Source organism: Methylobacterium sp. Leaf102 (assembly GCF_001422425.1).
Taxonomy (GTDB): Bacteria; Pseudomonadota; Alphaproteobacteria; order Rhizobiales; family Beijerinckiaceae; genus Methylobacterium.
Genome location: NZ_LMMX01000002.1, coordinates 1 through 115,343 on the forward strand (window position 1 = coordinate 1; position 115,343 = coordinate 115,343).

Annotated in this window: 98 protein-coding genes and 1 tRNA gene (1 of these 99 running past the window's edge); 61 read left to right on the top strand and 38 right to left on the bottom strand. The window is 67.0% G+C overall.

Annotated elements, in window-relative coordinates; translation table 11 throughout:
• Window positions 1-243 precede the first annotated feature (243 nt).
• From ASF27_RS03865 to ASF27_RS03870, 3 genes are all read left to right on the top strand, one after another.
• Complete coding sequence (locus tag ASF27_RS03865) at window positions 244-741, top strand: ferritin-like domain-containing protein (RefSeq protein WP_056174624.1); 498 nt, start codon at window positions 244-246, stop codon at window positions 739-741.
• Between the two features lie 163 nt (window positions 742-904).
• Window positions 905-1,054, top strand: coding sequence for a hypothetical protein (locus tag ASF27_RS22055; RefSeq protein ID WP_156368854.1), 150 nt, complete (start codon window positions 905-907; stop codon window positions 1,052-1,054).
• 31 nt (window positions 1,055-1,085) lie between these two features.
• Entirely contained in the window at window positions 1,086-1,487 is a 402-nt protein-coding gene (locus ASF27_RS03870) for an STAS/SEC14 domain-containing protein (RefSeq protein ID WP_056174626.1), read from the top strand.
• A 54-nt stretch (window positions 1,488-1,541) separates the two neighbouring features.
• On the opposite strand, the gene ASF27_RS03875 is transcribed toward ASF27_RS03870, so the two are convergent.
• Complete coding sequence (locus ASF27_RS03875; RefSeq protein ID WP_056357900.1) at window positions 1,542-1,790, bottom strand: hypothetical protein; 249 nt, start codon at window positions 1,788-1,790, stop codon at window positions 1,542-1,544.
• Between the two features lie 777 nt (window positions 1,791-2,567).
• Here ASF27_RS03875 and ASF27_RS03880 point away from each other — a divergent pair.
• Entirely contained in the window at window positions 2,568-4,619 is a 2,052-nt protein-coding gene (locus ASF27_RS03880) for a nitrate- and nitrite sensing domain-containing protein (RefSeq protein ID WP_056357904.1), read from the top strand.
• Between the two features lie 256 nt (window positions 4,620-4,875).
• Here ASF27_RS03880 and ASF27_RS03885 read toward each other — a convergent pair whose 3' ends face one another.
• From ASF27_RS03885 to ASF27_RS03900, 4 genes are all read right to left on the bottom strand, one after another.
• Entirely contained in the window at window positions 4,876-5,961 is a 1,086-nt protein-coding gene (locus tag ASF27_RS03885; RefSeq protein WP_162238636.1) for a hypothetical protein, read from the bottom strand.
• Between the two features lie 200 nt (window positions 5,962-6,161).
• Window positions 6,162-7,043, bottom strand: a complete 882-nt coding sequence (locus ASF27_RS03890; protein ID WP_056357910.1) for a hypothetical protein — start codon at window positions 7,041-7,043, stop codon at window positions 6,162-6,164.
• Window positions 7,021-7,815, bottom strand: coding sequence for a 2OG-Fe(II) oxygenase (locus tag ASF27_RS03895; RefSeq protein ID WP_056357913.1), 795 nt, complete (start codon window positions 7,813-7,815; stop codon window positions 7,021-7,023). The genes ASF27_RS03890 and ASF27_RS03895 overlap by 23 nt, the downstream gene beginning before the upstream one ends.
• A gap of 65 nt (window positions 7,816-7,880) precedes the next feature.
• A complete protein-coding gene (locus ASF27_RS03900; RefSeq protein WP_082478803.1) occupies window positions 7,881-9,074 on the bottom strand; it encodes a glycosyltransferase in 1,194 nt (397 codons plus the stop codon).
• A 108-nt stretch (window positions 9,075-9,182) separates the two neighbouring features.
• On the opposite strand from ASF27_RS03900, the gene ASF27_RS03905 reads away from it, so the two are divergent.
• The 5 genes from ASF27_RS03905 (at window position 9,183) to ASF27_RS03925 (ending at window position 16,712) form a co-directional block, all read left to right on the top strand.
• Window positions 9,183-10,229 (top strand): radical SAM protein, encoded by a 1,047-nt coding sequence (locus ASF27_RS03905; protein WP_056357916.1) that lies wholly within the window; start codon window positions 9,183-9,185, stop codon window positions 10,227-10,229.
• A 272-nt stretch (window positions 10,230-10,501) separates the two neighbouring features.
• Window positions 10,502-12,109, top strand: a complete 1,608-nt coding sequence (locus tag ASF27_RS03910; RefSeq protein WP_056357919.1) for a hypothetical protein — start codon at window positions 10,502-10,504, stop codon at window positions 12,107-12,109.
• Window positions 12,110-12,306: 197 nt separating this feature from the next.
• Complete coding sequence (locus tag ASF27_RS03915; RefSeq protein WP_277996065.1) at window positions 12,307-14,004, top strand: type I secretion system permease/ATPase; 1,698 nt, start codon at window positions 12,307-12,309, stop codon at window positions 14,002-14,004.
• Between the two features lie 191 nt (window positions 14,005-14,195).
• Window positions 14,196-15,623 carry an HlyD family type I secretion periplasmic adaptor subunit gene (locus ASF27_RS03920; RefSeq protein WP_056357924.1) on the top strand — a complete coding sequence of 476 codons (1,428 nt, stop codon included), beginning with the start codon at window positions 14,196-14,198 and terminating at the stop codon, window positions 15,621-15,623.
• A 138-nt stretch (window positions 15,624-15,761) separates the two neighbouring features.
• Window positions 15,762-16,712 carry an FkbM family methyltransferase gene (locus ASF27_RS03925; RefSeq protein ID WP_162238637.1) on the top strand — a complete coding sequence of 317 codons (951 nt, stop codon included), beginning with the start codon at window positions 15,762-15,764 and terminating at the stop codon, window positions 16,710-16,712.
• A gap of 92 nt (window positions 16,713-16,804) precedes the next feature.
• Here the strand turns inward: ASF27_RS03925 and ASF27_RS21420 are convergent, their stop codons facing one another.
• A complete protein-coding gene (locus ASF27_RS21420; protein ID WP_082478805.1) occupies window positions 16,805-17,818 on the bottom strand; it encodes a glycosyltransferase family 61 protein in 1,014 nt (337 codons plus the stop codon).
• A gap of 6 nt (window positions 17,819-17,824) precedes the next feature.
• Window positions 17,825-18,517 (bottom strand): cephalosporin hydroxylase family protein, encoded by a 693-nt coding sequence (locus ASF27_RS03930; RefSeq protein ID WP_244480916.1) that lies wholly within the window; start codon window positions 18,515-18,517, stop codon window positions 17,825-17,827.
• Window positions 18,518-19,175: 658 nt separating this feature from the next.
• Between ASF27_RS03930 and ASF27_RS03935 the strand changes: the two genes are divergently transcribed.
• Entirely contained in the window at window positions 19,176-23,009 is a 3,834-nt protein-coding gene (locus ASF27_RS03935) for a glycosyltransferase (RefSeq protein WP_082478806.1), read from the top strand.
• Between the two features lie 235 nt (window positions 23,010-23,244).
• Here the strand turns inward: ASF27_RS03935 and ASF27_RS03940 are convergent, their stop codons facing one another.
• Together ASF27_RS03940 and ASF27_RS03945 are read right to left on the bottom strand one after the other, a co-directional pair.
• Entirely contained in the window at window positions 23,245-24,405 is a 1,161-nt protein-coding gene (locus tag ASF27_RS03940; protein WP_056357930.1) for a sulfotransferase, read from the bottom strand.
• Window positions 24,406-24,564: 159 nt separating this feature from the next.
• Window positions 24,565-25,203, bottom strand: coding sequence for an IS3 family transposase (locus ASF27_RS03945; RefSeq protein ID WP_347379630.1), 639 nt, complete (start codon window positions 25,201-25,203; stop codon window positions 24,565-24,567).
• A 241-nt stretch (window positions 25,204-25,444) separates the two neighbouring features.
• Here ASF27_RS03945 and ASF27_RS03950 point away from each other — a divergent pair, with 241 nt between their 5' ends.
• Window positions 25,445-26,488: an IS110 family transposase gene (locus tag ASF27_RS03950; RefSeq protein WP_056357934.1), complete on the top strand. Its 1,044-nt coding sequence runs from the start codon at window positions 25,445-25,447 to the stop codon at window positions 26,486-26,488.
• Between the two features lie 493 nt (window positions 26,489-26,981).
• Here the strand turns inward: ASF27_RS03950 and ASF27_RS03955 are convergent, their stop codons facing one another.
• Together ASF27_RS03955 and ASF27_RS21425 are read right to left on the bottom strand one after the other, a co-directional pair.
• Window positions 26,982-28,124 (bottom strand): GNAT family N-acetyltransferase, encoded by a 1,143-nt coding sequence (locus ASF27_RS03955; protein ID WP_056357937.1) that lies wholly within the window; start codon window positions 28,122-28,124, stop codon window positions 26,982-26,984.
• Window positions 28,125-28,699: 575 nt separating this feature from the next.
• Window positions 28,700-32,656 (bottom strand): glycosyltransferase, encoded by a 3,957-nt coding sequence (locus ASF27_RS21425; RefSeq protein ID WP_210166260.1) that lies wholly within the window; start codon window positions 32,654-32,656, stop codon window positions 28,700-28,702.
• 699 nt (window positions 32,657-33,355) lie between these two features.
• On the opposite strand from ASF27_RS21425, the gene ASF27_RS22820 reads away from it, so the two are divergent.
• Window positions 33,356-33,685, top strand: coding sequence for a hypothetical protein (locus ASF27_RS22820; protein ID WP_210166261.1), 330 nt, complete (start codon window positions 33,356-33,358; stop codon window positions 33,683-33,685).
• A 1,153-nt stretch (window positions 33,686-34,838) separates the two neighbouring features.
• Here ASF27_RS22820 and ASF27_RS03980 read toward each other — a convergent pair.
• Both ASF27_RS03980 and ASF27_RS22060 read right to left on the bottom strand, forming a co-directional pair.
• Entirely contained in the window at window positions 34,839-35,129 is a 291-nt protein-coding gene (locus tag ASF27_RS03980; protein ID WP_056174657.1) for a hypothetical protein, read from the bottom strand.
• A 245-nt stretch (window positions 35,130-35,374) separates the two neighbouring features.
• On the bottom strand, window positions 35,375-35,728 hold the full coding sequence (locus tag ASF27_RS22060) for a hypothetical protein (protein ID WP_156368857.1): 354 nt from the start codon (window positions 35,726-35,728) through the stop codon (window positions 35,375-35,377).
• Window positions 35,729-35,946: 218 nt separating this feature from the next.
• On the opposite strand from ASF27_RS22060, the gene ASF27_RS03985 reads away from it, so the two are divergent.
• The 4 genes from ASF27_RS03985 to ASF27_RS04000 all read left to right on the top strand — a co-directional run bounded on the left by ASF27_RS03985 (window position 35,947) and on the right by ASF27_RS04000 (window position 43,709).
• The gene (locus tag ASF27_RS03985; protein ID WP_056303404.1) at window positions 35,947-37,398 is read left to right on the top strand and encodes a flagellar hook-basal body complex protein; all 1,452 of its coding nucleotides are present in this window, start codon (window positions 35,947-35,949) and stop codon (window positions 37,396-37,398) included.
• A gap of 183 nt (window positions 37,399-37,581) precedes the next feature.
• Window positions 37,582-39,438, top strand: coding sequence for a flagellar hook-associated protein FlgK (flgK, locus tag ASF27_RS03990; protein ID WP_056357952.1), 1,857 nt, complete (start codon window positions 37,582-37,584; stop codon window positions 39,436-39,438).
• Between the two features lie 50 nt (window positions 39,439-39,488).
• Window positions 39,489-41,519 carry a hypothetical protein gene (locus tag ASF27_RS03995; protein ID WP_056357956.1) on the top strand — a complete coding sequence of 677 codons (2,031 nt, stop codon included), beginning with the start codon at window positions 39,489-39,491 and terminating at the stop codon, window positions 41,517-41,519.
• Between the two features lie 573 nt (window positions 41,520-42,092).
• Window positions 42,093-43,709, top strand: a complete 1,617-nt coding sequence (locus ASF27_RS04000; RefSeq protein ID WP_056357959.1) for a cyclic nucleotide-binding domain-containing thioredoxin-disulfide reductase — start codon at window positions 42,093-42,095, stop codon at window positions 43,707-43,709.
• 337 nt (window positions 43,710-44,046) lie between these two features.
• Here ASF27_RS04000 and ASF27_RS04005 read toward each other — a convergent pair whose 3' ends face one another.
• On the bottom strand, window positions 44,047-44,367 hold the full coding sequence (locus ASF27_RS04005; RefSeq protein WP_056174667.1) for a multidrug efflux SMR transporter: 321 nt from the start codon (window positions 44,365-44,367) through the stop codon (window positions 44,047-44,049).
• Between the two features lie 643 nt (window positions 44,368-45,010).
• Between ASF27_RS04005 and ASF27_RS22065 the strand changes: the two genes are divergently transcribed.
• The 3 genes from ASF27_RS22065 to ASF27_RS22075 form a co-directional block, all read left to right on the top strand.
• On the top strand, window positions 45,011-45,562 hold a 552-nt coding region (locus tag ASF27_RS22065; RefSeq protein WP_244480917.1), incomplete at its 3' end, for a Crp/Fnr family transcriptional regulator.
• Between the two features lie 16 nt (window positions 45,563-45,578).
• Window positions 45,579-45,830, top strand: a complete 252-nt coding sequence (locus ASF27_RS22070; protein ID WP_244472898.1) for a helix-turn-helix domain-containing protein — start codon at window positions 45,579-45,581, stop codon at window positions 45,828-45,830.
• Window positions 45,831-46,067: 237 nt separating this feature from the next.
• Window positions 46,068-46,241: a hypothetical protein gene (locus ASF27_RS22075; RefSeq protein ID WP_156467446.1), complete on the top strand. Its 174-nt coding sequence runs from the start codon at window positions 46,068-46,070 to the stop codon at window positions 46,239-46,241.
• A 119-nt stretch (window positions 46,242-46,360) separates the two neighbouring features.
• Here the strand turns inward: ASF27_RS22075 and ASF27_RS04015 are convergent, their stop codons facing one another.
• Window positions 46,361-46,933, bottom strand: a complete 573-nt coding sequence (locus ASF27_RS04015; RefSeq protein ID WP_244480918.1) for a sigma-70 family RNA polymerase sigma factor — start codon at window positions 46,931-46,933, stop codon at window positions 46,361-46,363.
• Window positions 46,934-47,240: 307 nt separating this feature from the next.
• Here ASF27_RS04015 and ASF27_RS04020 point away from each other — a divergent pair, with 307 nt between their 5' ends.
• The 10 genes from ASF27_RS04020 to ASF27_RS04060 all read left to right on the top strand — a co-directional run bounded on the left by ASF27_RS04020 (window position 47,241) and on the right by ASF27_RS04060 (window position 56,071).
• Window positions 47,241-48,701 (top strand): PAS domain S-box protein, encoded by a 1,461-nt coding sequence (locus ASF27_RS04020; RefSeq protein ID WP_056261668.1) that lies wholly within the window; start codon window positions 47,241-47,243, stop codon window positions 48,699-48,701.
• A 315-nt stretch (window positions 48,702-49,016) separates the two neighbouring features.
• Window positions 49,017-49,520 (top strand): CsbD family protein, encoded by a 504-nt coding sequence (locus tag ASF27_RS04025; protein WP_056174677.1) that lies wholly within the window; start codon window positions 49,017-49,019, stop codon window positions 49,518-49,520.
• A gap of 128 nt (window positions 49,521-49,648) precedes the next feature.
• Window positions 49,649-50,569: a hypothetical protein gene (locus tag ASF27_RS04030; protein WP_056357965.1), complete on the top strand. Its 921-nt coding sequence runs from the start codon at window positions 49,649-49,651 to the stop codon at window positions 50,567-50,569.
• 68 nt (window positions 50,570-50,637) lie between these two features.
• The gene (locus ASF27_RS04035) at window positions 50,638-50,841 is read left to right on the top strand and encodes a CsbD family protein (protein WP_056174681.1); all 204 of its coding nucleotides are present in this window, start codon (window positions 50,638-50,640) and stop codon (window positions 50,839-50,841) included.
• A gap of 66 nt (window positions 50,842-50,907) precedes the next feature.
• Complete coding sequence (locus ASF27_RS04040; RefSeq protein ID WP_056261673.1) at window positions 50,908-51,291, top strand: CsbD family protein; 384 nt, start codon at window positions 50,908-50,910, stop codon at window positions 51,289-51,291.
• 194 nt (window positions 51,292-51,485) lie between these two features.
• The gene (locus ASF27_RS04045) at window positions 51,486-51,932 is read left to right on the top strand and encodes a BA14K family protein (RefSeq protein ID WP_056357968.1); all 447 of its coding nucleotides are present in this window, start codon (window positions 51,486-51,488) and stop codon (window positions 51,930-51,932) included.
• Between the two features lie 230 nt (window positions 51,933-52,162).
• Complete coding sequence (locus ASF27_RS04050) at window positions 52,163-52,441, top strand: hypothetical protein (protein WP_082478809.1); 279 nt, start codon at window positions 52,163-52,165, stop codon at window positions 52,439-52,441.
• Between the two features lie 731 nt (window positions 52,442-53,172).
• On the top strand, window positions 53,173-53,418 hold the full coding sequence (locus ASF27_RS22080) for a hypothetical protein (protein ID WP_156467447.1): 246 nt from the start codon (window positions 53,173-53,175) through the stop codon (window positions 53,416-53,418).
• Between the two features lie 1,068 nt (window positions 53,419-54,486).
• Window positions 54,487-54,786: a hypothetical protein gene (locus tag ASF27_RS04055; protein ID WP_056303426.1), complete on the top strand. Its 300-nt coding sequence runs from the start codon at window positions 54,487-54,489 to the stop codon at window positions 54,784-54,786.
• 1 nt (window position 54,787) lies between these two features.
• On the top strand, window positions 54,788-56,071 hold the full coding sequence (locus ASF27_RS04060; protein ID WP_056357971.1) for a phosphatase domain-containing protein: 1,284 nt from the start codon (window positions 54,788-54,790) through the stop codon (window positions 56,069-56,071).
• 256 nt (window positions 56,072-56,327) lie between these two features.
• Here the strand turns inward: ASF27_RS04060 and ASF27_RS04065 are convergent.
• Window positions 56,328-56,402: transfer RNA gene (locus ASF27_RS04065), tRNA-Glu, on the bottom strand.
• A 336-nt stretch (window positions 56,403-56,738) separates the two neighbouring features.
• On the opposite strand from ASF27_RS04065, the gene rlmB reads away from it, so the two are divergent.
• On the top strand, window positions 56,739-57,536 hold the full coding sequence (gene rlmB, locus ASF27_RS04070; RefSeq protein ID WP_056174693.1) for a 23S rRNA (guanosine(2251)-2'-O)-methyltransferase RlmB: 798 nt from the start codon (window positions 56,739-56,741) through the stop codon (window positions 57,534-57,536).
• 10 nt (window positions 57,537-57,546) lie between these two features.
• On the opposite strand, the gene ASF27_RS04075 is transcribed toward rlmB, so the two are convergent.
• Window positions 57,547-59,100, bottom strand: a complete 1,554-nt coding sequence (locus ASF27_RS04075) for a CYTH and CHAD domain-containing protein (RefSeq protein WP_056357974.1) — start codon at window positions 59,098-59,100, stop codon at window positions 57,547-57,549.
• Window positions 59,101-59,344: 244 nt separating this feature from the next.
• Between ASF27_RS04075 and ASF27_RS04080 the strand changes: the two genes are divergently transcribed.
• From ASF27_RS04080 to ASF27_RS04125, 10 genes are all read left to right on the top strand, one after another.
• Complete coding sequence (locus ASF27_RS04080; protein WP_056303433.1) at window positions 59,345-60,091, top strand: TlyA family RNA methyltransferase; 747 nt, start codon at window positions 59,345-59,347, stop codon at window positions 60,089-60,091.
• Window positions 60,088-61,350, top strand: coding sequence for a methyltransferase (locus tag ASF27_RS04085; protein ID WP_056357976.1), 1,263 nt, complete (start codon window positions 60,088-60,090; stop codon window positions 61,348-61,350). Before ASF27_RS04080 ends, ASF27_RS04085 begins: the two co-directional genes overlap by 4 nt.
• 41 nt (window positions 61,351-61,391) lie before the next feature.
• The gene (locus ASF27_RS04090; RefSeq protein WP_056174701.1) at window positions 61,392-61,838 is read left to right on the top strand and encodes a hypothetical protein; all 447 of its coding nucleotides are present in this window, start codon (window positions 61,392-61,394) and stop codon (window positions 61,836-61,838) included.
• Between the two features lie 236 nt (window positions 61,839-62,074).
• Window positions 62,075-62,479 carry a hypothetical protein gene (locus ASF27_RS04095; protein WP_056174703.1) on the top strand — a complete coding sequence of 135 codons (405 nt, stop codon included), beginning with the start codon at window positions 62,075-62,077 and terminating at the stop codon, window positions 62,477-62,479.
• Entirely contained in the window at window positions 62,476-62,880 is a 405-nt protein-coding gene (locus ASF27_RS04100) for a hypothetical protein (protein ID WP_056174705.1), read from the top strand. The genes ASF27_RS04095 and ASF27_RS04100 overlap by 4 nt, the downstream gene beginning before the upstream one ends.
• 47 nt (window positions 62,881-62,927) lie before the next feature.
• The gene (locus ASF27_RS04105; RefSeq protein WP_056357980.1) at window positions 62,928-63,188 is read left to right on the top strand and encodes a hypothetical protein; all 261 of its coding nucleotides are present in this window, start codon (window positions 62,928-62,930) and stop codon (window positions 63,186-63,188) included.
• 73 nt (window positions 63,189-63,261) lie between these two features.
• Window positions 63,262-63,711: a DUF2934 domain-containing protein gene (locus ASF27_RS04110; protein ID WP_056357983.1), complete on the top strand. Its 450-nt coding sequence runs from the start codon at window positions 63,262-63,264 to the stop codon at window positions 63,709-63,711.
• Window positions 63,712-63,908: 197 nt separating this feature from the next.
• A complete protein-coding gene (locus tag ASF27_RS04115; protein WP_056175060.1) occupies window positions 63,909-64,193 on the top strand; it encodes a hypothetical protein in 285 nt (94 codons plus the stop codon).
• 122 nt (window positions 64,194-64,315) lie between these two features.
• Window positions 64,316-64,990, top strand: coding sequence for an HAD family hydrolase (locus tag ASF27_RS04120; protein WP_056357986.1), 675 nt, complete (start codon window positions 64,316-64,318; stop codon window positions 64,988-64,990).
• Between the two features lie 190 nt (window positions 64,991-65,180).
• A complete protein-coding gene (locus ASF27_RS04125; RefSeq protein WP_056174713.1) occupies window positions 65,181-65,390 on the top strand; it encodes a hypothetical protein in 210 nt (69 codons plus the stop codon).
• Window positions 65,391-65,454: 64 nt separating this feature from the next.
• Here the strand turns inward: ASF27_RS04125 and ASF27_RS04130 are convergent, their stop codons facing one another.
• The 4 genes from ASF27_RS04130 to ASF27_RS04145 form a co-directional block, all read right to left on the bottom strand.
• On the bottom strand, window positions 65,455-65,697 hold the full coding sequence (locus ASF27_RS04130) for a hypothetical protein (protein ID WP_056174715.1): 243 nt from the start codon (window positions 65,695-65,697) through the stop codon (window positions 65,455-65,457).
• Between the two features lie 115 nt (window positions 65,698-65,812).
• Entirely contained in the window at window positions 65,813-66,115 is a 303-nt protein-coding gene (locus ASF27_RS04135) for a hypothetical protein (protein ID WP_244480919.1), read from the bottom strand.
• Window positions 66,112-66,573, bottom strand: a complete 462-nt coding sequence (locus ASF27_RS22635) for a hypothetical protein (RefSeq protein ID WP_200918686.1) — start codon at window positions 66,571-66,573, stop codon at window positions 66,112-66,114. Before ASF27_RS22635 ends, ASF27_RS04135 begins: the two co-directional genes overlap by 4 nt.
• Window positions 66,574-66,617: 44 nt before the next feature.
• The gene (locus tag ASF27_RS04145) at window positions 66,618-67,115 is read right to left on the bottom strand and encodes a peptide deformylase (RefSeq protein ID WP_056174719.1); all 498 of its coding nucleotides are present in this window, start codon (window positions 67,113-67,115) and stop codon (window positions 66,618-66,620) included.
• A 149-nt stretch (window positions 67,116-67,264) separates the two neighbouring features.
• On the opposite strand from ASF27_RS04145, the gene ASF27_RS04150 reads away from it, so the two are divergent.
• Window positions 67,265-67,453, top strand: coding sequence for a hypothetical protein (locus tag ASF27_RS04150; protein WP_056303448.1), 189 nt, complete (start codon window positions 67,265-67,267; stop codon window positions 67,451-67,453).
• A gap of 22 nt (window positions 67,454-67,475) precedes the next feature.
• On the opposite strand, the gene ASF27_RS04155 is transcribed toward ASF27_RS04150, so the two are convergent.
• A complete protein-coding gene (locus tag ASF27_RS04155; protein ID WP_056357992.1) occupies window positions 67,476-71,843 on the bottom strand; it encodes a translocation/assembly module TamB domain-containing protein in 4,368 nt (1,455 codons plus the stop codon).
• Entirely contained in the window at window positions 71,843-73,780 is a 1,938-nt protein-coding gene (locus tag ASF27_RS04160) for an autotransporter assembly complex family protein (protein ID WP_244474194.1), read from the bottom strand. Before ASF27_RS04160 ends, ASF27_RS04155 begins: the two co-directional genes overlap by 1 nt.
• 791 nt (window positions 73,781-74,571) lie before the next feature.
• On the opposite strand from ASF27_RS04160, the gene ASF27_RS04165 reads away from it, so the two are divergent.
• A complete protein-coding gene (locus ASF27_RS04165; protein ID WP_056174725.1) occupies window positions 74,572-74,781 on the top strand; it encodes a cold-shock protein in 210 nt (69 codons plus the stop codon).
• Window positions 74,782-74,986: 205 nt separating this feature from the next.
• A complete protein-coding gene (locus tag ASF27_RS04170; RefSeq protein WP_056174727.1) occupies window positions 74,987-75,361 on the top strand; it encodes a DUF6481 family protein in 375 nt (124 codons plus the stop codon).
• Window positions 75,362-75,436: 75 nt separating this feature from the next.
• On the opposite strand, the gene ASF27_RS04175 is transcribed toward ASF27_RS04170, so the two are convergent.
• Window positions 75,437-75,688: a hypothetical protein gene (locus ASF27_RS04175; RefSeq protein WP_056174729.1), complete on the bottom strand. Its 252-nt coding sequence runs from the start codon at window positions 75,686-75,688 to the stop codon at window positions 75,437-75,439.
• A gap of 175 nt (window positions 75,689-75,863) precedes the next feature.
• Between ASF27_RS04175 and ASF27_RS04180 the strand changes: the two genes are divergently transcribed.
• The gene (locus ASF27_RS04180; protein ID WP_056094491.1) at window positions 75,864-76,037 is read left to right on the top strand and encodes a metallothionein; all 174 of its coding nucleotides are present in this window, start codon (window positions 75,864-75,866) and stop codon (window positions 76,035-76,037) included.
• A gap of 31 nt (window positions 76,038-76,068) precedes the next feature.
• Here the strand turns inward: ASF27_RS04180 and ASF27_RS04185 are convergent, their stop codons facing one another.
• Complete coding sequence (locus ASF27_RS04185; protein ID WP_056357995.1) at window positions 76,069-77,946, bottom strand: cation:proton antiporter; 1,878 nt, start codon at window positions 77,944-77,946, stop codon at window positions 76,069-76,071.
• A gap of 247 nt (window positions 77,947-78,193) precedes the next feature.
• On the opposite strand from ASF27_RS04185, the gene ASF27_RS04190 reads away from it, so the two are divergent.
• Both ASF27_RS04190 and ASF27_RS04195 read left to right on the top strand, forming a co-directional pair.
• Window positions 78,194-79,414 (top strand): hypothetical protein, encoded by a 1,221-nt coding sequence (locus ASF27_RS04190; RefSeq protein WP_056357998.1) that lies wholly within the window; start codon window positions 78,194-78,196, stop codon window positions 79,412-79,414.
• On the top strand, window positions 79,411-80,061 hold the full coding sequence (locus ASF27_RS04195) for a hypothetical protein (protein ID WP_056174735.1): 651 nt from the start codon (window positions 79,411-79,413) through the stop codon (window positions 80,059-80,061). The genes ASF27_RS04190 and ASF27_RS04195 overlap by 4 nt, the downstream gene beginning before the upstream one ends.
• Before the next feature lie 6 nt (window positions 80,062-80,067).
• Here ASF27_RS04195 and ASF27_RS04200 read toward each other — a convergent pair whose 3' ends face one another.
• Window positions 80,068-80,514, bottom strand: a complete 447-nt coding sequence (locus ASF27_RS04200) for a PIN domain-containing protein (RefSeq protein WP_056261711.1) — start codon at window positions 80,512-80,514, stop codon at window positions 80,068-80,070.
• Window positions 80,511-80,813, bottom strand: a complete 303-nt coding sequence (locus tag ASF27_RS04205) for a hypothetical protein (RefSeq protein WP_056358001.1) — start codon at window positions 80,811-80,813, stop codon at window positions 80,511-80,513. The genes ASF27_RS04200 and ASF27_RS04205 overlap by 4 nt, the downstream gene beginning before the upstream one ends.
• 115 nt (window positions 80,814-80,928) lie before the next feature.
• On the opposite strand from ASF27_RS04205, the gene ASF27_RS04210 reads away from it, so the two are divergent.
• From ASF27_RS04210 to ASF27_RS04245, 8 genes are all read left to right on the top strand, one after another.
• Window positions 80,929-81,780, top strand: coding sequence for a MoxR family ATPase (locus ASF27_RS04210; protein ID WP_056174741.1), 852 nt, complete (start codon window positions 80,929-80,931; stop codon window positions 81,778-81,780).
• Between the two features lie 171 nt (window positions 81,781-81,951).
• On the top strand, window positions 81,952-82,161 hold the full coding sequence (locus tag ASF27_RS04215; protein ID WP_082478822.1) for a hypothetical protein: 210 nt from the start codon (window positions 81,952-81,954) through the stop codon (window positions 82,159-82,161).
• Window positions 82,151-82,462, top strand: coding sequence for a type II toxin-antitoxin system RelE/ParE family toxin (locus ASF27_RS04220; RefSeq protein ID WP_056358004.1), 312 nt, complete (start codon window positions 82,151-82,153; stop codon window positions 82,460-82,462). Before ASF27_RS04215 ends, ASF27_RS04220 begins: the two co-directional genes overlap by 11 nt.
• A 79-nt stretch (window positions 82,463-82,541) precedes the next feature.
• Window positions 82,542-83,522: an aldo/keto reductase gene (locus ASF27_RS04225; protein ID WP_056174745.1), complete on the top strand. Its 981-nt coding sequence runs from the start codon at window positions 82,542-82,544 to the stop codon at window positions 83,520-83,522.
• Between the two features lie 10 nt (window positions 83,523-83,532).
• The gene (locus tag ASF27_RS04230; protein ID WP_056261717.1) at window positions 83,533-84,057 is read left to right on the top strand and encodes a histidine phosphatase family protein; all 525 of its coding nucleotides are present in this window, start codon (window positions 83,533-83,535) and stop codon (window positions 84,055-84,057) included.
• A 78-nt stretch (window positions 84,058-84,135) separates the two neighbouring features.
• Complete coding sequence (locus ASF27_RS04235; protein ID WP_056358008.1) at window positions 84,136-85,395, top strand: hypothetical protein; 1,260 nt, start codon at window positions 84,136-84,138, stop codon at window positions 85,393-85,395.
• 100 nt (window positions 85,396-85,495) lie between these two features.
• Window positions 85,496-86,935 carry a YcjX family protein gene (locus ASF27_RS04240; protein WP_056358013.1) on the top strand — a complete coding sequence of 480 codons (1,440 nt, stop codon included), beginning with the start codon at window positions 85,496-85,498 and terminating at the stop codon, window positions 86,933-86,935.
• A 7-nt stretch (window positions 86,936-86,942) separates the two neighbouring features.
• Window positions 86,943-88,001, top strand: a complete 1,059-nt coding sequence (locus tag ASF27_RS04245) for a TIGR01620 family protein (protein ID WP_056358015.1) — start codon at window positions 86,943-86,945, stop codon at window positions 87,999-88,001.
• Here ASF27_RS04245 and ASF27_RS04250 read toward each other — a convergent pair.
• The 7 genes from ASF27_RS04250 to ASF27_RS04280 form a co-directional block, all read right to left on the bottom strand.
• A complete protein-coding gene (locus tag ASF27_RS04250) occupies window positions 87,985-88,536 on the bottom strand; it encodes an alpha/beta hydrolase (RefSeq protein WP_056358019.1) in 552 nt (183 codons plus the stop codon). The two genes, ASF27_RS04245 and ASF27_RS04250, sit on opposite strands and share 17 nt — an antisense overlap.
• Before the next feature lie 40 nt (window positions 88,537-88,576).
• Window positions 88,577-89,626: a biotin-dependent carboxyltransferase family protein gene (locus ASF27_RS04255; protein WP_056358021.1), complete on the bottom strand. Its 1,050-nt coding sequence runs from the start codon at window positions 89,624-89,626 to the stop codon at window positions 88,577-88,579.
• Window positions 89,623-90,345, bottom strand: coding sequence for a 5-oxoprolinase subunit PxpB (gene pxpB, locus ASF27_RS04260; RefSeq protein WP_056358023.1), 723 nt, complete (start codon window positions 90,343-90,345; stop codon window positions 89,623-89,625). Before pxpB ends, ASF27_RS04255 begins: the two co-directional genes overlap by 4 nt.
• Before the next feature lie 100 nt (window positions 90,346-90,445).
• A complete protein-coding gene (locus ASF27_RS04265) occupies window positions 90,446-91,144 on the bottom strand; it encodes a hypothetical protein (protein WP_082478810.1) in 699 nt (232 codons plus the stop codon).
• 47 nt (window positions 91,145-91,191) lie between these two features.
• The gene (locus ASF27_RS04270) at window positions 91,192-91,587 is read right to left on the bottom strand and encodes a DUF3618 domain-containing protein (protein WP_056358028.1); all 396 of its coding nucleotides are present in this window, start codon (window positions 91,585-91,587) and stop codon (window positions 91,192-91,194) included.
• On the bottom strand, window positions 91,584-91,979 hold the full coding sequence (locus ASF27_RS04275; RefSeq protein ID WP_056174762.1) for a phage holin family protein: 396 nt from the start codon (window positions 91,977-91,979) through the stop codon (window positions 91,584-91,586). The genes ASF27_RS04270 and ASF27_RS04275 overlap by 4 nt, the downstream gene beginning before the upstream one ends.
• A gap of 10 nt (window positions 91,980-91,989) precedes the next feature.
• Window positions 91,990-92,568: a hypothetical protein gene (locus tag ASF27_RS04280; RefSeq protein WP_244480925.1), complete on the bottom strand. Its 579-nt coding sequence runs from the start codon at window positions 92,566-92,568 to the stop codon at window positions 91,990-91,992.
• Window positions 92,569-92,950: 382 nt separating this feature from the next.
• Here ASF27_RS04280 and ASF27_RS04285 point away from each other — a divergent pair, with 382 nt between their 5' ends.
• From ASF27_RS04285 to glgB, 7 genes are all read left to right on the top strand, one after another.
• Entirely contained in the window at window positions 92,951-94,372 is a 1,422-nt protein-coding gene (locus ASF27_RS04285) for a trehalose-6-phosphate synthase (RefSeq protein ID WP_056174763.1), read from the top strand.
• A gap of 76 nt (window positions 94,373-94,448) precedes the next feature.
• Entirely contained in the window at window positions 94,449-96,545 is a 2,097-nt protein-coding gene (glgX, locus tag ASF27_RS04290; RefSeq protein WP_056358031.1) for a glycogen debranching protein GlgX, read from the top strand.
• 185 nt (window positions 96,546-96,730) lie between these two features.
• Window positions 96,731-98,542: a malto-oligosyltrehalose trehalohydrolase gene (treZ, locus tag ASF27_RS04295; protein ID WP_056358034.1), complete on the top strand. Its 1,812-nt coding sequence runs from the start codon at window positions 96,731-96,733 to the stop codon at window positions 98,540-98,542.
• Complete coding sequence (locus ASF27_RS04300; RefSeq protein ID WP_056358037.1) at window positions 98,542-103,449, top strand: malto-oligosyltrehalose synthase; 4,908 nt, start codon at window positions 98,542-98,544, stop codon at window positions 103,447-103,449. The genes treZ and ASF27_RS04300 overlap by 1 nt, the downstream gene beginning before the upstream one ends.
• 170 nt (window positions 103,450-103,619) lie before the next feature.
• Window positions 103,620-107,003, top strand: a complete 3,384-nt coding sequence (locus ASF27_RS04305; RefSeq protein ID WP_056358040.1) for a maltotransferase domain-containing protein — start codon at window positions 103,620-103,622, stop codon at window positions 107,001-107,003.
• A gap of 169 nt (window positions 107,004-107,172) precedes the next feature.
• Window positions 107,173-110,430 (top strand): maltose alpha-D-glucosyltransferase, encoded by a 3,258-nt coding sequence (gene treS / locus ASF27_RS04310; protein WP_056358043.1) that lies wholly within the window; start codon window positions 107,173-107,175, stop codon window positions 110,428-110,430.
• Window positions 110,431-112,728 (top strand): 1,4-alpha-glucan branching protein GlgB, encoded by a 2,298-nt coding sequence (gene glgB / locus ASF27_RS04315; protein WP_056358046.1) that lies wholly within the window; start codon window positions 110,431-110,433, stop codon window positions 112,726-112,728. It abuts the gene before it with no gap.
• A gap of 75 nt (window positions 112,729-112,803) precedes the next feature.
• On the opposite strand, the gene ASF27_RS22085 is transcribed toward glgB, so the two are convergent.
• The 4 genes from ASF27_RS22085 to ASF27_RS04335 all read right to left on the bottom strand — a co-directional run.
• A complete protein-coding gene (locus ASF27_RS22085; RefSeq protein WP_156467448.1) occupies window positions 112,804-113,496 on the bottom strand; it encodes a hypothetical protein in 693 nt (230 codons plus the stop codon).
• Between the two features lie 64 nt (window positions 113,497-113,560).
• Window positions 113,561-114,307: a hypothetical protein gene (locus ASF27_RS04325; RefSeq protein WP_056358050.1), complete on the bottom strand. Its 747-nt coding sequence runs from the start codon at window positions 114,305-114,307 to the stop codon at window positions 113,561-113,563.
• Window positions 114,308-114,313: 6 nt separating this feature from the next.
• A complete protein-coding gene (locus ASF27_RS22560; RefSeq protein WP_162238639.1) occupies window positions 114,314-114,535 on the bottom strand; it encodes a hypothetical protein in 222 nt (73 codons plus the stop codon).
• A 187-nt stretch (window positions 114,536-114,722) separates the two neighbouring features.
• Window positions 114,723-115,343, bottom strand: partial view of an aspartate-semialdehyde dehydrogenase gene (locus ASF27_RS04335; RefSeq protein ID WP_056174782.1) — the 3' portion only. The gene runs 411 nt beyond the window's last position; only the last 621 of its 1,032 coding nucleotides appear in the window; its start codon lies off the right edge, out of view; its stop codon occupies window positions 114,723-114,725.

Consider the following 115,343-nt stretch of genomic DNA (forward strand, 5'->3'; position numbering starts at 1 on the left):
TCCACATGGCACGTCCAGATGAGGCTTCAGCACCCTTCTGGAATCACCGCCATCCCGGCCACTCAACCCCGGCCGGACATTATCGGACGGGCTCTTAGACATAGGTTAAAGCAGGCAAGCGAGGCTTTATCGATCCGCGGCGTCGAACAACGCAGCAATCAAAACACGTTGGAGAAGGCCGTTTATTGCCCGGAACGTTCGCGGACCGATGCGGTTGATGGAGGAAACCAAGGGAGATTCCTCATGTCGGCACCCAGCAGCTTGAAAGACGTCTATCTCGACGAATTGAAGGACAGCTGGTCGGCGAACGACCAGATGGTCCGCGTCGTCCAGCAGCTCAGCCAGAAGGCCAGCGACGGGACGCTGAAGCAGATGCTGGACGGGTCGGTCGACGGCATCAACAAGCACACGGGCATTCTCAAAGCGCTCATCGAGCAATGCGGCGGAACCGTCGAGCCCGAGCATTGCAAGGGCATGGAGGGTCTGGTCAGCGAGGCGCGTAAGCACGCCGGCGAAGAGGCGCCCCAGGACGGCAAGCTGCGCGATATCGTGATCATCGCGCAGTATCAGCGCATGGCCCATTACGGCCTCGCGGGTTTCGGGTCCGCCGCCGCCTACGCCAAGGCGCTGGGCAAGTCCGACGACGAGGCCAAGCTCAAGCAGGCCGTTTCGGAGATCTACAAGGGCGACGCCTTCGCGAGCCACCTTGCCGAGAGCTTGCAGGGGGTCGCGACCGCCTGACGATCGCCGTCGCGGTCGCCCGGGGTCATACGTCACGAATGGGGTCGGGCCCGGCGCCCGGCCCTTCCGGCGTTCGGCCCCTGCCGTGTCGGTCACGGGCGAAAGCCGGGAACACACCCGAGCGTCGCGGCTTGGTCTCTGCATTTCAGCGGGAGGGAGCACCATGAGCCCAGGCGAGACCCACGACGCGTCCGAGACGAAGTCGGACCAGACGCAGCCCACCCCCCAGCAGCCCCCCAAGGGCGAGCCGCATCCGGCGATCCCGCAGGAGGACGATCCGGAGATCGAGAAGACCGAAGAACAGCCGAGCTGACGCCCCCCGCCCGAGAGACGAGGCAGAGTTCATGAACAGTGCACCGGACGGTTCGGTGATCCGGCGTGAATCACCGCGCCCGGATCTTCTGGCTTTCGAGATCAAGGACCGGATCACAAAGCCGGATATCGAGTGGATGTCGGCCGTCACCGACGAGGCCATGAAGAGCCTCGACACCATCGACATGCTGATCGTGATGTCGAACTACGAGGGCTCCGACCTCGGCGCGACCTTCGACGGCTACGCGGCGAGCGTGAAGGCGCGCTCGCTGGCGCACATCCGGCGCTACGTCGTCGTGGGTGCGCCGGCCTTCGCAAAGGCGATGATCGACCTGTCGGGCTTCGTCATGCCGGTGGAGACGAAAACCTTCGATCTCGCGGACGAGGGGGCGGCTTGGGCCTGGCTCGCGAACGCGCCGACGACCAAGGCGTAGACGCTGCCCCTCAGACCCGTCCGGTGCGCGTCGGACCGCGCATCGGATGGGATTTTAGCGAGCGGCGGTCGCCTCGGCATCCGCCACGATCTGAATGGTGCGCCCGGCGTTGAGGGGCTTTGCCACGACCACGAGGTTCGGCGTGGTGGTGAGGTCGCTGACACGACGCACCTTCTGGGTGTCGCGGGCCTGCTCGCGGAAGAGCGGCGGGGTCAGGTACGTCGCCTCGCCGGCAACGGCGGCGCCCGACACGAAAGCGGCCGACACGAGGGTGGCGAGGGTGAGGGCGGTCATGGCGCGCATGGGAAAATCTCCGTTTGGGCAGCTCGATGCCGCCCGATGGAGTGATTAAACCACGCTTTTGTGCGGTGCGGCATGCTGTTTTTGCAGCGCACTATAACGCCGAGTTGCGGTCTCCGATCAACTATAACTCCGGTCCTATAAAGCAGGGCACAGGAAAGAATGGATCGAGCCATGCTCCCCACGCATTCGGCAGGTTTTCGTTAATTCCAACTCTCAAAATAACTTGGTCGAGACGAAAGTTTTTCTTCTCACGAACAGTCCAGCCCAACAGCCGGCAACTTGATCGTCATGCTTGAACCATCCGACGTCCGGTGATGGGAAACGAACCGAATTCGGCCACGGCGACGGATCATCCTGCCCCTGACCCGTTCGTCCAGGGTGCCGGCCGGTCGACTGGTCGGATCGACAGCCCACTGATCCGATCGTGCGCGCTCTCCCCCCGTGCCGTCCCGTGGCGGTCCCGAAGTCTTTCCTGATAAAGCTCGCCGTACGTGATCGCGGCATCGCCGTGCGCCGGTTCCAAGACGACGTACGCACCCGACGCTCGCGCCTGCAGTAAAGAAGCCTCAGGACGATCTCGCATCACATTTATGACGGTGCGGGAATGATCCCCGAGCCACAACCCAAATGCCCCATTGGCTTGCGGTATTGTTCGCCTCTACAATCGAGGAAGTTTGCACCATTCGAGATTAAAAAATAGGCATACCATCGTGCACAAACACGATGTTTACATTCATGATGCAGTCAGGGCCGGAGTTCTTCTTCTAGGTTGCTCCGATGCTCGGTACCGTCCTTTCGTCCCTCCGTGGCCGAATTCTCCTCGTCGCCCTGGCGCCGTGCCTCGCCTTCGCCGTGGTGGCGAGCATTGCGCTCTCCGGGCGAATCGAAGAGCGCGGCCGCATGGTCGAGGTCGAGCGACTTCTCGGCCTCGCGGGTCATGCCGGCGGTTTCGTGCACGAGGCCCAGCGCGAACGCGGCGCCTCCAGCCTGTATCTCGGATCGAAGGGTACCCGGTTCCGCGCCGAACTCGACGCCCAGCGCGGCCGAACGGATGCAAGCCGCGAGCGTCTCATGACGAGCTACGCCTTGATGGAGACGGGCGCCGCCGGCGGACTCGCCCCAAGGGGCAGAACCCTCGCCACCGCCCTTGAGGGTCTCGCCGCGCACCGTCAGGCGGTGGACAACCTCGCCCGCACCCCGGCCCAGAACCTCGCGGCCTACACCGATCTCATCGGCAAGGCCCTCGACCTCGTTCGGGACATGTCCCAGGTCGCGGACGACGCCGCCCTGAGCGCCCGGGTCTCGGCCTACTCGTCGTTCCTGTCCCTCAAGGAACTCGCCGGCCAGGAGCGTGCGACCGGGGCCGCCGTCATCGGCAGCGGCCAGCTTGATCTGCCGGGGTTCTCAAGGCTGACGGCCCTCGGCGCCGGGCAGGCGATCCACGAAACCCTGTTCCGCCTCGCCGCCGATCGCGCGCAGGCCGAACTCCTCGACGCCGTCGCCACGAGCCCGGCGGCCCGGGAGGTCGAGCGCCAGCGCGCGATCGTCCTGGCGACGATCCCGGGCCAACCCCTCGGCATCACCGATGCACCGGGCTGGTTCACCGCCGCGACCCAGCGCATCGACGAGCTCAAGCGGATCGAGGATCGACTCGTCGACGATCTCGGGCGCGCCGCGGCAGCGGCACGTTCGGGCGTGGAGCGTAGCGCCGTCCTGTGGTTGAGCGCCAGCGTGGCGACCCTCGCCCTGTCCTGCCTCGTCGCCTTCGGCTTCGGCACCGCCATCGCCCGTCCGCTCACCCGGATCGCCGATGCCCTGTCGGCCATCGGGCGCGGCGCGGATGCCGGCCCGCTTCCCACGAAAGGCCCCCGCGAGGTCATGGCCATCGCTCGCGCGGCCGCCGAGTTCCGCGACAGCCTGAGCGAGGGCCGGCGCATCCGTGCGGAGTCCGAGCAGCTGACGCACGCTTCGGCGGCCGAGCGGCGCCAAGCGATGCTCGCCCTCGCCGACGGGTTCGAGGCGCGGGCCGGCGGCATCGTCGAAGCGGTCTCGGCGGCCTCGGCCCAGCTCGAAGGCGCGGCCTACGCCCTGTCGCAGGCGGCCAACGATACCTCGACCTTGAGCGGCGCCGTCGCCAGCACCTCGCGGAATGCGGCACTCAGCGCCGATACGGTTGCGGCGGCGACGGAGGAACTCAGCGCCTCCGTGCGCGAGATCGGCACTCGCGTCGAGACCTCCGCCACGGTGGCGGCCCAGGCCGAGCGCGACACCGCCCGCATGGGCGAGGACGTGCGCCGCCTCGCGGCGGCGGCCGGCAGCATCGGCGAGATCGTCGGGCTCATCTCCAGCATCGCCGGTCAGACCAATCTGCTCGCCCTCAACGCAACCATCGAGGCCGCGCGGGCCGGCGACGCCGGCCGAGGCTTCGCGGTAGTCGCCGCCGAGGTGAAGGAACTCGCCAACCAGACCACCCGGGCGACCGAGGAGATCGCCGCCAAGGTCCAGGAGATCACCGCCTCCACCTCGGCGTCCGTCGAGACCATCGGGGGCATCGCCACGGTGATTCAACGCCTCAGCACCCTGTCGCAGGACATCGCCGCGGCGGTCCAGCAGCAGGACGCGGCCACCCAGGAGATCGCCCGCACAACAATCCTCACCTCTGACGGCACCCGCCAGGTCTCGACCCACATCGCCGGCGTCAGCGAGGCGGCGGAGTCCGCCCGCTCGGGCTCGGACCAGGTGCTCACCGCCGCCAGCGACCTCGCCCGCCAGGCCACGAGCCTGCGCACCGAGGTCGACGGGTTTCTCGCCACCGTGCGGGCGGCGTGAACCGATCGGGAATGATACGCTTTCCGCTTGATCAGTTCGGCAGGGTGGTGAAACGCGGGTCCCCTCTCCTGGAAGGAGAGGGAGCACCGACGCGACCGTTCGATCCGAGATGATCAACCGGAGGCGGTATGAGACCCCGTGCCGAGAATTGGCTGCTCGGGAGCTCTCGATCGACGTCCCGATCCTTCGATACCCCAGATCGGGGGCCTTCGGCATGTCGAGGGCCGAAGACCCAGGGTCGGGTCTCAGGTCCGCGTCAAGGGGCCTGGAAGACTTCTTCGACCCATCCTGTGCGGAGCCAGGCCGGCATGCGGGCGTGGCAGCGGAACCCACGGTCGCGGGCCAGGTCCGCGACGACATTCTGGCGGTGGTCGCCGTTCTGGACGGCGGATTCCTGATTGATGCTGAGGAACAGGCCGCCGGGGCGGATACGGTCGAGGTAGCGTCCGGCATCCGCCGGCGCCATCTCGGGCATGCTGTCGATGTTGATCACCACATCCCAATCGGCAAACCGGTCTGCGCCTCCCGCGTAGGCGTTCACCAGGGCGATACCGGGCTCGCTTCGGTGGCCGAAGCCGACCACGTCCGCTCCGAACGCGGTGGCGAGCAGGATGTATTGCGGCACGAGGACCGGCGGCAAATCGATGATGGCGAACCGCTCGCAGCCCATCCGCCGGGCGTAATAGGCGAGGTGGCCGGAGCCGCCACCGATCTCGAGGAGTGCGGGAGACCGAATCCCGAAATCGCGGGCGATCCGGTGGGCGCGCAAAGCCCCATAGATCCCGTCGAAGTGCCGATCGGAAAACGTGCCCTTGGCGAGTTGGACGCCGAACAGTTCGCCGGCCTGGCGGGGCGGGGTCAGGTCGCTCCCGATCCGATCCTCGATGGCTGCGAACAGGGCATCGAGTCCGTCGAGGACGAACTGCGTCTGGCCGTGCTCACGGCTCTGGACCCGCCCGGCACCGACGGCCTCCGAGAGGCGTACGAGCCGGTCGAGGATGATCCGTCCGACATGCAGGCGCGCCGCCGGATTGGACGTGAGGGATTCGTGGACCATGTGGCCCTGGAGAAAACCATGGGTCAGGGGCGTCGCGTAGAGCCGTTCCTCCACCCGCGCCGCACGCACCGGGTCGTCGCCGGCGAGGTCGGCGAGACTCTCGCCGTAGAGTTCGGCATAGTCGCTCCAGAGCGAGGCATCGAGTCGTGCGGCCGGTGCCAAGCTCCGAACGTACGCACGAAGTCGCGCCTGCGGACCCGGATCGAGGCCGACACCGGTGCCGAATCCGAAGAGCTCGTCGCACAATCCCGTCCAATCGGGACGCCGGGAAAACGGATGCGACACGCGGGGGCTACTCCTGTTGCCCCGTTCTACAACCCCAGAGCAGAACGGCCAAGCCTTGGCGGTCGAGCCTCGGGGGGGCACGTCGTGATGGCCGCTCCGATCCGCTCGAGGGGACGGGCTGATCCGAGAGAGGCCGAACCACCTCACAGAGGCCAAGTCACCTCACAGAGGACAAGTCACCTCATAGAGGCCAAGTCACCTCATAAAGGCCAAGTCATCCGGTCCTCGGCCGCGTGACCACCGATGCTCAAGGCCGGACGCGTCGCGCCGGGCTGGCGCAGGGGGTGGTCGAGGACGTGGAGGCCGTACATCTGTTCGAGCCAGGGCTCGTCGACGAAGGGCCGCCGGTAGCGCAGGGTGCGCAAGGTATCGATCTTTCGCGATGCCGAGGCGCCCTGGTTGAACTCGTCGATGGCGAGCAATTGCCCACACCAGCGGTTGCGGAACAGGCTGCCGATGCGGGCCGGGCCGCCGATGGTGTCGTCGAAATAGGCCGGCACCACGGGAAGCAGGCAATCGGCCTTCGCCTCCGAGAACAAGGTCAGGCAGTCGACGCTGGAGCGGTAGATGTCGACATCGACGCTGACGAAGCCCACCGGCATCGCAGGCGTCAGCCCCCTGATGAAGCCCGGCAGGGTCTCGGCGATGTCGCCCCACACCATGGTGGCGTGCTCCGACAGCGCCTCGGGGTCGCGGGTCGGGAAGTCGCCCGCCTGCCAGATCTCGGGATGGTCGCGCACATCGACGAGCGGCGGTAGGCCCGCCCCGGTGTCGAAGCCGTATAGGGTGAACCGCACGCCCGTCACCGCCGTCACCTTGGCGGCGAGCTCCGACAGGGCCCGCAGGCCCGCCCCCTCGGCGACGCCGAACTCGAGGACCGCCACGTGGTCGATGCCGGAAAAGCGCGCGACGTCGGCCGCCGTCAGCAGACCGAACAGGTAGAACGGCCGCGCCTCGACGTCGTAGCGCGCCCGCTCGCGCAGGTCCGTGGAGGCGGCGGCGCGGGCGCGCTCGGCAAGGAGGAACTCCGGATAGCGCCCCGTGAGCGGCGGCAGGGCCTCAGACAGGGGTCGACTCCTCAAGCTTCTTCCACTGCACCGTGCGGGGGGTGACGTCGCCTTCTTCGGGGTGGCGGGAATAGTAAAAGAACGCGAGGGACTTTCGCGTCCGCCCCTCGGGGCAGGCCAGCGGCTCGGGGTGACCGTGATGCGAGGTCGACAGGGTGCTGAAGACGGCGAGCCGGTTGAAGTGCGGCATCACCCGCGCTTCACACTTCGTGGCGTCGCGGTTCCAGAGCTGGAGGTCGCCGCCCCAGGACTCGTCCCAGTCCTTGTTGAGATAGAGGATCGCGTTGAGCTTCCGGTAGAGCCCGAACGGCTCGATCATGTTGAAGTCCGCGTGCACCCGGAGTTTCCCGCCCGGCAGGATCTGGTGCATGCCGCCGCCGTTGAGGCACGGGTCGGAGATGAGGTCCTTCAGGCCCGTCAGCGTCTCCAGGAAGTGCAGGAACGTGTACGAATTGAACGCGTAGCACATGTTGTGGATGAGCGGCGGCGCGCCCTCCATCCGCGAAGCGTGGCGCACCCCGAGCTTCTTCGGCTGATTGACCGTATCGCCCGCCTTCCAGTCGAACCACACCGGATCGTCCACCCCCGGATAGGCGGCGTGGATGCGCTCCGCGACGTCGAGGGGCAGGAAGTTGTCGATCACCACGTGCGGGAACGGGTGCGCGCCGTTGTAGCCGGCGGCGTAATGCGCCGCCTTCTCCTGGAGGAACGCGTCCTCGAACTTGAAGAAGGGCTCGCCCACAGGGGGGAGGGGAGCCGGGGCCGCTCGCTTGAAGAGGTTCAGCATCGACGCGATGTCTCGAAAGGGTGGGGCAAGCGATGTCGGTCCGCGCCGTGGCGGAATCGTGACGCTCACAACAGGGAGGCGATGAGCGCCTTCTGGCGCGGCAGGCAATGGCCGTGGAGGTCGTAGCGCTCGAGGATGGTGCGGCGCGCCTCCAGCCGGATGGCGTCGTAGTCGCGCGGGCGCTCCAGCACGGCGCGGACCCGCTCGGCGAGCGCGTGGGCGTCGTGGAAATCGACGAGCAGGCCGTTGTGGCCGTCGACGATCACCTCCTCCACCGGGGGCGTGCGCGAGCCGATCACCAGGCACTCGGCCGCCATGGCCTCCAGCATCGACCAGGACAGGAAGTACGGGTACGTCAGATAGATGTGCGCCGCGCTCACGTAGAGCACGTCGAGGAAGGTGGTGTAGGGCACCCGCCCGAGGAAGTGGACGCGGGTCGCATCGATCTCCAGCTCGGCGAGCAGGCGCTGCCGGTGGGTCTCGCCGTTGGGCAGCGGGTTGCCGTAGGCCGGCTCGTCGGCCCCGATGATCACGAAATGCGCCTTCGGCCGGGTCTTGCACAGTTCGGCGATGGCCCGGATGGCGGTGGGGAAGCCCCGCAGGGGCTCCAACCCGCGCCCCACATAGGTCACCACCTCGTCGGCGCTCGTGAGCACGCGCCCGTCGGGGAGGGTGAGCTTGCCCCGCGCCGGGCGGCGGATCGACACCGTGTCGATCCCGTCGTGGATCACGTTGAGCTTCTTCTGGATCGAGGCCGGATAGCTCGCGTACTGATAGTGCATCGGCGTCAGGCCGGCGTCGCACAGCTCGGCGGACATCACGTTGGCGGTGTTCTTCATCCGGAACACGAACGGCGCGTCGCGGTCCACCGGCTCGGTGGGGGCGAAGTCGGCCAGCGGCTTCGCGCGCAGGTACCACTCGAAATAGCCGAGCACCGGCACCTTCGGGTAGAGGTCCTTGACGTAGAGGAGCTCGCCCCAGCCCACGTGGCCGATGATGAGGTCCGGCACCACCTTGAGCTCGGTCTGGAGGTGGAGGAGCGCCTTCGTCACCTTCTGCGCGTAGGTGAACTGCGCCACCGCCGGCAGCTCGTTCTTCACGTCGATCTGGTACTGGACCCGCTTCGTCCCCGCCGATTCGCCCTGCCCGGCGGTGATGAAGTAGACGTCGTTCCCCGCCGCCGCCATCGCGGGGGCGAGGTTGCGGAACTGCGCCGGAATGTTCTGATGCACGAAGGCGAGTACGGGCTTTTTCGACACGCGCGGAACTTTCAGCGGCTCAACAATCGACGCGCCCTATAGCGCACCGCCACATTCTCGGCCATTGCGCCCTGTAGCGACGGGGACCGAACGAGGGACCGAGGACCGATGCAACACCTGTTTTCGCGTTTCCTCGCGAAACCCGCGGCGAAGTCGGTCCCGGCGGAGGCCCCCGTGGTGGCCCCGCAGGCCGCCACCGCCCTGCCGCCCCTCAACATCCGGTATTACACCGACTACCCCACCTGCAACCTCGCCTGCTCCTATTGCGTGGCCGGCCACGGCACCACGTTCGCGAAGCCGCCGACCTCGAAGTGGGACCCCGCGCGCTACCGCCGCGTCATGCACAACATCGCCCAGCTGCCCTATGCGGTGAACATCCGCATCGGGGTGGGCGGCGAGTTCTTCGTCTCCAAGGATCTGGTGGACGGCGCCCGCACCCTGTCGCAGAGCCCGAACCTCCACGCCCTCAACCTCATCACCAACCTCACCCTGTCGGTGCCGCAGTTCGAGAAGACCTTCCAGGGCTTCGACGAGGCGAAGATCGCCATGGTGGCGAGCTTCCACCCCGAGCAGATCAAGGACCACGAGGCGTGGTTCGACAAGGCGGCCGAGTTCAACCGCCGCTACGATTTCGCCGTCATCATGGTGGCCTTCCCCGAGGCCCTCGACGTGCTGGCCGACTACAAGGCCCGCCTCAACGCCCGCGGCGTCGACGTGTTCATCCAGCCCTTCGTCGGCCCCCACCAGGAGAAGTGGTACCCGCACGCGTATTCGGACGCCGAGCGCGCGCAGATCAAGGCGATGATCTACTCGCGGCACGATTACGAATACCTGCTCAACGCCAAGCGCCCCGGCGCCTGCAACGCCGGCTACCGGGCGATCTTCATCGACCCCATGGGCGTCGTCACCCCCTGCGGCATGGGCAAGTACCACGGGTCCCTCGGCAATCTCGCCGAATCGCCCGAGATCACCCTGCGCGATGGGCCCGCACCCTGCCCCTTCTCGTCGTGCCAGTGCGATACGGAGAACGTGAACACCGTCGAGTTCCACACGCACTACGAGAAGAGCGGCGCCAACCAGCACCGCTACCGCTACCGCTTCGAGGACCTCGCGGCCCTCGACGAGCGCTACGACGAGTGGAAAATTCATTACTGAGAAAAAAGCAAGCCGGCTCATGGGCTTGCTGAACGCTTGAACGTCCCATTCAGGCGGAACTCTGTGATACTTCCACAACACGAATTTGAGGATTTCAGAGGCCTGTGCGGTTAACCCAAAATCCGGTTGCACCGCGCTCGGTTCTCTGAAAAAAGAGCCCAACCTTAAACGGAACACTCCTCTCGAAGGGGTCCCCGCGGTGGGTGTCGAGGCACTGGCAAGAATAGCCGGGCTGCGAAGCGAATTTCTGTAGAAGACCCCAGGAGAGCTTTATGGCTAATTTCTTCTTCGATGGCTCGGCGAGCATCACTGCTGCCAAGGCCGACAACGTTGTGATCAGCGCCAACCCGGCCCTGTTTGTCGGCGAGGCCCAGTCCGGCGCCAACACAGTATTCACCTACATCAACGGTACCACCCTGACCGTCACCGGCACGACGGTTGGCGCGAGCGCCACTGAGTTGCCGAACGTTACGCTTCTCAACGGCAAGTTCGCCACCGGCGTCACGGTCAACTCGACCACCCCGGGCCTGAATAACCTCTTCTTCAACGGCAACACTGCGAATATCGACTCGGCATCGTTCACTGCAAGCAGCGTCAACACTGTCTTTGGTGGCGTCGGCCGTTCTGACCCGAACGATACCGCTGATGCCATCGTCATGGGCGGCAAGGGCAGCTTCCTTGTCTATGGAAATGCAGGCGCTGACACGATCACGCAGACCACCGCTTTCGACTCCACCAGCTTCGTCACGGTGTTCGGTGGCAAGAACGAGATCGGCAACGACTCCATCACGCTTGCCAACGCGGGCAACACCGACGCTAAAATGGCGATCTATGGCGGTGAAGGCACCGACTCGATCAACATCCTCAACGCTGGCTCCAACGCCAACACCACTATCTTTGGTGGCCTTGGTGCAGCGGATTCGACCGACGGCGTTGACTCGATTGCCTTCAATGGCGGCGGTGTCGTAAATATCTTCGCCAATGCCGGCGCCGATATTGTCAACCTCGGCGGTGGTACTACTGCTCTCGCTGCTGGTACGACCGCAACGGTTCATGGTGGTATCGGTGGCGATACGATTGCTGTGAACGTCAACGCCGCCAACGCATCAATCACCGTGTTCGGTGACGAGAACAACGCTGCCCAGGCTGAGTCGATCATCGTTGGCGGTAACACCGGTACGACGACCATCTATGGTGGCACTGCAGCGGCTGACTCTGCTGATGGCGCCGACACGATCAACTTCTCCGGCACCGGTACGACCTTCATCTACGCCGCCGGTGGCAACGATACCGTGGTTGTGAACACCAGCGGCCTCAACGTTCTCGGCACCGATGGCGCCACTGCTGCCGGTACCGGTGCTAGCGCTGGTACCGCCATCTCGGCGAACAACACCGCCAGCGTTACCAACGTCTTTCTTGGCAATGGCAACGACTCGATCAACATCCTGAACGCTGCTACGAATAAGGGCGTGATCACCGTCAATGGCGGCGCTGGTGACGACCTCTTCACGATCGGCGTCGATGCTGCCAATGCAACGACTGGTCTTGCCGGGACCGGTACCTCGACCATCGTGATCGAAGGCTTCGGCGTTGGTCTGGATGCCATCCGCATCAACAACGGCGATGCCGCTGGTGGTACGGTCACCGCAAACCTTAACGGTGGCGTTGCTTTCACTTCGCTTACGCAGGCTTTGAATGCAGCTGCAGCTGGAACTGCTGCTGCTAGCGTCAACGCAACCGTCGTGACCTTCAACAACGACAGCTACATCGTCGTGGATCGCTCTGCTGGTGCCACGTTCGTTGATGGTGCTGATCTCGCGATCAAGCTGACCGGTATCAGCAACGCTTCTGCTGTCGCCGCTGTGACTTCGATCCTCTAAGAACTCTTTCTTCAGAAGAAAGACTTAGGCAACGAGAAGGGGGCGGTTCATACCGCCCCTTTTTTTGACTGAAATTTGCCTCAATATTCCTTATTGATACTCAACTCAGATCACTCGCTTAGTTAAGTTTTTTCGACGACCACACCGAGAGCAAGATGCCGAAAGACGCCCCTAATCTTCTCAATGTGACTCTTCGGATGGCACTGAAGCCGCTGGGCTATGCATTCCTTTTCAGCTTTGTAATTAATATTCTCTACCTTGCACTCCCAATTTATATGGTGCAGCTATCTGGTCGAGTTTTTGCCAGTCAGAGCATTGCTACACTTTTGATAATGTCATTTTCTGTTGCAGCGACGTTCTTAGTCTCTGCAGTACTCGATCATTATCGATCTAGTGTTCTTATCAACTTTGGTGTCTTATTTGATAAAATACTTTCACGTCATGTGTTTGCCGCACTTTTCGCAGCAGAGTTGCGTCAAGGAGGAAATCAGAGTCAATCAGTGAGAGATCTTGATGTATTTCGTCAGACCCTAACTGGGGCGGGAATGGCAGTATTCTTCGATCTACCTTGGGCACCAATTTTTATGGTCGCTCTGTTTGTTATTGATCCTTACGTGGGCATGTTATGTCTCTTTGGCGGCTTTGTGCTGCTAGGTCTTGCCTTCCTTCAAGATCGCGTCTCTCGTAATGCACTTCAGAAAGTCAACGACGCAGCGTTCCGTGGCTATCGTTTCACGGACATGGCTCTACGCAACGCAGAGGTCGTTAGAGCACTCGGTATGCTGCCGGCTTTGACTACTCGCTGGTCTATAGATCGCTCAACATTGATCAACGGGCAGGCTCACGCCAGCGAGGCTTCTGGCGTTATTGGTGAGACTATCAAATATGTTCGCATGCTGATCCAGATCGGCGTGCTCGCGCTCGGAGCGTTTCTTGTCCTTAAACAAGTGATCGGGCCAGGCGTTCTTTTCGCGAACATGATTTTGTCTTCGAAAGCTCTGTCGCCTTTCGAACGCGTTGTTGGTTCTTGGCAGGGCCTTGTGGAGTCGCATCAGGCATACAAGCGCCTGCATATGCTCCTCGAAGGCTACGAGCCAAACCCTGTCGCTACTGCAATGCCGCGCCCCACCGGCTTGATCGAGATTCAGAACCTTGTTTTTACTTTGCCAGATGCGAAGGCGCCTCTGCTAAAAAATATATCGTTCGCGCTCCGGCCCGGCGAAGCCCTTGGCATTATCGGCCCTTCGGGCGCCGGCAAATCGACCTTGACGCGGATGCTCATCGGCATCTGGAAGCCGACGGAGGGGCATGTCCGCCTCGACGGCATGGACGTCCATGCCTGGGACCGCGCCGCCTTCGGGCGCCATGTCGGTTACCTGCCCCAGGACACGGAGCTGTTCACCGGCACCGTGCGCGACAACATCGCCCGGTTCCGCACCGACGTGTCCGACGAGGCCGTGACCCGCGCCGCCCAGGACGCCGGCATCCACGACCTCATCGTCCGCCTGGAGAAGGGCTACGAGAGCGAGCTCGGCGCCTCCGGCACCACGGTGTTCTCGGTGGGCCAGCGCCAGCGCCTCGGCCTCGCCCGGGCGCTCCTCGGCGACCCCAGCCTCGTGGTTCTGGACGAGCCCAACGCAAACCTCGACACCGAGGGCGAGGCCGCGCTCCTCGACGTGCTCGGCGCCCTCAAGGCCCGAGGCGTCACTGTGGTCATCGTCTCCCACCGGGCGAGCGTGTTCCGCCACGTGGACAAGATCCTGTTCGTGCGCGGCGGCGAGGTCCAATCCTTCGGCGACCGCGACGTGATCCTCGGCCAGCTCATGCAGCCCGCCGGCGTCCCCGGCACCGCCGAGACCCGCGCCGCCCCGCCGCCAGCCGTGGCGCAGGGGTAGGGCCACCCGTACCTGCCACACGGCAGGGCACCTCGGAGTTGCGCCGGAACTCCCTCTCCTTTCAGGAGAGGGGACCCGCGCTCGATCCCCGCTTCGTTCGGGATTCCCGCGAGGGAGGGAGAGGCGCCCAACATCGGCCGCAGAGCGGCCCCACCACACGGTTCAGACCGATCGCCCGAAAAGGCACCCCGATGAAACTCCCCGCCAATCTCGGCCAGACCGTGGGCACCGCCATCGGGCGGATCGTGCCCGTGAAGATGCCGGCCTTCGCCCTGGCGCCGGCCGCCCCCATTCCGCATTCCGCCGACGAGGCGGAGATCCTGCGCGAACTCGAAGCCCGGGTGAGGAAGCCCATCGTCGCCGGCATGGCCGTGGTGGTGGTGTTCGTGCTCGGCACCTTCGTCTGGTCGGCTGTGGCGAGCCTCAACGGCGCCATCGTCACCCCCGGCTACCTCCGGGTCGAATCCAGTCGCAAGACCATCAAGCACCGCGACGGCGGCGTGGTCCGGGAGATCCTGGTGAAGGAAGGCGCCGTGGTGAAGCAGGGCGACGTGCTGATCCGCATGGACGACGCCATGCCGCGCGCCCAGGCCGAGGTGCTGGCGTCGGGCCTCGACGGCCTGCTGGTGCAGCGCGCCCGCCTCTACGCCGAGCGCGACGGGGCCGACAGCATCACCCTGCCGAAGGAGATCGTGGCCCGGGCGTCGGACCCCGACATCGCCATGATGATCCGCGACCAGGAGAACCTGTTCAAGACCCGCAAGGCCTCCCTGGAGAGCCAGTTCGACGTGCTGCGCAAGCGCATGGACCAGTCGCAGACGCGGCTCGCCGGCCTCGACGCCACCCTCAAGTCCATCGACAGCCAGACCGCCCTGATCCAGGACGAACTCGTGGGCGTGCAGTCGTTGTACGAGAAAGCCCTGGTGCCGAAGAATCGCGTGCGGTCCCTCGAGCGCACGGCCGCCGAACTCGTCGGCAACCGCGGCGCCCAGCTCGCCGAGGTCGCCCGCACCAAGGAGCTGATGTCCGAATCCGAGTTCCAGATCGCCAGCATGCGCCAGACCCGCTACGCCGAGGTGGCCGAAGCGCTCCGCGACGTCCAGGCCAAGATCAACGACACGCTGCCCCGCCTCCACGCCGCCCGCGAGACCCTCGACATGGTCGAGGTCCGCGCCCCCGACGACGGCTACGTGCTGAACCTGACCCAGTTCACCAAGAACGGCGTCGTCACCCCCGGCGAGCGCCTCATGGACCTCGTGCCCACCGACGCCCCCCTGGTGGTGGAAGCCAAGCTCAAGCCCGACGAGGCCTACGAGGTCACCCAAGGCATGAAGGCGCACATCCAGCTCGCCACCTACGAGGCGCGCCAGCTGCCGCCGATCCCCGCCACCGTCACCAAGGTCTCGGCCGACCGCCAGCAGGACCAGCGCACCGGCGAGCCCTACTTCACCGTGGAACTCTCCATCGAGCCCGAGGCCCTCAAAGACCTCGTCAAGCACATTCGCCTCTACCCCGGCATGTCGGCCACCGCCATGATCGGCACCGGCGAGCGCACGGTCCTCGACTACGTCACCAGCCCTGTCCGCGATTCGCTGAAGGGCGCTCTCAAGGAGCGCTAGGCGAACCGCGCCGGCGCAAGGCACCCTTCCAACTTTCGCGGTTCGTCGAAGGTTTATCGGTGCGAGACCGCCTCGGGTGATTTCCGTCCGCTACAACTTTAGGGGCACCTGATGTCATCGGAAACGCGCGCCGACGCCATGGCGGGACTGAACGCTCGTTCTCTGGCTGCGAGGCCATGGGTCCAGCCGGGCTACCGTTACCGTCCCGCCAGCCAGCATGATCAGGCGGGACACGACTTTCGCGGCACGCATCCCTATTTCGGGTGGACACACGTGCAGGTCGACGAGATCGACCTGACGATGTTTTCGAGCAACGACGACGGCGTTGCCATGGTCTACCACGCGTTCGGACCGGATGCCTATGAAGCGGCCAGCGTCGCTGCGTGGCTGGCCATCGCGAAACATTCGGCAGCCGTGGCCGATGTCGGATCATTCACGGGCTTGTTCGGCATCTCGGCGCAGGTCGCTGCCCCCAATGCATCGGTGATCGCCATCGAACCGAATCCGGCCGTGCGTGCGCGATTGTTCATGAATCTCGTGGCGAATGGTTGCTACCCGAAACTGAAAGTTGCCCCCTACGCCGTCTCGAACGCGCTCGGTACGCTGTCCCTGCATGTCGCCTGGGGGCCAGACATCCTTGATACGGGATCGTCATTGAACGCTCCGCAGAACCGGCCGGACTGGCTCCCCATAAGGACGGAGATCGTGACGGCGGCGCCGCTCGACGTGATCCTGGCGGAACACGGTTTTGCGAAGCTCGATCTGATCAAAATCGACGTCGAAGGCGTTGAGGCTATGGCTTTAGCCGGAGCTCGCAAGACATTGGCAGCTCAGCCCACCCTGTTTCTGGAGGTTCAAGGGCATGAGAACTTCGCCGCCTGCTATGCAATTCTGGCAGCGCACGGCTACCGTGTCTCTGCAATCGATGACGAGAACCTGCGGCTAATCCCGTACCAGGGATCGTCTGCGGCTGAATGGTTCTCGGAGAACGTTGGTGCACGGGTGATGAATTATCTCTGCGTTGCACGTTCGGAGCATGAGGAAATGGCCCGCCATGGTCTCGCTCGTATACAAGCAAAGATCAGATAGTCTGCACAACCGAATATCATTGTAAAGTCAGCAATAATCACAAAAATATCACCAGTCAAACCCGCATATACTAAGCCTGATTACTTTGGGCTCTAGTTTATAAGCTCCAGCATTTCCCGAGCAACATCAGAAGCGTCGGGTAGATATCGCAGGGTGAGGAAATTGGCCTGCTGCTCCAAAACCTGCAGGGCCGGGGGATAATGGTAGGTCGAGGTGTTTCCAGCCAATCCATCAATAAGCAAGTAGTTGGTATTGATCTGCTCCGTAACATTGAGGCATGTGATACGACGGTTGGGGCAGAAGATACTGGCATGCAAGAATGAACCTGCAGACCCCATGATACGCTCGCGTGACGACATCAAGCGAATTTGATCAACGAAACTCAAGGTCTCCGGATAGACGATTTCGACACCTGCCTGATCGAGAACCGTCTCGATTTCGTGCTCATTGGTGATCCGGCCTACCGCTGACATTAGCCTGGTCTTCGAATAGTAAATCGGTGTGGGGTTTTGATTAACAGAACTCGTGGCCCGTATACGGGCACCCATCTTGCGGCACATGTCGCCATAGACCTGATAGCCCGCGGATTGTTCCTCCAAGCTCGTACTTGGAATGACGACAGAGTGGACGCGTGTAGGTTCGTGAAAATTTACGAAGTCCCGCGGCGATAGACCGAGCAGACCGAAGGCGGCGGCAATGAAAGGCACGCCGAACCATTCAGCCGGCGTTCCAGGTCCATGACACAGGATCGGAGTCCGGGGCGAACGAATGCGCGCCATGGCCCAGAACCGCGGGAGGGTGTTGATCAAGAAATGCCCAAAATGCGGGTTGATACGTCCACCGTAGATGTATGCTCCATGGGGGGCCTCACACGCGATGTCTTCCGCGGCGAGGCTGGTCTCCAAACGTTGGTCCGGCGGGATATGCGTCCGTTCACGATAATCCGTCGCCGCGGCGATGGGGGTTCCGTCCTGTGCGAACAACCCCCAAGCCTGACCATGGGTGTACGGTAAGTAGAATCCGTCCTGCACGACGGAGACGTCCGGTTCGAGGCCGATAATTTCCGCGGTACCCCATAAGCTCGTGCAGGATCGGAGGAGGCTCATGGGAACTCAATAGTTGACGCGAAGCGATTCGTTGCCGATCATTTTCATAAATTTATTAATCATTGGCGCGCGCTCGAAAACAAGAATGCTGTCGTAGGCAGTCATTGCGATTGTTTGTCGCGTAAAGGCACTTGGGGCCACGGTGCCGTCCTTGACGTGATCCGCATTGAGATCGTCGATAAGCCCTTTGAAACGTTCGACCATGGACCGTGGATCGTTACGACCGCCGCCGTAATCCGGCCAGTATGCGGTATGCATATCCTCGATCATGTAGATACCATTGGCGGCGATACGCTCGTAGAGAAACTCGAACGTCGCCGTGACATGCGCCATGTGATGGCTGCCATCGTCGAGTACGGCATCGAAAACACCGAACTCATCGATCAACGATTGCAGGAAAGCGGGGTCGGACTGATCACCGATCCTTACGGCGACTTGCTCGTCACCGTACTGTCGGCAAACATCATTGATGTCGATGGTGACGATACGTGCAAGCGGCCCGAGCCAACGTTTCCACATCTGCGACGAGCCGCCATTCCCGGCGCCGATCTCAAGAAATGTTACAGGCTGGCCGACATAGCGACCGAAATGGCGCTCATAGGCGAAGAAGTAGTGCCCCGATTTGTGGATTGGTCGACCGGTATTGGAGAGAAAGATTTCGTACAAGGACATGTGGCGTTCGGGCTCCGGCTGTATCATGGACTCGTACGCTCGTTCGGGCACTGCGCGAGCGGGTCGTCCGTCAGTAGTTTGTTTGTCGTCGGATCCCCGCCTCTTCTGTTGATGGGGAACGCGGTTTATCGAATTTATACCCGTTTGCTCGTGGCAGATCGGAGCAATTTCAGGGCCGGGCCGATTTCGTCCTCGGGCCTGGAACCGCAATGCCCTGCGGCGGGATTGCTCAATCATCCGGAGCTGATGGTACGAAGCGTGCCTTCGACGCCATGCGCTTCCCTTCCCCCTATCGCTTGTGAACCCAATTCCTATGGTCTCGCTCGGTACCCGGTGTTAGGCCAACGTGCTACAGGAATCGACGATAGAGCGAACGAAGCCGATACCCTGATCCATGCGGTATGTGGGTGATTGGTCCGCCGTCACATGATAGGGATGGCAATGTAAGGACAGCAAACCGCCCTCAAGTCAGCTCTTAGACACGCCCGGAAAATATTGCATGTTCGTTAGGCGGCTATTTCGCAAAAGTTCTCGGGTCGGCAAAACCAATTCAAAAATTTTCGATCATAAGTTTTACCGCACATATTATTCGGATCTATCGAATGTTTCGACCCCCCGTGCGTTGCTAAAGCATTACACGGCGCATGGTCGTCGGGAGGGACGTTACCCGCATGCATCCGCTCTCATGGACGCCTTGAGTTCTGAGCTTGGGCAACTACCAACTGATTTCCATGCTGAACGCTATCGTCAGCTCAATGGTGATCTTTCTCATATACGAGAGGACTGGGCGCTCGCGGAACACTACCTGCGTTTTGGTCGCGGGGAGGGTCGGGCGTACGCCCTCCCAGACGACTTCGACGCGGCATTCTATCAGCGCTACTACCACGACCTATCCGAGATTCCGGATGGCGGCCTGATCGAGCATTTCTTACAGTTCGGTCACCTGGAGGGGCGAGCGCCGAACCCGCGCGTGCTCATCGGACGACTCGAAGAAGAATTCGGGCGGCTTCCGGACGATTTCATTCCGAGCCATTACCGCCGGCTCTACGGAGACCTCTTCGATAAGGTCGCACCCTGGGAACTGCAGGAGCATTTTCTGCGCCATGGTCGGTCTGAGGGCCGCCCCTATCGCCGTCGGCGGAACGAGGCCGGCGAGCGGGATCTTGCCAATATCCGCGGGGCCGCCGCCGCCGCCGGTGTTTTGCCCGAGCCCGTTCTTGACCATTTCATGCTCTACGAATTCTCCATCCTGAATGCGAGCTGGCTTCCCCATCGGCCGTCTTCACGCCTGAAGGGGATCCGATTGTTCCTGGAACAGGGGGTCGAACGATTGGCGCCCATGTCCATGAAGGCCAAGTTCGATCCACGATTCTACCGCTCGCAGTTTCCCGACAAGGCGTCCTTGGGTGATGTCGAACTCTATCGCGATTGGCTGAGTTTCGGGATCGTCGATGACGTTCCAGGCAGCGAAGGAAGCGCTCTGGCTCAACTGATCGGTGAGGACACGTTCCCCGACTGCTTCGATGACGTAGCCTATGATGCCAGCCAAGCTTTCAGCGAGAAGCCTTTTCCCGCGGGTCGGTTCGCTGCCCTCGCACATTTCGTCGCCGGCGGCTTTGTCGAGCATCATCGAGTCGTGCGCAGGGCCGGTGCAGCTCGCCTGTTTGGACAGATCGCCAACTATCATCTCATCCGCAACGATCACGATAGGACCCTGACGGCCGCCGGGCACGGACTTGCCGCCGCTCCCTCGGACCCATTGCTCCTACACCAACGCGCCGAAGCGCTGCGAGCACTCGGCCGCGATGGTGAAGCGACAGCCGACTATGCGGCAGCGGCCAATCTCCCTGGGGCGGGCTTGTGGACCCATATTCACGCCGCTTTGGGACTGGCTGCCAAGCCTCATGCATCCGAGGAGGCACTCGACCGGATCGAACGATCGGCCAGAACCTTCCGTGGTGCACCAGAATGGCGGATCGCTGCGCATCAGACCGTCGCGCTTGTCTTCGCCAGCATCAGCCGGGACGCAAAAGCCCTTTATGCGCTCGGCCGGCGACAGGAGGCCGACGATCGCCTTACCGCCTGTCTCGACCGGTTGACGGGGGTCATTGCAACCGTCGACCCCTTACCGGGGCGACTTCCGCCACTTCGCAACGGCCGGATCGTGGTCGTTGCCAATCGCGACCTCCCCCAGTGCGACCACTACCGCGTGGTGCAGAAATGTCGGCAGCTCGAGCATGGCGGATGGACCGTCGAACTTTTCAAGCAGGACGAGGCGGATCGATGCCGATCGAGCCTCGACTCGGCGTCTGCGGTGATCTTCTATCGAGTCGCAGCCTTTCCCGCGGTTTTGCATGCAATTCTTTACGCAAAGGCGCTCGGGCTACCGACGTTTTATGAAATCGACGATCTGCTGTTCGACCCGCGACATTACCCTGATCCGTTCGACAGTTTTGAGGGGCAGATATCCGAACAGGATTACATCGAACTGCAGTATGGCGTACCGCTGTTCCGTTACGCCCTAGGCTTGTGCGACGCCGGATTTGCATCGACACCTGCCCTAGCGGACGCCATGCGGCCGCATCTTCGTCAAGGATCCTGTCACGTTCTGCGCAATGGGCTCGACCAGCGCAACCAACCCTTCCTCGCACAACGGGCGGCCCCCTTCTCCGAGGGCTCCGTGACGCTCTTCTACGGATCGGGGACGAAAGCCCATAACCGGGATTTCACCGTCCTCCTTGCCCCCGCCCTGTTGGAAATTTTAGCCCGCCATCAGCATGTGCGGCTCGTGATCGCCGGCTACCTCCACCTCGACGCACGGTTTGACGCGATTGCGGGCCAAGTTCGACAACTCGGCTTTTGTGGGGACGTGGCGTCCTATTGGGACGTCCTTTCCGCCACCGATATCAATCTTGCGGTGCTCATGCGCAGCCCCATGGCGGACGCCAAGAGCGAGATCAAATGGTTGGAAGCCGCCATGTGCGGGGTTCCGTCGATCGTTTCCGGGACGCGCACCTACCGGGAATTACTCAGCGATGGGGTCGACGCGGTGCTCGCCGATACGCCCGAAGATTGGCTTCAGGCCCTCGACCGGTTGATCATCGATCATACTCTGCGGCGGGCAATCGGGGAGCGGGCTCGTCTGAAAGCGTTGCGCGAGTACGGATTGGATCAGGCCGTCGCGGTTCTTACCCATGCACTGCCGCCGCCGCGGCCTGAGCCCCCCAATCTTATGGGAACCGCTCAGCCTCGCCCGAGAACCTACCGGCCGGTCGCTGGGCGAAAGCCGCGTGTTCTCATTCTGAATGTCTATTTTCCCCCGCAACTCGTGGGTGGGGCGACGCGCGTCGTTCGGGACAACCTGGATCACTTTCTCGATCATGCCGCTGACCGTTTCGAATTCGCGGTCGCGGCGGCTGACGATGGCGCTCACCCGGCCTACAGCACGCGCATCGACCATTACCGTGGCGCACCGGTGTACCGGATCGCGCCACTTCAGAGTGAGCATGGTGGTTGGCAACCGTTCGACACGCGCATGCGCGAGCCCTTCGACGAACTTTTGGATCGCTTCGATCCCGATCTCGTCCACGTTCACTGCGTGCAGCACCTCACCGGTACCGTGGTGGAAGCCGTTCGGGCGCGTGGCATTCCCTATGTTGTCACGCTCCACGACGCGTGGTGGATCTCGGATTTTCAGTTTCTCGTCGATGCGGATGGACGCGTTCATGCGCCATCGGCAGATCCGTTGATGGACGCCACGAACGGCTCCCTCGACCCGATCGCTTCTTTGAGTCGGCGCAGGAAGCTCGGAGACCTGCTCGATGCTGCACACGCTCTCATCGCCGTCTCGGAGAGTTTCGCCGGTCTTTATCGTGCGGCCGGACATCCCCGAACGGTCGCTGTGTCGAACGGGGTCCCGGTGATGGCTTTTGTACCGCGGCGTCCGGGTCCGGCGGGACGCGTGCGCCTCGGACAGATTGGTGGTCGGACAACGCACAAGGGCGCAACCTTGATCGAATCCGTCCTGCGGACCGGAGCCTTTCCAAACCTTGATCTCACGCTTGTCGATCACGCGCGAGCGCCTGGGGAAACGTCCACGGAGATCTGGGGGAGCACACCGGTTCGTCTCATCGGGCGACAGCCGCAGGACTCCATCGCCGAGCTCTACGCCGAGCTCGACGTCTTACTCGCGCCTTCCTTGTGGCCGGAAAGCTATGGCCTTGTGACCCGAGAAGCGCGTGCTGCCGGACTTTGGGTCGTTGCGAGCGATAGGGGTGCCATTGGAGCGGATCTGACCGACAAGGTCGACGGGTTCCGTATCGATGTCGAATCGCCTGACTCCCTGCGTGACGTCCTAGTCTGCATCAACAACGATCCTGTGCGCTTCAGCCAAAGCCCGTCGGCCGTTCGCAGTTCGGAACGGACCACGGCGGATCAAGGAAACGACTTGCTGAAGCTATACGAACGCATCGTCGTTTCGGAGGTAGGCGCTCAAATTAATACAACGCCTAAAAACTAAACATGATTCAAAAATAGGGCACCTAACGATAGAATTAAATGGTATTCAGTACTGTATATGAACTATAGTGATCGATTTTATGGAAGTTAAACGAATTATTCTCCACTGTCCCACATACACAAAACCTCAGGTTTTATATGCTCATCTACATGTGCCTGATAAACTTAGGGCGCTAAACATGGCGCTTGTCCAATCCCCCTCATAGGCAACATTTTGGGCGTGCTAAAAGAACGCATCAGTGGCGTTGCCACCACCGCCGCGGGGGGGCGTCCTTGGATTTGGCTTGCTGAATCGCCGATTCCAATCGACCAATCTGATCGTTTTTGGCCTGTAACGCCGCTCGCAATTCGGCGACCTCAGCGCCCTCAATGAGCAGGGCTGCGATCCGGGCCTCTGCTTCGGCCCACTTCGCGTTTGCGCTGCGAGCCAAGTCTTGTGCCGCATCGCGCTCCGCCTGGAGGCCAGGGATCAACATATTTCGGCCCTGGGCGTCCTCGAACCCTTTATTCGTTGCGTGCAAAGCCGGTACGAACGCGGCGCAGGCTGTTGCAAAGGCTGCATGGGTCTGATCCAGAACCACGGAGACCGGCTGCTGCCCAGCTCGTTCGTGCGCTGGTGTCAGCTCCCGCACGTAGGATGTCACGGCGTCCTGAAGCCATGGGTGGAGATGGTCGATGCTCCCGGACCCGGCCCGGCTCCGCCTGAGATCAGGATCGATGAACCTATCAAGCGCGGCGAGGTCTGCTTCCGACAAACGGGGGAGGGGCAATTGCAGGGTGTCGACCACCCGTCGCATCACCGACCGGCCGTCCGCCAGAAGATCCTCGTAACGGAGGAAAACCCGGCGCATCCCACGGCTCTCACGCTCCGCCTCGAGGACGTAGCGCAGCCATGTCATCAGGGTGTTGGGCAAGGGAAAACCATCCCGGGCGTGCAGCGAACGCGCCACCTCGTCGGGGTGGCGGAACGGTAGGACAGCCACGGCGTCGAGGTCGAGGATCGCCGCAACGCGCCGCCATAGGGGCATCAGCTTGCAGGTGCGCGGATCCTTGACGACGAAAACCGGGGCGTCCCCGAATTCCGCTCGCACAATGTCGACAAGTTCATCGATGAATTCCTGCGCGGCCGGGGAATCGTACCAAGCGTCGGGAAACCTGTCCCAATCCCACCAATGCATGCCAGCCGATGCCAGCACCCGGTCGTGCAGGGCGACGATTTCCTTCGGTTCGAAATGCCCCTTTGGATTGTCGTCTGAGAGACCAAGCCCTTTGGCCGGCATAGTCGCTCCGAGCACGCCGAGCGCTCCCGCCACGGTGGACGTCCCGCTGCGATGCATCCCGATCACGAGGACGAGGGTCCGCCGCGGGCGCTCAGATCCGGATCCCGTCACGCTCATTCCACACTCACCTCACCATCCCGGGTTGGGATCCTGTTCACCGATACCAGTGCTCTTGAACGATCCCAAGCGCCTGCCCGAACTGAGCCAAGGCTCAGACGGTGGCAGGCCAAACGCCACTGCACCGCTCCGGGTTTCCCGGAGGCCATTTGGTTTGGGTCAGGCGGCCAAGGCTTGTGCCTCGGCCTTGGTCAAGTAGCGCGCTTCTGCCTCGGCGGGAGGCACGTTGCCGATCGGTTCGAGCAGCCTGCGGTGATTGAACCAATTCACCCATTCGAGGGTGGCATACTCGACGGCCTCGAATGATCGCCATGGTCCGCGCCGATGGATCACCTCGGCCTTGAACGGGCCGATTACCGTCTCGGCGAGCGCATTATCGTAGGAATCTCCGGCGCTACCGACGGCGGATTCGATGCCGGCCTCGGCAAAGCGCTCTGTGTAGCGGATGCTCACGTATTGCGAGCCGTGATCCGAATGACCGACAAGGCCGCTACCGGTGGAGGGGCGGCGCTCGTGCAGGGCCGGCTCCAAGGCATCGAGCACGAAGTCGGCCCGGGCGGAGCGCGATACACGCCAGCCTACGATTCGGCGCGCGAAGACGTCGATCACGAAGGCAACGTAGACGAAACCGCCCCGGGTTACCAGGTAGGTAAAATCCGCGACCCACGATCTGTTCGGGCACGCGGCCTTGAACTGCCGGTTTGGCCTGCCCCGTGAAAAGTGGTCCTCCCCGAGGTATGATGGTGTGGAACGGCTCTGCTTGCGGCAGCGCTGATCTGGGTTTTGATTCCGGATCAGTTCTCGAACGCAGAGGAACCGAACATGTCTAAGANCAAGCTCTTGAAGCGCGCCATGTACGGTCGCGCCAATCTCGACCTCTTACGACGACGGTTCCTCCTCGCAGCCTGATCCACTAAACTTGGCGAAGAGCCGAAAAGTGGTCCTCCCCGAGGTATGATGGTGTGGAACGGCTCTGCTTGCGGCAGCGCTGATCTGGGTTTTGATTCCGGATCAGTTCTCGAACGCAGAGGAACCGAACATGTCTAAGATCCACGTCGTCGGCCTCGATCTGGCCAAGCAGATCTTTCAAGTGCACGCGATCTCCTTGGAGGGCGCCGGAGTGGTGAGGCGGCAGTTGCGTCGCTCGCAGGTGCTGACGTTCTTTTCCAAGCTGCCATCCAGCCTCGTCGGGATGGAGGCGTGCGGTGGTGCTCACTTCTGGGCGCGTGAGATCGCAAGACTTGGCCATCAGGTGCGCCTCATGCCCCCGAGCTACGTCAAGCCTTACGTGAAGCGCGGCAAGACCGATGCCGGCGATGCCGAAGCCATCTGCGAAGCGGTGAGCCGCCCAACCATGCGCTTCGTGCCGGTCAAGACGGCCGAGCAGCAGGCCGCCGCCATGGCGCTGAAGACACGTGACCTGCTCGTACGCCAGCGGAACCAGGCGGTGAACGCGTTGCGGGCTCACCTGTCGGAGTTGGGTATCGTGAGCGGCACGGGGCTCAGCCGGGTTGCCGGTTTGATGGAGATTGTCAGAGACCCTGACGATGCGCGGCTCCCGGTCATCGCGCGGCAGGCGCTTAGGGATCTGGCCGATCACATCGAAGCGTTGAATGAGTGCCTTCACCGCTTGGACCGCGAGATTGTAGCCCAGTCACGGGAGGATGCGGATCTCCGGAGGCTGACGGCGATCCCTGGTATCGGACCGATCTCGGCAGCGTCGCTGAAGGCCCTCGTCCCTGATCCAAGTGGCTTCGTCTCGGGACGGCACTTCGCAGCTTGGCTTGGCCTGACACCGCGCGCTCATTCCAGCGGAGGCAAGGAGCGTCTGGGCCGGATCTCGAAGATGGGCAATCCGACCTTGCGAACCTTGCTGATTCTGGGCGCGACCACAGTCCTGCGCCACGCGCGCAATGGTGGCAAAGCTTCGCCGTGGTTGCAGGCGCTCCTGTCGCGTCGTCCTCCGAAGGTCGCCGCCGTTGCGCTGGCCAACAAGACGGCGCGCATCGTCTGGGCTCTCCTCACGAAGGGTAGCCATTATCGGAACCCCGGTCTCGCTGCATCGAGCGCAATGGGCGCCTGACGGCAACGACCGGACAGAGCTGACCGGCGGACCGCTGCCGGGCAGGGATAAGGTGTGCAACAGCAGCGATGAGACCCGACGGGACGTTACCTCGAAGTGAGACAGGCCTCCAAAGCCGATGCGCTTCCGAGCGCGCAGGTATGATCTGCCACTCACCTCGCGGACTCCATCGAGGCCAGCGGTCTATGACCGCGCCCAAAGGCCGGACATATGACTGCACCGTTCGCGGTGGGGGATCTGTTGCTGAGCGCTCTTGTCCGCAGGGCCGTTCCACATATGGCTTTGCGCCATGAGGAGGGTGTCATCATGGGACGGAAGAAGCATACGGTTGAAGAGATTGTTGCCAAGCTGCGGCGATGAAATGCTTCAATCGGGGTTCTAGGAAGGGTCGTCGCCCGCCGGGTGTCGGGCCAGATCACCCTCCGGCCCAGGGCGCCACCCCGGGCCAATCACAGGGGCCTACCCTCCGCATCCTGGATCGTATCGAAACCGGTCATGCGAGCGGCCGGCCCGCCAACCGGCGCACGATCCTGCGGAGCCACGCGACCTGCGTGGCGCGGGCTCGCAATCTGTCGCGCGCTGTCATCAGGACCGTTGCGAAGCGACCACGGGCGGTAATGGCCTCGTCGTAGCGGACCAGCGGCATCAGGGCGTTGGCCCAATCGTCCTTGTAGGCCTCTTCGCCGACGGTAAAGTCGAAAACTCGCAGGCCGTCGTCGAAGGCCTGGCGCAGCAGAGTCTCGGTCATGAGGCGTCCGGTACTGAAACGGCGCCAGCCGTCCGCCTCCCATCCGATCAGGAGGAGATAGAAGCGGCTGCGATAGACGAGGCCGAGATGCGCTGCCACGGCCGTGCCCGAGACGTTGAGCGAACTCCCGTGGATTCGCCCCTCCGGAAGGTCGATCCGGGCCATGGCGTCGTAGAAATCGGAGAAGGCCGGGACGGCGAACCAATCCTTGGAGTGGGTCTCACGCCATCGCCGCGACTTCATCCGCTTCAGCGAGACGATAAGCGCCCGCATGCCGGCGTCATCGTCGGCGACGACGAAGGCACTGGGTCCCACTTCGGCGAGTCGGCGGCGACAGCGCTGGGTGTCGGCCCAGAATCTCGGGCGCAGGGTCCCTGTCAGCGCTTCGTATCTGTCCGGGAACGTCACGCTTCGCGCTTGCCCGGCAGCGTTGACGCCCGGCAAAAGGGCGAGGGGATTGGGCACCCGCTCCCCGGCCGCTCCCTCGGGCGGGTCCAGGGTTACGGGCATCCGTGTCAGGCAAACGACGTCGTGGGACGGCAGGGCGGCAGTGATCCGGCGCCACAGAGCTTGCACGGCCGTGGCGTCGAGGCTGCGGGCGAAGTCGGGATCGATAGCGGGCGCGTTGTAGTCGGTGACGATCCCACCGAGAAATTCCAACGTGCGCAGGCCGTTCCGCCGAGTGATGCCGAGGGGCAGGACCATTTGGATGCGCGCATCTGCCATCACGACGATGGCGGGTTCTATGTGAGCCTGTGCGCCGAAGGTATCGGCCCAGGCCTGGAGCCAAGCGTGACGCGCGAAGGCGTAGCCCGCCAGGCCAGGCGTCTCGAGATCCGTGGCAGCGGCGCGCACCGACGGATAGATGCGGAGGGTCAACTCGTCCATCAGCGATGCCCCTTCGGCATTGTCCATCAAAGCAGCTTGCCGGCGACCTGCGCGACCTTGAGCCGGCGCGCGCCCGTATCGGGAGCGTTGCGCAGGCGCGCGACCGCCCAGAGGGCGCCGACCAGCCTGAGTTGCACCAGACCATGCGGCGACCGGGGCGGTCGCGGCGCACGTACAGGTCGTAATCCTCGCCCCCCGAGCGACTGAGGCGCGGATCGAACGGGTCGGCCTTGGGAAGACAGGTATTGCGCCGCAAAAGCGAGTTGCCGGTGCCGATCCAGCGGTCGCTCGCCTGCGCGTCGTAGCCGATACCCAAGGCGGTGCCGCTGGGCTGAGGGGGCCGGCGTTCGTAGGTGCGGCCGCCAGCCGTCAGGCGGCGGACTTTTGCTCCCCCCAATGCCGATATCCATCGACGATCACTGATGCTCCGCCTCGCGAAAAGGCGTCCTGCTGATCGACGGTTTTGCCGTAACAGCAGGTACGCTGGCGGCGATGGATTCATCGGATGGGCCTGACCGACAGACGCCCGACCGCAGACTGATCGCAACGCCGCACGCGATCGTGGGCCCGCATGTTCAGCACCTCCAACGTTCGGGCTCGATCCCATAGGGGCGCTCGGGACTGAGCCGTGAATCGTACCAACGGCTAGCAAGCAGTCGCTCCTCGAGCCCAGCCAACAGGCCTGTCCGGTCGACTGGAAGAATGAGGCCGGGTGCCGGTTTCCACACCGTTCGTAGGTAAGGCGTGACCGCAACGAACCGGGCGTTGTGGACCGCGTCGAGTCCGAGACGAATCATGAGCTCGTCGGAGGTCAGGGCGTCGCCGCTCGTGCGGAGGACCCGTTGCAGGGCCGAGATCCGGATGACGACGTTGGTCGGTGCGGCAACGTCGACACAGCGCTGGGTATGGATCTGCCCGTGATAGGAGCCGTCGAACGTCCGGCCGAGATTTGGGTCGAGCACCGTCCCGTCCGGGCAAAAGAACGCCCCGGACCACGTGATGAGGGTTCCCGTGGCATCGGTGAGCAGACCCGAGGCGACGTCGAGGCGCTCGTCCCACAGGGCGAGGGCCGAGAGCTCCAGCAGATCGGCCTCAACGGGTGACGCCCCGGTATGCAGGTACAGCCATTCGGCGTCCGTGCTCGCAGCGGCCCGCAACACAGCCCCGCCGTCTCGCCAAGCCTCCTCGACACAGAGATTCATGACGCTGTCGAGGGTGCGCCGTGGTCTCAGCGACCACATGCCGGTGTGCTGGCCGCTCTCGTTCGAACGCACGGCGACATCGCCCGACCGCCCGCGTGCCTCGACCAACCGATCGAGGACGAACTTCTGTGAGGCCACCGCTGCAGGCTTGTCCCCGGTCTCCGCCGAGGCCGTCGACCCGGGATTGATCCGCCAGGCGTAGAGCAGTTCCGGCACATGCACGGGCTCATGCCCGACGGCCCAGGCCCGGCCGATGGCATCCCAATCGTGGCACCAGGTCGCGCGATCATCGCTGTACGCGTCGATCTCGACGAGGAAGTCGCGCCGCCAAGCCATGAGATGGGTCTGATAGCAGCAGTTCGCAGACAGAAACGGATCGAAGGCGGGTTTGAAGAACGGGCTCGCCTTGGCGGAGGCGGGATTGGACTTGAACTCGTCCGAGTAGAACACCCGTGCCTCGGGGAAGCGCTCGATCCAGTGCGCCATCACCTGGAGCGCGTCGATGGTGAGGTAGTCGTCGGCGTCGAGGGGTACGAGGATCTCGCCCTCGGCCGCGGCGAGCCAGGTCCGGTTGGCGCCGGCGATGCCGGTGTTCGCCTCGTGCCGGATCACCCGGGCATGGCCCGCGGCCTCGACCTTGGCGAGCCAGATCAAGGTATCCTGCCGGGTCGATCCGTCGTCGACGATGACGATCTCGCGGTTGGTGTAGGTCTGCAATAGGCAGGATTGCAGCATTTCCTCCAGGAAGGCGGCCGGCTGGTCGTAGACTGGCACGCAGAGCGTGAACCGGATCGCGCCGGAGGTTGGGTAATGTCGGATGCGCCAGGCGATATGGCGATCAAGCCAATTCTCGAACGCGGCCGGGTCCGTCTCGACGGGGGCCCGCTCGGGCCGAAGCAGCACACGGTAGGTCGGATCGCGCTGGTCGAAGCCCGGGTTGAAGTACGGGTCGCGCAAGCCCGGCCAGCGGGCGTAGAGCGCTTCCTTCTCGCAGCGATAGGTGCCGGTCTTCGAGGCACTCTCGTAATGATAGACCCGCACGCCCGGATCGACGACGCAGGTGCGGCCGGATTCGCGCAGGCGCAGGCAGAAATCGACGTCGTTGTAATTGAGCGGGAAGCGCTCGTCGAAGCCGCCGAGCGCCTGATAATCGGCGCGGCGCACGATGGCCATGGCCCCGGTGACGCCGAACACCTCGCGCCGACACTGCAGGAGATTGCCCGTGGCGCCGGCATGGCTCGGGGCGACGAACAGCCCCGCGTGTGAGGGCCCCTGTTCGAGGAGGATAACTCCGTTGTGCTGAACGGTGCCGTTCTCGAACAGGCAAAGGGGGCCGATCATGCCGACATCCGGATGCGCGAGCAGGAAAGCGACGAGTTCCTCGCCGCCGCGCGCCGTCACGGCCTCGACGTCGTCGTTCAGCAGGCAAACGAATTCACCCGCGGCGGCGGCGACGCCGATGTTGAGTTTCCGCGCGATGTTGAGGGAGCGGTCCTCGTAATGCACCAGGCGAATACCCGGCGTCTCGGCGAGTTGCGCGTTCTGCTCATCGGAAAGATCGCCGTTGTGGACGATCACGTATTCCCGGTTCGGATAGAACTCCGTGTTCTCGAAGCTCCGGACGCAGTTCAGGATCAGATTGATGCGCCGGTCCCGCACCATCCTGGACCCCGCCCCCGTGGGAATCACGTAGGACAGAAGTGGTGCCGCGGCCGGCAGGGTGTAGTGCGTGCGCCAGAATCCATCGCCGAAGCCGGGCGAGACGGACGCCTCCGGATCGCGCTGCCGGGCGAATTCGAGGAGCGACGCCTCCTGGCGCCCGACGCTGTAGGATTTCGTCGTCATCGACGTCGCCGTCGAGGTCGGCGACGCGCGCCAGACGTAGCCGATCACCGGCACGTGGATCGCCTTCTCGACATGGCGGGAGGCGCGCAGGACGAAGTCGTAATCCTGAGTGCCGTCGAAGTCCGGCCGGAACGCGCCCACGGTCGCGAGAAAGTCCCGGCGATAGACGGAAAGGTGAGAGAGATACATGGTGTTCTCAAGAAGAACCGGCGACCAGCCGGGCTTCAGAACCACGTCGTAGAGTTCGCCCGTGTCCGAGATCTTGCACTCGTCGGTGTAGACGAGGTCCGCTTCGGGCTCGGCCTCGATCGCCTTCCAGATCGCCTCGAACACGGTACGCGGCAGCAGGTCGTCGTGATCGACGAGCGCGACGTGCGTCCCGTCGGCCTCGGCGATGGCGCGATTCGTGCCGCCGGCAATGCCGAGGTTGCGCTCGGCGAACACCACGGTGACGCGGGGATCCGCGGCCGCGATCCGGCGCAGGGTTCGCAGCGTATCGGGCCGCTCGGATCCGTTGTCGACGATGATCCAGCGCCAGCCGATGTAGCTCTGATTCAGCAGGGTCTGAAAGAGTTCCTGGAGATAGGAAGGCTCGGTGTTGAAGGCCGGCGTCACCACGCTGGGGCGAAACGCCGGGTCCGACAGGCCGGCGGTGGCCTCTGAACGGGTGGGCTCGCACAAGTCGCGCAGACTAAGTTGCTGACCGATCCCGCGGGGGTTCAGGGGTGCCTCACGTCCCTCAAGGGTTCCTGTCCGCAACCAATGCACGAGGGGATTGATCGCGCTGGCGCGGACATCGGGGTAGCGCTCCAGGTAGGTTTGGCCGTGGAAGAACAGCGACGGCTCGCGCTCCTGGAGGTGCCCGCTCGTGAGGTAATGGGCAATGGGATCCATGCCGTCGGCGGCGACGTCGGGATAGGTGCGCAGATAATAGCCCACATCGAACAGGCCGCTTCGGGCGACGAGTTCATAGTCGGAGGCGATACCAGCACCGGGCGGTAGGGCGCCGCGCAATGGTGGCCGCCGCCCCTCGACGAGGCCGACGCGTACCCAATGCACCAGGGGCGCGGTATCCACAGCATCGGGATAACGGGCGTGGTAGCCACGTCCATCGAAGAATTCCGACGGCTCGCGTCCCTCACGAAAACCCGAAGTGACGTAATGTGCCACCGGATCGAACCCAGCCGCGGCGACGTCAGGATTTTCGCGTAAGTAGTAGGACCGGTCGAACAATCCGCTGCGCACCGCAACGTCATAGTCCGAGCCGATCCCGGCTCCGACGTCGGTCAGGGCGCGGATCGGTGCGTCGCGACCTTCACCCAACCCGATACGCAACCAGTGAATCAGGGGCGCGATATCGGCGAGGCCTACGTCAGGGTAGCGCGCGCGGTAACCACCTCCGTCGAAGTACCCCGAAGGCTCGCGATTCTCGCGAAAACCCGAAGTTAAGTAATGTGCGACGGGATCGAGGCCAGCCTCCGCCACATCTCGATTCTCCCGCAAGTAGTACGCTCGATCGAACAAACCACTTCGGATCGCGATGTAGTAATCGGAGCCGCCTTCCGGCTCGGCTATCCCGCTGTGGAATGGAGCATCGCGGCCTTCGGCCAAACCGATGCGCAACCAATGAATCAGGGGCGCAGTGTCTGCGAGCCCAACGTCGGGGTAGCGGGCGCTGTAACCACACCCGTCGAAGAACCCAGACGGCTCTCGGTTCTCTCGAAAACCGGAAGCGAGGTAGTGAACCACCGGATCGAGACCGGCTTCGGCAACATCCTTGTTCTGCGAAAGATAGTATGCACGATCGAACAGCCCACTTCCGTTTGCCAGGGCATAATCGGAGTCGTGACCTGGGCTCGGTAGGACGTGGATCGGTGGATGACGCCCCTCCGTACGACCGATACGAAGCCAATGGACGAGCGGGGCCATGGCTCCCGCCGCCACATCGGGGTAGCGTGCACTATAGCCACGTCCGTCGAAGAACGCGGACGGCTCACGATTCTCGCGATAACCTCCCGTCAGGTAGTGCGCCACCGGATCCAAACCGGCCTCGGCAACGTCGGCGTTCTGCGTGAGATAGTATGCCTCATCGAACCAGCCGCTGCGGGCCACAAGATCATAATCGGACCCAGGACCGTGCTGTCCTGACGGGCCAACGGCTACGGGTGCGGAACGGCCTTCGTCGTGACCAACTCGCAACCAATGCACCAGTGGATTCACGCCCGCCGCTGCGATCTCGGGATGCCGGGCGAGATACGCGGCGCCGTCGAAGAATGCCGAGGGCTGAAGCCCATCCGCATGGTCGCTACGCAGGTAGTGAGCGACGGGATCCAACCCGGCTGCGGCCACTTCCGGATAGGTTCTCAAGTAGAACGCGGCATCGAACAGGCCGCTACGGGCGACAAGATCGTAATCGGTCCCGGGGCTGACGCCTTCGCTACTTCGGATCGGTGCAAAACGGCCTTCGTGAAGTCCAACGCGCATCCAATGGACGAGCGGGGCGAGATTGCTTGAGCGGACGTCAGGATAACGTTCAGCGTAGGTCTGGCCGTCAAAAAATTCAGACGGCTCCCGTCCTTCAGAGAAGCCGTTAGTGATGTAATGGAGGATCGGATCCATGCCGCTGTCCGCGACATCGGGATTCGCCCTCCGATAGTAGCCGACGTCGAACATCCCGCTCTGGGCAACGAGCGCGTAATCGGTACCCGGCCGCGCAAGGGTCGGAGCGGTGCGGACGGGCGCTACGCGTCCCTCGGCGCTACCGAGGCGCAACCAATGGACCAGAGGATTGATGCGCGCGTCGCGAACGTCTCTGTTCTGGGTGCGATAGCGGGTTCCATCGAAGAATGCCGATGGTTCGCGTCCGTCGAGATATCCGAATTGGAGATAATGGACGATGGGATCTTCCCCGGAGGCAGCAACGTCCGGATTGGCCGCGAGATAGTAGCCGATATCGAAAAGACCGCTGCGGGCGACCAAGGCGTAATCCGACCGGACTTCACCAGAGATCGGCGACCGACCCATGCGTACGGGGGCCGGCCTCCCTTCAGCTGCACCCGAGCGCAACCAATGGACGAGAGGGTTGATACCCTCGCTCTTGATCGCGGGGTCCGCCTCCCGGTAACCCGTACCATCGAAGAACGCTGAGGGTTCACGCCCCTCGACGAAGCCGATGGTGAGATAATGATGGATCGGATCCGCCCCATTCTCGGCGACATCCGGGTTCTCACGGAGATAGTAGCCCCGATCAAACAACCCGCTGCGTGCAAGAAGATCGTAGTCGGATTGAATCGAGAGGTCGCTGTCGTGCCGCGTGCGGGTGCCGAACAAGGCTTTGATTGATTTCATTACGTCAGAATGTCCAGCAGTCGCACGGTTGAACTTCCAGCCGCCGGGACCCGCCTGCCCCCGAACAACCAGCAATGACGATACCCCTACGGCATCGTGACGATTCCGCGGGATGGGATGGCACCCCCGCGCGGATCGATCACACATCCTACCCCAAGCGGGCGTGGCCGCAGCCTAATGCATAGGCATTTTTCATCGTCCGTTGGTTGTCAAGCAGAACGCAGCGCTCACTTCTCTGGGGGTACAGGGTGGGTCACGCCAGAATCAATGGCCTTATGACCATACAGTCACGTAGCCGACCTCGCATCCGTCACCGCGGTCACCGATTTTCGCCATCGCGCATATCGAGGATACGCGTGCGGCCGTCATCCACAGACGCATCGTGCGATCGCCTGTCCGCGACGGAGACCGTGTCGGCCTTCGGCAGAACGGGCGCAGAGGGCGGTGCGAGATCCAGCCCGAGGAAGTAGCGGGCGAAACCGATCCGAGCGGCTTCCGCGTCGGGAAACGGGCCGAGCGCACCGAGCCCACCAATCTCTTCGATGATCACATAGAGCCCATCGGCACGCTGTTCGTGACGCCAGTTCTCGTGAAACAGATCGCCTGCCATCGCCCCAACCCTTTCTGCCCTCACGCGGCGCAGCCTCCCTGCAGGTTCGAAGCTCCCTGCTCCTCACCTCAAGAGGCAGAGAAAAGGACCGAGGCGGCTGCGCTTCCGCCCCTGCATACAGGGTGGTCATATCGGTATCCGTTCGCTCGGCACGGCGCCGGGCAGGACCATTCGTCCTGAGACCCATGCCGGTCCACCGAGATCGAGGTTGGCAGCGATGACGCCCCACAGCGTCAACGGTAAACTCAGTCCGGCATCGGCGGCGCTTCCGCGGGATCGAACATCGGATCGCGCGGTTCCGGCGCTGCCTGCTCGCGGACACGACGACGCGGAGTCGGACCCGTCGTACAATTGCTGCAGATGGACGAGGTCGCGCGACGAACGCGATCGTCGAAGGCCTTCTCGCGGACCTTGCGCTCCGCCTCGGCGCGATCACGCCGCGCCTGCGCTTCCTCCGATGACGTGGACGGCGCGTCCGGCGTGGCGGTTTCGAGCCGAGGCGCGGACGGCCTCGGCTTATGAGGACTCGGATCGGGTTGCGCCGAAGCACCCAAGGGTAAGCCTGTCAGCAGGCCCGCGACCAGAAGGACAGCACGCATTTCCGTAAACCTCACGCTGCCGGGACCCGTAGCATATCGGACATTCGACGTCGCCGAGGGGCCGGCATAAACCGCCGTCGCATCGGCAAGACTTGCCGGGGCGCAGCGCCGTACGGGACGAACGATACGACCTAAGCCATTGATTTTCCGAGACAACACCGACGGCATACGGATTGCTGACCCAGGTATGACCGATCTCGCGGACCCCAAGGCCGACCATGGACATTTTCAGTGCGCTACAAACCGCGGTGTCGGGCCTCCAGGCCCAGTCGTACTCGCTGAACAACATCTCGGGTAACATCGCCAACTCGCAGACAACCGGGTTCAAGCGGGTCGATACGAACTTCGTCGACATGATCGCCGAGCAGCCGTTGAACAAGCAGGTCTCCGGCTCCGTCGGCGCCTTCTCACGGTTGACCAACACCATTCAGGGCGGCTTGGTTTCCACCGGGATCGACACCAACATGGCCCTGAGCGGGCAGGGGTTCTTCACGGTTCAGACGAAGACCGGCGACGCGGCGGGTCAAGCCAGCTTTTCCGCAGCCCAGTACTTCACCCGCCGGGGCGATTTCAAATCCGACAACCAGGGTTATCTCGTCAACGGGGCCGGCGGTTACCTGACCGGCCAGAGTCTCGACCCCCGGACCGGACAGACCACCGGGACCGGCCCCATCAAGATCTCGACGGCATCGCTTGCCGCCAAACCGACGACGAGCATTGCCTACGGCGCCAATCTGCCGATGACGCCGTCGACCAAGAATGCCGTCGCGGGCAATGCCGACTCGGCACTGCTCAAGACCCTGACATCCGGGGCCTACACCCCCGTTCTCACCGATCCGGCGGCCCCCGCCCTGGGAACGCCGATCAAGGGAAGCGATGCCACGAAATTCCTCAACGACACCCTCTCCGGGGGTTCGCTCACCGCCTATACCGATTCCGGCGCTCCGATGACCGTTCAGATGCGTTGGGCCAAGGTCCAGAACGGAGGCGCGGCCACCGCCGCCGTGACGGCCGATCCGACGGCGACGCCACCCATCGCCGCTGCGCCGGCCAAGCCCGCAACCGATGACGTGTGGAACCTGTTCTACCTCGGCAACTCGAATGCCGGCGCCGCGGACGACGCTTGGCAGAACGTCGGCCAAGCGTTCACCTTCAAGAGCGGCCAGCTCACGTCGCCGACCGCCCCGATCATCCCCGACCTTACCGTCGACGGGGTCAAACTCAGCAATGTCGGCCTCAACATCGCCGCAGGCGCCCTGACCCAGTACGCCACCAGCGAAGGAAGCGTCCGCACCGACACGGTGCAGCAGGACGGCTACGCGTCGGGTACCCTGACCTCGCTCTCGGTCACCAGCGACGGCAAGATCACCGGCACCTATTCCAACGGCAACTCGGCGGCCCTCGCCCAGGTCGGGATCGTGCAGTTCAAGAACGCCGACGCCCTCAAGGGCGACACCAACGGGACCTACACCCAGACCCTCGATTCCGGCGCGCCGATCTCCGGCCTCAACGGATCGTCCGTCGTGGGTGGCGAGATCGAACAGTCGAACACCGACATCGCGGCCGAATTCTCGAAAATGATCGTCACGCAGCAGGCCTACTCAGCCAACACCCGCGTGATGTCGACGGCGCAGACCATGATGAGCGACCTGATCAATATCATTCGCTAACATCGATATTAAGATGAAAACGAAACATCAACCATCCAAGTCATCTTTCTAGGAACGCCGCCCCTGCGAACGTTTTCTGCCTCACTTTCCAGAGCAGATTAGGGACGCAAGGGGCACCCGGCCGCAGGACGAACACCCTGCACGCCCGCTTCAGGACCTCGCGCGAGGGGAAGGCCCGAATCGATGTCGCTGAACGCGATCAACACCGCCACGGCCGGCCTGCAGGCGATGCAGGCCCAGATCGGCGTCGTTTCGCAGAACATCGCCAACGTCAACACGGTCGGCTACGTCAAGCGTGTCCAGTCCTCCGTTGCCCAGAACGACGGAACGGGCATCAACAGCGGCGATGTCTCGCGAATTCTCAACGCCACGTCGCAGAAACAACTGCGTTTGGAGAGCTCCGGCGCGGCCTATACGAGCATTGCCGCCAACGTGGGGACGCAGCTCGATGCGCTCTACGGCGTTCCCGGTTCGAGCACATCCCTCGATGGGGTCCTCAACGGATACACGCAGTCCCTCCAGGCACTCGCCAACGATCCCACGGTGAGCTCCGTACGCGCCACCGTAGCCAGCAACGCTGCGACCCTCGCGAGCCGGATCGGCACCATCGCCAACGGCATCCAGACCCTGCGCACGGGGATGGAATCGCAGATCGCCAGCGACGTGAAGAGTGCCGGTTCCCTGCTCAGGTCCATTGCACAGCTCAACGTGAAGATCGTCGCCGCCAACGGCATCGGTGCCAGTCCCGATCTCCTCGATCAACGCGACCAGGCCATCAACCAGCTCGCCCAGTACATGGACGTTCAGGCGACCCAGGTGGGCGATGGCTCGATCACGGTGATGACCCAGTCGGGCGTCACCCTGGTCGATCACGGCGTTTCCGCATCGCTCGGCTTCGACAGCCGCGCGGTGTTGAGCCCCGAGGCCCTCTATTCCACGGAGGCAGGCAAGAGCGGCGTCGGCACGATCACCGCAACGACACCCGGTGGCGCTCGGATCGATCTCATCGCCACGGGCGCCCTGCGCTCGGGCTCCCTCGCGGCCGCCGTGACCGCCCGCGACGACACCCTGGTCCAGGCACAGCGCCAGATCGACGAATTGGCGGCCGGGCTGGCGCAATCGACCACGGACAGGACCGTTAGCGCCGCTGCGAGCACAGGCATCGACCTAAACGGGTTGAAGGCAGGCAATCGGATCACACTGGGTCTCGCGAACGGTTCTCAGATCGTTCTCGTCGCCTCGGACACCGGGACTGCTACCTTCCGAACTGGCGATATCGATGGTTCCGCGCCTATCGCCTTCCGAATGCCCGGTGCCCAACCCATTGGTACGATCAACGGCGATGCGACACTGGCAGCGAATATCACAGCCGCCCTGCAACCGAATTATGTCGCGTCCGTCACGGCGGGCAAACTCACGATTGCGCTTGGCACAACGCCGGTGGCAGGCACGGCATCCGTGACCACACTTGGCGCGACCCTCACCATCCCGTCCGCCGCGAGCGAAACGAAAGCTCCCAGCAACAATCCCGAGATCGCTCTGTTCGTCGATTCCGGCCGGGCCAACGGCCTCTACACAGGCAGCTTCGACGGCGGCTCCCAGCTGACGGGCTTTGCCCAGCGCATCGCCCTCAACCCGGCGATCAAGGCCGACACCAGCGCCCTGGTGCTGTCCTCGGCGACGACCCAGTCCGGCGACGCAACGCGTCCGCAACGGATTTTGGACGGGCTGATCACCCGCCCCTACACCTTCTCGGCCGCTTCCGGCATCGGCGGCGTGCGGGCGCCCTTCACCACCAACGTGGCCGACTTCGCCTTGCGCATCATCGACGCGCAGGGAGCGAACGCGGCGTCGAGCCAGAGCCTGGACGAAGGGCAGCAGATCGCCCTCGCGACGGCGCAGAGCCGCTTCTCCAGCGAATCCGGGGTCAAGATCGACGAGGAGATGGCCAACTTGATCCAGCTCCAGACCGCCTACGGTGCCAACGCGCGGGTGCTCACGGCCGCCCGCGACATGCTCGACACGCTCCTGCGGATCTGAGCCGTGGTCCCGCCCAACGTCGTCCGTCCTCCGTTCCCGGGATCGCGCCCATGACCATCACGCCCTTCGCGGCCGGCAGCTACACCACCACCTTGAACACGCAGCGCCTGCTCGCGACCAAGGACAAGCTCGACACGCTCACCACCCAGCTGACCACGGGCCGGGTGGCGGAGACCTATGGCGGCTTGGGTGCCTCCCGTACCACGAGCTTGAGCGCACACGCCCAGGTCGCGCGCCTCGATGGTTACGCCGCCAGCATCACCGGCGCCCTCAACCGCATCACGCTCGGTTCGGCCAGCCTGCAGAATCTGTCCAAGGTCACGTCGACAACGGTGAGCGGCATCGCCGAGGGATTGACCAACACGAGTTCGTCCTCGGCCCGCGACACCACCCGCCAGACGGCTGTGGCCAACCTCGACCTGTTCGTCGATACCCTGAACCAGAACTACGCCGGAACCTACCTGTTCGGAGGGCGCGCCACAGATACGCCACCCGTCATCTCAGCCGACGAGATCCTCAACGGCGACGGCACCAAGGCCGGCCTCAACGCCATGATCGCCGAGCGCAAGGCCGCCGACGGGATCACCGGGACGGGAAACCTCAGCATTCCGGCCACCGGGACGGCGGCGGTCACGGTCTCCGAGGGAGCGAGCGCGATCGGACGCGCGAATTTCGGGTTCACCCTGCTGGGCATCGACAGCTCCAATAAGGCCGCGTTCAGCGAAAATCTGGACGCGGCCAGTGCGCCGAGGGTGGCTCTCGGTTTCGGCACGCAGCCGACGGACGGCGATGTCGTGCGGCTCAGCGTCAACCAGCCCGATGGCAGTCAAGCCTTCGTCGATTACACGGCGCGGACAGGCCCCGCCCTCGGAGCCAACGAATTCCTGATCGGCACCGATAGCGGCGCCAAGCTGAAGTTGGCACTCGGGCAGAGCCAGATGGCGGCTCCCGCAAGTCTCGCCGCGCAACCCGTCGACGGCGCGTCGGTCCCGGTGACCATCGTGCAGCCCGATGGTACTCGAACCGTCGCAATCTACACGGCACGCACGGTCGCAACGGGCGCGGCCAACGAGTTCGTGATCGGGCCGGACACGGCCGGAAGCTTCGCCAGCCTGACGATGGCCGTCGGGGAAAGGGGGATCGCCGCCGCCCAGAGCAAATCTCCCCCGGGCGTGACCCTGGCCCTCTCGGGCGGTACCCCTGCCAGCGCCTCCCTGACGGTCAGCGCCGTCACGCCGCCCAAGGACGGCGACACCATCACGCTGACCCTCGGCCTGCGCGACGGCACCCCGACGACGATCACGCTGACGGCCAGAACCGTCGCGGACAGCAAGGATCCTTCGGTTTTCGCCATCGGCGCCAGCCCGGAGGCGACGGCCCTGAATATCCAGAAGGCGCTTTCCGACACGGTGAAGACGAGCGCCGGTACGACGCTCGCGGCCTCGTCCACCGTCCTGGCCTCCAAGGACTTCTTCGCGGGCTCGAAGTCGGACGCGTTCGCCCCACGCCGGGTCGACACCGCCACCGGCGGCTTCTCCACCAATCCAGCCGGCAAGACGGTGATCTGGTACACGGGCGACGAGAGCCTCGCCGATCCACGTGGCACGGCAACCGTCCAGGTCAGCAGCGGCCAATCCATCGGCATCGGCGCGCAGGCCAACGAGGCCGGCATCCGCAACGCGCTGGCGGGCATCGCCGCCCTGGCGAGCGAGAGCTTCGCCAGCACCAAGGAACCGAACGACACCACCCTTTCGGCCGCGGACCGGACCTTGGCGTTGAGCGAACGGAGCCGTTACACCGCCTTGACCGACCGTGTCCGCACCGTTCTCACATCCAAACAGGACGATCAGGGCATCGCCCAGATCGCCACCGAACTCAGCCTCGCCGCGGCCCAGATCACCAACGCCAAGGCACAGAACGGCGCCACCAAGGCGCAACTGCAGAACACCCTCGCGGGCACGGATTCGATCTCCACCGAAGAAGTCGCATCCAAACTTTTGGCCATGCAGAACCAGTTGCAGGCGAGCTATCAGGTGACCTCGATGCTCTCGAAACTGACGCTGGTGAACTACCTGTCGTGAGCGACTGGGTCGGGCCGGCCTTTCTGGCAGGCTTGGTTCGCTTCGGCATTCACGGCTCGGGTCGCAGGACTCGCCCCGCACATCGGGCCCTTGCGGTATCGCGGGCCGCCGGTCCGGTTCGCGCGATCCCGGCGTCGATCGTTCTGGACCCGGGCGGCGTTCACATCGGAGTTCGCAACAGGCCGCACCTTACCGGGGCTTCGGATCCAAGGGTGGAAACGGGCGCGGTCGCGCCGCGTATCGTCGTTGTGGCTGCGTCACTCGCCCCGACAAGACCGGTTTGCGCAAAGCGCGATCCTGCATCCATGCCTCCGGTCGGAAACACGACGCAGTCGTGACCCGTCGCACCCAACGCCGAGATGGGCGCGACAGGCATCCCTCCTGGATGGTCGCGGGGAGGTCGTAGAGCGCCTCGGACTGACGGAGGCTTTCCGGTCGACCGAACGACGCCTGCATCCGTATCGTCGGCGGCGCGGCGCAACATCGGACCTCCTGCAGGAGCCGTCCCTTGCCCGGTGGGCTCGAGTGATCGACTCTGCGCCGCACCTCGATGATGTCCAGGGAGAACGAGAGATGGAATCGATCGGCCGGGATCTCGCCGAAATGCAGCGGGTTCCCCTCGCGGCATCGCATATCGCAGCTCTTCGGGCCGTTGGGGTCGAGCGGCATTACCCGGCCGGGAGGTTCCTGGCACGTGCTGGCGAACCCGCTGATCGATTCGTCTACGTCGAAACGGGCGAAGTCGAAGTGGTGAACCCATTCACGGACGAGCGCCATCTTCCGTCGACACTCGGGCCGACGCAGTTCATGGGCGAGATCGCGTTCCTGAATGGCGGCAACTGGTCGATGCCGATGCGGGCGGTGCGGGATACCAGCGTGATCGAGGTGCCGCGACTGGAGATGCTGCGGCTGATGTCCGAGATCCCCGAAATGTCGGATATCGTCATCACGGTGCTCGCCGCCCGCCGTCGGCGGCAACTCGACACGCGGGACGGCACCTTGGTCCTCCTCGGCGAGGACGACGACCGGGCGGTTCGGCGGATTGCGGAATTCATGAGCCGCAACCGCCTGCCCTACAGATCCTACGCGCTGGCAAGCCCGGAGGCCGATGCCGTGGCGCGAAGCTGTTCGATTGCCGTCGACAGGCCTGCCGTGATCTTCGGACGCGACATCGTCGTGACGGAGCCCACATCCGACAAGGTCGCGCATCTGCTGGGCCTCAACCACGACCTCGTCGACGACGAGGCTTTCGACGTGCTCATCGTCGGCGGTGGCCCCGCCGGCGTTGCAGCCGGCGTCTATGCGGGCGCCGAGGGGCTGCACAGCCTGGTGATCGAGGATGTCGCGATCGGCGGCCAAGCCGGGACATCGAGCCGCATCGAGAACTACATGGGATTTCCGACCGGGATCTCCGGCGCCGATCTGGTCTGGCGCGGCGAGGTCCAGGCGATGAAGTTCGGGACGCGGTTCGCCATGCCGCGCCGGGTCACCAGACTGGATCAGCTCGAAGACGGAGCGTTCTGCGCCACGTTCGAGAACGATCAACGGGTTCGCGGCCGTGCCGTGGTCGTTGCGACCGGTGTACAGTACCGGCGCCTGCCGATCGATCGGCTCGAAGCGTTCGAGGGCGCCGGCGTCTACTACGCGGCAACGGAAATCGAAGCGCGTTACTGCCGGAATGCCGAGGTCATCATCATCGGCGGCGGCAATTCAGCCGGTCAAGCGGCGATGTTTCTCAGTCGGTCGGCCAAGCATGTTCGCCTCCTGGTGCGCGGACCGTCGCTCGCGGCCTCGATGTCGCACTACCTTTCGAGCCGTCTGGAAGCGGACCCGGCGATCACGATCGACTACGGCACCGAAATCAGCGCTCTCCATGGCGAGCACCGTCTCGAAGCGGTCACCACCCGCAGCGTTGTCGATGGAACTCTGCGGACGAGCCCGGTCTGCGCCGTCTTCGTGATGGTGGGGGCCGCACCCAACACCGGATGGCTCTCGGGCCTCATCGAACTGGATGGCCACGGCTTCGTGCTGACCGGAGACGCGATCGGGGCAGGATCACCTTACGCGACGTCACATCCCGGAATCTTCGCGGTGGGCGACGTCCGCGCAGGCTCGGTCAAGCGTGTGGCCTCGTCCGTGGGCGAAGGCTCGGTCGTGATCTCCAAGGTCTGGGAGTATGTCCGGCACTGACGGCGCAGAGCTTCTCAATGGGAATGAGACATCGACGGCTCAGCGACGCCCCGGAACGTGGCGCTGCGACGAACCCACCGGCCAGGACAGCTGGCTCGCCTATCCGCATTCGGTCGCGCGATGGGGTCTCGGGAGGTCGCATGCCTCAGCACGGGCCGATCGCATCGTTCGCTCGACCGGGTGCCTGGATGGAGGGACCGAGCACCGGCAGAGCGACCTCATTCCGAAGGCGCCCGATGTCGTTCACCCGCAAGCATTGTCGCCTGAGAAGCTGTCGTCTCCCGGTCCCGTGCTGGAAGGCTTCAAGCGAACCGCCATAGCCCCCGTGAGCGATCGACTACACTTGAGCGAAAAACTTCGTGCCGGCCACACCCGTGATGGTGAGGGCGATGAAGGCCATCTGGGTCGCATTCACTTTCTCGCCGAAGACCAGCGCGCCGAACACGACCACCCCGACGGCGCCGAGGCCGGTCCACACTGCATAGGCCGTCCCGGCCGGCAGACCACGCATGGCAAGAGCCAACAGGCCCATATTGACGAAACTCAGGACGATCGGGACCGACGAGGTCGCCCAATCTCCCCGCACAGCCGCCCATTTGAGGCTCAAGGCCCAAGCGATTTCCGTGGCCACCGCCACGCTCAGAATGACCCACGCCATGGGGTGACTCTCCGATGCGGGCTCGAAAGAAAACGCTGCAGCCGGAAACCCGGAAGAGGCCGAACAGCTCCGCCGAGCACCGGGGCCCGACCCATCGAAGGCGATAGACTTAGTGCACCGCAACATTCCTGTCGATGCCGCAAATCGAGGCATCGCACCTCACCCCGTTGCCGCATGGTTGGGCAATCGAGCGTCTTCAAACGCTGCGTCGGTTGACGGCCCGAATGCCGATCCGCGGTAGGACGCCGGATTAATCCATTCTGGTCTGAAGCCACGTTGTGCCCCTGCGCCTTGCGAGAAACCTTCCATCGACGGCTGCAGGCGACCGATCGAGCGTCTCGCCACCCCGGGATCCCGCGCGACACATCGTCCAAAGAAGCAACGAGAGCCATCGGACCCACGGCCCATGCCTCCCGTTCAATCGATCGCCCGACCACTACCGAGCAGCGAAAAGGTCGCGTAACGCATCGGGCGCGCGGGGGATTTCAAATTATCATATGATAATGCATCGGTATCACGCACATCTAGAAACGCTTCCAGCGTCGGCGGAGCAATAAGAGTGGCGGGTGCCTTGAAGAGCAGAGCGCTCGCGCCACAAGTGAAAGGCGAAGTTGCTATGCACCCGGTTTCCAACAACGCTCCCATGACCATGCTGCTGCGCAAGCTCGACAGCATCGCCACCCTCTCGAATGAGGAGCAGGAAGCCGTTCGCAATTTGCCGGCGCGGACGCGGACCCTCGAGCCCGGGCAGGATATCGTGCGGGAAGGCGACAAGCCCTCGCAATGCTGCCTGGTCCTCGAAGGCTGGCTGTGCCGCTACAAGATCCTCGGCGAGGGTCGCCGCCAGATCTTCTCGTTCCACATTCCCGGCGACACTCCCGATCTGCAGAGCCTCCACCTGCCGGTGATGGATCACAGCCTCGGCACCGTGACCGTGGCCACGGTCGCGTTCATCCCGCACGACAGCGTCCGTGACCTGACCCTGCGCTTCCCGCGCCTCGGGGCGGTGCTGTGGCGCGACACCCTGATCGACGCGGCGATCTTTCGGGAATGGATGACCGGCATGGGCCGCAAGTCGGCCTATGGCCGGATCGCSCACCTGTTCTGCGAGATGTACCTCAAGCTCGAAGCGGTGGGCCTCGCCGGCGATCACCGCTGCCCCCTGCCGATCACCCAGACCGAACTCGGCGATGCGNCACCTGTTCTGCGAGATGTACCTCAAGCTCGAAGCGGTGGGCCTCGCCGGCGATCACCGCTGCCCCCTGCCGATCACCCAGACCGAACTCGGCGATGCGCTCGGCCTCACCACCGTGCACGTGAACCGCACCCTGCAGGAGATGCGGGGCCAGGGGCTGATCACCCTGCGCAGCAGCACCCTGGTGGTCAACGCCTGGAACGACCTGTGCCGCTCCGCGGAGTTCGATCCCACCTACCTCCATCTGAAGAAGCAGGCTGACGGATGAGCCTCCACCTCCAGCCTGTGCAGGTCGCGACGGGCAGCAACGATACCGAGAGCCATCTCGTGTTCGACGATGGGTTCCTCGTGGCGATCCTGGTTCACCTGTGCGAGCAGCACGGGTCGGACGCCGGCCGGTGGTTCCTCGAAGCCGGATTCGGCCGCGTCGACCACCCGAACCCGCCGACCTTCGCCAGCCTCGNGGCGGCCGACGAGCTGATGCCGGAGGCGATATGGGTTCCTCGTGGCGATCCTGGTTCACCTGTGCGAGCAGCACGGGTCGGACGCCGGCCGGTGGTTCCTCGAAGCCGGATTCGGCCGCGTCGACCACCCGAACCCGCCGACCTTCGCCAGCCTCGGCGCCGCGCAGGACTGGATCACGCGCCGCCTCGCCACCACCGACGATACGACCTCCTAACTCGGGAAAAACGAGCGTTGTTCGGCCCCTCGAACGCCCGGAAGACAACGGGTCATCGGGCGCTGAACGCAAGACCCACAAGGTGAAAGCCCTGGTTGGCCCCGAAGTGTCCGACGGTGTCATCCCGAAAGGCCGAGGGCGAGGGCGAGACGTTCGCGTGCCCGGCTCACCCGGCTCTTCACGGTACCGACCTGACACCCGAGCACCATCGCGGCCTCCGTGTGGAGCAGGCCGTCGACCATCACGAGCAACAGGGTCTCGCGTTGCTCCGGCGGGAGGTCGTTCAAGGCGAACTGTAGCTCGGCGAGGGCAACGCGGTGTTCCTGCTCGGGCGGCGCGGAGACCGAACCGGCGATGACGCCGTCGACGTCCTCGACCTCCCGGCGGAAACGCTTGCGCTGGTTCAGATGGATGTTGCGCAGGATCGTGAACAGCCACGCGACGAGGTTGGTCCCCGTGCGGAACTGGGATCGGTGCTCCCATGCCCGCATGAGGGTCGCCTGAACCATGTCGTCTGCCTCTGCGGCATTGCCGGTACGGAGCAGAGCGAAGCGTCGGAGACGTGGCACCACGGCGATGAGTTCGTCGCCGAACGCCTTCGTGACCTGACGTTCGGCCTCGGCGTCGAGCAGGGCGGCTCGCAGACGTAGCAGAACTCGGCCGAGCCTCGTATCGGCATCGACCGTGTTCACGCTGGGAATGAGTTCGTTCAGCCGTGCCCCGATCTGATCTTGGACATGACGGGGCAATCCTTCGCTCGGCGAAGGTTCGTCGGTGACGATGCTTGTCAGCATTCTGGGGAGGAGTCCTTGTTCGGGATATCAGCCCTGGCAGACTGCCCCTCTACGGTAGATTCTACCGGGCCGGTTCTGGATGATCGTTCACATTCACGTCAATGATCCAGATATACCGGTCTGCGGCCCTCCCGGCCCGGAACCGTCCGTCCACGACCGCTGTTACGGCCTGGCTTGAATCGAGCGGTACGGAAGGCGGTGGGACGTGGTGGTTGCCGTCGACAGGCATGAGCTTCGGCAGATCATCGCCGGCCTCAGCGAGGGCGTGATCCTGGTCGAGCCCGACCAGACCATTGCCTATGCCAACGAGGCGGCCCTCGCGATGCATGGCGCGGAAACCATCGGCGAACTCGGCGAGACCGTGGACGATTATCGTGGGCGCTTCACACTGCGCTACCGCAACAACCACGCTCCGAACCAATACCCCATGGAGCGCGTCGTCTCGGGAGAACGTTTCCACGACGTCATCGTCGAGGTGACCCGAACGGACCGGCCAGAGGTCGATTTCGTGCACTCGCTACGCAGCCTCGTCGCCACCGACCGGGAGGGCAATCCGAGCTGTCTGGCACTCATCCTCAAGGACGTCTCGGAGCAGTTCGAGGCGGAGGAGCGCTTCGAAGCCACCTTCAACGCCAATCCGGCACCTGCAGTGATCTGCCGGCTGTCGGACCTGCGTCACGTCAAGGTGAACCACGGTTTTCTGGAGATGACCGGTTATACCCGCGACGCCGTGATCGGCCGCAGCGTCTACGAGGTCGACGTGCTGGCAGGCGCCCGCAGCCGGGATCTGGCGATCGCCCGGCTCAATACCGGCGCCACCATCCCGCAGATGGAGGCTAGCCTCGATCTGCCCGATGGCAGTTCGCGCTTCGTCATCGTCGCCGGCCAACCCATCGAGTTCGGCGACGAGCCCTGCATGCTCTTCACCTTCGCCGACCTGGAACTGCGCCGCAAAGCGGAGAAGGCCCTTCGTCAGAGTGAGGAGCGCTTCGCCAAGGCGTTCCACCTCACTCCCGTGCCGACCCTGCTGGCACGGGCCGAGGGATTCTCCATCACCGGCGTCAACGAGGCCTTCACCCGGGTGTTCGGTTACAGCGCCGACAAGGTCACGGGACGTACGCCCGCGGAACTTGGTCTCTGGGTGCACGACGCCGCACGAACCCGGTTCGAGACGGCGGTGGCGCGCACCGGCTATGTCCTCGGCCTGGAGGTCTGCCTCCGGCACGAAGACGGCACCAACTTCGATTGCCTCGTCTCGGCCGAGCGCGTGGAGATCGGCGACCAGACCTTCGCCCTTCTGGTGCTGCAGGACATCACCGAGCGCAAGCGCACCGAGCGGGAGCTTTTCGAAGCCATCGAAACCGTCATGGCCGACACCTCCTGGTTCAGCCGCGGGCTCATCGAGAAGCTCACGACCCTTCGCCGGCCGGCGAGCGAGACCCGTGACGCCGTCGTTCCGAACGTGACGGGTCGCGAGCGCCAGATCCTCGACCTCATCTGCCGAGGACTGGACGACGATGGCATTGCACAGAGATTGGGGCTTTCGCGCAACACGGTCCGCAATCACGCCGCATCGCTCTACCGGAAGCTCGCCGTCCACAAGCGCTCGGAAGCCATCGTGTGGGGTCGCAACAACGGGTTCCCGATTTCGGAGGCTAGCAAATAAAAACTGCCTTACCAGTATATTTGCACCATTGCTCACGGGCCACGGCGGACCACTTGAGGGACGGGTTCGCACCGGACTTCGCGAAGCCAGTGGAAGCCAGTGCATGCGGAAGGCGATATAGATTTCTTCGTAGATGGAAGGCTCGGAGAACGAAGCCGCCGGAGCATCGGCGCTCATATCCGAAGTCGTGGGCGAGAAACCTCTCAGTAGTCACTACCGAAGCTCGAACTGAAACCGAACATTGCCGTTCAAACGTAGCTTCGCTCGCACGTTACAGCCGACGAACGTCATCGAAACGAGAACAGGAACATCATCATGGTCGACACGAATCGGATCACCGGCGCCGCGAAGGAACTCGGTGGCAAGGTGCAGGGCGCGGTGGGCGACCTCACGGGCTCGAACCGGGACTCGGTCGAGGGCCGCGCCCGCGAGGCGCAGGGTGCCGCCGAGAACCTGTACGGCCAAGCCAAGGACACCGCGCGCGATGCGGCCGACCACGTTGCCGAGACAGCCCGCGAGATCGGCGGCAAAGTTCGCGACACCGTCGGCAATCTGATCGGGTCCGGCGATGTCGAGGACCGCGCACGCCGGGCGCAGGGTGCCGCCAGCGATACCTACGAGCGCGCCGAGCGTTCCGTCCGCAGTGCAGGCCGCGAAGCGTACGACCGGGCGGAAGACGCCTACGAGACCGGTGCCCGTTCCCTTCGTCGGAACGGCAACGATGCCGCCAGCCAGATCGCGGAGCACCCCGTTGCCGCCCTCCTGGTGGCCGGCCTCGTCGGCTACGGCCTCGGCCTCCTCATCCACGGCCGCGATTGATCCGCAGAGCCGGCATCGATCGGTCCGACCGCGCCGCGACGGCTCGGTCGGACCGTTGAGTTCCACCCCAGACTGCCCCCTCGAACGACCGAACTTTTCGGACGACCGACGACCCGGAGTACCTGTACGTGTCCACTTCCCCCCTTCTCGCGACCTCGACCACCACGGCCTCGGCCGACACTCGCACCGTTCTGCTGAACCAGGTCTCGTGGGGCGCCATCTTCGCCGGCGCCGTCACAGCCTTGGTGACCCAGGTCATCCTGAACATGGTCGGCGTCGGCGTCGGCCTGTCGAGCGTCGGCCCCGTGGCCGCCGACAATCCCGCCGCTTCCACTCTGTCGATGAGTGCCGGCGTCTGGTTCATCGGCTCGGGCATCGTAGCAGCGCTGGCCGGCGGCTTCATCGCCGGTCGCCTGTCGGGCAAGCCCGTCACGGGTGCCGCCGGCCTGCACGGCCTCGTCTCGTGGGCCGTGACCACCCTCGTGGTTCTGTACCTGCTGACCTCGGCGGCCGGCGGCCTCATCGGCGGCGCCTTCTCGGGCGTGACCAGCACGCTCGGCGGCGCCGGCTCCCTCGTCGGCGGCACGGTGCAGACAGCGGCCCAGGCTGCCGCGCCGTCGCTGTCGAAGATCTCGAACCCCTTCGACGGGATCGAGCAGTCGGTTCGGAACCAGGCCGCCGGTCAGGACCCGCAGGCCGCCAAGGATGCAGCCGTCGCCGCGATCCGCGCCCTGTTCACCGGTGACCCGGCCCAGAAGGCCCAGGCCGAGAACCGTGCCGCCGACGCGCTGGCCAAGGCTCAGGGCATCCCGGTCGACCAGGCCAAGACGCAGATCCAAGACTACAAGAAGCAGTACGACGAGACCATCGCCACCGCCAAGGTGAAGGCTGAAGCCGCGGCCGTCGCCGCCAAGTCGGCTGCCACCCAGGGCGCCTTCTACGGTGCGCTCGCCCTGATCCTCGGTGCGCTCGCCGGCTTCTTCGGTGGCCGCCTCGGCGCCCCGAAGCTCCACACCCTCGCCGACAGCTACGACGCCCGTCGCGTCTGAGACGATCCCCGGTCGGTCACCGCGACCGGCCGGCCTCCCGTTCATCCTCGAATCGAAGGATCCATCCCATGAGCAGCACCACGGACAAGCTGAAGGGCCTCGCCAACGAGGCGGCCGGCAACGTCAAGCAGGCCGCAGGCAAGGTCACGGGCAACGACAAGCTCGTCGTCGAAGGCAAGGCCCAGGAACTCAAGGGCGAGGCCCAGCGCACCGTCGGCGAGGCCAAGGACGGCGTCGCCTCGCTCGTCGACAAGGTCACCGGCAAGCACTGATCCCATACGGGCGGCCGGTACGCCGACCGGGTCCCGCCGCCCCACCATTCGAACCCAGGAGTACCCATGAACGGTGACCAGTTCCGCGGCGCGTCCCGCCACCTCAAGGGTCGCGCGCAGACCGCCGTCGGCGGCCTCACCGGTGATCCGGCCCGGCAGGTGCGTGGCGCCGTCAACCAGGTGGCCGGCGGTGCGCAATACGCCTACGGCCGCGCCCGCGATCGGGCCGAAGATTACGTCGACGACGGACGGGATCTCGCGCGTGAAGTCCGGAGCCGGGCCGCTCATCTCATCGAGGAGGGACGCGGCGTCGCTCGCGACGCCCGCGAGCGCGGTACGGCCTATGGCCGCCAAGCCGCCCGCTACACCGACGACCATCGCGCCTCCGCCCTGCTCGGCCTTGCCGCCATCGCGTTCGCGGTCGGTTGGCTGTCCCGTTCCAGGCACTGAATTTCGCGCCGTGACGTACCCCAACCCCGGAGACCACCCATGATCCGCAAGCTGCTGACCGCGTTCGTGCTTCCGAAGATCATCGCCTACGTCAGCCGCCGCTTTCGCGGTCGGACCTCCGCTCCGTCGAACCGCCGGGGCTACTGACGTCGATCGATAGGACCAATCCTCACTCGATAGGTAACGACGTTCACATGAGACTGACTCTCGCCTTCGCGACCACCGTCGTCGCCGCTCTGGTCGGGCTACCGGCCCAAGCTTCTCAGGCAACCGCCGCGCCGATCGCGGCGCTCGAGCGAGGCGATCTGCCGACCACGTACGCTCAGTACCGGCGGTTCGGTCCTCGCCACGGTTGGCGCGGTGGACGCGGGTATGGCCGAGGCTACGGCTATCGGCGCGGCTACGGCCATCGGCGTGGTCCGGGCGTCGGCGCTGCGGTGGGGGCGGGCGTAGCCGGCTTGGCCGCGGGCGGCATCATCGGTGGCGCCATCGCCAACGCGCAGGCGCAAGCCGCTCCGGTGGTGGTGCAGGGAGGCCCCAATCCCGAGGCCGTCGCAGCCTGCGCTCGCCGCTTTCGTTCCTACGATGCGGCCAGCGGGACCTATCTGGGCAACGACGGCGACCGTCACGCTTGCCCCTGACACGGTCGCGCCCGATCCCAGCCTACATCGGGCCCGCCTTGATGGCGGCCCCGGTCTCGCGACGGCGGGGTTTCCGGAGCCCGACGCTTTCGCGAACGCTGCGCACCGCGGACACGTGCCGGCCCCCAAGGCCTCGGTGTAGATCATCGCATGCCCGAGCCGTGCAAGGCGGACCTCCACGTGGCTCCGCGTGGAACGCCCTCGGACTCAAGGCAAACAGAGAACCTGAAATGAACCTTCGTAAAATGGCCCTGCAGGCACTGACGCTCGCGGGAGCGCTCGCCTTGCCCCCATCAGCGGTCGTAGCGCAGGAAGGGCCTGAGATGGAGGCCATGCGCGCGAGTTGCGGCGGTGATTACCTCCGCCTGTGCGCGGGTATGAAACCGGGCGGCCCCGAGGTGAAAGCCTGCTTCAAGCGCAATCGCCCGAACCTGTCGGAGGGATGCTCCCGGGCCATCGCCGCTTATGAACGATCGCATGGCGGCCCGTCCGACGAAGCGGACGACTGAGCCCCACAAGGAGCGATCCAGGGTCCGCACGGGCGCACAATCACGAACTCCGGCACCGACCAGCGCCGGAGCCTGAACTTACCCGACCCTGTCCGCGCGCCGCCGAACGAAGGCAAACCGCCGGGCGGGCGACCCAGGTCATACGGCCGAAGAAACGGGAATCATGACCAAGTTCACCAAGATCATCACCTATCTGGTCGCCACGGCGGCCTTCGCCACGCTGATCCTCGTGGTTCTTCAATCGACGCGGATGCTCGCAAGTTCTTAGGGGCCGCCCCTTTACACGTATTCCGGAACCATTGGATCTTCCATGATCCGCTTTGCCGACATGGGAAACCACCGCTTACTCTATCTTTCTATCGTTCGACTGACATTTTGGTGATGGAACGTCGTTTCTGCGTGCTTGTTTCCAGCGTCATCGTCACCTGGAGGCATACATGCGAATCGTGGCATCGGCCTTCTTGGTGTTCCGGGAACGCCGCAGGTCCGATCGTTTTCCGGTCAGCGGATTGCTGCCCGCAACGCCATCGCCGGAGCGGCCAAGAAATCAACCGAGCGCTTATCCGAGCGGGCAACGCTATCGATGGGGTGATCCGCCGACAGTATCTCACGGCTTTGCACCTGCGATCGGCTATGATGCTTACCTCGGCGGTGGTGATCCTCCCCCGGTGGCTCTGCGATCCGCGAAAGCCGTTAAGGTGCTGTGCAGCATATGACCGTAAAAGCGGCGCATGCGTTACGCCCTCGTTGCCCTCCTCTTCGCCTCCGCCTCCGCTGCTTCGGCGGGGCCATTCGAATTTCTTGGCGGCATTCCTGATGCGCCCGGGGTGGTGCATGGCGGATCGTTCGGGCTGACCGGACACGACTATTACGGTTCTTCGCAGACGGCAGGCGCCGGTCGTACGGAACAGGCGACCCGGCACGCCAAGGCACGCTTGCGTCATCCCGCCCCGGAGAAGCGGCTGCCCAAGTCCTGACATGAAAAGCCCGCCGCGGATTGCTCCGGGCGGGTGAAGGTTGGGTCTCGTTGGGACTGGAGAACGGCTCAGCATCCGCGGGGTTCCACCCTACCCGGTTTTCATCCCGAAGCGCTGGACCAGCCCCCTCTCGCTCCAAAGGTCGGTGCAGACATCCGCGCCGGGCTCGGTCACGATCCGGATCGCCTCCTCGTCGCTGTCCGCCTGGATGTCTCGCACATGGATGATGCACCCGTCGTTGTGGCGGGTGATGGCACGGTAGGATCGCAGCGGGCGACGGTGATGTCCCGCGGCGAAAGACTTGGTTCTCGACAATACGGTCTCCCTGCCGCGCCATCGTGAGGTGATGGGAGGTACGAGCAGCAGGCCCCGGGAGTTTCACGCAGCAACGAATGACCCACCGCCGAAGCGGGACGGTTCGAGGCCGGGCTCTAAATGAGGAGTGCTATTTCGGGCATTCGATCGGGGGTCGGCGATCGCATGGGTTGCTCTCGTCACGCCGTCGGCTCGACGTTCGGACCAGCGATCCCGCAAACCCCGCGCGTCGGATGCATCCTTACGTTGCATCGCCCGTCTCGCGGTGCTCTCACCGTCGGTCTTCGGAGGGCGCTGCTCATCCACGACGACGGCACCCCAAGGAGGAGTGCTGGATCGTGGCGATCAGCGAGCCCGAAGCCCGGCGGGCGGTTCAACCTGCACCGTAGCCACCCTCCTCGTTCGTCGGGTGGCGGCTCGGTGAATGACCGTCGTATCCGCCCGTTTCCGGGCCCGGATCATCCGCCGGCGCGACGTGCCCTGGCGATGTCGGTCCGGCTTCCGCCGGGTCCTCGGTGATCCTGGGCTCGACCAGGGATTTTCCCTTGGCGGGTACGTCGAGGCCGGCTGGCGGTGTCTTGTCCTGAGAGACCATTGCGCTCTTCCCAAAATCCGTTCTCGGAAGTGAATCGTGGGCGGTGTGACCCGGTTCCGCGTCATGCCCCATGCGTCGGGGAAGCATCCTCGACGGCCTCCCGTGCCGGCCAGCAGGGTTCTCCTCGACAACGACCGGCTTGCGGCTATCCTATGGGGATGCGTTCCACCTCGGCCGCCTTCGCTCTGCTTCTTGTCGCCGGCAGCGCCTTCGGGCAGCCGATGCCGACGGTGCGTGACCTGCTCGCCGCCGAAACCAAGGCGACGCAAGGCTGTGAAGGAAGCGGCGATCCTGCGGCGATCCGCGAGCAGTGCGTGCTGCGCGACCGTCTGAGTGGTCGCCTGGCCCAGGCCGGCTATTGCTGGGGCAGGAAGGGACAGACCGACGCGAAGAAGGCGTGGCACCCGTGCGGGCCGGATTCGATCTACGTCGACGACGTCGAGGCGGTGCGCCGCTGACATGGAGAGCCCCACCTCGACGAAGCCCACTTGGCGAACGGCTGTCGTCCGCCTGTTGGCCCTCGCGGCCCGTCCCGTACGCAAGGCGCAGGGCCGGGGCGGAACGGTCGTCGAGGCTTACCGCGGCTACGGAACGAGCCGGGAGATCTTCCTGATCGGCCGCGTGTTCCGGCAATCGCACCCCGATCGAACGGCGAACGGCGACGATCTCCGGGCGAGCTTGCGTGATATCGCGCGCCGCATCCGCCGTCGAAAGATCGCCGGGGCCACCGTGACGGCACGCTTCGGCGGGGCGGAGGTTCGCGTCGCGACCGACCGGGACGGGTACTTTCGTATCCACCTCCGCCCACGCGAGGCACTTCCCGGCGGGATCGCCTGGCATCCCGTCGCACTCACCCTCGAGGCCGATCCACCGGTGATCGCACAGGGGCAGGTCTACATCCCGCCGACGGGGTGCCGGTTCGTCGTCATCAGCGATATCGACGACACCATCATGCACACGGGCGTCGCCAACAAGTTCAAGATGCTCTGGCGCCTCTTCGTGGCCGACGCCGAGAACCGCGTGGCGTTTCCGGGCGCCGCCGCCCTCTGTCGCGCGTTCCACGACGGCGCGAGCGGCCATGAGGCCAACCCGATGCTCTACGTGTCCCGGGCGCCATGGGGCATCTACGAAATGCTGGGCGAGTTCTTCCGCCAGCATGCGATCCCCGTGGGACCGGTGCTGTTCCTGCGGGAATGGGGGCTGTCCTGGCGGCATCCCCTGCCGCGGAAGGCCGAGCATCACAAGCGCGAGCTCATCGGCCACATGCTGGCACTCTACCGCGACCTGCCCGTCGTCCTGCTCGGCGACAGCGGTCAGCACGACCCGGAGGTCTACGCGCAGGTCGTGGCGGATCACCCGGGGCGTGTGCTCGCCGTCTACATCCGCAACGTCTCGCGCGGCGAGAGCCGCATCGTCGAGATCGAACGCCTCGCCGTTGCGGTCAGTGCCGCCGGCAGCAGCCTCGTCCTCGCAGCCGACAGTGCCGTCATGGCCGATCATGCGATCGGTCTCGGCCTGATTGCGCCCGAGAGCGGTGGAGCGGTGTCCTCCGAGCGTGAAACCGCGAGCGATACCGAAACCGGGACCCACCGCGTCGGCGGATCAGGACCCGCGAACATGACGCAAACGGTCGCCGATGGGCATCTGAGAAGCCTCCTCGGGTCCGGGTCCGACATCCCGCCGAACATCGTCGTCGAACCGGCGGATCGGAACGGCCGGAGCACGCGTCAGGATCCGGGCTGATCGCGCACGCAGCGTTCGACACGATCCAGGACTCGGCCTCGGCGGTTCCGATGCAGTGTCTTACGCACCTCCGAGGGCTAACGCTGAAGGTGGCGACCGAGAATAACCCGGCGAGACGTTTCCCGGTCCTGGACGGTAATGGCTCGCTCTACAGAGGGCGACCCCATCTTTCAGTGCGGAAAAACCACGCCCTACCGTCGATAAACAAAGGCTCAATTGAGCTCTGCGGCAGTCGCCATGGGGTTTGATACTGTATTGGCGCGCCTACGGGGAGTCGAACCCCGCTCTGATCCTTGAAAGGGACCTGTCCTAACCGATAGACGATAGGCGCTTTGGTTCACCAATACCAGTTTTCTACGTTCGCACAGCCGGGCAGTCAACCGTCTGTACCGGCCGAGAAGCATCCTTCGTTGACAGACCTCGGATGCCTACCATGCCTGACCCTCGCAACCACGTACTTGGTAGGATGGTAGGGGAATAGAGGCGTCCTGGACCGCTAGACGAAGGGCGCTGGTCAGAGCGAGGCCTCTATAGGCGGGATCGGAGGCGGGGGCAACGGGCGTTTCCGGACAAGTTTGCCGCTTGACGAAAACGCCGGTGGCCGGTTTGTCGCGCAGGACAGCGGCGGGCGTTCCCCGGCCCCGCCCGGCACGAGCGGACAGCCCCCATGACCACGCGACGCGACGGCCCGCCGAACCGGCAGGCGAGACGGCCCGGCCCCGGCGGCGATCGCTTCCGCCCCCGCCCGGCAGGGCCGGAGGGCGACCACGTGGTGCTCTACGGCTGGCATCCGGTTGCCCAGGCGCTGGCCAACGAGGGCCGGCGCCTGCACCGGCTCCTCGCCACGGAGAACGCCATGCTGCGCCTCACCGAGGAGATCGGGCAGCTTCGCATCGATCCCGAGCTGGTGCGGCCGAGCGCCATCAATGCGCTTCTCGGGGCCGATGCTGTGCACCAGGGCCTCTATCTCGAAGCCGATCCGCTGCCGGGCCCGGACCTCGAAGACCTGCCCGACGATGCCCTGCTGCTGGCGCTGGATCAGATCACCGATCCGCACAATGTCGGGGCCATCGTCCGTACGGCCGCCGCCTTCGGGGTCGCCGGCATCATCACCACGGCCCGGCACTCGCCGACCGCCACCGGCGTCCTCGCCAAATCGGCGTCGGGTGGCCTCGAGCACGTGCCCCTGGTCATCGTCCGCAATTTGTCAGAGGCGCTCATCGATCTCGGCGAGCGCGGCTTCACCCGCATCGGCCTCGATTCCGAGGCCGGGACCGATCTCGACACCATCGCTGCCAAGCGTCCGGCGGTGATCGTGCTGGGTGCCGAGGGCAAGGGCCTGCGCCAGCGGACCCGCGACAATTGCGACGTGCTCGCGCGGATCCCGTTCCGGGGCGAGATCCGCAGCATCAACGTCTCGAACGCCGCGGCCATCACCCTCTACGCCCTCAGCGTCGGACGCTGAGGCGAGCCCTTCAGCGCCAGAACGGCTTGAGATCGACGAGATCGGCATGGGCGTCCGCCGCCTTGGCGAGCAGGGCTTTGGTCTCGGCCTCGTTGTCCCCCGCCGTGAGGCCGGCGGCGAACAGCGTCTCGGCCGGGACCCCATCGCCCGCGGTGGCGAGGCTCGACAACACCTCGTGGGCGGTCGCCATGTCGTTCAGGGCCCCGAGATGGTCCTGGAGATCCGACACCGCCGAGACGAAGGCCTTGTGGCGCTTGTGCGCTTTCTTGTCCGTGTACAGGCTGGCGAAGAACTCGGCGCCGTAGCGCAACTTCTTACCCTCGATGCGCACCCGATGGCGCGCCTCAGGGTCGAGACGTTCGAGGCGGCGGCCGCGCTTGCGGATGCGGCGGCGGATCCGGTCGAGGATGTCGGCGGCGAAATCCTCCGCCGGGGCATCGCGGGCGGGTGTCCCACCCTCCGCGGGTCCTTGCGTTCGCCACGCCCCCGTCTCGATCCAGGCGGCGACATCGAGGATCAGGCTGCGCCAGGCCGGCGATTCGAGGGTGGCGATCACGGCATCGTGCGCTCGATCGCGCTCGGCTTCGAGGCGGGTGCGCAGATCCTGGAGGCCGGCCTCTTCGGGGCGCTTCTGGAGTTCCGCCGGCAAGGTCGTTTCCAGGAAGACATCGAGGTTGCGAGCCCGGCCGAACGGCTCCGTCACGCGCTTGATCTCGTCCCGCAGGTGCGCGGCGGCGGGATCGCTCGTCAGGATCGGCTTGAACAGGGTCAGGGCCGATCGCAGCCGCCGGAGCGCCACGCGGATCTGGTGCAAACCCTCCGGGTGGCGTCCGTGCAGGAACACGTCCTCGTTCAGGCGCAGGTGATGCAGGCAGGCCTGGGCGACGGCCCGGAACGCCCCGCCGGCCGTGGCGTCGGGTTCGAGGCGCACGGGACTGGCCTTGCTGGACTTGCGCAACGTCCCGTCGATGAGGCGCCAGCCACGAGCGCTCTTGCTCAGGGCACCGAGGCGCAGAGGAATGGTCTCGGCCAAGGCCTGGGCGAGGCCGAACAGGTCGCCAGGGCTGCCCTCGTCGAGTTCGAGTTCGACTTCGCAGAGCGGTACGGCGCCCTCGGCCGTCTCGATGCGCCCCTGATCGAGGGTCACGGAGATGAGCGAGGCGCCGTGGACCACGAGACGGGTCGTACGATCCACCACGCTGGTGAAGACCGGCACGAGGGCGGGATCGGCCGCGTCGCCCAGGAGGGCCGGGACGGGCGTCTCGGCGAACGCCTCGGCGTCCGGCACCTCCCCGAAGATCTCGGCCTCCCATTCCGCCCGGTCGAACAGGCCAACGCTCGCAGAAGCGGCTTTGACGGTCTGGATGCGGCGGTCGCCCTCGCGGCGCACGCGAAGGGTCAGTCCGCCCTTGCGCAGGTCGCCCTTTGCCGTGTCGAAGTAGGTCGAGCTGAGAACCACCGCCTCCGGCGTCCCGTCCGCCCGCAACAGGGGATGGTTCGCGAGCGCGGCGAGGTCGGCGACCCCGCATTCCAGCTTCAACTCGATCTCGCGCGGCGTGGCCATGGTTCGTCCTGTTGTCGCGGTCGGGTCTGAGGGAACGGCCGACTTGCGCGATCTCAAAGCCGTCGCCCGGCATCCGTTCCCCCGGGGCAGAGCGGGCCTCGGGGTTCCTGTATGCGACAGGCGGCGCCGTCGACGCGAGCCGAACACGCACGATTTTTCGTTCGCGCGCGCCACTTTGTAGTGTAGCGGAGGGGAATTCGCGCCGGCCTGCGGGCAGCCGGGCGCCGAAGTTTTGAGTTTGGGAATGACGCGGGACCGGATCAGGGCCGATCGCCTCCTGGTCGAGCGTGGCCATTTCGAGAGCCGGGCGCGGGCGCAGGGCGCCATCGCGGCCGGTCTGGTGCGGGCCGATGGCCGGGTGGTGGCGCGGCCTTCCGACCTGATCGCGCCGGGCGCGCGGATCGAGGCGCAGGCCCCGCATCCCTTCGTCTCCCGCGGCGGGCTCAAGCTCGTGGCGGCCCTCGACGCCTTCGGGTTCGATCCCGCCGGCCTCACCTGCCTCGATATCGGCGCCTCGACGGGCGGCTTCACCGATGCGCTCCTCGGGCGCGGGGCCGCCCATGTCTACGCCGTCGATGTCGGCCACGATCAGTTGCATGCCTCGCTGCGCACGCATCCCCGGGTCACGAGCCTGGAGGGGCACGACGCGCGTGCCCTCGACCGGACGACGATCCCGGTGGCCCCGATGATCGTCGCCATCGACGTGAGCTTCATCTCCCTCAGGCTGGTGGTGCCCGCCGTCGCGGCCCTCATGGGGGAGGGGGCGGCCCTGGCCGCCCTGGTCAAACCGCAATTCGAGGCGGGCCGAGACCGGATCGGACGCGGCGGCATCGTCCGCGACGCGGCCGTGCACGAAGCGGTCTGCGCCGAGATCCACACCTTCATCGCGGGCGCGGGCTTCACCGGCCTCGACCTGATCCCGTCGCCCGTCACCGGCGGCGACGGCAATCGCGAGTTCCTCATCGGAGCGCGCCGGAAAGCAGTTCCATGACCGATTCCCCCGACATCGTCACCATCGCCAAACTCGGTGCGCGTGGCGACGGGATGGCGACCGACGGAGCGGCCGTCGCCTACGCCCTGCCGGGCGAGCGCGTCGCCATCCGGCGCGAAGGCGGTCGCGGTCAACTCGTCTCCGTCGAGACCGCCTCGCCGGACCGGATCGACCCGTTCTGCCCGTATTTCGGAACCTGCGGCGGCTGCGCCGTCCAGCATTGGGCGCCCGAGCCCTATGCCGCCTGGAAGCGGGCCCTCGTCGGCCAGGCCCTGTCGCAGGCCGGCCTCGATGCCGATCCGGGGGCGCTGCAGGACGCCCACGGCGAGGGCCGCCGACGCCTGACGCTGCATGTCCGGGCCGGGGAGGCGGGGGCCAGGGCGGGCCTGATGGCGGCTCGCAGCCACGACCTCGTGGCCATCGACCATTGCCCGATCACCGTGGAAGCGCTCCACCGGGCCCCCACGGTGGCGACAGCCCTCAGCGCGCCCCTCGGGCACGGGCGAAAACCCCTCGATGTCGCCTTCACTTCGACCGATGCCGGGCTCGACGTCGACATCCGGGGCCACGGCCCCGTGGCCGAAGGGGTAAGGGCCGTCCTCGTGCGTCTCGCGGACGACCTCGACCTCGCGCGCCTGTCCCTGCACGGCGAGATTCTCGTCGAGCGCCGCCTACCCGTGATCGCGACCGACGGCATTCGCCTCAGCCCGCCGCCGGGCGGCTTCCTCCAGGCGACGCAGGCCGGCGAGTCGGCCCTCACGGCCCTGGTGCTCGCCGCCCTCGACAAGAAGACGAAGCGCGTCGTCGATCTGTTCGCCGGCAGCGGACCGTTCAGCCTCGCGCTGGCCAAACGCTGCGATGTCCATGCCGTCGAGGGTGAAGCCGCGGCGCTGGCGAGCCTCGACCGGGCCGTGCGCGCGACGCCGTCCCTGCGCCAGGTGACGACGGAGCGGCGCGACCTGTTCCGGCGCCCCCTCCTGCCGATCGAGCTCGACCTCTACGACGCCGTGGTGTTCGATCCGCCCCGGGCCGGCGCCCAGGCGCAGGCGGCGCGCATCGCCGAAAGCAAGGTACCGCTGGTGGTAGGCGTCGCCTGCGATGCCGGAACCTTCGCGCGCGATGCCGCCACGCTGGTGGCGGGCGGCTACCGGCTGGAGAGCGTGACCCCCGTGGACCAGTTCAAGTATTCGAGCCACGTCGAGGTGGTGGGTGTGTTCCGTCGTACGGTGGTGCGCCGCCGGCGGGCATCCCTCGCGTGAGCCCGCTCGACAAGTGCCGGCCTTCCCCTAGCTGAGAAGCCATGCGCACCTCCCTGATGCTCCTCGGCCTATCCCTCGCCCTTGCGACACCGGCGCGGGCGGATCGCTGCGGCGATCTCATCGATCGCGTGACGGCGGCGACGCAGGCGACCCTCGTCCGGCGCACCGTCGATTTCGCGGAATTCTCGGCGGGGGAGGGCATCGGCCTGACCCTGGCCTGTGGCGACCTCTCGGCCGTAGGTGCCCAATTCAAGGGGGCGACCCTGCCGACGGGCTACTTCCCGCTGTTCGGACGGGCCGGGCAGGCGGTCAACGGCCTTCCCGCCGACACCCTCGCGGAGGCCGGGCGCACGGCGCGGACCAGTGCGGAAACCAAGCGCCACAGCAAGGTCGACGCGGGCAGGGCCCTGGTCACGTGCTCGGTCGCGAATTCCGGCAGCGATCTGGTGACGATATGCGCGGCCATCGACAAGGACGACCGGACCTGAGGCGGGCCGGTCCCGATGCGGTCATGACCGCATGGCAAAGACCATGTAACCGGAATAGGTAACGGCCGCAGCCATCCAGAGCCAGATTGTGGTGTCCATGCCGCAACGTTAAGACCATGCTGCAGTGCAGTCGATCGGGCGGGTTGCCGCTGCGTCACCACCCAGCGCGTCGCGGTAGGTCCTTGTTAACCATAGAGTGGCGATCGTCCGCCCTCACAGCCGCCGACGGGGAGCCGATGCGCCGTTCGATCCTCGCCCGCTTCACCCTCCTGGCGACCGGAAGCATCGGTCTCGTCGCGGCGATCCCGCCTGCGGCCGCGCAGGAAGCGCTCGACGCCCGGGAGCAGGCGCCGCTGCTTCTCCGGATCCGACCGCCCGGCGAGGCGCCGCGCCATCTCGGCGCGGGATCGGGACCGATGACGGACGAGGAGGTCCGACAGGCCCGGGCCCGCAACGAGGCGGTGTGGGCGCGGGCCGATCAGCGCGCCCGTATCGCCATCGCGTCGGTCTGCACCGGCTGCCTCGCCCCGGTTCGCCCGCCCGCCGCACCACCTTCTCCGACCCCCGTCGAGGCAACCCCGGCTCCCGTCGCGGCGGCCCCGGCCACGTCTTCCCCCTTCGCACAGACAGGTGCTCCATGACGCAATCCCATCCCACCAGCGGTCCCGTCGCGGATCCGGCCTGCCCGGTCTCCCTCGACCTTCTCGGCGAGGTCTATCGGGCCGACGCCGACGATCTGCCCGAACTGCTCGCCACAATCGCCGAACCGACACGCTCCAAGCTCGCCGTCTACCTTTACGGCAAGAGCCACATGCACCAGCTCGGCCTGACCGTGGCCCGGGCCTGCGAGCGCGAGGATCTCGTTCGCGTCGCCGGCGAGATCGGCTCCGTGGTCTACGGACAGTCGCGCATGAAACCGGCGCGTCCGGCCGTCCCAACGGAGGCCGCCCCCGCGCCCGCCCGCAAGATCAGCCTCGCCGGATCGCCCCCGAAGAAGATCAGCCTCGGCGGCTCCGCCGCGAAGGGCCGTTCGTTCGACTGAAACCCGGAGCGGCTCTCGCCGCCGAAGACTTGACTGGGGTGGGTGGCATGTTCGGCGCGTGGTGGAAACTCGGTCTCGACGCGACCCTGCTGGCGATGGAATCCCAGCATGTGATCGGCCTTCGGCTGGCCAAGCTCGCTGCGGGTGGGAATTCCGCTCAGGTGGAAGCGCATCGCATGGTCAGCGAGAAGATCACGGCCGCGAACGAGGCGGCGCTGCTGCTGGCTCGCGGTGGTTCGACGGCCAAGGTGATGGCCGGGTATCGGCGGAAGGTCCGGGCCAATGCCCGGCGCTTGGCCAAGGGGTGAGGCGCGCGGCACGGTTAACCCGGCGTTAACCGTGCCCTTTCATCGTTCTCGTCGAATCCACGAGGAGAACGCGATGCATCCTTTCGAGCAGCAGGTGCGCGAGCGCGCCTACTTCATCTGGGAGGGCGAGGGCCGGGTTTACGGCCACGCCACCGAACATTGGCTCCGGGCGGAGCGTGAACTCGTCGCCGACAGGCCCGTCCAGGTTCGTCCGGTTTCCGCCGAGATCAGCCTCGCTCCGAGCCCCGCCCGCGCCCTGAAGCCCAAGACCGGCACCCGCAGCGCCGCCGCCAAGGCAGTCGAGACGGCAAAGCCGGCGAAGGCCCCCGCCGCCAAGGTCGCCAAGGCACCCGGCAAGGAGACCGCTTCGACCAAACCGGCTTCCACCAAGACGGCAGCGACGAAGACGGCCTCCGCCAAGGCCGCGGTCCCTCGGACCACCGCCCCGAAGACCACCACGTCCAAGGTGGCCGCGGCCCGCTCCAAGGCGTTCAGCGCCGAAACCAGCGTGGTCATGCACTAACGACGCGTCTTCATGTCGGCATCGGCCCGTGCCGAGAACCGGCCCCCATTCCCGACATCCTCGAAGCCCGCTGCCCGACCAGGGTGGCGGGCTTCGCCGTTTCACCGACTTGGGAACACCGGGATCAAGCGTGGCGTTGAGCCCTCGAACGATCCTTGGCCGGGCTCCAGGCCACGGCCCGGAATGCGAGGTCGATCATGAAGGCTCTGCTGTCCACCCTCGTCGCCGCGGCGATCGTCGTCCCGGTGGCGGCGCAGGCGACGCCGTATGGCTACGGCACCGCCCCGATCCCCGGCGAGGTCGAAACCGTGGCGGGCGTCGGCGGTCGCGCGCCGTGGAGCCGGCCCTACGAATACGACTCGGGCAGCGACAACGACCGTCGTCCCGAGCTGCCCTACTATCAGCAGGGCCGTGGCCAGCAGACCGGGGGGCCGGCCCGCAACCTCCTGCCGGATGACGGCCTGCACATCGTCCCGCGCTGAAACGGTCGATCTTCGCGTCGCGACGGAACGTCGGCCCACGCCAGCCGTTCGGCTGCATCGACGGCTCGGCCGGCGCGTCCCGCTCGGATGCGCGCCCTGCCGATCGTTTGGGGGCAGAATAGATGGCGTCGGCGGTCAAGGCGGTGATCTTCGATATCGACGGGACGCTTCTCGATAGCGTCGATCTCCACGCCCAGGCCTGGGTCGAGGCGTTCGCCCATTTCGGCATCGAGACGGAGCACGCGAAGGTCCGAGCCCAGATCGGCAAGGGCGGCGATCAGCTTCTCCCGATGTTCGTCGATCGGATCCGGGTGAAGCGCGAGGGCGAAGCCATGGAGACCTATCGGTCCGACCTGTTCAAGCGCGCGTTCCTCGACAAGGTCCGGCCGTTTCCGGGCGTCCGCCCATTGTTCGAGCGGATCAGGGCCGAAGGTCAGACCATCGCGCTGGCGTCGTCGGGAAAGGCGGACGAGGTGGCGCATTACAAGGATCTGCTCGGGATTGCCGATCTCGTTTCCGTCACCACCACCTCCGACGACGCCGAACGCTCGAAGCCGTTTCCGGACATCTTCGCGTCGGCGCTCGCCAAGCTCGCCCCCCTGAACGCCTGGCAGAGCATGGTGGTGGGCGACACGGCCTACGATGTTCAGGCCGCCGCAAAGGTCGGCCTGCCCACCATCGGCGTCCTGTGCGGTGGTGTCTCCGAGGCCGAGCTACGCGCCTCGGGCTGCATCGCCGTCGTATCCGATCCGCAGGACCTCTGCGATCGCTACGCCGAATCGCCCCTGGCGCGGTGAGGCGGGCGGACGGGGTTCGCGTGCTTTCCCACACATGGATATCCACGGATTTCACGCGTGTACGGGTGTGCGGGCCTGAAATTCCATGCCGGCTATGGATAGGCGGCAAAAAGGGGGTGGCGCCGCACCGCATCATGGCGTAGCGAGCCGCGCGGGATTAGCCTGATCACAGCGACGGATTCGTGGACCCATGCTCCAGTCGGCCCTTTCGAGCGAGACCACCCAGTTTCCCTGCGAGCAGACGCCGCTGCAGGACCTCATCGCTGCGGCGGTCGAGGATCGTTCGACGCCCATCAGCCGCCTCCTGCGTCTGATGTCCGCCCTCGACGCCGACGCGACGGCGAACCAGAATCTGCGTCATCAGCTCCGCGCCCGCATCGGTGCCCCCTTGAGCGCCTGATCGATTCGATCCGGGTCCGCGCCATCCTGCGGCGCGGCCGAGCCGTCCCGGATACAGTCCACTCCTAGCGTCTGCGATCACGCACGCGCCGCGTGGCGGCGGGTTGCAGGCGCCGCATGCACGACATGTAGATCTGGCGGCCGATGGCATAGAGACCGAGTCCCTTCGGGTCCGGCGTCACGAACACCTTCGCCCGGGCCTCGTTGCGACACGCCGCATCCTGCGGGCTCTGGATCGGCGTAGACGCCCCCTGGGCGAGGGCTGGATGCCCCGATCCGGCAAATCCGCCGAGAATGGCCGCAGCCATCACGATCCCTGCAACACGCCCGCCGATCCTGATCATTGTGAGGTTCCCCCGTCGTTCGGAACGAGCGTAGCAGAACCTTGGCCGCAACCGAGTGCGGATCACTGACACCGCAGGATCAGGGCATCACCCAGGCGCATCGACCCGCGTCCGAAAGTGTCAGGCATTCGAACGGCGCCCCACCGATCATCGCCCTCTGCTCGGCCGCCCCCACTTTGTCGCGCGCGACGAGGCGGCAGCCGGAATGCCGGGGGAGGCGCGTGACGGCCGCCGCATGATCGGTGCCGCCATCGCCCATCAACAGACGGAGCCCGACCAGGGTTTCGCAGGCGACGACCGGCTGTGCGGGCTCGGGCGCGGCCCGTGCGCTTCCCGTGAGAACCAGCATCAGGGCGCCCATGGCTCCGAGGATTCGTCTCATCGCGGTGCCTTGTCCTGTGTTCCCTTGTCCGTCGCGGTCTTGTCCATCGTGGTCTTGTCCATCGTAGTCTTGCCGGATGCGGCCTTGCCGGTCTCGGATTGGGTCCGGCGGCCCGGACGCGTCGGCTCGGCCGGTGCGACGGACCCGGCGATGGTCCATTGGCACACGCTGGTTCCGCGCACCGTGACGCAGTCGTAGGCGTGTCCGTTGAGGGCGGCATGATCCGCGAGGGCCACCACGGTCTCGCGCCCGAGGATCGCGCACCCGAGGTGATCGGCCTTGTCGTCGGAGAGATGGGCGGCCGCCTTAGCCGGATCGTTGGCGGTCTGCCGCAACAGAATGCGCAAATTCGCGAGCGAGGCGCAGCCGATGACGGCCGGCGCCGCGGGGGCCGCGACGGGGGCGGGGGCCGCGACGGCAGCCGAGCACAGCAGGAGCATCGAAAGGGCGAACCGCATGGCCAACGGCGTATCATGGGCGCGGCGCGGGCGGAACATCGGGATCAGGGCCGCCGAAGCTTGCCGAAGCGCTTCACCGCGCGCTCCCGGCGCAGGCGCGACAGACGGTCGATCCAGAAGATGCCGTCGAGCTGGTCGACCTCGTGCTGGAGGCAGGCGGCGCGGAACCCGGCCGCGCTCTCCTCCTGCTCGGCTCCGTCGAGGTCCCGGTAGCGAAGGCGGACCTGGGTCGCGCGATCGACCAGATCGGTGACGCCCGGCATCGAGACGCTGCCCTCCATCTGCGGCGCGCGCTCGGGCGAAGTCCAGACGATCTCGGGATTCACGTAGGTGGTCGCGGGATCACCGGGCTCCAGTCGAACCACCATCACCCGTTGCGCGCGTCCGAGATGGGGCAGCGTGAGACCGAGCGCCGACACGGCCTTCAGAGCTTCGAACAGATCGGCGGCGGCACTGCGCAGGGAATCGTCGAAGACGCGGACCGGTTCGGCGGGCAGGCGCAGGCGTGGGTCCGGGTAGAACAGGAGGGATCGAGCGGGCACGGCGCGACTCCGGTGCGAGAAGGGGTTCAGGCAGGGCTGATCTCACCTGCCCTCGACGTAGGGATGGGCCGGTGTGATGGCGCGGCCCTTGCGGCGGTATCCGAACGTCACCGCTTCGGACGGTGACGGGGCAACGATGAGGATACCGAATGGCGCGCACCCGGCACGATGCAAAAGCTCCGACGACGAACGGCGCCCGGCGCGGCGCCCACGAGTACGGCGAGGTGATCCTCCTCAGCCTGACCAGCGTGCTCGGGCTGCTCTGGGCCATCGTGCTGGTGACGCATTTCCACGCGCCCTTGAGCGGGTTCGGGCAGTCGCTCTGGCTGATGCGCTAGCGCCGGCGAGCGACTCCGCCGGTCAGTACTCCCACTCGGCCCCAACGCCGACGGCGGTACGGCCGTCGCTGCCGGCTTCACCCTGGATCTTGATGCGGCGCGTCACGTCGTAATCGACGGTGGCCGCCGTGTCGGCCGGCTTGGCACCGGCCTTCACGCCGACGCTGAGCCGGTCGCTGAGATAGCGAGAGGCACCGACGGCCGGCCCGCCGCTCGCCCCCGTCGAGATGTCCAGGCTGTCGAGGCCGAGCCCCTTGCGAGCCTGCTCGAACACATCGACGCCGCCGGCGCCCCCCGAGAACTGGGCCACGGCCTGGGCGAGTTGCAGGGCCTGGAACGGCGACAGGCCGCCGGACGCCTTCTTGAACAGCAGGCGCGACAGCACCTCGTCCTGCGGCAGGGTCGGGTCCGAAGTGATGGCGAAGACCGGCTGGCTCGCGGGGCCCGTCACGGCAATGCGGGCGGTGATCTCGGCGGCCTTGGTCTCGGCCAGGAAATCCAGATCCGGCTGCGCGATCTCGCCGCCGAAGGTCAGGCGTCCCCGGGTGAAATCGAGGCGCTGGCCGACGACGCTGAGACGGCCGCGCCGCATCTCGAAATCGCCCGTCGCGACGGGGTCGCGCGAGGATCCGGTGAGGCGCAGCGCCCCGCCGAGCTCGGCATCGATGCCGCGTCCCCGCACGAAGATGCGGTTGGGCGCGTTCACCGCCACATCGAGGGTGGCGTCGAAGGGGGGGGCGGCCTTACCCCGCCGGCGTCCGGCCGCAGCGACTGCGGCCTTGCGGTCGGCCCGGGCGGCGAGGCGGGCGCGGACGTCCGGCGGGGTGTTGACGTGGCGTACCCCCTCCAAGGGCTTCACGCTTGCGGGCAGGCGATCCGGCACCGTGACATCGACGGAGACGAGATCGACGCGGCCGGACACCTTCGGGGTCCTGGCGAGGGGACCGGTGAGGGCGAGGTTGAGGCTCGCCACCGCCGTCATCAGCGGGCTGGAGACGAGTTCGGCCCGTTCGGCATTGAGGCGCAGGCTGCCGGGAAAGCCCGCCGCAGGCTGGAGGGCGACGCGTCCATCGGCCCGCAACGTGCCGCCGTTGCGGGTCAGGGCGGTCAGGCGCTCGACCACCAGGGTGTCGCCGCGTCCGGTGACGCGGCCCTCGATGTTGGTGAGCCGGATGCCCTGGAGCGGGTCGGTGAAGGACCCGCCCGTGAGCGTCGCGGTGCCGTCCGCGCGGGGGGCCGCGAGGGTGCCGGACACCCCGGCATCGAGGGCGACGCGACCCGTGACGCGCTGACCGCCGACGCTGAGCATCGAATTGGCGAGGGCGGCCTCCAGGGTGCCGCGGAGCTTCAGCGCGATGGCCTCGCCGGCCGCCACCGGGACAGACCCCGAGACGGTCATCTCGGCGCCGCGCCCGGCCGAGACGCGCCCCTCGATGCCGGCGCGCCCGTCCGAGAGGGTCCCGCTCGCCTTGGCGTCGATCGGAGGCAGGCCGGCCTTGCGGGTCTCGGGCGTCACGAGGCGGGACAGGGTCAGGGCGTAGTGTCCCTCCGGCCGCTGCGACGTGCCCCGGAGATCCGCTTCGCCGTCGAGGGTGCCGGTGAGGGCGAGGCTCGGGGCTGCGATGCGCGCCATGGCGAGCGGTACGGCGCGGAGGCCGAGCTTGAGGTCCAGGCGCGATCCGGCCTGGCCCGACAGGCTGACCCGACCCGACCCGGCGGCGATCACGAGGTTGTCGATGAGCGCGCCGCCGTTCGCGAGGGTGATGGTTGCGGGCTCGGCGAGGGCGAGACGGTCGCCGCCGCGCGTGGCCGAGAAGCGGGCGAGTTCGATCCGGGTCCGATCGGCGGGGACGAGGCGCGCGGCGCCGTCGAGGTCGAAGCCGCGCGCCTTCGCCGTCAAGGTGATGTCGCTGGCGCTCGGAGTTCCGACGGCCGCGAGGCGCACGGTGTCGAGGGTCTCGCCGGAGACCACCACCCGGTCGGCGTCGACCCGGCCGTCGACGACGGGGCGGGCGCGAAGGTCACGGCCCGTGAGGTCGGCATCGAGGCGGGCGAGGCCGACGGTGCCCGCCCGGAGCGACGCGGCCTTGGCACGGATCGCGGCATCCTGGCGGCCACCGATGCGCGACAGGCTCACGGCGGCCTCGAGGCTTCCGCCGAGGGCGGTGAGGGCCAGGGGCGAGAGGTCGTCGAGGTTCGCCGCCGTCACGCTGAGGTTTCCTTCCGTGAGAAAGGAGCGCGCATCGACGGTGGCCCTGCCGGTGACTGAAACGGAGCCGAGGCTGAAGGCGAGGCGGTCGAGGGACCAGTCCTGGGGGAGACGGGCGAGGTGGGCGTCGCCGCGCAGGGCCTTTCCGGCGACGTCGCCGTTCAGCTTCACGATTCCGTCCAGGGCGCCGGTGAGGTCGCGGAGCGTCGCCTCCAGGCGCAGGTCGCGGATGGGCCGCCCCTGTGCGCGCAGATCGTCCCCCGTGACCGTCGCGGTGAGGTCGGGCTTCTCCAGGGTGCCGGTCAGCCGGCCGTCGAGAAGCGCCCGGCCGGACAGATTGGCATCGACGACGGAGAGGTCCTTGAGATCGACCAGGAGCTTGGCGTCGGCCAGGCGGGCGGTGGCGCGGCCGTCGAGGCGCGCGACCATCTCGGCGCCCTCCAGACGTGCGCCGTCGAAGCTGTAGCCGTCGTAGACCTGGGCGAGGCGGCCGGTGAACCGTGGGGTGCGGCCGAGCAGGCCGTCGAGGGCCGGCACCGAGAGGGCGAGGCGATCGGCCCGGACATCGACATCGGCGGTCACGGCCTTGCGGGCGGGGTCGCCGCCGAGCTTGGCCTGCGCGGTCAGGCTCCCGGCGAGGGAGCGGCCGGCGACCTCGGAGAACGCGGCGAGATCGGAGAGCGTCGCATCGACGGTCCCCGTCAGGGTGTTCTGGCCGACACTGCCCGCATACGTCGCGCGCGCGGTCGGTCCGTCGATCTCGAACCGGGCGACGTCGACGATCCCGCTGGGCTGGAGCGTGCCGCGGAACACGAGGGCGGCGCGCGCTCCGATGGCGCGGCGCAGGGCCGGGTCGGCGAGGGACAGGCCCTCGACCTTCGCGTCGGCGCTGAGGGCGAAGCGCGTCGCCGCGGCATCCGGCCCCGTCGGCGCCATGGCGACGGTTGCGTCGATCCGGTCGAGGGCGTTGCCATCGGCGCGCAGGCCGGCGGCCTTCAGCACGCCGTTGACGGCCGGACGGGCGATCGGCCCCTTCAGGCTGCCGTCGAACACGAGGGTGTCGAGTTCGGCATCCCCCGCCTTTGTAGTGCCCCCCTCCGTCGGCACGGCGCGCGCCGCGACGACGAAATCCGCGATGCGGTCGGGGGTCAGGGACCCGCGCGCTTCGAGGCGCGCCGTGCGCGAGGTGAGATCGAGCCGGTCGATGCCGAAGGCGCCGCTGTCGGAGAAGCGCAGGCCCCCTTCGAGCTTCGTCGTGCCGGAGAACACGGCGGCGGCCGGGCCGGGCAGCAGCCCCTCGATGCGCGAGGCGAGATCCAGGGCGAGGCGCCGGTCGGTGCCGATGCGCGAGATCCGGGCCGTACCCTTGGCGCCGAGGTCCGGTCCGGCATCGAAATCGAGGCGGGCGTTCCACGAATCGAGGGTCCCGCGCCCGTCGAGGTCGAGGTTGATCGCCGGATGGCCGGGGAGGTTGGCGCCCTTCGAGAGCAATCCGCCCGCCGGCTCGATCAGGGTGGTCTTGAGCTCCAGGGTCTCGCCCTTGGGCACGAACAGCAACCGGGCCGTGAAATCGCCGGCCGCGTCGAGGCGGCGAACCTTCAAATCGAGATCGAGCCCCTCGGACGGGGCGCCGAGCTTGGCCCGTCCGTCGGCGGCGAGGCGCGCCGGCTGGCCGGCCAACGCCTCGCCGAGCACGAGTTCGGCGAGCTTGAACGCCTTCACCTCGACCTTCACCGGCAGGTCGGGCAGCAGCGAGCCGTCCGGCTCCGGCTTGGCCGAGATGGGAGCGGGCAGGGGGCGGCGCAGAACCTCGAGGCGGCCGACCTCGAGGCTGTCGATCTCGAGGCGGCCCGAGAACAGGGCGAGGCGCCGCCAGACCAGGCGCGCCTTGTCGAGCTTCAGCCAGGCGCCGTTGGCGTCGCTGATGACGACATCGCGGATGGTGGCGTCGGAGGACAGGGCGCCGTCGACGGCACCGATCGCGACCTGCGAGCCGGGGGTGGAGAGCGCCTTCGAGAGCAGGCCGCCGAGGACGGATTTTTCGGCTTCGTCCGCGTGGGTCGGAACCGCGGGACCAAGAGTCACGACGGCCACCACCACCAGGACGGCGCGGACCGGTGCTTTTCCGCCGCGCGCGGAACGGGCCGTCGGACGGCCGCGGACTCCCCCGAAAAATCCCATCAGAACGATTGTCCCAGGCTGATGTAGAGGGCCACGGGGCGCTCGCGGTTGCCCTTGATGCGGTCCAGGGGGAAGGCGACGTCGACGCGGATCGGGCCGATGCCGGTGTAGTAGCGCAAGCCGAGCCCCGCCGCGTAGCGGATGCGCTCCTCGAAGTCGGGAACGCTCGACGCGAAGGCGGTGCCGGCATCGAAGAACGGCACCACGCCGATGGTGTCGGTGACCTTGATCCGGGCCTCGAACGAGGCCTCCAACAGGCTGCGGCCGCCGATCGGCAGGTTGAACGGACCGCGCGGACCGAGCGTCCGGTAGGGGAAGCCGCGCACGGAGCCGCCGCCGCCGGCGAAGAACCGGATGTTGGCGGGAATCTCGTCGAGGTTCGCGCCCGAGATCGAGCCGAAACCGATGCGGCCGGCGAGGATGTAGCGGGCCTCGTCGTCGAGCGCGTAGTAGGTCGAGCCCTGCGCCTTCGCCACGAAGATCGACGGGTCCGAGCCGAGGAAGCCCGCATAGGGCGTCGCCGACGCGATCACCCGAAACCCCTTCGTCGGGTCGAGGAGGTTGTCGGTGGAATCGTAGTTCACCGAGACCGGCACGCCGACGAGGCGGTAGTCGACCTTGCCGAGGGCGTCCTGCGAGCGGCCGGCCTGCCCGTCGATGCCGACCTGGGCGAAGAACGCGTCGGAGAAGCGGTGGCGGATGCCGACGGTGCCGCCGGCCGCGTCGCTGACGTACGATTGCTGCGCCTCGCGGCCGACGAACAGGTTGGCGACGAGGTCGTTGCGGGTGCCCCACAGGGCCGGCTTGACGAAGGTCGCCGAGAGGCGACCGCCGAGGCCGTTGGAATCGATGCCCGCGAGCTTGCGCTGCGTCGCGTAGAGGTCGTTGCCGAGGTAGTACACGTCGGCGTCGAGCCGCAGGGTCTCGCCGCCACCGAAGAGGTTGCGGTTGGCGTAGTAGGCACGGATGCCCGGACCGTCGACGGTGGAGTAGCGGGCCGCCACACCGATGAGATTGTGGTCGCGCTCGGTCACGTCCACGAAGATCGGCAGGTTGCCGGCGGGATCGAGGGCCTCGCCCTCGCGCACCCGGATCGAGCCCAGGGCCTCGACCTTGGCCACCGACCGGCGGATGTCGGCGATGGCCTTGGGCGAGTAGGGATCGCCCGGCTCGGCATAGATGAACGAGCGCACCACCGCCGGATCGAGGCCCGTGGTGCCCCGCACCGCGACCTCCCCGAGGCCCGCGATGGGACCCGGATCGATGGTGAACCCCACATCCATGACGTGGGCCGTGTCGTCGACCACGGGATCGCGCGAGACCGCCTTGGCGAAGGGGTGACCCAGCGCCCGGAAGCGATCGACGATCTTCGCTTCGCGGGCGAGCACCGTCGCGGAACGCGCCGGCACGTCGCTGTCCACACGGGTGAAACGGGGCGGCAGCACCTCCTCGGGAAAAGACCTGCCGGAGGGATCGCGGGCGCCGACGGTGCGCAGGGTGTAGAGCGGACCGGCCGTGACGGAGATCCGAACCGGCACGAGGGCGCGGGCGCGGGAGCCCTCCGCGGCACCGGCCGCGGCGGCGACGCTCGACTCGCCCGTCAGCGTGACCCCATCGATGCGGATCTGCACCGTGCCCTGATAGTAGCCGTAGCCCGAGAGCACGTCGGCGAGGCGGCGCTGGTCGGCCTCGGCCCGGCGCACCAACCCCTCGCCGTCGGGCGGTGCGTCCTGGCGCAGGCGATAGAGGGTCGAGGTGTCCTGCAGTGCCCGCAGAACGTCGTCGTCGTCGATCCCCTGGAACTTGACCGTGTAGGGCAGGGCACCGGCGCTCGGAACCGGGGGCTCCTCTTCGGATCCGAACAGGCCGAACAGATCGAACGCGGCCGCCGGCCGCGCCGCGATCCCACCGCCGGCGAGTCCGAGCAGAACGGGCAAGGCAGCATACGCCAGCGCGCGCGCAACGGCGGGACGCGAACCGGACCAGACGATTCTCACGAACGGCACATCCCGTTCCGTCTTCCGGTTCGTCCTGCCATGTCGATCGTTTCCCGGACTGGTCTCGGACCGGTCCTGTTCGCTGCCGTCATCCCGCCCCCGCTTCGATGCCGGTCCATACTAACCGTGTCGATCCGTCTCCGCGCGGTTAAACAGGCGCGACATGGCCGTCTCCGCACGATCGTGAAGCATCCTGCTGTGAAGCATCCTGCCCGATCGGTGACGTGCCGCCGATCGTCGTGGTTCCCCGGCAGATACGCCGTTCGGCGCGTCGTCGTGCAGAAGCCATCCAGCGTAGCCATCATGCCACACCGGGGCAACCGCAACGGGAGGCCTCAACTCTGGGGTGGATGGCCACCATCCTCGGGAAGTCATCCTTGGAAGTTCTGCGCGCAACGCCGAGAAACGACGACCCGCCATGCGGCCGAGACCAGCCCGAACAATTGTGCGGTCGTGCGGGAAGACCATCAGGCCTCCGTCGGTGGGGGCGAAAACCCGGATCGGCGGGGAACCCGACAAGCCTTCGCGCCTTGTCTGTGCGTCGCAGGCTTCATACATCCGATCTGTCGATCCAAGGCCGCCCCAAAGGGTTCGTGCATTCCCTCGGTCCTTTTCGGACCGTGCGGGGATGCTGCCTCGATCCGCCACAATTCACCGAACCTGCGGTCTGGGTTCCGCGCGTCATCGTGCGGGAAGGGCAGATACGACTTCACTGGACGAAAGGATAAGCCATGAGCACGGGCACCGTGAAATGGTTCAACGAGACCAAAGGCTACGGCTTCATCCAGCCGGATGACGGCAGCAAGGATGTGTTCGTGCACATCTCCGCCGTCGAGCGGGCCGGAATGCGCAACCTGATCGAGGGGCAGAAGATTTCTTACGAGATCGAGAGCGACCGTCGCACCGGCAAGCAATCAGCGGGCAACCTCCAGGCGGCCTGAGGCTCCCGTCGATGCCTCCCGGTGAGGCATCGATTCAACATACCGACGGGAAGCCGCTCGTCACCGGGCGGCTTCTGTTGCTTCCGCACCTGCGTTGGGGCATTGGCACCCCCGATCGACCCGAATTTTCAGCTGTTCTGTTTCACCCTACGGTCGCCCACCCCATGCGGTGCGTCCGGCCGCGACATGCCACGAGAAAGGTCAGATGAGCGCCTTCGACTACAGGAATTTCGACGACCGCCGAAAGAACTCCGCCAGCGCCAAGCAGATGCTGCTGGAAAAATTCAAGGCCCGCACCCCGGCGGATGACCCGGACATGATTGCGAAGGCCGAGGCCCGAGCCGCCGTTGCACGTGCCCGCGAAGAGCGGGCCCGGGAACGCGAAGCCGCCCGGATCGCCGCCGAGCGCCAGGCCGCGGAAGAGAAGCGGGCCCGCGAAGAGGCCGAACTCGCGGCGCAGATCGCTCGCGAAGAAGCGGAAGCACTCGCCGCCGCAGAGCGGAAGGCAGCGGAACTGGTCGAGAAGAAGGCCGCGCGCGACGCGCGTTACGCCGCCCGCAAAGCCAAGGCGCGCCGCTGAACGGGTGCCTCGGACATCGAGAGGAAGGGGTCGATGGTGTCATCGGCCCCTTTTTCGTGTCCGATCCGGCGTCGCTCAGGCTTCGGTTTCGGTCTCGGATTCGTTGGTCTCGACGGCTTCGTTCTGACCCTCGGCGACCTCGCCCTTCGGCTCGGTGTCGGCCTCGGGGCGCGGTCCGGCCTTGAACGAACGCCGGGGCGCGTTTCCGCGCTTCATCTGGGCGGGCTTCTCGATGGCGCCGAGCCGCTCCGAGAGGCGTTTCGCGCGCTCGTTGAAATCGTCGGTCGTGCGCGACTGGGATGCACCGCTCTTGAACGCGTTCGCCACTGGGGCCTCATGGAGTTGCCCAGGGCACGGAGTCGTGCGGGGTTGGCCATTCCCTAGCACGCTTCGCCCCATCGGTGGGGACTATCTTCGCGACAGTGGCCGTGCGCGCCTTGCGGCCGGGCGTCCCGTTGGCGAAACTGTCCTCACTCCCCTCAGCGAACGAAGGATTGTTCCCATGGCCGATGCGACCGCCGAGATGGTTCCCTGTGCCTGCGCCGACTGCGTCTGCAAGGTGAAGACCGGCACCGGGATCGAGCGTGACGGAAAGACCTTCTGTTGCGAAGCCTGCGCCGACGGCCATGCGTCCCATGACGGCTGCGGACATTCGGGCTGCGCCTGCCACGGCTGAACGACCGGACGGCGTGGGGCGGGTCGCCGCCCTACGCGCTCCTGATCACGGGGTCGGCCGCCTCCTTCGGCAGGCCGGCCTCGCGGGCCGACTCCGTTCCTTTCCCGCCCGCCGCGTTGCCGAGGGTTCCCTTGCCCACGGTGCGGCGTGCCCGGAAGGCCGGACGCACCTCCGTCTCCTTGCGCTTGAGCATGGCGCGATACTCGTCGCGTCGCTCGTGGATCGAGGCGATGACCAGGCCCATGGGAACGCCGACATCGACGAGGACGGCCTCCGACAGTTGCAGGGACGCCTCGATGGTCTCCGGCACCGCGTCGTCGACGCCCATCTCGTAGAGGGCGGTGGCGTGGCGCGCGTCGCGGGCGCGGGCCACGATGGTGATGTCGGCCCGCTCCGCCCGCGCCGCCTCGACCACGGCCTCCACCGCACGCGGGTTGTCGAGGGTGACCACGAGGGCGCGCGCATTGGCGATGTCGCAGCGGCGCAGGAGTTCGGCGTTGGCCGAATCGCCGAAATAGACCGGATTGCCGAGGCGGCGGTACTCCGAGACCCGGGCGGCGTCGGCATCGAGGGCCAGGTACGGGATCTTGTGGCGGGCCAGCATCTCGCCGACGAGGCGCCCGACCCGGCCGTAGCCCGCGATGATCACGCGGTTCTGCTGCTTGTCCGGCACCGGCTCGGCCCGCGCCCGCCCGAGTGGGCCGCGCGACATCCGCTTGCCGAGCCGCCGGGCGAGCACGGCGAGCGCCGGAATCGCGATCATCGTCACGGTGGTGACGATGAGGGCGGCTTGCCCGACCTCCTCGGGCACGAGGTTTCCGGCGAGCGCGCCCCCGATGAGCACGAAGGCGAATTCGCCGCCCGGGCCGAGCAGGAGCGCCGCCTCGAGGCCGACGGCGCGCGATAGCCTGAGGAACCGGGCGGCCGCGACGATGATCGCCCCCTTGATCAGGATCAGCCCCAGGGCGAGGCCCAGGATGGCGCCCGGCGCCGACATGAGCTGGGCCGGATCGAGGTTCATGCCGACGGAGACGAAGAACACCCCCAGCAGCAGGCCCTTGAACGGATCGATGGTGGCCTCGATGGCCCGGCGGTACTCGGTCTCCGCCAGGAGCAAGCCGGCCACGAAGGCGCCGAGCGTCATGGACAGGCCGGCGGCGGCAGCGGTCAGGGCCGTCCCGATGATGACGAGGAGGCAGGCCGCCATGAACAGCTCGGGCGAGCGCGTGCGCGCCACGAGCTGGAACAGGGGCCGCAGGGCGAGCCGCCCCGCCACCACGATGACCACGAGGGCCACCACCGCCTGACCGAGGGCGAAGGCCAGCGCGGCCCCGACATCGGCGCCGTCGCTGCGCCCGAGCACCGCGATGGCGAAGAGCACGGGGGCGACGGCGAGATCCTGGAACAGCAGGACCGCGAAGCTCGCCCGGCCGGCGGGCGTGTTGAGGCGCTTCTGCTCGGCCAGCACCGGCAGCACCACGGCGGTGGAGGACAGCGCGAGGGCAAGCCCGACGATGATCGTGGCCGCGAGGGGCACGCCGAGGGCGAACAGGATCGCGCCGATCACCACGGCGGACGCCACCACCTGGATCGAGCCGAGACCGAAGACGAGGCGGCGCAGGGTGCGCAGGCGCTCCCACGACAGCTCGACGCCGATCATGAACATGAGGAAGATCACGCCGAACTCGGCCAGATGCGCGATCTCGGCGCGGTTGGCGATGGTGACGGCGGACAGCCACGGCATCGCTTCGGCGAAGCGGCCGAGACCGAACGGACCCAGAAGCGCGCCGGCGCCGATGAAGCCGAGTACGGGCGAGATGCGCAGGCGATGGAACAGCGGCACCACCACGCCAGCGGTGACGAGGAACAGGATCGCTTCCTTGTAGGAACCGGCGTGCATGTCCGTCATGGAGGCTGGGGATTTCCTTGAGCCGTGATGGGTGGCCGGAGGATCGTCGGCCCCGCAGATCATGCGGGGGGAGGGCGCGGACGCGCAATCGGATTGTCCTCCGAATTCGTCGAAACCGACGCCCGGCAGAGTTGCACCGAAGACGCACCCCACAGCGCGGCGCAAAATCGGCACAATGGCCGCTTAGCCGGGGGCGTAACGGAATGTTAAGTCCCACGTTCGTCGCGTTTCGAGACACGAGTGCCCCATGCGAAAGACGCCGCCCAGCCGGGATGTCCAGCGCGAGCGACGCGAATGGCGTCGGGAATCCGACCGGTGGACCCACGAGCGCCACGTCGAGAAGGGCTACCGCATCAAGTGGGGCTACGTCGGCATCGCCTACCTGGTGGAGTTCATGGTCATCGGCGCATCCCTGTGGGGTGCCTGGCTGTTCGCCGGGGTCTACAGCGACGGCGACTCGAAGGCGTTCTACTTCATGCTGCTCGCGCCGCTGGTCTACGCGGCGGTGGAGCTGTGCCGGGTTCCGCTCGGCATCCTGGCGCGGACGCAGCGCTCCTACGCCATCCGGATCATGGCCATCATCGGCATCGTCTTCGCCGCCGGCGTGACCACGAAATCGGTCTCGCAGCTCGGCGAGATGATGTTCCACCCCCGCCTCATGGACGCGGCCAAGGCCAAGACCGCCCTCAAGGACGCGCAGGCCGACCGGGCGACCATCGACGGGCGGATCGCGGCGGCCGATGCCCGGGTGACGCAATACACCACGGAACTCGACCAGATCGAGAAGCGCGCGGCGGAGAACGCCAGCCAGCTCTCGGCCCTGCCGGCCCAGCGCTGCGAGCGGGTCTCCGGCACCAACAGCCGGGGCCAGCGCTACTCGAACCTCAAATGCGTCACCGACCCGCGCACGGCGACCCTCAACGCCAGCGTCGCCAAGGCCGGCAGCGATCGCGCCGGCGTCACGAAGGCCCTGGAGGAGGCCCGGCAGGCCCGCAGCGCCCTCGACCGGGGTGTGGTCGACCGCAAGGTCGCGGATGCGGAGCAGGCCTACCGCAACTCGGTCAACCGCTCGCAGCTGCACTCGTTCACCGCCATGGTGTACGGGGTCGATCCCATCGATGTGACGGATGCGCAGGTTCACGCCTTCCTGCGCATCTTCGTGTTCGTGCCGGCCCTGTGCGCCGCCTTCGCGTCGACGATCCTCGCCCTCTGCGCCGTCTCGGTCCGCAAGACCTTCATGGACGAGGACGACCTCGGCGCCACCGTCGATCCGGCGGCGACCCCCTACATGCTGGACTCCATCACCGACGCCCTGCGGCAGGAGATCGGGTTGGCTCAGCCCAAGCCCCCGCGCGAGGCACCTGAGCCCCAGCGTGAAGCGAACGCCGCCTCCGGCGAAGTCATTCCCATCGACCGGCGTCCGCCGGCCCAGGTGACCCTGCCGGCCAGCGCGGGAGCGGGCGCATGAGCATCCACACCACCGGCACGCCGGAGAACGTCGTCCTGGCGCAGAACGTCAACGGGCGCCTGCGCGCGGAGACGAAGATCATCGCCGCCCGCGCCTTCCTGTTTCGGTCGCTGGGCTTCGGCGCCTTCTGCGCGCTCGCCGGCATCGGTCTGGGCGCGGCCTCCTACGGCTACGCCACGATGAACCAGTTCGACACGGCGGCGGAAAAGATCGCCGCCGCCATGCAGGCGGCCCTCTCCGACGTGACCCTGAAGACCAAGGGTGAGGTCACGCTCACCGACAACGTCCTCAAGCTCGAAGGCGGGATGCCGAAGCCCGCCGCCACGCCGACCCCGACGAAGGCCCAGCTCGGCAACGACGCGGCGCCCGCCTCGAAGGCCATCGTGAACACCACCTTCACGGTGTTCAAGCAGGTGCCCTACATGGACGGCCAGATCGTCACCGGCTGGAACTTCCGGGCCAACGAGGACCAGCCGTTCCAGCAATATTGCTACTTCTCCCGCCGCACCAACGAGGCCAAGGGCCAGGTCGAGATCAAGATCGATCTCGCCATGGACGGCAAAACCCTGCCGCAGCCGCAGAAATCCGACGTGAACCTCGGCATCCTGGCCTCGAACTGCGTGTGGCACGACGGGAAGACGCTGTGAGCGCGATCAGTCGGATTTGTGGGCGTCATCGGCGCGTATCGGATTGAGGAAGGGGAGGTCGGCGAAGTCCCGTTCGTTGTCTGTCACGACAAGGCAGGCATGGACCTCCGCGATGGCGGCGACGATCATGTCGAGGGCGCTGCGGGGCCGGCCTCGACGCCGGCCCTCGGCCATCAGGGCCGCCCAGGCGAGAGCGGCCGCCCCATCGAACGGCAGGACCCGGCCGGCGAACAAGGCCAGCGGCCCCTCAGGCCCCGCGAACCACGCTTCCAACCCGTCGCGCCGGCGTCCGACCGGCAGTTCGAGGATGCCGCGCCGGATCTCCGCGACGGTCAGGGCGCTGATGAAGAGGGACGTGTCGGGCCGTTCGGCCATCCAGGCGATCAAGGATGTGGACGGGACCGGCTTGACGAGGTTGCTGAGGATGTTGGTATCGAGGAGGTAGCGCGTCACAGGTCGATCCTGCGCCCTTCCTCGTCGGAGCGCGTCAAGTCGAGGTCGAGCCCAACGAGGGGCGAGCGCCGCAGGGCGGCCAGAATCCCACCCGTCTTCGGCGCCGATTCGTCCAGGACCGCGGACAGCGTGGCGCGCAGCCGGACAGCGGCAGGACCATCCTCCGTGAGGCGACGGGCGAGGGAGCGGATCAGGGCACGGTCGGCCTCGCGACCCATCACCTCGAAGCGGGCGATGCCGCGCTGGGTCAGGCGAGCCCGGTAGGCGCCGAGCGCCCGCTTCTGGGATGTGTTGTCCATGGCCGGTCTCCACTCTATATCCAGATATATATCCGGCACGCCCGAGCGAGACAAGAAGCGGACCCGGCGCCGTTTTCGCCTCCCTCGACCCGCACCATCGCCACGGACCGATCCCATGCGCTTTTCCGGCACCGCCGACTACGTCGCGACCTCCGACCTCACCACGGCCGTCAACGCCGCCATCGTGCTCGAGCGGCCGCTGCTGGTGAAGGGCGAGCCCGGCACCGGCAAGACGGTCCTGGCGGAGGAGATCGCCAAGGGTCTGGGCGCGCCGCTCCTGACCTGGAACGTCAAGTCGACCACCAAGGCCCAGCAGGGGCTCTACGAATACGACGCCGTCTCGCGCCTGCGCGACAGCCAGCTCGGCGACCCGCGCGTGTCCGACATCGGCAACTACATCCGCCGCGGCAAGCTGTGGGAGGCGTTCACCCATCCCGAGCGGCCGGTGCTGCTCATCGACGAGATCGACAAGGCCGACATCGAGTTCCCCAACGACCTCCTGACCGAGCTCGACCGGATGGAGTTCCACGTCTACGAGACCGGGCAGACGATCCGGGCCGAGCGCCGGCCCATCGTCATCATCACCTCGAACAACGAGAAGGAGTTGCCCGACGCGTTCCTGCGCCGGTGCTTCTTCCACTACATCCAGTTCCCGGACGCCGAAACGCTGAAAGCCATCGTCGAAGTCCACTACCCCGGCATCAAGCACCGCCTCGTCGAGGAGGCCTTGCGGGTCTTCCTCGAGACCCGCGCGGTGCCGGGCCTGAAGAAGAAGCCCTCCACCTCCGAGTTGCTGGATTGGCTCAAGCTCCTCGTCTCCGAGGACGTGACGCCAGAGACCCTGCGCGAGCGCGACGGCCGCAAGCTGATCCCGCCGCTCCACGGCGCGCTCCTCAAGAACGAGCAGGACGTGAGCCTGTTCGAGAAACTCGCCTTCATGATGCGGCGGGAAGGGCGGAGCGGCTGAAGGCGCTCACGTCCGATCGCGTTCGGGATTAAGCTGCCTCCAGCGGACCTATGGCCGTCACCGAGTGGGAGTGCATCGCAATGGCCGAGGGCGAGCGCGTGACGGTCTCGATTTCCCGAACCCCTCGCGACCCAGATTCGTTCGGCCGTGCAGGCTGGCGAGTACGCGTCGATGAGCGACGCCGTGCAGGATGCCGTGCGCCTTTGGTCCGACCGGCGCGTTCGCGGCGAACGGGACGTCGCGGATTTGCGGCGGGCCTGGAATGCCGGCAAGGCCGCTGGGACGCACGGCAAGCTGGACTTCGAGGATCTTCGCCGCGAGGCCCGCGACCGGCTCGCGGCCACGCACGCGCAAGGCTTCCGGACGTCCGATGCCGGTTGAGGTCGTTTGGTCGATTCTCGTGCGGCAGGATCTGCTCGACCATTACCTCGCGATCGGCGCCGAGAACCGGCTGGCCGCCGAACGGATCTACGACCGCATCGAACTCCGGTCCCTGCAGTTCATGGACCATCCGCGCATGGGGCCACGCCGACCGGACATTCGCCCGTCGACGCGGGTTCTCGTGGAAGCGCCGTTTCTCATCCTGTACGAGACCTCGCCCGACCGCGACGAGGGACCGGTCGTCACGGGGGAAATCGTCCGCGTCATCGACGGGCGGCGCGATCTCGAACGTCTGTTCTAAGGCAGCCCTTCCGAACACGCCTTCGCGACCCAGATAGCGCCCATCGCCGCGTTCCATCCCCAGCAGCGGACCCGCTTCCATGAAGATGAAGAAACTCGGCCGCACCGGCCTCGACGTCTCGCCGCTCTGCCTCGGCTGCATGACCTACGGCATTCCCGAGCGCGGCCCCCACCCGTGGACCCTGAACGAGGAGGCGAGCCGGCCGCTCCTGCGCAAGGCCGTCGAGATGGGGATCAACTTCTTCGACACGGCGAACTACTATTCCGACGGGACCAGCGAGGAGATCGTCGGCCGGGCGCTGAAGGAATTCGCGCGCCGCGACGACCTCGTCATCGCGACGAAGTGCTATTACGGCCTCAGCGACCGTCCCAATGCCGGCGGCCTGTCGCGCAAGGCGATCTTCGCCGCCGTCGATGCCAGCCTGACGCGCCTCGGCACGGATTACGTCGACCTCCTGCAGATCCACCGCTGGGATTACGCCACGCCCATCGAGGTGACCCTGGAGGCGCTCCACGACGTGGTGAAGGCCGGGAAAGCCCGGTATATCGGCGCCTCGTCGATGTATGCGTGGCAGTTCGCCAAGGCCCTGTTCCTCGCCGACCGCCACGGCTGGACGCGGTTCTCGACCATGCAGAACCATTACAACCTCCTCCACCGCGAGGAGGAGCGCGAGATGCTGCCACTCTGCGCCGATCAGGACATCGCCGTGCTGCCGTGGAGCCCCCTCGCACGTGGGCGTCTCACCCGCGACTGGGACGTGTCGAGCGCCCGCCAGGAGACGGATCTGGTCGGCAAGCGCCTCTACGACGCGACGGAAGCCGCCGACCGCGCCGTGGTCGAAGCGGTGGCGGCCATCGCCGAGGCGCGCGGCGTTCCCCGGGCGCAGGTGGCGCTGGCCTGGGTCGCCCAGAAATCGCCCGTGACGGTCCCCATCGTCGGCGCCTCGAAGCCCGGGCACCTCGACGATGCCGCGGCGGCCCTCGACCTCGCGCTGACGCCCGAGGAGATGGCGACCCTGGAGCGTCCCTATGTTCCGCACGCCGTGGTGGGCTTCAACTGAGAGATCGACGATGCTCCGTGTCCTGCTCCTGCGCCATGCCAAGTCCGATCGCCCGGCCGGGGTGATCGACCTCGACCGGCCCCTCAACCCCCGCGGCCGGCGGAACGCGCCGCTCATGGCCGGCTATCTCGTGACCGAGAACCTGCGGCCCGACCACGTGGCCGTCTCGCCGGCCCGTCGGACGCGGGAGACCTGGGAACCGGTGCAGGCCGCCCTAGGTGCCCCGGACGCGACCATCGTGCCGGACATCTACGAGGCGCCCGACTCGGCCCTCTTGAAGGTTGTCCGCGCGACGCCCGATTCGGCACGCTGCCTCCTCGTGGTCGGCCACAATCCCGGCCTGCAGGACGTGGCGCTTCGCCTCGTCGGGTCCGGCCCGGCCGCGGCGCGCGACCGCCTCGCCGAGGGGTTCCCCACCGGGGCACTGGCCGTCCTGGATTTTGACGTCGAGACCTGGGCCAAGGTCCGCGCCGGCGCAGGGCGATTGGAGCGCTTCGTGGCGCCCCGCGATCTCGATGCCGACGAGGCGGCCTGAACCCGAGCCTCCACCTCTCATTGAACCGTTGCGGCGCCGGGCCGTTTCCCCGATCCCCGGTCAAGCTTTTCGCGTGTCGTGCTCCTCGCATCCTTCCTGATCCTGACAAGCTTGGCGTCGTCCCTCGCGGGCGGCCTCGAAACCGTGCGTCAGGGCCTGTCCGGACCGGCGCGGGATCCGGCGGCCGTCGCGGCGAAGCCCGTGGATGCGCCGCGCTTCGTGCCCGAGAGCCGTGCCGTCTCGAACTGGCGGATCGAGGCGGGCGAGGCGCTTCGCCCGGTCTCGCTCGCCCTGGCGGCACGCTGGTCCACGACGGAGCCGGCCTTCGTCGCCCGCTGCGTCAAGCTCAACAACTACTGGTGCATCAAGTCGGCGCGCTGGTCCGGCGAGATCGGCGCCGATGCCGAAGGTCATACGGGCTTCGCCACCGCCGCCGACGGTGCGGATGCGGCGGCCGGCCTGCTTCGACGCTACTACCGCGATCTCAACCGGCGCACGGCCCTTTCCATCGTCAGGCGCTGGGCTCCCGCGGAATGCCGGGGCACGCCTGCCGCAAGCCCGCGGGTGTCGGGTCCGGTGGCGCCGCGCGGCCTCGGCGGAACCCTTCGGGCGCGCTTCCTCGCCCGCAACACCCGGGCGGGGATGCCGCGCCGGGCGCTGGCATCACGCGGCGGCCCCCTCAGGGTCCAGCCGTGGTCGCCCCTGGCGCGGATGGGCGGACGGGTGCCGCCGGCACCGGATCGCAAGGCTCAGCCCGCGAGAGGACCGGCTCCGAAAGCCGAGGCTACCGGAGGCCGAAGCTCCAGGGTCCAGGGCTCCATCGCGGCCGGACCGGCCCCCACGCCGCGGCACGGGCTACTGGTCCGCCCCTCCGAACTCCTGGTGAAACCGTCCGTCCTGATTGCCAAACCGTCGGTGCTCCTCGTCGAACCGAGTGCGGTCCTGGGCAACGCGACCCGTGCGGTGGAGACTGCGACGGCTCAGTTGCAGAAGCGGTTCGTCACGGAATCCGCCGCGCTCCCGCCCATTGCCGCGGGCCTCGGCGCCCTGCGCCCCCTCGATCTCACCGTGCCGGCACCCCTGTGCAGCAACGACGAGACCCGCATCCGCAACTACGCCGCGCGCATCGCCGGCAGTGTCGGCCTGAAGGTCGAGGACGATCTCAAGCTGTTCGGGCCGGACGGACGCCCGTTGCCCGCCCTGCGCGCGGTGATGCTCGCCATGTCGAACGTCGAGCTCGGCACCCTGCGGGCCGGCCCGGCCCTCGTGGACGCGGCCGTCGCCCGCCTGGATGCCGGAACCCTGGCGGCCATCGGCCCGCCGGCCCCGACGCCGTGAGCCGTGACCTTGCGGGCCGGGTGCCCCGGCGCCACTTCAGCCCTGCGGGATCTTCTGTTGGACTTCCCGCCGTTTCTCCCCGCCCACCATCGAGTCGTTCATGAACAGCTTTGCCGCGCGTGCGGGTTCCGCGGTCAAGGCCTTCGCCGAGGCGTCGAGCGACCTCCTGATCCAGCCGACGCTCCGGCTCGGCGTCACCGGCCTCGCCCGCTCGGGCAAGACCGTGTTCACCACGGCCCTGATCCACCACCTCGTGGAGGCCCATGCCCTGCCGGCCTTCGCCCCGGCCCACGAGGGCCGCCTGCGTCGCGCCCGCCTCGTGCCCCAGCCCGACGACGACCTGCCGCGCTTTCCCTTCGAGGAGCACGTCACGGCCCTGACGCGGGACCGCCTGTGGCCGCGCTCCACCGACCGGATCAGCCAGTTCCGCCTCGCCATCGAGTACGAGCGCAAGGGCAGCTGGCGCTCGGGGCCGGGCACCCTGATGCTCGACGTCGTCGACTATCCCGGCGAATGGCTCCTCGACCTCGCTCTCATCGACCAGAGCTACACGGCGTGGTCCCGCGCCACCATCTCCGGCACCCGCCGCAGCGGTCGCGCCGCCATGGCCGCCCCCTGGCTCGACACCCTGAAGGGCCTCGACCCGAGGGCGCCGCTCGACGAGATGGTGGCCGAGCGCGCCAGCACGGCGTTCAAGGCCTACCTCTCCGCCCTCAGGGCCGGGCCGGAATCCGTGGCGACCACGCCGCCGGGTCGGTTCCTCATGCCGGGGGACCTCGCCGGCTCGCCGGCCCTGACCTTCGCGCCGCTGGACGACCTCACGGATCCCCTCGATCCCGGCAGCCTCGCGGGGCTGATGGAGCGGCGCTTCGAGGCCTACAAGGCCAAGGTGGTCGAGCCGTTCTTCCGCAACCACTTCCAGCGGGTCGATCGGCAGATCGTGCTGGTCGACGTGCTCGCCGCCGTCGATGCCGGCCCGGCCGCCCTGGCGGAGCTCGAGGAGGCGCTGGATTCCGTGCTCCTCAGCTTCCGCATCGGCCGCAACACCATCCTGTCGCGGCTGTTCGCGCCGCGCGCCGAGCGCATCCTGTTCGCCGCGACGAAGGCGGACCATCTCCACCAGACCAGTCACGACCGCCTCGACGCGCTCCTGCGCCTCCTCGTGTCGCGGGCCATGCGCCGGACGGAGGCCGCGGGCGCCCGCGTCGGCACCGTGGCCCTCGCCTCCGTGCGCGCCACCCGCGAGACCACGATCCACGACGGGCCGGAAGTGCTCCGCGCCGTCTCGGGCACGCCGGAGGCCGGTGAATCCGTCGGCAACGAGACCTTCGACGGCTTGAGCGAGGCGGCGATCTTCCCCGGCGAACTCCCCGAGCGACCCGAGGCGGTGCTGGAGGGCGCGGTGCCGCCCGGCTCCCTACGTTTCCCGCGCTTTCGCCCACCCCTGGTGAAGCCCGACGCCCTCGGACGCCCCGGTCACCTGCCGCAGATCCGCCTCGACCGGGCGATGCAGTTTCTCCTCGGCGACAAGCTCTCTTGAGACCCGCATGACCTCCACGCCCCCGCCGAACCGCCCCCGCGCCTTCCGCATCCCCGCCGCTGAACCGGCAGGGGTGGCCGAGGGCTTCGTGCCGCCCTCGGCTTCGCCTGCCCAAGTCCGCATCGTCGAGGAGCCGTTCGAGATCGTCGAGGCCGCCGACGGCACGCCGGTTCCGGTGGCGCCGAAATCCCGCGCGCCGTGGCTGTCGATGCTGCTCGTGGCGCTGGGCGGCCTCGTGTCGCTCGGCGTCGGCCTCTCCGTCGAGCGCCTCATCGCCGACCTGTTCAGCGCCGCTCCGTGGCTCGGCGCCGTCGCGCTGGTTCTCCTCGGAGTCGCCGCCCTCGGCCTTCTGGGACTCGTCGTGCGGGAGCTGTCCGGGATCTGGCGCGAGCGGCAGATCGAGCGTCTGCGGGCCAGAGCCGTCGAGGCGCTCGCCGCCCGCGACCACAGCGCGGCTCAGGCGGTGGTGCGGGATCTCAGCGCCCTCTATGCCGGACGGGCGGCCCTGGCGGCCGGGCGGACCCGCCTCGACACCCTGGGCGACGCCATCCTCGACGTCGACGACCGCCTCGGGCTCGCCGAACACGAACTTTTGGCCCCCCTCGACCGGCAGGCCCGCCAGGCCATCGCGACGGCGGCGAAGCAGGTCTCGGGCGTCACGGCGCTCAGCCCCCGCGCCATCGTCGACGTGGCGTTCGTGATCTTCGCCGCCGTGCGGCTGCTGCGCCGGATCGCCACCATCTACGGCGGGCGCCCCGGCTTCCTCGGCTTCCTGCGGCTCGCCCGCTCGGCGCTGGCCCACCTCACCGTCACGGGCGGCATGGCGGTGGGCGAGAGCATGATCCAGCAGGCCCTCGGGCTGGGGTTGGCGGCGAAGGTCTCGGCCAAGCTCGGGGAGGGTGTGCTCAACGGCCTGATGACCGCCCGGTTCGGCCTCGCGGCCCTCGCGGTCTGCCGGCCCCTGCCGTTCGTACGCGAGGCGGCGCCGCGCCTGTCCGACGTGGCGGGCTCCCTGTTCAAGTCCGCCGAGGCGGCGGAGGAGGGCGGCGTCAGAGGGTCTTCATGAACCCGGCGAGGCGCATCAGGCCCTCCGGCCAGGGGCCATGGCCCGAGGCCACGTTGATGTGGCCGGATTCGCCCGCATCCACCACGACGGCGCCCCACGCATAGGCGAAATCCTCGGCCCGCTCGTAGGTGCAGTAGGGATCGTTGCGGCTCGCCACCACCAGGGACGGGAAGGGCAGGGGATCGCGCGGCACCGGCGCGAAGGCGGTGACGCTCGCCGGCAGGTTCGGCGTGGTCTCGACATCGGGAAACGCCACCAGGATCGCGCCCCGCACCACGCCGGGCGGGAAGTCCGGGGCCGCCTGGACGGCCGCCACCACGCCGAGGCTGTGGGCGATGATGAGGACCGGGCGCGTCGCCTCCGCCACGGCGGCGACGATGCGGGCGCGCCAGGCCGGGGCGTCGGGATGGTGCCAATCGTCCTGCTCGACGATGCGGCCGGTGGACAGGCGCTCGGCCCAGCGGGCCTGCCAGTGGCCGTCTTCGGAGCCGGCATAGCCCGGCAGGATGAGGATGTCGCAATCGCCGATCTTCATGGGCATCGCGATACCGCGTCGGTCCAGACCCGTCGAGCCTTCACGGCCCGTCGCACAGGGGATCGGCGAAGGCATCGACGGCCGCCCCGGCGAGGTTGGCCCCCGCGAGCCGATCCCCCGCCGAGGCCGCATGGGCCCGGACCGCCCCGGGGAGGGCGGCCGTGCGGGCGGCCCGCTCGCGCGCCAGGGCGAAGGCCTCGGCCAAGGGAATTGCCCGGAACTGGATCGCTTCGCCCGGCCGGCGCTGGGCGACTCTTCGAAGATCGGCCGAGATCACCGTGGCGATCTTCGGGTAGCCGCCGGTGGTCTGCCGATCGGCCATGAGCACGATGGGCCGGCCGCTGCCCGGCACCTGCACGGAGCCCATCACAGTGGCGTCCGAGACGATGTTGTAACCGTGCGGTCCGTGGGCGAGGGCGGGCCCATCGAGGTGGATGCCCATCCGGTCGGCCCGATGGGAGACGGCGAAGGCCGCATCGGTGAACAGCGCGACGGCTTCGGGGGTGAACCGATCCGCCTGCGGACCGAGAACCACCCGCACGGGGGCATCCGTTTCGAGGGGCAGGGGATCCAAGGATCCCGGGATGCCGAACGACCCCGGTTCACCGCGGGACGCATTCTCGCCGTCGATGACGTCACCGGTGCGCAGGCCACGGCCATGGAGACCGCCGAGGCCGGCGCGCTGGTGGAGGGCGGCACTGCCGAGGATCGACGGCACGGCGAACCCGCCCGCGCAGGCGAGATAGGCGAACACGCCCCGGCGCGCCACCTCGATGGCGAGGGTGGAGCCCTCGCTCAGGGGAAACGCCCGATGGTCGGGCACCGGCACGCCGTCGACCCGCAGGGCGCAGGGCGCGCCGGCGAGCGCCATCCAAAGGTCGCCGCCCTCCAGGCGGAAGCGCCCGCCGCCCAAGCCGAGTTCGAGGGCGACGATCCCCAACGCGTTGCCCACGAGGGCGTTGGCCGCTGCCAGCGCCAGCCTGTCCATGGGACCGGAGCCGGACAAGCCCTGGCGCTGGTAGCCGCGCCGGCCACCATCCTGGAAACTCGAGGCGCCCGTGCAGGCCTCGACGACCAGACGGGCGCTCACCGCTCCACCTCGGCCACGGGTTCGCCGGCCGCCGCCGCACGGTCGAGTTCGTCCCAGCGGGTGGGGTCGGTTGGCTCGAACCGGATGCCGTCGCCAGGCTCGAACAGGAACACCGGATCGCGCCCCGGCAGGAAGGCACGCACGGGCGTGCGACCGAGGAGGTGCCATCCGCTCGGCGCCGCGATGCTGGCGACGAGGGCCTGGGCGCCACCGATGGAGATGGTGCCCGCCGGCGTCGTCGGGCGCGGGCTCGCGCGGCGCGACAGGGCGAGGCTCGGGTCGAGACCGTCGAGATAGGCGTAGCCCGGCAGGAACCCGATCATCACCACCCGGTACTCGGGCGCGGCATGCCGCTCGACCACGGCGGACAGGCACAAGCCGTGCTGCGCGGCCACGGCGTCGAGGTCGATCCCGAACGCCCCGCCATAGACGACGGGCACGCGCCAGACCCGGGCGGGTGGTCGAATGGGCGCGGGACGTCCGGCCAGATCGAGCAGGGCCGTCTCCAGACTGGCAGGATCCACAGCGAGCGGGTCGAGGTGGATCGTCAGCGACCGGTAGGTTGGCACCGTCTCGACGATGCCGGGCAGGTCCGCGGCCTGTACTCGGGCGTCGAGGGCGAGCACCGCCGCGTTGAGGACTGGATCGATGCGGTCACCGAACTCGACGGTCAGGGCCGTATCGCCGCACCAGAGCAGGCGGATCGCCGGAGGAGTCACGGGTCCACAGCCTCACGCACCGGGGGATCGTCTCAAACGATAGCGGGGTGGCGCCCTTGCGGACACCACCCCGGCCATCGACCTTCGAGGCGAACGCGGGTCAGTGCGGACGTGTTGCCGACCCTTCGCGGGAGGCGGAGGACTCGTTGGACGCCGTCGAACCCTCGGGAGCCGTGGCGCGCTGGGCAGCGGCCTGGAGATTCTCGGGGTCGAGGGCGCTGGCAACGAATTCGCGGCCCCGATGGGTCACGTCGCGGGCGTAACGCAAGCCCTGGTCGCGAACCTCGTCGGCCCACGGACCGACGGTCTCGTCCTCGCGGCGCGTGCGCGGCAGGAGCGCGCCGATGAGAAGGCCGGCGGCGAGGCCGACGACGCCGACGAGGAGCGGATTCTCCGTGACGAAATCCTCGACCGCCGAACGGCCGTCGCGGAAACGCTCGGTCCCCCGGTCCGTGAGGTCGCCGATGCGGCGGCGGCCGGTGTCGCGGGCGTCCGAAGCCCAGTCCCGGGCATCGCCGTAGGCTCCGGAGGCCCGGTCGCGCAGATCCTGAGCCGTGTCGCTGACCCGTGCGCGTACGTCCCCGGCGATCCCGGCGGCGCGGTTGGTCAGGTTGTCTGCGGTTTCCAGGGCGGCGTCGCGCAGGTCACCGGCTCGGGACTGCAGGTCGCCGGAGCGAAGGTCGTCGACACCCGACGCGGACGGACGATCGTCGAAGTGGCCGCGGGGCATACCGGCCTTGAGAGCGATGTCGTCGGGCAGGGAGCGGGATTCGTCGCCGGGCTTGGGGGAGTGGGTCATGGCAGGTTCCTCGTAGGGGTTGGCCGCGTCGGCGGCCCGGATCGGATTCAGATCTGGGTTTCCTGGCCGAGATCATTGACGGGATGGCGCGTCGGCAGGTCGGGATCGTAGACCCGGTCGGCACCGGTCTGGACGACGGGGAGGCCGTCATCGGCCTGGCGCACCCGGCGTCGGGCCACCACGGCGGAGGCCGCGTCGGACGACATCCGGTGGAGTAGCCAACCCACGCCGGCAGCGATGAGCAGGACCGGCACGGGGTTGCGGCGCACGGCGTCGAGGGCGCCGTCGTAGACCCCGCTCAGGGGCGTGCGGCGCGCGTTGCCGAGCATCTCGTCGACGATGCTCGACACCGAGAGCCTTTCCTGGATCTGGTCGATGGTCTGGTCGAGGCGGGCCCGGCTCGCCTCGATGTCCTTCTCGAGTTCGTTCAACGATCCGCTCATCCGGAGACCCTTTCAGACAACGCACGGGCATCCTGCCGAACCTGACGCGAGGTCCGCACGGGAGCGAGGGTCGAGAGCGACATGGCGTTCCGGCCGACGAGGGCGAGGACCACCGCGACGACGAGGAGCACGCCGCCGACGATGAGCGCGGCCAGCGCTTCCGAATGCACCACCGTGGCGAGCCATTTCACCAGGGCGTCCACGAGGACGAACAGGGCGACGACGCCGAACACGGCGGCACCGACGAGGAGCCCGAGCCCGACGAAGAGCGAGCGCACGTTGCTCGTCATCTCGTTGCGGAAGAGGGCGATTTCCTTGCGGGCGAGTTCATTGGTCTCGCGCAGAGCGTCGCCGATGAGGCCCTGGATGCTGGAATTGGGTCCGTTCGACATGCGCGCCGCCTCAGACGCCATGATCGCGCTGAAGCCCGGGGGCGGGCACGTCGCGGAGCGTTCCGCCACGAAGCGAGCCGTCCCGGATCGGCGCATCGCGCAAACCGAGGTCGCGATCGAGATCACGCACCGCCGACACGCTCGACGACTTGATGAAGCGCGCCACCACGAAGCCGGTCACGAAGGTGGCGACCGCGACGGCCACGGGCGCGCGACGGGCCAGCGCCTCGGCGTCCTCGTAGAATTCCGAGAAGCTCTTGTTCTCGATCTGCGTGCCGAGGTGCTCGAGGCCCTCCGCCGCGCTGTCGAAGAAGGCACGGATGTTGGGACGGTCCTCGAAGGTCTTGCTCGAATCCCGCACGGTCCGGGCGAGGTCGTTGACCGACTGGGCGGCGTCGCCCTTGCGGCGCTCGACATACTCTTCCGCGTGTCCGCGCGCGGCGGACACGAAGCCGCGGCCGCGTTCCACCGCCACGTCGGCGATCCCCTCGACATCGCCGCGCAGGGCCTTCCAATCCGCCGTCTCGCGCGTCGCGGCGGACTCGGCGCCGAGCGGTCCTGTGGCGGGCGATCCTGTGGGTTGATTGATGGTCACGGTATTACTCCTCGGCGCTGATCGATGCGCTGTTGCCGCAGTTCAACAGCGTGTGCGGAGACAGGGTTCCGAACGGCCGCGGCGGGCGTGTCAGTCCGTGTTCAGCTCGATTCGCCTAGGTTAGGGAAAGCTCGGCCGGAGGGCATGACAGTGGCGATAGTTCCGAACGTGGGAGTGGGGGGTCGACCGGTCTGGCCTAAGCCGGCCGGCTTGCGTATTTTGCCGTGAGGCCGGGTTGAGTGCCCCTTGACCGCACCAGTCTTAACGCGCTTGGCTGCGAGCAACGGATCGCGCTCGGCTTCCGCGCGTTCACCCACTGTATCAGTCTGAGCGCGCGCGATTCCCGCGCAGCGCCCTGAGGACCGGAGCCGGCTTCGTGGCACGTCTCGTCATCGTATCGAACCGCGTTGCAGTCCCCGAGGATGGGGGCAAGGCCGTGGCGGCCGGTGGTCTCGCCGTTGCCGTCAAGGAGGCCTTCACGGCCTATGAAGGTCTCTGGTTCGGCTGGAGCGGCAACGTCGTCGAGAATCCCTCGACGGAGCCGACTCTGATCGACCGGGGGCGGGTGCAATACGCCGTCGTCGATCTCTCGCCCCAGGACCACCGGGAGTATTACAGCGGGTTCGCCAACCGCGCCCTGTGGCCGATCATGCATTACCGGCTCGGCCTCGGCGCCTTCTCCCGATCGGACTATGCCGGCTACCAGCGCGTCAACCGGATCTTCGCCCGGGCGCTCGCCGACCTGATCCAGCCCGACGACATCATCTGGGTGCACGATTACCACCTGCTGCCGCTCGCCTCCGAGCTGCGCGGCCTCGGCATCGCCAACCCCATCGGGTATTTCCACCACATCCCGTGGCCGGCGGCGGACGTGTTCAACACCCTGCCGGCGAGCAACGACCTCCTGCGCGGCATCGCCGATTACGACCTCATCGGCCTGCAGACAGACCCCGACGTCCACAACCTCACCCGCAACCTCATCGACGAGCTGCGCGCCATTCCCCTCGGCGGCGGCTCGCTGATGGTGGACGGACGCCGGACCCGTATACGCAGCTTCCCCATCGGCATCGATGTGGCGGGCTTCAAGGAAGCGGCGGAGAATGCCGGCGCCAACCGCACCGTGCGCGAGACCATGGCGGGCCTGCGCACCCGCAAGCTCCTCATCGGCGTCGACCGCCTCGATTATTCCAAGGGCGTGCCTGAACGCATGGAGGCGGTGGAGCGCTTCTTCGCCTCGAACCCGGACCAGCGCGGCAACGTCGTCTACATCCAGATCACGCCGAAATCGCGCACGGAGGTCCCCGAGTACGAGGATCTCAGCCGCGAGGTGAACGAGACCGTCGGCGAGATCAACGGGGCGCTCGGCGAACCGAACTGGACCCCGATCCAGTACGTCACCAAGGCCTATCCGAGGCCGGTGCTCGCCGGTCTCTACCGCGCCGCCCGCGTCGGTCTCGTCACGCCGATGCGCGATGGCATGAACCTCGTCGCCAAGGAGTACGTGGTCGCCCAGTCCGACGAGGATCCGGGCGTGCTGGTCCTGTCGAAGTTCGCCGGCGCCGCGCGGCAGCTGCCGGAAGCGCTGCTCGTCAATCCCTACGACCGGTTCGAGGTGGCCGAGGCCATCCGTACGGCCCTCTACATGCCGCGCGGCGAACGCCTGGAGCGGTGGAAGCCGATGGTCGAGCGCATGACGCGCGAGGACGTCGACTGGTGGGCGCGCAACTTCATGACCGAGCTGGAGAATTTTCGCAGCGTGGAGCGTGAGCCGACCCGCACGGCGGCCGCTGCAGAATAAGCCTTGCAGGCCCCCATGACGAGCGGCTGCCGCTCGTCTGGCTCTCCCTATCCCGGACGTTTCTGTGACTGACAGCATGATCGGCCGCGACGACGGCGTGCCTGCGCCGCTCGGGGCCCACTTCGACGGCCGCGGCGTCAACTTCGCGCTGTTCTCCCAGAATGCCACCGCCGTTGACCTGTGCCTGTTCGAGCCGGGCGAGCGGCTCGAGACGCGTCGTATCCGGCTCCCCTGCCGCACGGAAGATGTCTGGCACGGGCACCTGCGCGGGGTGTTTCCCGGGCAGCTCTACGGCTACCGCGTGCATGGACCGTGGGACCCGGCGCGTGGGCACCGGTTCAATCCGGCGAAACTCCTCCTCGACCCCTACGCCCGCGAGATCCAGGGCCGTATCCGCTGGCACGACGCCCTCTACGGCCACCGCCGCGGTCTCCTGCGCGAGGACCAGATCGATCGGCGCGACAGTGCCGCCTACATGCCGCGCGGCGTCGTCACCGCGCCGGAGGTGCCCGACCTCGCCATCCACCCCGTGCGCCGGCCCGTGTCGCAGACGGTGATCTACGAGGCCCACGTCAAGGCGCTGACGCAGCTCCACCCCGACGTTCCCGAGGCCGCGCGCGGCACCTACGCCGCCCTGGCCCATCCGGCGATCATCGAGCACCTGCTGAAGCTCGGCGTCACCGCCGTCGAGCTCCTGCCGATCCAGGCCTTCGCCGACGACCGCTTCCTCGTCGACAAGGGGCTGGTGAATTTCTGGGGCTACTCGCCGCTCAACTACTTCGCCCCCGATCCGCGCTATCGCGGGCCGGCCGGGATCGGCGGCCTCAAGGCGGCGATCCGCGAATTGGCCGCGGCCGAGATCGAAGTGTTCCTCGACGTGGTCTACAACCACACGGCCGAGGCCGACCATTCCGGCCCGACCCTGTCGTTCCGCGGCATCGACAACGCGAGCTACTACAAGCTCGACCCATCCAACCCGCGCCGGGAGATCGACTGCACCGGCTGCGGCAACACCCTCGACCTCGACCATCCCCGGGTGATGCAGCTCACCCTCGATTCCCTGCGCCACTGGGTGACGGCCTACGGCGTCGCCGGCTTCCGCTTCGACCTCGCCACCAGTCTCGGGCGCGTACCGCACGATTTCTCGGCGAAGGCCGCCTTCTTCCAGGCCGTGGCCCAGGATCCGGTCCTCTCGCGGGTCAAGATGATCGCCGAGCCGTGGGACATCGGCCAGGGCGGGTACCAGCTCGGCGCCTATCCCCGCGGCTGGAGCGAGTGGAACGACCAGTTCCGTGACAGCGTGCGCGGGTTCTGGCGCGGCGACCCGGGCGTGCTGTCGAAGGTCACGCAGGGGTTGTCGGGCTCCCGCGAGATCTTTGCCGCCTCCGGCCGCACGCCGCTGGCCAGCGTCAACTACGCCGCCTCGCACGACGGTTTCACCCTGGCGGACGTCGTCGCCTACGAGGACAAGCACAACCTCGCCAATGGCGAGGACAACCGCGACGGCCACGGCCACAACCTCACGCGCAATTACGGCGTCGAGGGTCCGAGCGACGATCCCGCGATTCTATCGGTACGCGCCCGCCAGAAGCGCAACATCCTCGCCACGATCTTCCTGGCGCAGGGCGTGCCGATGCTGCTCATGGGCGACGAGCGCTCGCGCAGCCAGAATGGGAACAACAACGCCTACAACCAGGACAACGCCACGAACTGGGTCGATTGGGAGAGCGACCCCGATCCGGCGCTCACGGCCTTCGTCGCGAACCTCACCCGCCTGCGCCGGGAGCAGCCGGCCCTGCGCCGACGCGATTTCCTCACCGGGGGTACCGTCGGTGAGGGCCCGTTGCGCGACGTGCACTGGCTGTCGCCCTGCGGGGCGGAGATGGATGGCGCGGCCTGGGCCGACGACGGCCGCCAGACTTTCGGCATGCAGATCGGCAATGATCTGCCCGATGCCGACCGCCTCCTGCTCCTCGTCAATGCCGCCGAGTCCCCGTGCGATTTCACCCTCGCGCCGATCATCGACGGACCCTGGAGTCTGATGTTCGACACCACACGGGCGACCGGTGCCGTACCCGAAGGGCAGACCCTGTTTCCGGCCGGGGCGCGCGTGCATCTCGAGCCGCGTGCGCTCTATGTCCTGCGGACACGACCGGCGACGTACGGGCGTTAAGGCCACGTCCACTTGGTCGAGGAACCGATCCCGCACCGCACAATTCTCTTGGGGTGGGCGGTTGCCGGAGCGCGGGTCCGCCTTACCTCGAAACGATGGAACCAGAGCGCGGCCCGTAGCCTTTTGAAGGGTCGGCGGCTGCGTCCGCCCGTCGCCCCTCACGTGATCACGAAAGACGAACCGCAATGCGGCGAGCCCATGCGATGGCCTTCGGCGGCGAGGCGGGAAAAGACGGCGTGCGATTCGCCCTCTGGGCCCCCACGGCACAGAGCGTCGCCCTGGTGGTCGATGGGACGGACCACGAGATCCCGGATGCCGGCGAGGGTTGGCGACGCGTCACCCTGCCGGGCGTGAAAGCCGGGGCTCGCTACGGCTACCGGATCGACGACGATCTCGTGGTGCCCGACCCGGCGTCGCGGTTTCAGCCCGACGACGTGTCCGGCCTGAGCGAGGTGATCGACCCGCGCAGCTTCGACTGGAGCGATTCCGACTGGACCGGACGTCCGTGGGAGGAAACCGTCCTCTACGAACTCCATGTCGGCACGGCGACGCGAGAGGGCACCTACGCGGCCCTCGAAGGCAAGCTCGAGGAGCTGCGCGACCTCGGCGTCACCGCCATCGAACTTCTGCCGCTGGCCGACTTCAAGGGCACCCGCAACTGGGGCTACGACGGCGTGCTGCCCTACGCGCCGGACGGTGCCTATGGCCGCCCCGACGATCTCAAGCGCCTTGTCGACAAGGCGCATTCGCTCGGCCTGATGGTCTTCCTCGACGCGGTCTACAACCACTTCGGGCCGGCCGGGAACTACCTCCATGCCTATGCCAAGACGTTCTTCACGGAGCGGCACCAGACGCCGTGGGGTGCGGGCATCAACTTCGACGGCGAGACCAGCGGCCGGACGGTGCGGGACTTCTTCATCGAGAATTCCCTGTACTGGCTCGAAGAGTACCACTTCGATGGCCTGCGCTTCGACGCGGTGCACGCCATCCTCGACGATTCCGAGAAACACTTCATCGGTGAGCTCGCCGAGACCATCCGGGCGCGTCTGCCCGGCCGCCACATCCATCTGGTGCTGGAGAACGAGGCCAATCAGGCCAAGTGGCTGGAGCGCAAGGACGACGGCCAGCCCGTCCAGCACACGGCGCAATGGGCCGACGACCTGCACCATTGCTGGCACGTGCTGCTGACGGGCGAGGAGGCCGGCTACTACGAGAGTTTCGCGGACAAGCCCGTCGCGCATCTCGCCCGCTGCCTGTCGGAGGGCTTCGCCTACCAGGGCGAGCCGTTCCCGACCCTCGACAACCACCCGCGCGGCGAACCCTCGGCGCATCTGCCGCCGTCGGCCTTTGTCACCTTCCTGCAGAACCACGATCAGGTCGGCAACCGGGCCCTCGGCGAGCGCCTGAGCGCGCTCTCGGACCCGGCCAAGCTGGCCCTCGCCCGCGCCGGCCTGCTGCTCAGCCCGCAGATACCGATGCTGTGGATGGGCGAGGAGTGGTCGGCGACGGCGCCGTTCCTGTTCTTCGTCGATTTCGCGCCGGACGAGGAGTTGAACAAGGCCGTCCGCGAGGGCCGGCGGCGCGAGTTCAAGAGCTTCGCGGCGTTCGCGGACGACACCTCGGTGATTCCCGATCCGACGGAGGACAAGACCTTCACGGATTCGCGGATCGACTGGTCGGAGATCGAGCGTGCGCCGCATCGCGGGGTCTGGGCCGACACCCGCAACCTGCTGCAGATCCGGCATCAGACCGTCGTGCCGCTCACCAAGACCGCCTATCGGGGAGCAACGGCTTCCCTGCCGCGTCCGGACGCCGTGGAGTGCACGTGGCGCTACGACGGCGGCTGGCTTCGCTTCGTTGCCAACTTCGGCGACGCGCCGCTCCAGACGGCGCGCGGCGGCGGCCAGATCGTCTGGTGCAACGGCGCCGACGTCGTCACCGGGCAGACCATCGAACTCCCGTCCTGGACGGGCATCTTCCTGACGGGTGTGAACTGATGAGCCGCGACCTCGAACGCCTCGCCGATCTCCTCGGCGTCGCCCCCGGCTACACCGACGCCTTCGGGCAGCCCGTCGAGACGAGCCTGGAGACCCGGGCCGGCATGATCGCCGCCCTCGGCTTCCCGGTGGGCACCGATGCCGAGATCGCCGGGAGTCTCGCGGAAGTGACGGCGGTCCGCGAGGGCCTCGTTCCGTCGCTCCTGCCGGTCGAGGCCCGACGGGCCACGCGGGTACCCCTGCGGGCGTCGTCGGCCGGCACCCTGGCGTGGCGCCTCGTCGACGAGCGCGGCCATCTCCGCGAGGGCCGCGTCGCGGTTTCGGCCTCAGGTGACGCCGGCTTCGAGCTTCCGCCGCTCACGCCCGGCTACCACCGTCTGACCGCGACCCTCGGCGAGCACCGCGCCGAGTCCTGGGTCATCGCCGCGCCGCAGCGCTGCTGGCGTCCGCGCGCCTATGCGGACGAGGGTGCGCGCGATTGGGGGCTCGCGGCCCAGCTCTACGGCCTGCGCTCGCCGGACAACCTCGGCATCGGCTCCTACGCGGATGCCGGGCGGGCCGCCCGCGACGCCGGCCTGCGCGGCGCGTCGTTCCTCGGCCTCAGCCCGGTCCACGCCCTGTTCGCCACCGACCGCACCAAGATCTCGCCTTATTCGCCGTCCTCGCGCCTGTTCCTCGAGACCCTGTTCATCGAGCCCGGTGTTCTGCCGGGCTTCGTCGGCTCGAAGGCGGCCGCCCTCCTCGATTCCATGTCCGCGCGCGTCGAGGCCCTGCGCGAATCGAAGCTCGTCGACCACGCCGGTATCTGGGGCGTGCTTTCGCCGGTGCTCCGCGCCTTGTGGCAGGAATCCGCCGTCCGCGACGGCACCGATGCGCGCTTTGCCGCCTTCCGCACCGCCGGGGGGGCCGATCTCGAAGCCCACGGCACGTTCGAGGCGCTGGCCGAACATTTCCAGGGCCAGGGCGCCCAATGGCTCGGCGATTGGCCGGAAGAGTTCCAGCGCAACGGCACCGAGGCCGTGCGGGCCTTCGCGGTCGAGCACGCCGAGGCCGTGACCTATCACGTGTGGCTCCAGTACCTCGCCGACCGGCAGCTCGAAGAGGCATCCGAGATCGCGCTGGGCACCGGCATGCGTCTCGGCCTCTACCGCGACCTCGCCGTGGGAGCCGATCGCGGCGGGTCCGAGATCTGGTCCCACCCGGAGCGCTTCGCCAACGGCGTCTCCATCGGCGCCCCGCCCGACCTGCTCGCCCCGAAGGGCCAGGATTGGGGCCTCCCGGCCTTCCATCCGCTGGAACTGGAGCGGGACGGGCTCGCCGCCTTCCGGGCGCTGGTCCAGGCGAACATGCGCCACGCCGGTGCCATCCGCATCGACCACGCGTTCCAGCTCGCCCGCCTGTTCCTGATCCCGCTGGGCGCCACGGCCCAGGCCGGCGCCTACGTGGCGATGCCGTTCGAGCCGATGCTGGCCGTGCTGCGCCTCGAGAGCCACCGGGCGAAGTGCCTCGTCATCGCCGAGGATCTCGGCACGGCGCCCGAGGGCTTCTCCGATGCCCTGATGCAGGCCGGAATCCTGAGCTACCGCATCCTCGCCTTCGAGCGCGAGCAGGGCGCCCGCTTCAAGCCGCCGGCCGCCTACCCGCGCGAGGCACTGACGGCCATCACCACCCACGACCTGCCGACCTTCCTCGGCTGGTGGCGCGGCGTCGACACCGACACCCGTCAAGCGCTCGGCCTCTACGATTCCGAGCGCGCCGACGCCGAGCGGCGCGAGCGCGTCGACGAGCGCACCCGCCTCACCGAGGCGTTGGCCGCCGAGCAGTTGCTGCCGAGCTACGATCCGCCGGAAGCCGCGCCCTTGGAGGCCGCCGCGCGCTACCTCGCCCGCGCGCCGTCGATGCTGACCGCCGTGCAGTACGAGGACGTGGTCTCCGAACTGTCTCAGGCCAACGTGCCGGGCTCGACGGAGGGCTACCCGAACTGGCGGCGCAAGCTCGACCGGACCCTCGAGGCCATCGCGGCCCCGGGCGGGCCGCTGGCCAAGCTCGCCGCCTCCCTGGCGGCCGAGGAACGCGGGCCGCGCTCGGGTGCCGCGCGCCTCGCCTCGGCCCCGCCGCGCGCCACCTATCGCCTGCAGTTCCACAAGGACTTCACCTTCGCGGACGCGGAAAAGATCGTTCCGTACCTGGCGAAGCTCGGCATCAGCCACGTCTACGCCTCGCCGATCCAGAAGGCACGGCCGGGCTCGACCCACGGCTACGACATCGTCGATCACGCCACCATCAACCCGGAGCTCGGCGGGGAAGAAGGCTTCGTGCGCTTCTCCGAGACCCTGCACGCGGCCGGACTGAAGCTGCTCCTCGACATCGTTCCGAACCACATGGGCGTCGGCGGGGCCGACAATCCGTGGTGGCTCTCGGTGCTCGAATGGGGCGGCCTGTCGCCCCACGCGGACGCGTTCGACATCGACTGGTCGCGCCTCGGCGCGAACAACAAGCTCGTGGTGCCGTTCCTCGGCGACCGCTACGGCGAGGCCCTGGAGAAGGGTACGCTCGAACTCAAGTTCGACCCGCAGAAAGGCGCCTTTAGCGTCTGGCACTACGAGCACGAATTCCCGATCTGCCCGCAGCAATATCCGACCATCCTCAACCGCTCGCTGGCGGCGCTGGGCGACATCGAGGACGCTGCGGCCCTCGAAGTGCTGGGGATCTCCGAACGCCTGCGCCTCATGGGCGAGGAGACCAATGCGGAACGCCGCATGGCTTTCCCGGCCGAGGCCGAGGACCTGAAGGAGCGCCTCGTCGAAGCGGTGGCGGCGTCGCCCGCCATCGCGGAGGCCATCGGGCGGACCCTTCGCCTGTTGAACGGCGCCAAGGGCCATCCCGACAGCTTCGGGCCCCTGCACCGCCTGCTGGAACAGCAATCCTACCGGCTCGCCCATTGGCGGGTGGCGGCGAGCGACATCAACTATCGCCGGTTCTTCGACGTGAACGGGCTCGCGGGCCTGCGCGTCGAGAAGTCGGATGTGTTCCAGCGTTCGCACGAGACGGTGTTCCGCCACATCCGCGAGGGCCGCATCGACGGGCTGCGCATCGACCACATCGACGGTCTCGCCGATCCGCAGGGCTACGCCCGCGCCCTGCAGGCCGCCGTCGGCCCCGGCTTCTACGTCGTCGTGGAGAAGATTCTGGAGCCCGGCGAGCGCCTGCGGCCATGGCCCGTCGCCGGCACCACCGGCTACGACGTGCTGAACCAGCTCGACGGCATCCTGGTCGACAAGGGCAAGCAAGCGGCGATCCGCGACCTCTACGAGGCGCGCACGCATTTCGACGAGCCCTACAAGTTCCAGCTTCGCGCGGCCAAGGCCGAGATCCTGGAGATCAGCTTCGCTTCGGAACTCGAGGTGATGACCTCCGACCTCAAGGCCGTGGCCGATGCCGACAGGCGCACCCGCGACTTTTCGGTGAACGCCATCCGTCGGGCGCTCATCGAGATCATCGCGCGTTTCCCCACCTATCGCAGCTATCTGCCGGGTGACCTCGACGAGAGCGACGTCGAGGACGAGGATGTCCGCCTCATCGAGAACGCGGTGAAGAAGGCCAAGCGCTGGAGCGCCCTGCCGGACCGCTCCGTGCACGACTTCGCCGCCGACGCCATGCTGGGCCGCATCGACGTCACCGGACCGGGCCGCCCCGATCCGGCGGTGATCCTGCGCTTCCGCCGCCGCTTCCAGCAGCTCACCGGCCCGGTGATGGCGAAGAGCCTGGAGGACACGCTGTTCTACCGCTTCTCCGAATTGCTGGCGCTGAACGAGGTCGGCGGCGATCCGGGCGAGTACGGCATCGACGCGGAGCATTTCCACGCCCTCCAGGCGGCCCGGGCCCGCGACTGGCCCAACGCCATGATCGCGACGGCGACGCACGACACCAAGCGGGGCGAGGACGCCCGCTCGCGCCTGCTCGCCCTCTCGGAGATGCCCGGGGACTGGGCCGAGGCCTGGACCACGTGGCGGGAATTGGCCGGGCCGCACCTCACCACCATCGACGGCGAGGCGGTGCCGGATGCCAACGACCAGTGGATGTTCTTCCAGGCGATACTGGGCGCGTGGCCGCTGGAATTGCTCGACGACGACGAGCCCGCGGCCATCGAGGATTTCCGCACGCGCCTCGACGCCTATTCCGAAAAAGCCCTGCGCGAGGCGAAGCGCCGGTCGAGCTGGGTCAACGTCGACGAATCCTACGAGGGCGCCGTCCACGCCCTCTTCGCCAAGCTCGTGGTCCCGGGCTCGGAGTTCCTGGCGCGGATGCGGCCCTTCGCCAAGCGTCTGGCGCATCTCGGCATGATCGCGGGCCTCGGCCGCACGGTGCTGAAAGCGACCCTGCCGGGCCTGCCCGACACCTACCAGGGCACGGAGTTCTGGGACTTCTCGTTCGTCGATCCCGACAATCGTCGCCCGGTGGACTATCCGGCGCTGGCCCGGTCCCTCGAACAGGGCGGCGACGTCGCCGACCTCCTGGCGCATTGGAGCGACGGACGGGTGAAGCAGGCGACCCTCGCCCGATTGCTCGCCGACCGCACCGAGCGGCCGGCCTTCTACGCCGAGGCGGACTACCAGGTCGTGGTGCCGACCGGCGGGCGCGCCGCCCATGTCATCGCGTTCACACGTTCGGATGCGACGAGTGGCGCGGGCGACCTTCTGGTGGCCGTGCCGCGCCTCGTTTCCGACCTCGTCGGGGATGCGGTGTGGAGCGGGGCGGGGTTCGCTGGAACATACCTGCCGGTGATGGCTGAAAGTGCCTGGATCGACCTCGTCACCGGGGAGACCGCCGAGGCGACGGACGGACGAATCGAACTCGACCGCCTGTTCGCGCGTCTGCCCTACGCGGTCCTGAAGCGGACGGCTTAAACGCCTTTCACAACCCTCCCCCCTGCGGGGGAGGGTTCCTGCGGAGCAGGCGGGAGAGGGGACGCCCCCTCCGGACACCGCGCTCCCCTCTCCCGACCCGCTTCGCGGGCCACCCTCTCCCGCAGAGGGGAGAGGGAAGGCGCCAGACACCAAACCCCAATGGAGCACGCATGAACGCACCGAGCCCCGCAACGCGTACCGCCCCGCGGACCGACGCCGGCGTGGTGACGCTCCCGCAGAGCCTCGCACCCCGCGCCGAGGGACCGCGCATCTACAACCTGTTCCCCCTCCTCGTCGGACGGGTCTCGGCCTGGACGGCCGAACTGCCGCGCATCGCCGGCCTCGGGTTCGACTGGGTGTACCTCAACCCGTTCCACCAGACCGGCGGCTCGCGCAGCCTCTACGCGGTGGCCGACACCGACCGCCTCGACGAGCGCTTCCGCGACCAGGACGGCACCTCCGACGACGAGCAGATCCGCCGGTTCTGCGCCGCAGCCCGCGCTCAGGGCCTTTCGGTGATGACCGACCTCGTGGTCAACCACACCGCCCGGGACGGCGCGCTCGCCCGCGACCGGCCCGACCTGTTCCTGCGCGACGCCGACGGCGAGATCGAGAGCCCCTACGCCGTCGATCCCGACGATCCGAGCAAGCGCACGGTCTGGGGCGACCTCGCCGAGCTCGATTATCACACGGACAAGAGCCGCACGGAGCTGACCGCCCTGTGGTCGGGCTACGTCAACCGCCTGCAGGATCTCGGTGTCGCCGGCTTCCGCTGCGACGCCGCCTACAAGGTGCCGGCCCCCGTGTGGCGCGACCTGATCGGGGCCGCCAAGGCGGTGGAGCCCGGGTGCCTGTTCGCCGCCGAGACCCTCGGCTGCACCTTCGAGGAGGCGCAGGCGACGGCGGGCGCCGGGTTCGACTACCTGTTCAACAGCTTCGCCTGGTGGGACCTCCGGGCTCCCTGGGCCCTGGAACAGTACGACCGCCTGCGCGTCGTCGCCCCTTCCATCGCGTTCCCCGAGAACCACGACATGGCCCGCCTCGCTGCGGATCTCGACGGCGATGCCGAGGCCGTCGCCCGCCACCTCAAGGCCCGCTACGCGCTCGCGGCCTTCTTCTCGGCCGGCGTGCTCATGCCCATCGGGTACGAGTGGGGCTACGCCAAGAGCCTGCACGTGGTCGAGACCACCCCCGAGGCCCGTGAATCCAGCACCGGCATCGATATCTCTGCCTATGTCACCGCCATCAACGCCCTGCGGGCCGAGCTCTCGGCCGCCAACGTCGAGGGGGCGCAGGCGCGGATCTCGGCTCCCGACGCGGATTTCGTCGCCCTCCTGCGCTTCGACACCGGCCACGGCGCCTCGGCCCGCAACGCCGTGCTGGTGCTGCACAATCCCGGCGCGACGCCCGTGACGCTGGACGCCGCCCCCCTCGTCGCCCGCACGGGCGGGATGCTCGGTGCCTTCACCGACCGCACGCCGGACGTCGCCCCCATCGCGTTCACGCCCGGCATCAGCATCGACCTGCAGCCCGGCGAAGTCCGCATCCTGAGCGCCACCCGCGACACGGTCGCGAAGGATCCGCCGCTCACCACGCCGACGGGCGAGGGCCGCGTCGTGATCGAGGCGGTGTCGCCCGAGATCGACGGCGGCCGCTCGGCGGTCAAGCGCGTGGTCGGCGAGAGCGTCCACGTCACCGCAGACATCTTCAGCGACGGCCACGAGATCATCGACGCCGAGATCCTGTCCCGCGTCGTCGGCGAGGAGATCTGGGCCTCCGACCCGATGGCGTTCATCGAGAACGACCGCTGGGGCGGGCACTTTCCCCTGGAGCGCAACGGCCGCTACGAGTTCACCATCCGGGCGTGGCGCGACGCCTTCTCGTCCTGGATGCGCGACACCCTGAAGAAGCGCGACGCCGGGGTCGACGTCCAGCTGGAGACCGTCGAGGGCATCGCCTTCGTGGTCGACGCCACCGACGAGGCCGAGGGCGCAGACCGCGACCGCCTGAAGGCGCTGGCCACCGCCTTGGACGCCGAGACCACGGGCTCGGCGGCCCAGCTCGACCTCATGCTGGCGCCGGAGAACGCCGGCCTCGTTCGCCGCTACGCACCGCGGGTGAACCTGTCGCGCTACCCCGTCAACGTGCCCGTCATCGCCGACCGCCTCGCGGCCCGGTTCTCGGCCTGGTACGAGATCTTCCCGCGCTCGCAGTCCATGGACGTCAGCCGCCACGGCACCTTCGACGACGTGATCGCCCGCCTGCCCGAGATCCGCGAACTCGGCTTCGACGTGCTGTACTTCACCCCGATCCACCCCATCGGGAAGACCAACCGCAAGGGCAAGAACAACACCCTCAAGGCGCTGGAAGGCGATGTCGGCTCCGTCTACGCCGTCGGCTCGGAGGCGGGCGGGCACGAGGCGGTGCATCCCGACCTCGGCACCCTCGATGATTTCCGCCGGCTGGTGGCGGCGAGCCACGCCTACGGCATGGAGATCGCTCTCGACTTCGCCATCCAGTGCTCGCCCGATCACCCCTGGATCAAGGACCACCCCGAGTGGTTCGAGTGGCGCCCCGACGGCACGCTCAAGTTCGCCGAGAATCCGCCGAAGAAGTACGAGGATATCTCCAACGTCCACTTCTACGGCGGCGCCCTGCCGTCCCTGTGGATCGAGCTGCGCGACATCGTGCTCGGCTGGGCCGCCCTCGGTGCCCGCATCTTCCGCGTCGACAATCCGCACACCAAGCCGATCCCGTTCTGGGAGTGGATGATCGGGGAGGTGAACGGCCGCTACCCCGACGTGATCTTCCTCGCCGAGGCCTTCACCCGGCCCAAGATGATGAAGAAGCTCGCCAAGGCCGGCTACCAGCAGAGCTACACCTACTTCACCTGGCGCGACACCAAGGCCGACCTCATCGACTACTCCACCGAGCTCGCCGGCGAGATGGGCGAGTATTACCGGCCGAACTTCTTCGCCAACACGCCCGACATCAACCCGATCTACCTTCAGACCAGCGGGCGGGCCGGATTCGTGGTGCGCGCCACCCTCGCCGCGACGCTCTCCAGCGTGTGGGGCATCTACAACGGCTTCGAACTCTGCGAGGCCGCGCCCTATCCCGGCAAGGAAGAGTATCTCAACTCCGAAAAGTACGAGCTGAAGGCCTGGGACTACGACCGGCCCGGCAACATCCGTGAGCACATCGTCAAGCTCAACCGCATCCGCCAGGACAACCCGGCCCTGTGGGATTTCCGCAATGTGGTGTTCACGGGCGCCTACAACGACGAGATCATCGCCTACGCCAAGACGACGCCCGAGGGCGACAACTGCATCTTCACCATGGTCAACCTCGATCCGAAGAACCGCCAGGAATGCACCTACGAGGTGCCGCTCTGGCTTCTCGGCCAACCCGACGACGGCGCCGTCGAGGTCGAGGACCTGCTGCTGGGCTACACATTCGAACTGCGGGGCAAATCCCACCGCATCGCCTTCGATCCGGCCGAGCGTTCGGCCATCGTCTGGCGCCTTCGGGCCCCGCGCCGGGTTGCGCCTTGAACGCACCCATGTCAGCAGAAACCCCGGCGATCGGACCCGATCGTCGCGGTGTCGCCTCAGTGTCGGCGCCTATCCCTCCGACGGACGCCGCACCCGGCGATCCCCGTACGGGCCCCGGTGCGCACACTCCGACCACGCCCTTGAACTCGATGCATGAGGCAACGACGCGATGATCGATCGCAGCGATCCGCAATGGTACCGTGACGCCATCATCTATCAGATCCACGTCAAGTCGTTCTTCGACTCGAACAACGATGGGATCGGCGATTTCGAGGGCCTGACGCAGAAGCTCGACTACGTCCGCGACCTCGGGGTCACGGCGATCTGGCTGATGCCGTTCTATCCGTCGCCCCTGCGCGACGATGGCTACGACATCGGCGACTACCGTGAGGTCAACGCCTCCTACGGCACGATGGAGGAGTTCCGGAAGTTCGTGGAGGCGGCGCACGAGCGCGGCCTGCGCGTCATCACCGAGCTCGTCATCAACCACACCAGCGACCAGCACCCCTGGTTCCAGCGCGCCCGCGAGGCGCCGGCCGGGTCGCCGGAGCGCGACTTCTACGTCTGGTCGGACACCGACACGCCGTATTCCGACACCCGCATCATCTTCCTCGACACCGAGACGTCAAACTGGACCTGGGATCCCGTCGCCAAGCAGTATTTCTGGCACCGGTTCTACAGCCACCAGCCGGATCTCAACTTCGACAACCCGGCCGTGCTGGAGGCCGTCATCGAGGTGATGCGCTACTGGCTCGACATGGGTGTCGACGGCCTGCGCCTCGACGCGATCCCGTACCTCATCGAGCGCGACGGCACGAACTGCGAGAACCTGCCCGAGACCCACACGGTCATCAAGGCGATCCGCGCGGCCCTCGACGCGAGCTATCCCGACCGGATGCTGCTGGCGGAAGCCAACCAGTGGCCCGAGGAGACGGCGCAGTATTTCGGCGACGGCGACGAATGCCACATGGCATTCCACTTCCCCCTGATGCCGCGCATGTACATGGCCATCGCCCGGGAAGACCGGCACCCGATCACCGACATCATGCGCCAGACCCCGGAGATCCCCGAGGGCTGCCAGTGGGCCATCTTCCTGCGCAACCACGACGAGCTCACCCTCGAGATGGTGACCGCGGAGGAGCGCGACTACCTGTGGTCGTTCTACGCCGCCGAACGCCGCGCGCGCATCAACCTCGGCATCCGGCGCCGCCTCGCGCCGCTGCTGGAGAACGATCGCCGCAAGATCGAACTCATGAAGTCCCTCGTCCTGTCGATGCCGGGCACGCCGGTGTTGTACTACGGCGACGAGATCGGCATGGGCGACAACATCTATCTCGGTGACCGCGACGGAGTGCGCACCCCGATGCAGTGGTCCCCGGACCGCAACGGCGGCTTCTCCCGAGCCAATCCGGCGAAGCTGTTCCTGCCCTCCGTGCAGGACCCGATCTACGGGTTCGACGCCATCAACGTCGAGGCGCAGACCCAGTCGCAGACCAGTCTGCTGAACTGGACCCGGCGCATGATCGCCATCCGCAACAACTCCGTCGCCCTCGGGCGCGGCGGCATGCAGTTCCTGTATCCGTCGAACCGCAAGGTGCTCGCCTGGATCCGCGAGTTCGAGGGCGAGCGCGTTCTGTGCGTCGCCAACCTGTCGCGGGCGCCGCAGGCGGTGCAGCTCGACCTGTCGGAACTGCGCAACGCCGTGCCCATCGAGCTCACCGGCGGATCGGAATTCCCGGCCATCGGCGAGTTGCCCTACCTGCTGACGCTACCGAGCTACGGCTTCTACTGGTTCTCCCTGAGTGCCGCCAACACCGGCAGCATCGGCCCGCAGCCGGAGACGCCGGAACTGTTCACCCTCGTGCTCACCGGCGGCATCGACACCCTGATGGCGGGCCGCGAGCGCACCGCCTTCGAGCGCACCGTGGCGCCGCGCTTCATCGCCACCCGGCGCTGGTTCGGCGCCAAGGGCTCGCGCATCAAGTCCGTGCAGGTCATCGACAGCGTCGCCCTCAAGGACGACACCGGCGAGGCGCGCTTCCTCCTACCGCGCGTGGCGGTCCACCTCGCCAACGGCGAGCGGCAGGATTACTTCGTGCCCGTGGCCGTCGACGAGGGCCGCGAGGACGAGACCCTGATGCCGTTCGCCGTGGCCCGCGTCCGGCGCGGTCCGCGCACGGGCCTGCTGTTCGGGGCCTCCGCCTCGCCGGCCTTCGCCGTCGCCATTGTGGAAGGCATGCGGGAAGGCCGCGAACTGCCCACCGAGACGGGCAAGCTCGTGTTCTCGACCACCTCCGCCTTCGACCCGGCGATCACGTTCGATGCCGGCGAGGTGCGCAACCTCAGCGCCGAGCAGAGCAACACCTCCATCGCCATCGGCTCGAAGATGATGCTGAAGCTGCTCCGGCGGCTCCAGACCGGCGTGCATCCCGAGATCGAGGTCGGGCGCTTCCTCACGGAGACGGCGCATTTCTCCAACACGCCGGCGCTGCTGGGCGTGGTCGAGCATGTCGATCCCGACGGCGTCCGCACCGCCATCGCCGTTCTGCAGAAGTTCGTCCTCAACCAGGGCGATGCCTGGACCCTGATGCTGGAAGGCCTGCGCCGCGACTTCGACACGGTGGTGCTCGCCCCCGAGAGCGAGGCGCCGACGCCGGACGAGGCCTTCGAATCCCACCTGCGCTGGGCGGTCCTGCTCGGCCGGCGCACGGCCGAGATGCACAACGCCTTCGCGGTGGAGACGGACGACCCGGCCTTCGCGGCCGAGCCGTTCGAGCATGCGGACCTGCAGGCGCTCGGCGAAGACACCCGCCGTCAGGCCGAGCGCGCCTTCCGGGGCCTCGACGCCCTGGCGGGACGGGCGGCCAACGTGGCGAGCACGGAACTCGCCGGCCGCCGCCGCGAGGTCGAGGACGCCATCGAGGCGCTCACGGCCCGGGCACCCGTCGGCGCGATGAAGACCCGCATCCACGGCGATTACCACCTCGGCCAGGTCCTGGCCGCGGAGGACGACCTCATCATCGTCGACTTCGAGGGCGAGCCCTCGCGGCCGGCCGACGAACGCCGCCTCAAGTCGACGCCCCTGCGCGACGTCGCCGGGATGATGCGCTCGTTCGCCTACGGCGCCGAGACCGTGACCCGCGAGATCGCCGTGCGCTTCGCCGATTCCGAGGAGCGGGCACGCCGGGCCTCCATCGCCTGGCGCGGCATGATCGATGCAGCCTTCCTCGACGGCTACCGGGAGGCCGTCTCGGTCAGCCGCGCCGCCGTGACGGACGCGGAGACGGAGAGCCGGCTGCTCAAGCTCTGCCTCCTGACCAAGGCCCTCTACGAGGTCGATTACGAGGCCAACAACCGTCCCGACTGGATCGAAATCCCCGCACGTGGGGTTCTGACCATTCTGGACGACATCAAGAGAGGCGTTTGAATGACGGGCATCGACGAGACGTTCGCGGGCCGCACCGGGCACGCATCGGCAACCTCGGGGGCCGCGAACGTAACGCCTGTTGCCACGGGCACGCGGGCGCCTGCTGAGACGCGCGGCGTGCACCCCGACGCGGTCGCCGCCATCATGTCGGCGAACCACGGCGACCCGTTCTCGGTGCTCGGCCCCCACGAGGTCGGGCCGGGCACCTGGGAGGTTCGGGCCGTGCTGCCCGAGGCGAAGGGCGCCACCCTGCTGACGGCGGGCCAGCGCATTCCGTTCGAGCGCAAGCACCCGGACGGTTTCTTCGTCGCCCGGGTCGAATCCCAGGGCCGCCCGCTCTACGAACTCGCCGTCGAGGACTGGGACGGCACCGAGCGCACCCGCCACGACCCCTACGGCTTCGGCTCGTCCCTGGAGCAGCACGACATCGACGCCCTGCGCGAGGTCGGCAGCAACGTCACCTACCGCATCCTCGGAGCCCAGGCGCGCGACGTCGACGGAATCCAGGGCTTCCGCTTCGCCGTATGGGCCCCCAACGCCCGCCGGGTCAGCGTGGTCGGCGACTTCAACGCCTGGGACGGCCGGCGCCACCCCATGCGCCTCTGGCAGAACGGCGGCGTCTGGGAGCTGTTCATTCCGGGCCTGAAGGCCGGCGCGCACTACAAGTTCGAGCTGCGCGGCCCCGACGGCACTGTCCTGCCCCTCAAGGCCGATCCCGTCGCCTTCGCGGCGCAGCACCCGCCCGAGACCGCCTCCGTGCTCCAGGGGACCAGCACCCCGACCTGGAGCGACGCGAAGTGGATGGAGACCCGCGGGGTCAAGGACCCGCGCTACGTGCCGATCTCGATCTACGAGGTCCATCTCGGGTCGTGGGCGCGGGTGGCGGAGGAGGGCAACCGCTACCTCACCTACAAGGAGCTCGGCGACCGGCTCATCCCCTACGTGAAGGAAATGGGCTTCACCCACATCGAGATGCTGCCGATCACGGAATTCCCGTTCGACGGCTCATGGGGCTATCAGCCGGTCTCGCTGTTCGCGCCGACGAGCCGGTTCGGCACGCCCGACGACTTCGCCGCCTTCGTCGACGCCGCGCACGAGGCCGGCATCGGCGTGATGCTCGACTGGGTGCCGGGCCACTTTCCCCTCGACGCCCACGGGCTCGGCCAGTTCGACGGCACGCACCTCTACGAGCACGCCGACCCGCGCCAGGGCTTCCACCAGGATTGGGGCACGTACATCTACAATTTCGGCCGCACGGAGGTCTCGACCTTCCTCGCCGCCAACGCCCGGTTCTGGCTCGAGCACTACCATCTCGACGGCCTGCGCGTGGATGCCGTCGCGTCGATGCTCTACCTCGACTATTCGCGCCGGCAGGGCGAGTGGATCCCCAACCGCTACGGCGGCAACGAGAACCTCGACGCCATCGACTTCCTGCGCAAGACCAACGAGGCCACCTACAGTCACGCCCCCGGCACCCTGACGGTGGCGGAGGAATCGACCTCGTGGCCGGGCGTCTCGCACCCGACCTACACCGGCGGCCTCGGCTTCGGCTTCAAGTGGAACATGGGGTGGATGCACGACACCCTGAACTTCGTCTCGAAGGAGACGATCCACCGGCGCTACCACCACCACGACCTGACCTTCGGCCTGCTCTACGCCTTCTCGGAGAACTTCATCCTACCCCTGTCCCACGACGAGGTGGTGCACGGCAAAGGCTCGCTGCTCGGCAAGATGACCGGCGACCGCTGGCAGAAATTCGCCAATCTCCGGGCCTATTATGGCTTCATGTGGGGTCACCCCGGCAAGAAGCTGCTCTTCATGGGCTGCGAGTTCGGCCAGGAGAAGGAGTGGAACCACAACCAGTCCCTCGACTGGCACCTCCTCGACGATCCGCATCACCAGGGCGTCAAGGATCTGGTGCGCGACCTCAACCACCTCTACGCCGCCGTGCCGGCCCTCCACACCCGCGACACGGAGGCCGCCGGCTTCCAGTGGCTGGTGGCGGACGACCAGGACAACAGCGTCATCGCCTGGGCCCGCAAGGGCCGCGAGGCCGGCGAGGTCGCCGTGGTGGTCTCGAACTTCACGCCCGTCGTGCGCGAAGGCTACCGGATCGGCGTGCCGGAGGCGGGGTTCTACCGCGAGGCCATCAACTCCGATGCCGAGCGCTACGGCGGCTCCAATGTCGGCAACATGGGCGGGGTCCGAGCCGAAGCCGTGCCGAGCCACGGCCAGAGCCACTCCGTCAGCCTGACCATCCCGCCGCTCGCCACGACGATTTTTGTCCGCGAGGATTGAGGCCAGCCTCCAGGGCGGACGAAAAAGCCGGCGGTGTCCTCGCGACGCCGCCGGCTTTTTCGTAGGCCCATGGCCTCAGCCATCCTCCAGGGGGAACCGCTCAGCGACCCAATAGGGTTCGAGGGGGCTGCCGACGATGTTCTCCGCCTCCCACCGGTGCAGGAGCGCGGCCAACCCCGCCCGATCGTCGGCCATCAAGGGAACGCCGACCTCGCAGAGGCGGTCATACATCGGTTGGCGGCGCGCTTCGTCCAGGATGCGGTCCGGGCGATAGTAGCCGTCGGTCTTCGCCCACATTGCCCGCGCTGCGTCGAGTTCGCCAAGGGCAATGGCGGTGATGAGATGCCAATACGGATGGAGATGCCCAATCGTGGCAGGGCGCGTACGAGCGAAGTTCAGGCACTTGCGTGTCGTATCCAGGGGTCGAAGCGTCGCGATCGCATCGGCTTCGACCCGCGTGACAAAGTCAGCGTACATCGTCGGATCAGACCAGAACCAACCTTGCCCTCCCGCGAAACCAGCCGATCGCCATATCCGGTCACTGCAGCGGCCGAGTCCCTCCCACGACCAAGTACTGGGCATAAAGAACTCGGACAGATGCCACCTGACGACACACCGATCCGGATCGCTGGTTCGGTCGATCAAAACGAGTCGCCCAACCGATCCCACCGGGCGAAGCCAGAGTGTCTGGTGTCCCACGAGGACGAGGTCCGGGTTCCTTTCCAGAAGCGGCTGCACCAGGCTCTTGATCTGACGCTTCGTCGTCATGGCTGCGGCTTGATCTGGTTCATGATGATACTTCGGGACTCAGGATAGTTGAGCTTGGCAGCTCTCACCAGACGCAATGCCCGCCGGGCTCCAGATACGTATTCCCTGTTTTAATATCGTAGATACAAACCATATTTTTTCGAGTTAGTTCATAAATATCCAGCCGTATTGTATCCAATCTGCCATATTTCAGCTCTTCTCCATCATCATTCAAAGAAAATTCGACCCTCACGTTAGGATACATTCGAGCAAGGATTGTTCGTCCAGCATCAAGATGGATCATACTCCCAAGTCTGGTATTATCCAGAAGCGGGTTCAGAGCCTTTAACCGCTTGGCCGCTTCGTCCGTCGTCGCCTGCACCTCGCGATTGAGAGGGCACTCTTGGTCGAGGGTCGCCTGGTCGATCCTGCCGACCCAAGCGAGCGGGTAGTCCTTTCCCGCATACGGTTCGAAATGGTAGCGCATGGCCGTAGTTCCGGGGGCCTTACCGAAACTCGGCCCCCGCGCGGCGAGGTAGGCGAACAGGAACGCCGACGCTTCCAAAGTCGCCGCCACGGCGGGTGCGACGACGAACGGCACGACCGGCAGGAAGACCGGCCGAATCGTCGCCTCGGGCGGGGTCCCCGATCCCGCGAACGTCGCGCGCGAGAGCACCTCGCCGGTCTGTCCGTCGCGGATGGTCTGGACGTCGCCCTCGGTCTCGAACAGGCGGCTCTCGCCGTCGGGCGTGATGACCCGGTGCTGCTCGTCCCAGTCGCCACGTCCGGAGCGGACCCGGATCGACAGGACTTCGCCACCGCCGTCCAGCAACGTCCGCTACTGCGTCTGCGTCGGTGCACCGCCCCCGCCTCCGGACGGGCTCCACTGCCCGCCGCCGCCCTGGCCCGCCGGAACGCGGGGCTGATTTGGGTCGTACTTCCGCATCAGGTGGCGGACGCGGAGCAGCTTCGTCTGCGTGGTCAGAAGGGCGAGGCGAAGCCGCATCGCTTCGAGATCTTGGGTCGTCCGGGGATAGGTGGCTCGGTCGCGCGCTGGCATGGCGAACACCTTTGTCCATGAAATGTTCTACCGTAAGATGCATAAAATAGGAAATTATTCAAGATAAATCGGCTCTGCCCGCGCGACCGCTGGCGAGTGCCCGAACGAAAAACGCCGCCCCGGAAACGGGACGGCGTGATGGTAACACTGCAAAGAACCCGGTCCGCGAGGGACCGGAGGAGGGGACTCAGGCGGCCTGATGGCGCGGCAGCAGCTTACGGTTCACCAGCATCTCGGCGATCTGCACGGTGTTGAGGGCGGCACCCTTGCGCAGGTTGTCCGACACGCACCAGAACGCGAGACCGTTCTCCACGGTGGCGTCCTCGCGGATGCGCGAGATGTAGGTGGCGTCCTCGCCCGCCGCCTCGTGCGGGGTCATGTAGCCGCCCGGCTCGCGCTTATCGACCACGAGGATGCCGGGGGCCGAGCGCAGGATCGCCCGGGCCTCGTCGGCCGACATCGGGCTCTCGAACTCGACGTTGACCGCCTCGGCATGGCCGATGAACACCGGCACCCGCACGCAGGTGGCCGTGAGCTTGATCTTCGGGTCGAGCATCTTCTTCGTCTCGGCCATCATCTTCCACTCTTCCTTCGTGAAGCCGTCTTCCATGAAGACGTCGATCTGAGGGATGACGTTGAAGGCGATGCGCTTCGGAAACTTCTCCTGCACCATCTGACCGGCGGTGAAGACCGAGCGGGTCTGCTGGAACAGCTCGTCCATGGCGTCCTTGCCGGCGCCGGAGACCGACTGGTAGGTCGAGACCACCACGCGGGTGATCTTCGCCACATCGTGCAGGGGCTTCAGGGC

Coding starts and splice junctions, on each gene's coding strand:
- ASF27_RS04130 (WP_056174715.1), bottom strand. CDS start 65,697: ATGGCTGCGGCCATTCTCGGCGGATTTGCCGGATCGGGGCATCCAGCC.
- ASF27_RS04085 (WP_056357976.1), top strand. CDS start 60,088: ATGACCGATTCCCCCGACATCGTCACCATCGCCAAACTCGGTGCGCGT.
- ASF27_RS04075 (WP_056357974.1), bottom strand. CDS start 59,100: ATGGCCACGCCGCGCGAGATCGAGTTGAAGCTGGAATGCGGGGTCGCC.
- treS (WP_056358043.1), top strand. CDS start 107,173: ATGATCGATCGCAGCGATCCGCAATGGTACCGTGACGCCATCATCTAT.
- ASF27_RS03995 (WP_056357956.1), top strand. CDS start 39,489: ATGACCATCACGCCCTTCGCGGCCGGCAGCTACACCACCACCTTGAAC.
- ASF27_RS04300 (WP_056358037.1), top strand. CDS start 98,542: ATGAGCCGCGACCTCGAACGCCTCGCCGATCTCCTCGGCGTCGCCCCC.
- ASF27_RS04040 (WP_056261673.1), top strand. CDS start 50,908: ATGAACGGTGACCAGTTCCGCGGCGCGTCCCGCCACCTCAAGGGTCGC.
- ASF27_RS03870 (WP_056174626.1), top strand. CDS start 1,086: ATGAACAGTGCACCGGACGGTTCGGTGATCCGGCGTGAATCACCGCGC.
- ASF27_RS03940 (WP_056357930.1), bottom strand. CDS start 24,405: ATGAGCGTGACGGGATCCGGATCTGAGCGCCCGCGGCGGACCCTCGTC.
- ASF27_RS04055 (WP_056303426.1), top strand. CDS start 54,487: ATGCGTTCCACCTCGGCCGCCTTCGCTCTGCTTCTTGTCGCCGGCAGC.
- ASF27_RS03925 (WP_162238637.1), top strand. CDS start 15,762: ATGGCGGGACTGAACGCTCGTTCTCTGGCTGCGAGGCCATGGGTCCAG.
- ASF27_RS04265 (WP_082478810.1), bottom strand. CDS start 91,144: ATGACCCACTCCCCCAAGCCCGGCGACGAATCCCGCTCCCTGCCCGAC.
- ASF27_RS04220 (WP_056358004.1), top strand. CDS start 82,151: ATGCCGGTTGAGGTCGTTTGGTCGATTCTCGTGCGGCAGGATCTGCTC.
- ASF27_RS22085 (WP_156467448.1), bottom strand. CDS start 113,496: ATGACGACGAAGCGTCAGATCAAGAGCCTGGTGCAGCCGCTTCTGGAA.
- ASF27_RS04165 (WP_056174725.1), top strand. CDS start 74,572: ATGAGCACGGGCACCGTGAAATGGTTCAACGAGACCAAAGGCTACGGC.
- ASF27_RS04250 (WP_056358019.1), bottom strand. CDS start 88,536: ATGAAGATCGGCGATTGCGACATCCTCATCCTGCCGGGCTATGCCGGC.
- ASF27_RS04120 (WP_056357986.1), top strand. CDS start 64,316: ATGGCGTCGGCGGTCAAGGCGGTGATCTTCGATATCGACGGGACGCTT.
- ASF27_RS03935 (WP_082478806.1), top strand. CDS start 19,176: ATGGACGCCTTGAGTTCTGAGCTTGGGCAACTACCAACTGATTTCCAT.
- ASF27_RS03880 (WP_056357904.1), top strand. CDS start 2,568: ATGCTCGGTACCGTCCTTTCGTCCCTCCGTGGCCGAATTCTCCTCGTC.
- ASF27_RS04230 (WP_056261717.1), top strand. CDS start 83,533: ATGCTCCGTGTCCTGCTCCTGCGCCATGCCAAGTCCGATCGCCCGGCC.
- ASF27_RS04050 (WP_082478809.1), top strand. CDS start 52,163: ATGAACCTTCGTAAAATGGCCCTGCAGGCACTGACGCTCGCGGGAGCG.
- ASF27_RS04100 (WP_056174705.1), top strand. CDS start 62,476: ATGACGCAATCCCATCCCACCAGCGGTCCCGTCGCGGATCCGGCCTGC.
- ASF27_RS04035 (WP_056174681.1), top strand. CDS start 50,638: ATGAGCAGCACCACGGACAAGCTGAAGGGCCTCGCCAACGAGGCGGCC.
- ASF27_RS04195 (WP_056174735.1), top strand. CDS start 79,411: ATGAGCATCCACACCACCGGCACGCCGGAGAACGTCGTCCTGGCGCAG.
- ASF27_RS04270 (WP_056358028.1), bottom strand. CDS start 91,587: ATGAGCGGATCGTTGAACGAACTCGAGAAGGACATCGAGGCGAGCCGG.
- ASF27_RS04000 (WP_056357959.1), top strand. CDS start 42,093: ATGGAATCGATCGGCCGGGATCTCGCCGAAATGCAGCGGGTTCCCCTC.
- ASF27_RS04240 (WP_056358013.1), top strand. CDS start 85,496: ATGAACAGCTTTGCCGCGCGTGCGGGTTCCGCGGTCAAGGCCTTCGCC.
- ASF27_RS03875 (WP_056357900.1), bottom strand. CDS start 1,790: ATGCGCGCCATGACCGCCCTCACCCTCGCCACCCTCGTGTCGGCCGCT.
- ASF27_RS04125 (WP_056174713.1), top strand. CDS start 65,181: ATGCTCCAGTCGGCCCTTTCGAGCGAGACCACCCAGTTTCCCTGCGAG.
- ASF27_RS04105 (WP_056357980.1), top strand. CDS start 62,928: ATGTTCGGCGCGTGGTGGAAACTCGGTCTCGACGCGACCCTGCTGGCG.
- rlmB (WP_056174693.1), top strand. CDS start 56,739: ATGACCACGCGACGCGACGGCCCGCCGAACCGGCAGGCGAGACGGCCC.
- ASF27_RS04045 (WP_056357968.1), top strand. CDS start 51,486: ATGAGACTGACTCTCGCCTTCGCGACCACCGTCGTCGCCGCTCTGGTC.
- ASF27_RS04305 (WP_056358040.1), top strand. CDS start 103,620: ATGAACGCACCGAGCCCCGCAACGCGTACCGCCCCGCGGACCGACGCC.
- glgB (WP_056358046.1), top strand. CDS start 110,431: ATGACGGGCATCGACGAGACGTTCGCGGGCCGCACCGGGCACGCATCG.
- ASF27_RS04025 (WP_056174677.1), top strand. CDS start 49,017: ATGGTCGACACGAATCGGATCACCGGCGCCGCGAAGGAACTCGGTGGC.
- ASF27_RS22070 (WP_244472898.1), top strand. CDS start 45,579: ATGTACCTCAAGCTCGAAGCGGTGGGCCTCGCCGGCGATCACCGCTGC.
- ASF27_RS03910 (WP_056357919.1), top strand. CDS start 10,502: ATGGCTAATTTCTTCTTCGATGGCTCGGCGAGCATCACTGCTGCCAAG.
- ASF27_RS22560 (WP_162238639.1), bottom strand. CDS start 114,535: ATGCCAGCGCGCGACCGAGCCACCTATCCCCGGACGACCCAAGATCTC.
- ASF27_RS22080 (WP_156467447.1), top strand. CDS start 53,173: ATGCGTTACGCCCTCGTTGCCCTCCTCTTCGCCTCCGCCTCCGCTGCT.
- ASF27_RS04155 (WP_056357992.1), bottom strand. CDS start 71,843: ATGGGATTTTTCGGGGGAGTCCGCGGCCGTCCGACGGCCCGTTCCGCG.
- ASF27_RS04205 (WP_056358001.1), bottom strand. CDS start 80,813: ATGGACAACACATCCCAGAAGCGGGCGCTCGGCGCCTACCGGGCTCGC.
- ASF27_RS04190 (WP_056357998.1), top strand. CDS start 78,194: ATGCGAAAGACGCCGCCCAGCCGGGATGTCCAGCGCGAGCGACGCGAA.
- ASF27_RS03980 (WP_056174657.1), bottom strand. CDS start 35,129: ATGGCAGGCGATCTGTTTCACGAGAACTGGCGTCACGAACAGCGTGCC.
- ASF27_RS03955 (WP_056357937.1), bottom strand. CDS start 28,124: ATGGACGAGTTGACCCTCCGCATCTATCCGTCGGTGCGCGCCGCTGCC.
- ASF27_RS03905 (WP_056357916.1), top strand. CDS start 9,183: ATGCAACACCTGTTTTCGCGTTTCCTCGCGAAACCCGCGGCGAAGTCG.
- ASF27_RS03930 (WP_244480916.1), bottom strand. CDS start 18,517: ATGATACAGCCGGAGCCCGAACGCCACATGTCCTTGTACGAAATCTTT.
- ASF27_RS04180 (WP_056094491.1), top strand. CDS start 75,864: ATGGCCGATGCGACCGCCGAGATGGTTCCCTGTGCCTGCGCCGACTGC.
- ASF27_RS03985 (WP_056303404.1), top strand. CDS start 35,947: ATGGACATTTTCAGTGCGCTACAAACCGCGGTGTCGGGCCTCCAGGCC.
- ASF27_RS22055 (WP_156368854.1), top strand. CDS start 905: ATGAGCCCAGGCGAGACCCACGACGCGTCCGAGACGAAGTCGGACCAG.
- glgX (WP_056358031.1), top strand. CDS start 94,449: ATGATCGGCCGCGACGACGGCGTGCCTGCGCCGCTCGGGGCCCACTTC.
- ASF27_RS04095 (WP_056174703.1), top strand. CDS start 62,075: ATGCGCCGTTCGATCCTCGCCCGCTTCACCCTCCTGGCGACCGGAAGC.
- ASF27_RS04150 (WP_056303448.1), top strand. CDS start 67,265: ATGGCGCGCACCCGGCACGATGCAAAAGCTCCGACGACGAACGGCGCC.
- ASF27_RS04275 (WP_056174762.1), bottom strand. CDS start 91,979: ATGTCGAACGGACCCAATTCCAGCATCCAGGGCCTCATCGGCGACGCT.
- ASF27_RS04215 (WP_082478822.1), top strand. CDS start 81,952: ATGAGCGACGCCGTGCAGGATGCCGTGCGCCTTTGGTCCGACCGGCGC.
- ASF27_RS03920 (WP_056357924.1), top strand. CDS start 14,196: ATGAAACTCCCCGCCAATCTCGGCCAGACCGTGGGCACCGCCATCGGG.
- ASF27_RS04135 (WP_244480919.1), bottom strand. CDS start 66,115: ATGAGACGAATCCTCGGAGCCATGGGCGCCCTGATGCTGGTTCTCACG.
- ASF27_RS22060 (WP_156368857.1), bottom strand. CDS start 35,728: ATGCGTGCTGTCCTTCTGGTCGCGGGCCTGCTGACAGGCTTACCCTTG.
- ASF27_RS04110 (WP_056357983.1), top strand. CDS start 63,262: ATGCATCCTTTCGAGCAGCAGGTGCGCGAGCGCGCCTACTTCATCTGG.
- ASF27_RS04005 (WP_056174667.1), bottom strand. CDS start 44,367: ATGGCGTGGGTCATTCTGAGCGTGGCGGTGGCCACGGAAATCGCTTGG.
- ASF27_RS22635 (WP_200918686.1), bottom strand. CDS start 66,573: ATGCGGTTCGCCCTTTCGATGCTCCTGCTGTGCTCGGCTGCCGTCGCG.
- ASF27_RS03865 (WP_056174624.1), top strand. CDS start 244: ATGTCGGCACCCAGCAGCTTGAAAGACGTCTATCTCGACGAATTGAAG.
- ASF27_RS04185 (WP_056357995.1), bottom strand. CDS start 77,946: ATGACGGACATGCACGCCGGTTCCTACAAGGAAGCGATCCTGTTCCTC.
- treZ (WP_056358034.1), top strand. CDS start 96,731: ATGCGGCGAGCCCATGCGATGGCCTTCGGCGGCGAGGCGGGAAAAGAC.
- ASF27_RS04090 (WP_056174701.1), top strand. CDS start 61,392: ATGCGCACCTCCCTGATGCTCCTCGGCCTATCCCTCGCCCTTGCGACA.
- ASF27_RS03895 (WP_056357913.1), bottom strand. CDS start 7,815: ATGCTGAACCTCTTCAAGCGAGCGGCCCCGGCTCCCCTCCCCCCTGTG.
- ASF27_RS04080 (WP_056303433.1), top strand. CDS start 59,345: ATGACGCGGGACCGGATCAGGGCCGATCGCCTCCTGGTCGAGCGTGGC.
- ASF27_RS04245 (WP_056358015.1), top strand. CDS start 86,943: ATGACCTCCACGCCCCCGCCGAACCGCCCCCGCGCCTTCCGCATCCCC.
- ASF27_RS04225 (WP_056174745.1), top strand. CDS start 82,542: ATGAAGATGAAGAAACTCGGCCGCACCGGCCTCGACGTCTCGCCGCTC.
- ASF27_RS04210 (WP_056174741.1), top strand. CDS start 80,929: ATGCGCTTTTCCGGCACCGCCGACTACGTCGCGACCTCCGACCTCACC.
- flgK (WP_056357952.1), top strand. CDS start 37,582: ATGTCGCTGAACGCGATCAACACCGCCACGGCCGGCCTGCAGGCGATG.
- ASF27_RS04115 (WP_056175060.1), top strand. CDS start 63,909: ATGAAGGCTCTGCTGTCCACCCTCGTCGCCGCGGCGATCGTCGTCCCG.
- ASF27_RS04060 (WP_056357971.1), top strand. CDS start 54,788: ATGGAGAGCCCCACCTCGACGAAGCCCACTTGGCGAACGGCTGTCGTC.
- ASF27_RS03915 (WP_277996065.1), top strand. CDS start 12,307: ATGGCACTGAAGCCGCTGGGCTATGCATTCCTTTTCAGCTTTGTAATT.
- ASF27_RS21420 (WP_082478805.1), bottom strand. CDS start 17,818: ATGAGCCTCCTCCGATCCTGCACGAGCTTATGGGGTACCGCGGAAATT.
- ASF27_RS03950 (WP_056357934.1), top strand. CDS start 25,445: ATGTCTAAGATCCACGTCGTCGGCCTCGATCTGGCCAAGCAGATCTTT.
- ASF27_RS04170 (WP_056174727.1), top strand. CDS start 74,987: ATGAGCGCCTTCGACTACAGGAATTTCGACGACCGCCGAAAGAACTCC.